The sequence below is a fragment of the Acetobacter conturbans genome (assembly GCF_011516755.1).
Classification (GTDB): Bacteria; Pseudomonadota; Alphaproteobacteria; order Acetobacterales; family Acetobacteraceae; genus Acetobacter; species Acetobacter conturbans.
The window spans coordinates 225,361-306,351 of the sequence record NZ_WOSY01000003.1 but is presented as its reverse complement, the minus strand read 5'-3'; the positions used below and the strand labels follow the sequence as shown (position 1 = coordinate 306,351).

Here is an 80,991-nt window from a genome sequence, read left to right as displayed (position 1 = left end):
CAGGTCTTCCAACCCACTACATGACAATCACCACCGCGGGGTGGAGCAGCCCGGTAGCTCGTCAGGCTCATAACCTGAAGGTCATAGGTTCAAATCCTATCCCCGCAACCATAAAATCATCAATGATACCAAGAACTTAGCCCGCTCTCCGAGCGGGCTTTCGGCGTTCTGAAACACGACGCAGGAAACACATAGGAAACAAATGGAATCAAAGCAGGGCGTAAAATCGTCGGATTTCACGTCTCCGTGATGGTTTCCTGACCGTCCCTTCTGGCGTCATCCGGGGTATGATCCACCTCTCATCGAGTCAGGACAGTTCCGCTGGTCTGCTGTCCCTCGTCAGGAGCAGCAGGAGCCCTCATGGCCGCAGACGAACTCACGGGACTGATCCGGTATCTCGGTCAGGACGACTGGCAGGCCTGTTTCGCGGAAGTGCTCGGCGAGCACATTGGTCCGGCGCTGGATGCCGGAGACATCACCGCCAGATGCTTGATGAATCTACGTCACTTTTGGGTAATGTGACGCGCCCCGTCAGGCTTCCTCCACGGCTACCAGACGGGAAAAAGTCTTCTCTTGGCTCAAAAGGATCGAAAATATTACCGCCATGCGGGAAACGGCTAGGGAGCGTTGGCAGCATATGACTTCACCTGGATGTGGAACGAACTCGGTATCGCCTACTTCAGGAAGTAGTCTCCGCTATCGCTTTGGTTGTGTTGAAAAAGGCCCCTTTGAGTATGTAGTAGTCAATTTAGCCCGATCTCTGAACATTATCCCACTGTAATCGCCTGATATTATTCCTGTTTGTGAAGAAAGTTTCTTGAACTCCCTTTCTTATTACTCTCGTCTTCATTTCGGCTCTGAGCGTGAGAATCTGGCTTGCCGAAAAGTAGACGTCACCAGTTTCTCTTGACGAAGGCTGCCAGAACCGTCAGCCGTTTCGGTCATGGACACTATCAGCCTGATCGCCCTGCTTCTGACACTTTCTGCCAGCTTCAGCATCGTGAACCACCATACGTTGCGTCTGCCCATGACGATCGGCGTTCTGGTGTTCTCGCTCCTGACCTCTTTGCTCATTATGCTACTCAATCCTTTGGTTCCTGCTTATGACCTTCAGGAGCTCCCCAGAACATTTCTGGGAGCCATCAATCTTCCCGAAACGCTGCTGAATGGAGCACTCTCCCTGCTCCTGTTCGCCGGTGCCATGCAGGTCGACCTTGTCCATCTGCGTTCACGACTAGTCTCAGTGACGGCCCTGTCTGTCCTTGGAACCGTGTTTGCCGTTCTCTTGCTGGCTGCTGCGGTGTGGTCCGTCTTTCCATTTATGGGCCACCCAATACCCTTCATCTGGTGCATTGTGCTCGGCTCTATCCTAGCGCCTACGGATCCGGTCTCTGTGGTGGGCATGCTGCGGCGGCTTGGTCTTCCCGGCCCTTTGCAAGCTGTTTTTGCAGGCGAAAGCCTGTTCAATGATGGCGTGGGTGTCGTGATTTTCGGTGTGACCATTGGGCTGGCCACAGGTGACCATCAGACGGTAACGATGACCGATATCGGCCTCAGTTTTTGCCGTGAAGCCATTGGTGGAGGTGTTCTGGGTGCTGCGACGGGATGGATGGCTCTTCGTGTCCTGCGAGGCCAGCGCGATCCGCATATTGACCTGCTGACGTCTCTGGCGCTGGCTACCGGGACGTTCAGTATTGCCAATGCACTGGGAATGTCCGGGGCCATTGCCGTTGTGGTGGCCGGTATGAGCTTTGGCACGAACTATGCGCATTCCGTCTTTGACGAGGTATCCCGGAAGGAGCTGGATATCGCGTGGACACTCATCGACGAAGTTCTGAACGTTCTGCTCTTTCTTCTTATAGGTTTTGAAATCCTCGAGATTACACCACATCTGTTTTCACTCATCGCCACTCTGGTGGTGATCCCGCTGTCGATCGGTGTGCGAGGTTTGAGTGTCCTGCTCTCGACCCTTCCTGCTCATATCCGGCAGTGGGAGCGGGGGCGTGTACTGGGTGTTCTCACGTGGGGTGGCTTGCGGGGTGGTATTTCAGTTTCACTCGCACTCGGCCTCCCACCCGGAGAGTTGCGAGAGCTGCTTCTTCCGATTTGCTATGGCGTAGTGGTCTTCACAATTATCGTTCAGGGTCTGACTATGGAGCGGGTTGTTCGCTGGCTTTATCCGTCGGGCACCTGATCACTCGGTACCAACGATTGCCGTTTCTGCTCCCGGTAAATGTCAGACTCTGGCGATGGCTGAGCAGGAGCCCATGAGGAGGCTCCTGCTTCACTGTGGCTTAGAGGCTGTTTTAAAAGCTCTCTGTTGCCGCTCCGATGCTCACGGTCCGCATGGCTGTTTCGCTTCAGTGCTCAAAAATCTACACCGAGCGCACGCACCTTCCGGGGCGGTCGCGCTCAGCAGAGAGTTTTTGAAACAGCTTCTAAGTGCCAAAGTGGGCATTTATCGAAACACCGCCAAAGAAGCAGTTGCACTCCAGGGCAATTAGAACCATCCACCCGCCCACTTTGCTCTGGGGAAGAACGTTTTTCAGGTTCACAGACTCGTCCTGCCGCGAAAGTGTGTTGTCCGTAAAACGCTTCGATCCGCAAAGGGATTGATCTTTTGCCCAATTGGCATCACGCCTTATAGGCAAGGAGACCGGTGGCGCATTCGATTGTGGGCGCGTGCGAGCTGCACTGGGTCATGACATGAATTTATTTATACATCCTGTTTAAATAACGACCATTTGAAACATGGCCATTCAGTTGGCCAAAGTCTTTGTCACCCATAGGCTCGATGCTGCGCGGGGGCTTGCAGGTAGGTCGCGTCGATTATGATCCTCCCGGGTTCAACCTTTCCAGCTGCCGCCCCCTTCCATCATGCGGGTGAAGGATCTTTTGCCCACCAACGCTTCCAGCGATTGTACAGCATCTTGTTAGGACAGTAATCTTTTGGCTCGTCCTGCCAGCATAATCCATCGCGATTGACAAAGATGCTCATGTTTAACACGGGATTTTCCATGGCTGCCTTGGAAAGTAGGGCCAAGACCGACCCATCTTCCCCCTACCTCAATGAAACTGAAGTAAAACTTCAACATTCAATTAATGGATCATCAACCTAAAGCGTGTTGTCAGTGAGCCGGTTCTGTTGCCGTGGCTGACAACATGTGATGCCTGTTGCTATACCGATGTGAATCGTTCGCAATTCTTTGTGGTGGGCCGTAGGTCATCCAAACGAAAGGGTCAGAATCTCATTCAAATGACCTTGTGCTTTTTCGGCTCATTCTCAAGACCGGTTTCTTATCCGACCGCGCAGACGCACACCTCTGCCCGGTCGTGTGTTGGGCTGCCACAGCACCTCCCGGACACGTTCAATAAACGCAACTGCACGTCCCAAGCTGAAAACGTTCCCCATCAGCATGGTCGGGTGAGGAAACCGCCTTCCAAAATGCAGCGCAAGCCACCCGTCAGGGCTTGCTCTCAGAGATGACCGGAAAGTCAAAGACAACGACTTTTTCAAGATAAGGCCCAGCGAAAGCCTTGAAGGCATCGTGGGCGTGATCGAAAAAGCGACTGTCAGAGACAATGGGATGTCCGACATAGAAATTTCGATCTCCCTCCGAGGCAAATGTAACGAGGTATCCTGCTTCCAGCCCAAGATCAGAATTTTCGCCGCTGTTCTGTGGTCCCGCTTCGATTGAAACAACGACGGATTTGCCATCGGAACGGTGTGACAGCTTAGCAAGGGCGAGAAAGCGTTTCGTCACTTCGTCGCGCTCAGCCTGCGTCACGTTGGGACGAAAACGGAACATGACCATGTGACGGATGGTTCCGGGCTGGAAATCGGGCGCGGTAAAGCGCGCCACACCCACTTCATGCAAGACTTGCTCTGCGTGTCGGGCCGCATCATCGCGTTGTGCTGCTGCGTGCCCCGACGGCACAGCCAGAAGGTTCAGAGCAGCGGCAAGAAACACTGTTGAGAGAAGGCGAGGAGAAATCTTTGTCGTCATGATGGTCCCATGTGAAGGCGACCGGTTGCGGCCTGTAAAGTGAGGAGGCGACAGGATCGGGCAGAAAAGAGAGAACTTCCAGCCCCTTGTCCGCGGAAAAACGCCATCAAGCATTTTGTCTTCAGCAACAGAGGTTTCAAATTAATTTAACACCATCGAAATGAGTGCGCTGTTAACCAACGGATAACTTATCTTCGATCGAAAGAATCAGAATGACCTCTTCGCTGACATCCTTCACCGAAGGTGATCTTGTTATCAGCATTGTCGGGGATGGTGACGATAGCGGGACGTATACCGACAATCAGGCGTCTCCCATCGTGCTGGAAGAGATCACGACCACCGGAGAAGTCGTTGGCACCATGGTGTTGCCGCAGACGACCACGGTGGTCGATGGTGTGACGGAATATGCGATCTCGGGCGAGTATGGCTCATCGTCCGAAGGGCAACTGGAACTTTCGGAAGACGGAGAGTCGCTCGTCATCGGCGGCTATGGCATCAACGCCGCCACGTACAATGCCGGGGGCGCCGCAGTGTACGGCGATGCTCGGCTGGCGCAGTCCACCAGCCTGACAGGCACCAGCTATACGGCTGTTCCGCGTGTCATTGCCGACATCAGCTATGACGGCACGGTCGATACCAGCACCGCGCTCTACGACGTTTTCAATACCAACAATATCCGGAGCGTGGCGACCGTCGACGGGACATCCTTCTATGTCACCGGTCAGGGCGTGAAGGGCGACACCACACAGGGGGTCTTCTACGCGGCAGATGGCGCCAGCGTGGCGACGGCCATCGACACGTCCACCGATACCCGCGTCACAGAAATCGTCAATGGTATCCTTTATGTTTCACGCGACAGCACGCAGGGAAGCGGCGGAACATCCAGTATCGCCAGCTACGGCACGACACTGCCCGTGTCCGCGACCCAGGCCGAAGTGCTGCCCGATATCGCGGGTTCCGTCACGCTGAGTGCGGCGGAGGAAAACACCCTCAACGGCATCTCGGTCGGCACGACGATTCATCTCAGCCCGGAAGCCTATTTCTTCGCCAGCACGACCGTTCTCTACGTCGCTGACAGCGGCAATCCCAAGGAAGGTGGTCTTGGGGACGGCGGTCTGCAGAAATGGAGTTATGACGGCAGCGGATGGGTGCTGGATTATACGCTTTCACTGGGTCTCGATCTGGTGGCGAATACGGCGAGTTCCGGCACCACGGGGCTGATCGGCCTGACTGGCGAAGTGGTGGGCGACGAAGTCGAACTGTACACAACGAATGCCACCATAGGCGATCTCGACCAGACCTATCTGTTTTCCATCACCGATCAGCTCGACGCCACCACGGCAGCGACTGGCGAGAGTTTCACCACCGTCATGACGGCCGCCGCCGATACGAACATTCGTGGCGTCTCTTTTGCTCCAACCGATACCACCACAGCCAGCGCGATCACGGTCGGAAGCGGTGGTTCCAGCACCTCCACGACGATTTCGGATGGCGGTTCCATTGTGGTGGAATCTGGCGGCACGGCGATCGGAGCCGTGATCGGATCGGGTGGCTCGGCCACCATTTCGGCAGGCGGTAGCGCTGCGGGTGGTGTTCTTGCTCATGCCGCCACGGAACTCGTGCTCGGTTCCGTGGCGGGCACCCAGATCGACGGCACGCAGATCCTCAGTGCGTCGGGCGCCAGCGTATCGGACGAAACGGTCTATAACGGCGGCAGCGTTGAGTTGGCCACCAAGGGCACTCTGGCCAGCGGCATCACGCTGAATAATGGCGGCACGCTGTCCATCGACGGCAATGCCAGCGCAACCAGCACCACGATCCTGAGTGGCGGCACTATCGCGCTTGAATCCCCCAAAGCCACGCTGGCCGGAGCGGTCCTCTTCTCGGGTCAGGGAACCTTGCTGGTGGAAAGCCTGGCGAGCGCCGGTTATGGCGCACTGGCGACCATCTCCGGTTTTGGCGCGGGCGATGTCATCGACGCGACGGTGATCGGTTCCGGCGCAACGCTGAACACGACGGTCAGCGGCGGCAACACGGTCGCAACCCTGAGCAGTGGTGCCGTCAGCCAGCAGTTCGTTTTTGCAGGCAGTGCGCTGGCATCCTCGCTGGCAGTGTCCACGGACGGTTCAGGCGGGGTGGAAATCACTGTCGCCTCCAGCGCGTCCGGCAGTGCGACAAGTTCGGGTGGCAGCACTGCTTCAGTGGTTTCAAGTGGCGTGACGCTCTCGGGGGCTGTTGTGTCGGGCGGCGACACCCTGACGGTCAGCCCCGGCGGAACGCTGGTGGGGGCGACCCTTCTTTCCGGCGGCACAGCGAATGTTTCCGGCACCGACAGCGGCAGCGTGATCTCCGCAGGGGGTGTGGAAAACGTCACCGGCGAGGCGACCAGCGACAGGATTTACGGCACGCAGACGCTGGCCGTGTCCGGGGCGTCGATCAGCAACGAGACGGTTTATGCCGGTGGTGAAATCGACATCCAGATCAAGGGTGTCACGGCCACCGGAATGACGCTGGATGGCGGAAAACTGACGATCGACGGCAATTCGGTCGTCAGCAATACGGTGCTGGTATCGGGCGGCGAACTCGATCTGCTCTCGCCGAAAGCCTCCGTCACCGGCACGCTCGTGTTCGCAGGCGCGGGAACGCTGGTGCAAAGCGTTGCTCCTTCGTCCTCGGCCTATGGCATTCAGGCCGTTATTTCCGGATTTGGCGCGAACGATACGATCGAACTCGATGGGCTGACCTCCGGTGCAACCCTCAGCAGCGTGAGTTCGGGCGGCAATACGGTGGTGACGGTGGCCGATGGCACCACCAGCGAAACCCTGACTTTCGCAGGCGACTATACTGCCGATTTCTTCATGCTCGCTGCGGACAGCACCGGCGCGCTCTCGATCACCTCCGATGGCACGCCCTGCTACTGCCCCGGCACGGCGATCCTGACCGAAACGGGCGAGCGGTCCGTGGAAAGCCTGCGGATCGGCGAGCGGCTCGTGACCCGCGACGGTGCGCTGCGTCCCATCCGCTGGATCGGTCGCCGGTCGTATGACGGTCGTTTCGCTGCTGGCCGGACCGATATCATGCCGGTGCGCATTGCCGCCGGAGCGCTGGGGCATGGCCTCCCGTGTCGTGATCTGGTGATCTCCCCTCTGCACGCCATGTTCCTCGACGGCGTGCTGGTCCCGGCGCAGGCGCTGGTCAATGGGCGCACCATCACGCAGGCGGAACAGGTCAGCGTCATCGAGTATATTCACATCGAACTCGAGACACATGACATCATCTTCGCGGAAGGCGCACCGTCGGAAACCTTTATCGACGATGGCAGTCGTGGAATGTTCCACAACGCCCGCGAATTTGCGGAACTGTATCCGGACGCCACACCACAGGTCCCACGCTACTGCGCCCCGCGTGTCGAAGACGGAGAGGCGCTGGAGGTCATTCGCCGCTCCCTGACATCTTCCATACAGGAGGAGCCGCTTGCCTCCATTGAACTCTATATCGATGTCGCCACCCGCGGGCGCGTGGCGGGCTGGGCACGGGATCCGCTGCGTCCTGCTCACAGGCTGCGCCTGCGTCTGATGGTCGGTGCGCTGGTGCTGTGTGAAGTGACAGCCAGCCGTTATCGGGCGGATCTGGAAGCGGCAGGGAAAGGGGACGGGCAGCATGCCTTCGAAGTCGATGTCGTCGGAGGATTGACGGAAGAGCAGCTTGCCCTGCTGCGTGTCGAGCCGGTGACATACAGGGAGAGGCTCCGCGAAGTCGCCTGAGAAGAGTCTCCGCCATGACCCCACCCTATGCTGTGACGGCGCGCCCGGCGGAACTTCCGGGCTATCTGGATATCACCACCCGCACTCGCATCGCCGGCTGGGCGCAGGCGGCTGGCGGTGCGGGTGAGGCTGTGGCCCTGCAAGTGCTGGATAATGGTGTGCCCATCGCCCGGGTGATTGCCAATCAGCATCGTCACGATCTTGCACAGGCCGGATTCGGCGATGGTCGTCATGGTTTCGACCTGCTGATCCCCGCTGCGCTGTCCCTGCACGAACGGCATGTGATTCAGGTGCGTCGTGAAAGCGATGGCTCCGAACTGATCGGCTCCCCGGTGGTCATCGAGGCGAGCGGTGCGTTCGATGAGGATCTGCGGCAGGTTGTGCGGCAGGCGGCGCGGGGCACCCTCACCAATGAGGGGCGAGAGGACATTCTGGCGTTTCTGGCAGACGTGGCCAGTGAGGTGCTGGACGATCACGCGCGCGCCGACGGCAGGCAGGACCAGCGCGAGCGTTATCATCGCCTGACCCGTCGCCACGGTCCTTCGCAAACGGAAGAGCCGTGTGCGTCCCGTGCCCTGATCATCGACGAGAGGCTGCCTGTCATGGGGCGCGATGCCGGTTCGCAGGCGCTGCTTTCCCACGCGCGGGCTCTGCGTGCACTCGGCTATGATGTCAGTCTTGTGGCGGCGGACGATCTGACGCCCCCTGCCGCCGTCTGCGATGTGCTTGAGCGGGAAGGCTTCACGGTGTGGCGCTCCCCGTATTACGCATCGGTCGAGGACATCCTGCGTCGTCAGGGCCATGCGTTCGATGTCGTCTATCTGCACCGCATCGGTGTCGCCTCCCGCTATCTGGCGCTGGCCCGCCATCTTCAGCCATCCGCCACAGTGCTTTACAGCGTCGCCGACCTGCATAATCGCCGTCTGGAAGGGCAGGCCACGATTGAAGTGCGGCCGGAAGTGCAGGCGCTCAGCCGGGCGATACGGTTGCAGGAATGCACGGCGGCATGGCAGGCGGATGCGGTCCTGACCCACTCCCCGGAAGAAGCGGTGTGGCTGCAACGCACCGTGCCGGACGCGCGGGTGGCCTGTGTGCCCTGGGCTGTTCCGATCCGTCCGGACGTTGCCGATTTCCCGACCCGTCGCGACATTGCCTTCATTGGCAATTACCACCATGCGCCAAACCTCGACGCGGTGCGGTGGTTTGTGGAAACCGTCCTGCCTCTTCTGCACGCAGCCGAACCTTCGCTCCGCCTGTGGCTGGTCGGACCCCATCTTCCTCCCCATCTGCACTGGCCGGAGAGTGTTCGCGTGATGGGTCATGTGAACGATCTGGACGCGGACGTTCTGGCCCATGTGCGGCTGACGGTCGCGCCGTTGCGCTTCGGGGCCGGGATCAAGGGCAAGGTGCTGGAAAGCTTCGCCGCCGGTGTCCCGTGCGTCATGACGCCCGTCGCTGCTGCCGGTCTGGATCTGCCGCCGGATCTCGCCTCTCTTGTCGCGGAAGGTGCGGAGGCCTTCGCAGCGTGCATTGCCGCTCTGTATGCCGATCCGGCACGTTGTCAGGTCTGTGGGAGGCTGGGACAAATTTATGTCAGCACGGCGTTCAGTGAGGAAAAGGTTCTCGACACACTGGGGCGGGCGATTGCGATGGCCCGACTGCCTCGTTGAGCAGGGCACAACTCTGTCTGGAAAAGGCAGTGAAGGGTGAAAATCAGCGATCGGCAGCCAAGGCTGGTTGAGGACGGGGGTGTGTGGCCACTCGCCCGCTAGAGCCGATCCCGTTCAAATGGAATCATTTGAGCAACTTAAGATGCTCCGGATCGGCCATTGATATCGCAACAACCGTCACGAACCGGGCAGGCGGAGTTCTCTGATCCCCGGACTTTCACCGGTCTTCTAACTGACGTTATATAAAGGCCAGCGATGAAATCGAAAGGCCACCGTCCATGACGCATCCGGTGCTGTATAATTGTCCGCCTTCGGGCAATTGCTACAAGGTCAGGTTGTTCGCGGCGCTGGCTGGCATCCCTCTCCAGATCCGTAATGTGGATCTGATCGCAGGTGAACAAAAGCAGCCCTGGTTCAGGGAACTCAATCCCTGGCAGCATGTGCCGGTGCTTCAGGATGGTGACACGGTCATCTGGGATTCTCAGGCCATTCTGGTCTATCTCGCTGAAAAATATCAGAAGACCGACTGGTGGCCGTCCGCGCCCGGTGCCCGTGCCCGCGTGGTGGAATGGTTGTCCGTCAGCGTGAACGAAATCCAGCATGGCCCGGCGGACGCCCGTCTGGTGAAGCTTTTCGGTTATCCCCTCCGCTACGAAGATGCCGTTGCGGCGAGCGCCCGTGTGCTGCCCACGATCAATGAGCAGCTCTCGGCGCGGAACTGGCTGGCCGGAGACAGGCCGACCCTCGCCGATTGCGCCGCCTATCCCTATCTGTTTCTGGCCCCGCAGGGTGGGGTCAGTCTTGCGCCCTATACCGCGCTGGAAGCGTGGATGGAGCGTATGGAGGCGTTGCCGGGCTACATCTCCGTCGAAAAATGACGGGGCCGACGATGCCCCGGCTTCAGAACGTAACCGAATCGAAATTATTCTCTTGACGTTTCGTTTCCAAATCGGTGAACATCCACATATAGCGTATACGCGATTAATTCTCGCTGTTTGAGCGCTGATGATGTGACGGATGAGGAGAGCGGAGCATGGCGAACGGAGTGCGTATAGGAATTGCCGGAGCAGGGCTGGGAGGGGTTGCTGCGGCAGGACTTCTTGAGCGAGCTGGCTTCGACGTTGTTCTGTTCGATCAGGCGCCCGCCTTCTCCCGCCTTGGGGCCGGTATTCAGTTCGGACCGAATGTTCTCAAGATCCTTGCGCATCTGGATGGCCTGGACAAAAAGCTGGAAGCGATCTCCTGTCTGCCGGACTACTGGGTCAGCCGGAAATGGGACGATGGCAGTGTCATGGCGAAGATCCCGCTGAACGCCGAGCGGGAACGGTATGGCGCTCCTTACATCACCATCCATCGTGGCGATCTGCATCAGGCGATGCTCGACTGCATCAGCCCGGAGCGTGTGCGCTGGGGTCATAAGCTGGTCGATTTCGTCGATAACGGCCGTGACGTCACGCTGTCCTTCGAGAATGGCAAGACGGAGACCGTTGATATCCTCGTCGGTGCCGATGGCATTAACTCGTGTGTACGCGAGAAAATCTTCGGCGTCAGTGAAGCCGTCTACACGGGCTGGATTGCGCACCGCGCCATCATCCCCGGTGCTGCGGCAAAGAGTCTGGGCGCTGACGTCAATGCCAAGTGGTGGTCGGATGATCGTCATATCGTCTGCTATTATCTCGACCGGAACGAAGACGAGTTCTATCTCGTGACGGGAGAGCCGGCGGAATGGACCAGTCGCGCCGGACAGCTGCCGAGCAGTCAGGACGCGCTGCGTGAAGCGTTCAAGGGCTTCCATCCGCTGGTGCAGGGCTACATCGATGCCACCGATGTCGTGACCAAATGGCCGCTCAAGACGCGCGCGCCTCTGCCGGTCTGGTATCAGGGTCGCACCGTTCTGATGGGCGACTCATGCCATCCGATGAAGCCGCATATGGCGCAGGGCGCGGCCATGGCGGTTGAAGATGCGGCTGTTCTGGCGCGTTGTCTGAAAGAGCTGGGCACGAAGGATCTGGACCACACATTCCGTGCCTATGACGAGGCCCGAAAAGAACGTGCCACCAAGGTGCAGAGCATTTCCAATGCCAACACCTGGCTGCGCCAGCCCGAGGACCCTTATTGGTGCTACGGTGACAACGTCTACGATCTGGCTATCGGCTGATGTGAGGAAGGGAAGGGCGCCATGACGACAAGCGTCTTTCTGACTGTCAACGGCAGGCGCCACGAAGTAACGGCTGCCGTTGAGACACCCTTGCTGACCGTGCTGCGGAACGATCTGGGCCTCAATGGCCCGAAGTTCGGCTGCGGTCTCGGGGCCTGTGGCGCCTGCACGGTGCTGCTGGACGGCAAGGCGGCGCGGAGTTGCGTCGTGCGGCTGGATGCGGCTGCCGCATGCGGAAATATCATGACGCTGGAAGGGCTTTCTCCGGACGGAAGCGATCCTGTCCAGAAAGCATTCGTGGCGGCACAGGCCGCCCAGTGCGGCTATTGCCTCAATGGCATGGTCATGACCTTGCGGGCCTTTCTTGATGTCGTGCCGCATCCCGATGAGCGGGCTCTGAAAGAAGCGCTTCGCTACAATCTGTGCCGCTGTGGCACGCATGTGGAAATCATGCGCGCGGCGCGTATTGCCGCTGGTCTGGAAAGTGTGGATCAGGAAACTGCTGTTCACGCAAAGGAGAATGACGGAACGTGACCGGTATGCTCCAGATCTTCCGGAAATCACAGCCGCCGACAGGTCTTGCCGCTCGCGGCGGTCATTTCGTTTCCCGTGAGGACGTGCTGGTCCAGATCGACGCGGACGGACAGGTTCTCGGCTTCTGCGGACATGTCGATCTCGGAACCGGCATCGCCACATCGCTGGCGCAGATCGTGGCGGATGAACTCGATGCAGATCCGGCCCGGGTGAGGATGGTTCTCGGCCATACCGACAAGACCCCCGATCAGGGCGCGACCATCGCCAGCGAGACCATCCAGATCACGGCCAAACCGTTGCGGAAAGCCGCGGCGCAGGCGCGGCGCGTGCTGCTTGACCGTGCGGCCACACTCACCAATCATCCAGCCCCCGACCTGTCTTTCCGGAATGGAAAGCTGGAAGGAATACAGGGCCAGGAACGGTCCATGGACATGGGAGACCTTGTTCGAGACGTCACGCTGCGGGTGGAGCTGGATGAAGGCACGCCCGTGAAGGCGCCGTCCGAATACCGTCTTGTCGGGCGCGAAATGCCGCGCGTGGACATTCCCGACAAGGTGACGGGGCGCATGGTCTATGTCCATGACGTGCGCGTGCCCGGGATGCTGTATGGCTGCGTGATCCGGCCCCCCTATGGTGGTTACGATCACGGTCCGTTCGTGGGTCGGTCCCTGCTGGATGTGGACCGGGAGTCCGTCTCCCACATTCCGGGTCTGGTCGATGTGGTCGTGATCGACGACTTCGTGGGGGTCGTGGCCGAGCGTGAAGAACAGGCGGTGGAAGCGGCTCGTGCACTGAAGGTGACATGGGCGCCCATCGCCCTGCCGGACCTGTCCGATCCGATCGAGGCCGTCCGCAACAATCCATACGAACCACGCGTCGTTCTCGATCAGGGTGATGCCGAAGGTCATCTGGAAACCCTCGCACACCGTCTGGACCGGGAATATCACTGGCCCTACCAGATGCACGGTTCCATCGGGCCGTCCTGTTCGGTGGCGGAGTGGCATGATGCGGGGCTGACCGTCTGGTCCGGCACCCAGAACCCCCACATGTTGCAGGCGGACATCGCCATGCTGATGGGGATGCCGAAAGAGCGGGTGACCATCATTCGGCATGAGGCCGCAGGCTGCTATGGACGCAACTGCGCCGATGATGTGGGAGGAGATGCGGCCCTGCTTTCCCGCGCGGTCGGGCGTCCGGTGCGTGTGCAGCTTTCCCGTGCGCAGGAACATGTCTGGGAGCCGAAAGGTGCTGTCCAGCTCGTCAGGATCAGGGGAGGACTGGATGAATCCGGCAATCCCCTCACCTGTGATCTGGATACGAGCTATCCCTCGAACGTCTCCCCGCTTCTGGCGCTGGTCCTCACCGGCGTCGTCCCCGCGGACATTCCTCCCGTTGCGCAGATGGGCGACCGGACTGCCATCCCACCATACGAGTATGCCAACACCCGCGTGACGGTGAAGGACATGCCGCCGATGGCGCGGGCTTCATGGTTTCGCGGCGTCTCAGCGCTGCCGAACAGCTTCGCGCATGACAGCTATATTGACGAACTGGCGGCCGAGGCGGGTGTGGACCCGCTGGAATATCGCCTGCGTCATCTTCCTGACCAGCGTGCTGCCGAACTGCTGAAAGCCACGGCGGCGCGGGCAGGCTGGGAGCCACGCACGGAACCGCCGCAGCCCGATCCTGCGGAGCGGATTCTGCACGGACGCGGACTGGCCTACGCCCTGTATGTGCATGGCCCTTTTCCCGGAAAACCCGCGGCGTGGTCGGCATGGGTTGCGGATGTCGAGGTCGATCGCCTGACCGGCGAGGTCAGTGTGACCCGTGCCGTGGTTGGGCAGGATGCCGGTCTGATGATCAACCCCGCCGGGGTGCGGCATCAGTTGCACGGCAATGTCATACAATCCACCAGCCGTGTCCTGACGGAACAGGTCACGTTCGACGACAAGGGCGTGGAGAGCAAGGAATGGGGTGGTTATCCCATCATCCAGTTCCCCGATATTCCGGAAATCGAGCCGGTGCTGATGGAGCGTCAGGATCAGCCGCCACTGGGAGCGGGTGAGTCCACATCGGTGCCGAGCGCCGCTGCGATTGCAAATGCAATGTATGCAGCGACAGGCGTCCGTTTTCGTGATGTTCCCTTCACGCCGGAGAAGGTCAAGGCCCGGCTTGATGAGGCGCTGGGGGTGCTGGAACCCCAGCCTGTGGCGGCTCTGCCAGCCTTGTTGGTGTCAGGTGAACCGGCACAGCCCGCGATGGCGCGACAGGGATGGAAAGGACGGCTGCGCACGGCTGGTTTTGGCGCTGCTTTTGCGCTGGCCGGAGGGGCGCTTGTCAGCCTGATGCCATGGCGCGCGCCGATCGCCCCGGTAGCACCTCCCGTAGCGGGTATGTTCTCGCCGGAGATCATCGCCCGGGGCAAGCTGGTGGCCGCCGCCGGAGACTGCGCCGTCTGCCATACTGCCCCCGGTGGACAAAAGAATGTCGGAGGTCTCGCGCTGGAGACACCCTTCGGCACCATCTATTCCACCAACCTGACCCCCGACCCCGCAACGGGGATCGGTCGCTGGTCCTATCCTGCCTTCGAGCGGGCCATGCGCGAAGGCATCGGTCGCGACGGGCGTCATCTGTATCCCGCCTTCCCCTACACAGCTTTTGCCAAAACCAGTGATGCGGACATGCAGGCGCTCTACGCCTATCTCATGTCGCAGGAGCCGGTCAGCAAACAGCCGCCAAAGACGGCGCTGAAATTCCCTTACAATCTCCGCTTCTCGATGGCGGGGTGGAATGCCCTCTTCCACAGCACGGCTCCGTTTGCGGAAGACCCGAACCGTTCGGCCCAGTGGAACCGGGGGGCATATCTTGCTGAGGGACTGGGTCATTGTTCGGCGTGCCACACGCCGCGGAACGCTCTCGGAGCCGAACGCTGGAAAAGCGACTATCTGGCGGGTGGTGAAGCGGAAGGGTGGATCGCGCCCGCCCTCTCCGCGCTGTCGCGGTCGCCTCTCCCGTGGAGCGAAGCCGATCTCTATGCCTATCTGCGAACGGGGTTCAGCCCGAACCACGGCCCTGCTGGCGGCCCGATGGCTCCAGTCGTGCACGCGATGGCGGATCTGCCGGATGACGATGTGCAGGCCATTGCCCACTACATCGCCTCTTTCGATACACGGCAGGCACCCGATGGTGCTTCAGCCCGACGGGAAGATGTGCTGACCCGCACGGCTTCCCTTCAGGCGCTGGAAAAGGGTGAAGGCGCGCGTATCTACAGTTCCGCCTGCGCCGCGTGCCATGAAGGGGAAGGCGCGCATCTTTACGGTGCCCGTCCGCAACTGGCCCTGAACAGCAATGTCTGGGCCGAGACACCCGACAATCTCATTCGCGTCCTGCTCGATGGCGCGCCGTCACCCGCGCATCAGGCCGCCAATACAATGCCGGCTTACCGTCATCTGTTTTCTGACCGTCAGATTGCCGAAGTGGTAGGCTTCCTGCGTCGCACCATGGCTCCTGAAAAAGGGGCGTGGACTGATCTTGTTGCGCGCGTGGCCCGTCTCCGCGCAGAAGGAGGGCACTGACATGCAGCGCCCGTCTTCCATTCGCGAGTGGTCTTGCCGAAAAACCTTTCCTGAAGGAGTGCTTCAATGCCTGTAAGTGATTTTGAACTCGTTCAGTCCTGGCGTCAGGTTCTGGGTCTCTGCAAACTGCAGGGCGGTCAGAGCGTGACTATCCTCACCTCGCAGGGAACCAACGAGCAGACCCTGCGCTGCGCCATTCTCGCGGTGCAGGAAAAGGGCGCATTCGCCAATCGGCTCGATCTGCAACCAAGCAATGGCGGCACATCGCTTTCACGCGATCCGCTGGCCTATGTCGGCACGACCCCGTTGACCGGTAACCGGGCGGCAGTGGAGATGCTCAAGGCGAGCGATCTGGTGCTTGATCTGATGACTCTGCTTTTCTCTGCTGAACAGCATGAGATTCTCGAAGCGGGTGGTCGCATCCTGCTGGCGGTGGAGCCGCCGGATGTGCTGGTGCGCATGACGCCGACGGCCGAGGATCGTGAGCGTGTTCTGGCGGCATCGGCCAAACTCAGAGCCGCCCGCACTATGAAAGTGCTGTCGGAAGCTGGCACGGACGCGACCTTTGCTCTTGGCGAGTATCCCATTCTTGAAGAATATGGGTTCGTGGAAAAGCCGGGACGCTGGGATCACTGGCCGAGCGGCTTCCTCGCAACATGGGCAAACGAGGGAACGGCTGAAGGCAAGATCGTCCTTGCGCCGGGCGATATTCTGCTGCCCCAGAAAAGCTACGTCACAGCACCCATCACCTGCCATCTGGAAAAGGGATATGTGCGGGCCATTGAAGGTGGTTTCGAAGCCGAGCACCTGCTCGACTACATGACAAGCTTCAACGACCCCGAGGTGTTCGCGGTGTCGCATATCGGCTGGGGTCTTCAGGACCGCGCCCACTGGTCCGTCATGGGCTTCTATGATCGCGAAGCCAGCATCGGCATGGACCCGCGCGCCTGTGCCGGTAACTTCCTGTGGTCCACGGGGCCGAATAACGAAGCCGGTGGCGATCGCGAAACGGCCTGTCACATCGATATCCCCATGCGCAATTGCACGGTGATGATCGACGATGAGACCGTGGTAAAGAACGGAAAACTGGTGGGAGAAGCCTGATGACGTTGGAAGGCATGCGTGACGAAGCGCGATACAGGAAGCAGGGATTCGGCAACGAGATCGGGATCACGGGCGGCATCGGTCTCCTCATCGTCGATTTCGTCAATGGTTTTGCCGATCCCGAGGCTTTCGGTGGCGGCAACATTCCGGAGGCCATCGAGCGCACGCGCGCGCTCCTCGCGGTTGCCCGCGAACACGGATGGAAAGTTGCCCACACACGTATCGTCTTTGCGGATGACGGGGCGGATGGCAATATCTTCTCCCTGAAGGTGCCCTCCATGCTGGGGCTGACGGAAGACAACCCCGCCTCGGCTATCGTGCCGGAACTTGCGCCGGAAGCCGGCGAATATGTAGTGCGCAAGACGGTGCCATCGGCATTTTCCGGCACTCCGCTCGCCGCATGGTTCGTGACACATGGTGTTCAGACCGTTATTGTTGCCGGGTGCGTTACGTCCGGCTGTGTCCGTGCCAGCGTTCTCGACGCCATGCAGGCCGGTTTTCGCCCCGTTGTGATCTCGGATTGCGTCGGGGACCGTGCGATCGGTCCGCATGAGGCCAATCTGTTCGACATGGCCCAGAAATGTGGTGACGTCATGGATCTCGACACCCTGCTTTCCCGCATCCCCAATCAGTAAGAAGAACCTGAAATAATGAGTGATACAAAGCTTCTTTATGGTGCAAATGTTGATGCCAATGGCATCCGTCAGCATTATCTGCGGTATGGCGGTAAGGGCACGCCACTGGTGCTCGTGCCAGGGATCACCAGCCCGGCCATCACCTGGGGGTTCGTGGGTGAGCGGCTTGCCGAGCACAAGGATGTCTACATTCTGGATGTGCGGGGACGCGGACTGTCGTCCACGGGACCGGATCTCGATTATGATCTGGACAGTTATGCCGACGATGTTCTCGAATTCATCAAGGCGCTCGGTCTGAAGGACGTGACGCTCATGGGTCATTCCATGGGTGCCCGGATCGCCATTCGTGCTGCCCGCAAGGACTCTTCGGCGCTGGCGCAGCTTATGCTGATCGATCCGCCTGTCAGTGGACCGGGCCGTCGTGCTTATCCGGCAAAACTCGACTGGTACACTGAATCCATCCGTCTTTCCCGTCTGGGGATGAGCGCTGCCGACATGCGTCGCTTCTGCCCGACATGGACGGAAGAGCAGCTTCTGCTGCGGGCGGAATGGCTCCATACCTGTGACGAACTGGCGACCCGCATCACGTTCGAGAAATTCCACACGGAAGACATCCATCAGGACATTCCGCATCTGAAGCTGCCGACGCGACTGGTCGTGGCGACGCGGGGCGGCGTCATCCAGAAGGAAGACGAGGCAGAGCTTTCCAACCTGAACACCGACATCGAGATTGTGCATGTCGAAGATGCCGGGCACATGATTCCGTGGGATAATCCCGAGGGCTTCTACAAGGCTGTTGCCGTTTAACCGTCCGAAGCAGCACTTTTCAGACATAGCGGGAGGCAGCGTTCCAGTCGCTGCCTCCACCTTTCCGAGATAAAGAATCATGACAAAAATTCATCGCATCGGTCAGATTGTTCCCAGTTCCAATCTCACGATGGAAACGGAAATTCCGGCACTCCTGCGGCTCCGCGAGAGTATCCGCCCGGAACGTTTCACGTTCCATTCCTCCCGCATGCGGATGAAAACGGTCAAAAAGGAAGAGCTTGCCGCGATGGATGCGCAGTCTGATCGCTGTGCTCTTGAGCTCAGCGACGCGGCACTGGACGTGCTTGGCTATGCCTGTCTGGTGGCGACCATGTCGATGGGACTTGGCTATCATCGGGTGTCTGAAAAGAGACTTCACGAAAGAACGGTGGAGAACGGTCATCCGGCACCGGTTGTTACCAGTGCGGGGGCTCTGGTCGACGGTCTGAAAGTGCTGAACGCCAAAAAGATCGTTCTCGTCGCGCCATATATGCGTCCACTGACGGAACTGGTGGTCAATTACATTGCCAATGAGGGGATCGAGGTTATCGATTACGTGGCCCTCGAAATTCCTGACAATCTCGATGTAGCAAGGCATGATTGCCAGCGTCTTCCTGAGATCGTCAAAGGGCTGCGCTACAGCGAAGCGGATGCGGTCGTCGTTTCCGCCTGCGTGCAGATGCCGTCCCTTCCTGTCGTGCCGATGGTGGAAGCAATTACCGGCAAGCCGACGCTCAGTGCGGCTGTCGCCACGACCTATGCCATGCTCAAGGCGCTGGGGCTGGAGCGCGTGGCGCCTGCTGGCGGGGCTCTCCTTTCCGGGGCCTACTGACCAAGAGAACTGGGCGGTCAGGAGCATATGTCCTGACCGTCTTTTTCGGCTGATGGGCATTTTAAAGATTTTTAGGCCACTGCGATAACGACCTGCTCTATGCGATATGGATGAGGCATATGCGGAACTATGATCTGCGTGGCCTCTGGCTCGATGGTTTGGAGTGGTATTTTTTCTTACTCCGAAGCAGAAGCCAGCATTCGGACATCATGTTTCGAAATAAGAAAATTTCTGCAAGCATTAAACATAAAATCCGGTTGCGTTTCCATTCCTGAAACGGAAAGGGAGGGAAAAGCACATTCATCTCAACGAATTGTAATATTTCGATATCGCAATATATGTTTCGTATATATGGTGTGTACGCTATTCATATATCGATGTCGCAACGAATCGCCGAACGATAGTCTGCTGTTTGCGAAGTATCGTTTCTGAAGGCACGTTGGATCTGGGGTGAGCATGAAAGACGTTTCTGTTTCCGGGCAATCAGGTCACGTCGAGACAAGTGGAGAGGGGCTCTATCGGGCCATGGCATGGCGCGTCCTGCCGCTGCTTTTTCTCGGTTTTCTGGCCTCATATCTGGATCGGGTGAATGTCGGATATGCCAAGCTCCGGATGCTCTCGGACCTTGGTATGAGCGAAGCCGTATTCGGTTTCGGGACAGGGCTGTTCTTTCTGGGTTACATTCTTTGCGAAGTGCCCAGCAACCTGCTGCTGGTGAAGTTTGGTGCCCGGAACTGGATCGCCCGCATCCTCGTCACATGGGGGTTGTGTTCCGGGCTGATGATGTTCGTTCAGACGCCCACCCAGTTCTACGCTCTCCGTTTCCTGCTGGGGGTGGCCGAAGCGGGATTCATGCCGGGCGTCCTGTATTATCTCGCTCTGTGGTTTCCACCGCGCTACCGCTCGAAAGTTACGGCAGCCTTCATGGCCGGAATTCCTCTGGCCAGCGTGATCGGTGGTCCACTTTCCGGGCTGCTCATGGAAAGGCTGAACGGTACAGGTGGCTATGAAGGCTGGCGATGGCTGTTCTTCTGGGAAGCATTGCCGCCCGTTGCGATCGGAATCGCTGTCTTCTTCTTCCTCCCCGTTTCTCCTGAAAAAGCCGCATGGCTGAGTGCTGACCAAAAAGACCAGCAACGCCGCGACAATCCAATGATGACCGCATCCTCGGGGCTGGGCGCGAACGTGGCAGCAGCGTTTCGCAGTCCGTGGGTATGGCTGCTGGGTGTGGTGGACGGAACTTTGCTCCTTGGTCTTTATACCGTGGCATTCTGGACACCCTCGATCCTGCATGATGATGGTATCCGCTCGACATTTCAGATTGGCTGCCTGAGCGCCATTCCCCAGATCGGTGCCGTTCTGAGCATGATTCTGGTGGGCCGCAGTTCCGATGAACGCGGCGAGCGTCGCTGGCATATCGTGCTGCCCATCCTGTTCGGAAGCATGGCGATGGCCTGCATTCCCTTTGTCACGGGCAATCCGGTCATGGTCATTCTGTTCATCACGCTGGCGAACATGGGTATTCTGGGCGCACTCCCTCCTTTCTGGGTGCTCCCGTCACTGATGCTGAAGGGCAATGCAGCCGCTGCCGGTCTGGCTCTGGCGGGCTCGATCGCCAATGTTGCCGGTTTTTTCGCCACGGCTCTCGTGGGTTATGCCCGCAGCATGACAGGGGATATGTCGGCAGTGATCTGGCTATTCTCGGGGCTTGTATTTGCCGGAGGGCTTTCTGTTCTGCTTATCCCCACAAGCAGGATGAAATAACCCGGTCTTTTCCAATGAGAGTTCAGGTTAGCAAAGAACGCACCAAGGATGTTGGCCGATGACGGTAGTGACCTCAATGGCTGCACATCTTCCTGTTGGACACCAAAGCCGGTGCGGTCTGTGCAAACTCCTCGCACTTCGGGCACAATGCTCATCTATGACCTATTAAAATAGGGGCATTGCCGCAGTTACGGGAGGACAGATAACTGTCCGTCCGTCACGACGTCTCATGTGGGTGAGGTGTTGTCGCACAAAAGACGAACAGGGATTCATCTTGTAAATCCGCGACAAAGCCAGTCCGCATGTCGCCGCGCTGCATCTTAGTCCGATGAAACGGCAAGCTTTTTGAGAACCTCGAGCGCGGCAAGACGCTCGCAGGGTGTGAGGGGAGAAAGCGTTTCTTCCGTAATATCCCGGGCTGCGGGAATGGCCACTTCGAGTAACGTTTTTCCGGCCGATGTGATCGACACAAGCTTTTGCCGCCGGTCGGCGCTGTCCTGAATGACCTTGATCAGATCCCGTTTCTTCAGGCGGGAAACGATATCCCGTAATGTCGCATGGTCGATGGCCGTCTCATGACTGATCTGGACCAGAGGAGCCGAACCCAGCTTCTGGACCGTCACCATCACCGCGAACTGCACCGATGTCAGGTGCTCGTCTGATATTTCTTTCTGGAAAATAGACGTGTGGCGCTGATAGGCGCGTCGGAGAAGGTAACCTATCTGCTGTTCCAGATCGTAATTCAGTTGGGCATCTTTGGCGGCGTCGGACATTTCGGCGGTGTACCTGCGGAAAAGGCGGGGAGGTGGGGTTTGTTCGCCCGAAATGTGGTCTGATCTGCTTGTTACTGCAAGCCTCCTGCCGCTTTCATGGAGGGCAGGAGTGGAACTCGATAACGTGGATCGTGCATCAGAATTTCCATTGCTGGTGAAGAGTCCTTCAAAGGGTTTAAACGGTGCAGTCCTCCCGGACGGGTAGGGGAAGGTAGTTTCCGCCACTCACCCGACCTTCTGTGGCGTATCCTCATCAGAAACTTGACCCCTGCACGGCGGTGCCTGCATGATGTCTGAGGCAATGGACTCTGCCTGATCTCCCTGGGAGACCGAACCGCCGTAAAGGCTGATGATTCCTACCTCGCCAAATGGCAGCCGAGGGAGGAATCCGTATAGAGCATGCTTCATTTCTGGATCAGAGAATCCCGTGGAACAGACGGTGGCGGCGTTCCTGCGCCTCGCATGACTTTGTGCCTCATGTCTCGTTATTCCTCAGCGCGATTAACCTTCACATGTCGGCAGGAGCATCGTCATGTATATTCTCGCCATTCTTGATCGTCCCGAGACCGCCTCGTTCACTCTTGAGACAACGGCAGAACTGGCCAGAAGGCTGGGGTGTACGGATATTCGGGGCCTTCACCCGCAACTGGCCGAGGATCCGGCTTTTCAGTCGCCGGATGAAGGGATGCCAAGTGACGGGGAGCGCAAGCGTTTCGCGCAGGCCGTGTCCGCACGGGCGGAGAGTCTCCGTCGTATTTTTCAGCACTGGACACAGGACGCGGGCTTGGTGGGCACTTCTCACTGGATTGAAATTGCCGGGGATGTTCGCAGGATCGTGGCCCGCGAAGCTGCCAGTGCTGACATGGTCGTTCTCAGCCGTCCCCGTGCGGATGATCCTGCGTATGTCAGTCAGGCATTTGCCGGAGCATTGTATGACGCGCGCGCGACCGTTGTAGTGGCGCCGCTTCAGCATCATGACACCGTGGGCAGCCATCCCATTATCGCCTGGCATCCTGCGGAGAATCTGGAGCGGGCCCTTGCCGCCGCCCGGCCACTTCTGGAAAAAGCGAGGACGGTAACGGTGATCATCGGTGAACGACGTGCCGGGGAGGTCGCTGATCCGCTTCTGGTCAGCGACCTTCGTGCACAGGGTGTGGCCGTTTCCGTGGAGCGGTTTGTCATTACGTCCCCGAATGTGGGGGAGGACATCAGGAAACATGCTCTGGCTTCGGGAGGCGATCTGCTTGTGATGGGTGCTTATAGCCACGCGCATTTTCTTGAATGGCTTTTCGGAGGCCCGACGCAGGACCTTCTGACCCATGCGACGCTGCCTCTTTTGACGCATCACTGACGCACCGCCAGCAGACTGGAGACAGACCCGCTTATGTTTGCAAATATTATGCCGACTTTTCTGATCGCGCTCGGCGGCGCAAGCGGCACGCTTCTGCGCTACTGGATTGGACTGGCGACCGCGCGCTGGAGTCAGTCGCTGCCCTGGGGCACGATCATGATCAATGCGACAGGCTCTTTCGCCATTGCGTTTTTGGCTGGCATCACCGCCGTCGGAGGGCGCTGGCAGGTGTCCGATACCAGTCGCCTTGTTTTCATGGTCGGTCTCTGTGGCGGGTATACGACTTTTTCGTCTTTCAGTCTCCAGACGCTCGATCTGCTGCGTAACGGCACGCCCGGTCGGGCAGCGCTGAATATCGGTCTTTCCGTTGCGCTCTGCATGATCACGGTGTGGCTTGGTTATGTCGCGGCACTGGCCCTCAATCCCACCCCGCCTGGCGAGGGAATGTGAGTTCCGGTGAAGAGTGGCGGCGTGCATCCGCTGCTCTTGTCCGTCCATGGGGGCGCCACCTGTCTCATGGGTGAAACAGTCAGCTGTTTTTCAATCACACATCCGTGAAGTTGATCGCGAGACCTCTGGCGCGGCGTGCGGTCCGTATGCTGTGCAGGCAGGCTGGCCGCAGGAAGACATCAATTCCGTAATGTCATCTGCTGCGGTCTCATGAAAACTTCAGAAAGAACGCAGGGATGCGAGCGGGTCAACACAGGTTATTTTCCACCATAACCTCAGTTTTACTGGCTGTGGCGGGGCTTTTTCTTTTTTTTGGAGGTGCCTGGCTTATGCTGCTGGGTGGCTCATGGTTTTATGCTCTCGCAGGCGCCCTCATGCTGGTGGTCGCGTTCTGCGGCTTCAAGGCGCCGAAACTGGCCATCCGGCTCTATGCCGCCTTTCTTGTGGCGACCACCATATGGGGGCTGGCGGAATCTGGTTTCAATATCTGGAATCTTGAAGTGCGGCTGCTGCTGCCAGTGGGTTTCGGCATATGGATGCTGTTGCCATGGGTCTGGCGCTCCACGAACAGCTGGCTGGCCGACAAGAGTGTACTGCCCGGCGCGGTTGGTGCCGCCTGCCTTGTGCTGTTCGTCAGCTGCTTCACATCCTATTCCATCAACGGCACGGTGCCGGATGACCGCATGGCCGCAGAAGGTCAGTCAGATCCGGCCGCAAAGGACGTAGCGGATGCCGACTGGCAGGCCTATGGCCGTACGGTCGGCGGTGACCGTTATTCCCCACTGGGTCAGATTTCCCGTGCGAATATCAGCCATCTCAAGCGGGCCTGGGTCACGCGGACTGGCGATGTCCAGCAGGCGGGCGAAGGCACGGTTGCGGGTCCCGATCAGGGACATGAGTTCAATCTGGAAGTCACGCCGCTGAAGGTGGGCAACACGCTTTACATGTGCACCCCGCACAGTTGGGTGGTGGCGCTGGATGCCGCGACCGGCAAGGTCAAATGGAAATTCGATCCTCATCCGGCCATGGCGGATCTGGACAAGAACGTCTATCTCGCCTGCCGTGGCGTGAGTTATTACCGTATCCCCGACGAGATCCAGACGAGCTGCCGGACGCGCATCTACTCGCCTGTTGCCGACGTGCGCATGGTGGCGCTGGATGCGGAAACCGGAAAGCCGTGCGACGATTTTGGCGATCACGGCTTTATCTCCATGCGTTCCTATCTTGGCCATGTGCCGCATGGCTTCCACTTCATCACCTCTCCGCCGCTGGTGGCCAAAAACCGTCTGATCACGGGCGGCTGGGTGTTTGATAATCAGGCCAATTTCGAACCTTCGGGCGCCATTCGCGCCTTTGACGCAACAACCGGTGAAATCGCATGGGCATGGGATGCCGGTCATTCTCCCGAAACGTGGAAGCCGGGTCCGGGCGACATGCTCACCCGTGACACGCCCAATGCGTGGGGGGTCTACACCGCAGACCTCGATCTGGGCATGGTCTATATCCCCACCGGCAACGCACCGCCGGACAACTGGGGTGGTTCACGCCGTCCGTTTGACGATGCGACATCGTCCGCCACCGTTGCTCTGGATATCGTGACGGGCGAACGACGCTGGACCTATCAGACCGTGCATCACGATCTGTGGGACATGGATCTTCCGTCCGGGCCGTCCATGGTCGAACTGCCGGGTGCGGGTGGGGAGATGATCCCGGCGCTGGTGCAAAGCACGAAGCGCGGCGAATTCTTCGTTCTCGATCGCCGCACCGGGCTGCCGATTCCGGGTTATGCCGTGGAGGAACGACGTGTTCCGACGGCAGGAGCCGCTTCGGATGATCGGGTATCTCCGACCCAGCCTTACCCCGCCGCCATGCCCAGCCTGACGCCTCCTGACCTGAAGGAAAAGGACATGTGGGGCGCGACGCTGCTGGATCAGATGATCTGCCGCATCCAGTACAGGCAGTCGGCTTACGAGGGGCAGTTCACGCCGCCGCATGTGGGGCAGACCACGATCGTCTATCCCGCTTTCTATGGTGTGGTGGACTGGCAGGGGGTCACCATCGATCCCGAGCGCAAGATCATGCTGGCCAATGCAAGCTATCTGCCGTTCCGCATCAGGCTTGAAAAACGTCAGGGTCTGGAAAAGACCGGTATCCTGCCGAAATGGAACGGAACGGGTGATGAGCCCGCCGCGAAAGGGAACGCGCTTGCCGTATCACCTGATTATGGCACGCCTTACATTGCCTACACGTCTCCCTGGCTGAATCCGCTGCAGATCCCCTGCAAGGGACCGGTGTGGGGCACGCTGACCGCCATCGATCTGGTGACGAAAAAGATCGTGTGGCAGCATCCGGTGGGAACGACGCGCGATACGGGGCCGTTCCGGACGCACAATAACCTGCCGTTGCCGACGGGCATGTATAACATTGGCGGCAGCATCGTGACCAAGGGCGGCGTTGTCTTCATGGGGGCAACGGCAGATGACTATCTGCGGGCCTTTGACCTTGCGACAGGTAAAACACTTTGGCAGGACCGCCTCCCCGCGGGTGGTCAGGCCACTCCCATGTCCTATGAGGTTGGTGGCAAGCAGTATGTGCTGATCGCCGCCGGTGGTCATGGTGGGCTGGGCACGCGCAGCGGTGATTACATCATCGCCTACACGCTTGATGGCGAGCAGGGGGCCGCGTCCGGGCAGTAATCCCTGACGTGCCTCGGGTGTCCGGTTTCAGCCGGACACCCCCTTTCTTCCCGGAATGCACATCCCTCGCAGGGATGGTTCGCGGGACGTTAGAAAAAGTATTTTATATCAGTGTATTATTGTAATCGTTCCTGAAAGCAAAAACATACGTTTTCTCGGGATCGGAATGCTATACAAGCCGGTCGTGCCGCATATGGATGGGGCATAACCATAAAGCAGTGAACGCAAATGAAGTCGGATTGTGCCAGGAGTGCAGAGGCTTGTTATGGTCCCCCGGCAGGGAGAGATATTCCCGGTGAGATTGCAAAATCCTGGCAACGCTGCGCGCGGTTTTATCAGCTTGATCCGGCGCAGTCATGGAGGCCGGATGTTCTCTCGGGCGCCGAATTCCGGCATGTCAGCGGACGTTCAGCGTTCCTGCTGAAAGCGGGCCTTCCCGAAATGCGCCGCCTGTTCGCGCTCGTGCAGGGTTTGAACATGATGGTGCTTCTGGCCGATCCTGACGCCATGATCCTTGCGCGCTGTCTTGACGAGACCCACCAGTCGGTCAGTCGTCGGCTGGAGTTAAGAAAAGGGGCGATCTGGACTGAGAAAGTCGCCGGAACAAACGGTATCGGCACATCCGTCGAGGAATGTTGTCCCATCGTTCTGGGGCAGGGGGAACACTGGCGCTTCTGCTTCGCGCTTCTGGCCAGCTATGCGGTCCCGATCTTTGATCCGTACGGGCGCGTCGCGGGGGCATTGAATCTCGCGGCCCTCTCGGGGAATACCACGCGTCCCGTTGCCGGTCTGTTACTTGAAATTCTCATGCAATCAGGGCGCCGGATCGAAGAACAACTTTTCCGGGACTATCACGAGGGCGAAAAAATTCTGAGTCTCGGCATGGAAGGTGGCTGCTCCGCGCCTCTGGTCGCCATAAATGACGTGGGGGAAGTCACCGGAGCGACCTATGCCTCCCGGAGGCTGACAGGATGGACGGACGAGATGATCGAGCAGCGTCCCTGTTTCCGCAATGAAATGGAAAATCACAATGAAATCAGCTTTCGGCAGGCGGAGGCGGGTGTCATCCGGGCTGGACTGGCGTTGTCTCAAGGCAATGCCAGCGCGGCTGCACGCAATCTTGGGATCAGCCGCGCAACGCTCTACAGAAAGATGAAATCTATTGGTATGAAATAGAGATTTCGAAATAAATGGTTGTTTGGTCGGTCATTGATTAAAATATGTGATCTTTGTAATTTGATTTCTGAGTGAATCTGTGAGCAGATGCGCATCCGGTGGATGCTCTTATGAGGATGGCAGACGTACGTTGCGTCGGTTTGTCCCGTGGAAGTTACGATTGCGTACGTGTTCTGTATGCACCACTCTAGTTAATATAAAGGAGCCTCGTTATGTCAACAGGCACCGTAAAATGGTTCAATTCGACCAAGGGTTTTGGTTTCATCCAGCCTGAGGACGGAACTGCAGATATGTTCGTGCATGTGACCGCTCTTGAGCGCGCAGGCATTGCCTCTCTTAACGAAGGGCAGCGCGTTTCATACGAAGTCGAAGCAGGTCGCAACGGCAAGAAGTCGGCAGTCAATCTTAAGATAGCGTAAAGCTAACTTAAGCAGCGATGCCGATTGGAAGCCGCCCTTTGGGGCGGCTTTTTTCGTATGGAGAGTGCTTCTGTCTGGTGCGCTTCCTGAGTCTGAGCCCGTTCACGTCGGGCATGAAGCTATCCTGTGATTCCTCATGAAGGCAATCGGGCTCGCAACGAAAAATCTTGAACATTACCCAACGACATCCGCTGTCGATATCACGCTCAGGCATGCTGTTCAGCCTCCGGGGGGCATGACAGAAATCTCATTCGGGCGGCAGCCCGTTCCGGCCATGAGCGAGACGAGCATGTTCGGGGGTCTCTCGCCGGTGCTTCACCTGTCGGATTACGGAGCCCCATCGCTTCACGGTCTTTGAAATGCTCTGGTTATATTGGGCAGATTAAAAGATGGATGGTCCGCAGCCGATTTTCAGGAAGCCAATTGGGACGTCGAGATCGCAACAGAGCGTCCTTGTGCTGGTTGATCACCCTCTCGTCGCTGAAACATGTATCCCGACAGAAACAGTCCGATGACTGTATTTCAAGTATCAATAATGGTTTTTTGATAATATCCCGTATTTTCTGATGCTGCGTGCAGGCGTGCTGAGAACAGAAAAACCGGCATGACTGCACAGTGGCGTCCATGCCGGTTGGTTAATCCTGTGAGTGCAGGACTACGGAGTTTGATCTGTTACGCCCGCAAGAGTGTTTTGTTCAATGGCCGGAAGTCAGGCCGACGGTCAGTCCTGACCGAAACGACTGACTTCGATCCCTGTTCCAACCGGCAAAAGAACGCTTGAGATGCCGGAAAGGCTGCGGATGGCACGACCGTATCGCTGCACATCTTCCGTTCCGGGCCGGATCATGTTGTCGGCCACGATGATCGCACCCTGATTGAGGCGCGGATAGAACGCCTCGAGACACGGCACATAGAGATCTTTCCACAGGTCAACGAAGACGAAATCGACTTTCCCGGGGAGGCCCCCGATCATCTGCACCGCATCCCCCACACGGAAGTCGATCCATTCGTCCAGACCTGCCTGCTCCGCCATCTTGCGGGCATAGGCGGATTTGTAGTCATGGAGTTCCATGGTGATCAGCTTGCCGCCGGAGGCGCGGGCCGCTTCGCCCAGCCAGAGGCCGGAATAGCCAAAGGACGTGCCGAGTTCGAGGATCGTGGGTTTGTTGAGGCTGCGGGCGAGGATGTTCAGTAATCGTCCTGTGTCCGGCCCGATGGCGCGCATGCGCTGGTCGAGGCCGCCATCCCGCCCGCCCGCGGGTTCCTGCCGGGGCTGGCTGCGTTCTTCCTGCATGCGCGTGTGGTAGAGATCGAGAACGGCTGAAAGTCTGTCATCCATGGTCTTGCTCCCTCTCTGCTGATCGCGGGCTGCGCTCAGGCCTGCCCGATGGTGCGGGCCGCCTCATCAAGTAACGCCGCAACCTTCTCTTCGGCTGCAGTATCGAGCCCACCGTCGCTCAGCTGAAGTCGGAGAGCGGTGCGAAAGTTTTTCATGGCGAGCATAACCGGAACGGGAATGTTCTTTCGGTCGCCCGGACCCGTTGTCGCCGTGCGCGAGGCAATCCCGGCAAGGGCATCCCGGTTCGCCGCGAGGAAAGCCTCGCCTTCCGGGGTGAGATGATAATTCTTCCGACCGTCCTCTTCGACGTTACGCACATAGCGTGCCTCATCCAGCCACGTCAGCGTCGGATAGATCACACCCGGGCTTGGCGTGTAGTTGCCGCCGAATTTCTCTTCGATGCTTCGGATCAGTTCGTAGCCGCAGGTCGGTTTGTCAGCGAGCAGGCTGAGGACGAGAAGGCGGATTTCACCATAATCGAACAGCCTGTTGTGGCTTCCCCGGCGTCCGCCGCCGCTGCCCCGACCGTGGCCGTGATGACGGCCCGGACGGGAGGAGGCATCGGCGCCTTCAGGAGAGAAAGCGTGGCGGTCTCGACCGCCTGCGTGTCTGTTTCTGTGTTTCATGATTCCGATATAAATCTCGATATATCTTACGTCAAGATATATCGGAATATATTTTTAAAAATCCTCACTGGCAGGCAAGCGCCCTGTTCGCTGGCTGGAATGTCGAAGCTTTCCTTGATGTAAAGCGAAAAACAGGAGCGACAGGACCTGTGGGTTCGCCAGCCCCGGAGGCTTTTCGGATTGCGTTCCGGCATCTTCATTTCGGCAATAAAGAGATTTCCAGGTCGGATTCTCTACCGACGTAATGCCCGCAAAAACCGTTCCACTTCATTGTCCGGCAGACACTTTCCGGGCCGAATGACCGGCTTCCAGCCTCCAGAGATTGCCTCCGCCATCCTCATGACGCACAAGGACAATGGTAAATGCTCACGGTTCAGGAGGGTCGCTCTCATCATGTCGGGTGCCACGATCAGCACGGATGTCGTCATCATAGGAGCAGGTCCGGCAGGACTGTTCGCCGCTTTTCAGTGCAGTATGCTCAAGATCGGCTGCGTGCTGGTCGATGCTCTGGACGAAATAGGCGGCCAGTGTGTGGCGCTCTATCCTGAGAAGCCCATCTACGACATCCCCGCCTGCCCGGCGATCGAGGGAGCCCAGCTTATCGAGAGACTGGCCGAGCAGATCGAGCCGTTCGGCGTCGAACGGCTGCTGGGAAGGCGGATCGAAGGACTGAGCGGCGCCTCCGGGGATTTCCATCTGACTACGGACAAGGGTGACACGCTGCGGACGAAGGCGGTGATCATCGCGGCTGGTGCCGGCGCTTTCGGGCCGAACCGCCCGCCGCTTGAGGATCTCACAACCTATGAGACTTCGGGTGCGGTCCGTTACAGCGTGCGCCGTAAGGCTGAGTTCGCGGATAAAAGCCTCGTCATCGCGGGCGGCGGGGACTCCGCCATCGACTGGGCGCTGTCTCTCTCGCGGATCGCGAAGAAGATCTATCTTGTTCACCGGCGCGACAAGTTCCGTGCGGCTCCCGAAAGCCTGAGTCAGCTTGAAGAGGCGATTGCACGGGGTGTGGTCGAGAAGATCACGCCCTATCAGCTCAAGGGCTTGCAGGGAGATGGTTCCCGGCTCGCGGGTGTGGAAGTGGCCACGCTGACGGGCGAGACGCGGCTGCTGGAAGCCGAACATCTGCTGGCTTTCTTCGGGCTGGCGACCGATCTGGGGCCGATCGCGCAGTGGGGTATCGACCAGAACCGCTCCACCATCCCTGTCGTGCCTTCGACATGCCAGACCTCGCTGCCGGGCATCTTCGCAATCGGCGATATCGCGTCCTACCCCGGAAAGCTGAAGCTCATCCTGCAAGGATTCAGTGAGGGAGCGATGGCGGCCCATGCCATCTACCCCATCGTGAACCCTCATCAGGCTCTGCATTTCGAGTATTCCACCAGCAAAGGCGTTCCGGGTTCGGAATGAAGGCGCTGACGTAAGGCTCAAAGGAAGCTACTCTGCTTCTCTGAAAAGCATGGATGGACAGCAGGGAGGGGGACTGATGGCGATGGATGTGGCGGCGCAGTGGGCCGGTGGGGTCCTGACGATCAATCTCGGGGCCATCGCCGCGAATTACCGCCTTCTGACGCAGATCGTCCGGCAGGCGGATGGCGAAAGCCATGCGGCGGTATGCGCGGCCGCCATCAAGGCCGATGCTTATGGGCTGGGAGCCTCCCTTGTCGCGCCGGTGCTGGAGCGCGCCGGATGCCGGGATTTCTTCGTGGCTCATCTCGCGGAAGGTCTGGCCATTCGCCCTGCCATCCGCGATGACGCCTCATCCGTCTTCGTCCTGCACGGCCCTCCGCCGGGAACCGCCCGAGATTTCCATGAGGCCGGGCTGACGCCCGTTCTGAACAGCATGGAGCAGATCGCCGAATGGCGTGCTCTGGCAAAAGCGCTCGGGCATCCGCTTGCCGCCGTCCTGCAGGTCGATTCCGGCATGGCCCGTTTCGGCATGACGGCGATGGAAGTGGAAAAACTCACTGCCGACCCGAGCCTGCTGGACGGGATCAGCACTGTTCTCGTGATGAGTCATCTGGCCTGCGCCGACACGCCGGAGGTCGCCAGCAATCACAGCCAGCTTGCAGAATTCCGCCGCCTGAGCGCGCTTCTGCCTGCCGCAAAACGCAGTCTCGCGGCCTCTTCAGGGATCTTTCTCGGTCCCGACTGGCATTTCGATCTCGTCCGGCCCGGCGCCGCGCTCTACGGGGTCAATCCGACACCCGGTAGGCCCAGTCCGGTGCGATCGGTGGTCCGCCTTCAGGCGCGCGTCATCCAGACGCGGACAGTGCCGAAAGGGCAGGCGGTCGGCTATGGCGGTTATTTCATCGCCCCACGGGAAAGTCGGATCGCCCTGCTGGGGATTGGATACGGCGACGGTTTCCTGCGCAGTGTCTCGAATCGTGGCACGGCGATCCTGCCGCGTCGGTCCGACAGACCGCTGCCGGTCATCGGTCGTGTGTCGATGGACTCACTGGCCATCGACGTGACGGATCTGGGTGACGACACGGTCTCGGCGGGTGATCTGATCGACCTGATCGGGCCGCACAATCCGCTTGATGAAGTCGCTTCTGCGGCAGGCACTATAGGCTATGAATTGCTGACCGATCTGGGCGGCCGGTATCATCGCATCTACACATCGGAGTAGAACAGATGGGACCATTGATCGCTCGCATCATAAAAATCCCAATTTTTCCAGTGGTTGGACCGCTGGAGGCAATTTTACTTGTGCAGTCGGGGAATAAGCCGCCACTGTAGAGCGTGCGGCGGTCCTTCATTGCTAACAGAAAAACATCCCTGACAGAGAAACCTGCATCATGTTGCTTTCGCCCCGCCTGACTCCTGAAACATACAAGTGTTTGATTGACGCCGCCCGACAGGACCCGGAAGCCTTCTGGCTCAGGGAAAGCCGCCGCCTGCAATGGATGAACGCACCAACCTCAGCCATGGACACCGGCTCCGGCTGGTTCGCCGACGGCACCCTGAATGTGAGCGTCAACTGTCTCGATCGTCACCTTGAGACACGGGGCGATCATACCGCCCTCATCTGGCAGGGAGAGGATACGGGCAGCGTCCTCCGCCTGACCTACCGGGAACTGCATGCCCGCGTCTGCGCCATGGGGAACGTGCTGCGCGATAGCGGCGTGAAGCGCGGGGATCGGGTGGCCATCCATCTGCCGGGTGTTGTCGAAGGTGTCATCGCCATGCTGGCCTGCGCCCGCATCGGCGCGATGCATGTGGTGCTGTTCGGGGGGTTCTCCGCCGAGGCCATCGCCGATCGTCTGGCCGACAGCGGCGCGGTCCTCGTGATCACCGCCAATGTGGGGCGTCGCGGCGCGAAACGGATTCCGTTCAAGACGACAATGGACACCGCTCTCGGCCTGCGCCCGGAGGCACTGGCCGTGCGCCGTGTTTTGGTGGTCGAGGTGACATGGGACGAAGTGCCGTTGCAGGAGGGGCGCGATGCGCTTCTCACACCGCTTCTCGCTGCGGCCTCGACAGAATGCGAGCCGGAAGTCATGAAGGCGACCGATCCGCTGTTTCTCCTTTACACGTCAGGCAGCACCGGCAAGCCGAAAGGCATCGTGCATGGGACGGGTGGCTATCTGACATGGGCCTCCTTCACGCACGAACTGATCTTCGATCACCAGCAGGGTGATGTCTTCTGGTGCACCGCCGACATTGGCTGGATTACCGGCCATACCTATGTGGCCTATGGGCCGCTCGCCAACGGCGGCACGCTGCTTTTGTTCGAGGGCATGCCCTCCCACCCCGCGCCTGGTCGCTGGTGGGATGTCATCCAGAGTCACAAGGTCACCACTTTCTACACCTCGCCAACAGCCGTTCGGGCCCTGATGAGTGAGGGTGACGAGATTCCGGGTCGTTACAACCTGTCCAGCCTGCGGGTTCTCGGATCGGTGGGTGAGCCGATCAATCACGAGGCATGGACGTGGTTCCATGACGTGATCGGTGGCGGTCGCTGCGCGCTGGTCGACACATGGTGGCAGACGGAAACCGGCGGCGCGATGATCTCGCTGGTTCCCGGCGCCGTTGCGCCCCGTCCCGCGTCCGCGACACTGCCGCTGCCCGGCGTCAATCCGGTGTTGCTGGATGAGAAGGGGCAGCCGCTCGATGGTGCCGTTGAGGGTATCCTCTGCATTGACGGTTCATGGCCCGGGCGGGCGCTTAGCATCTGGAAGGACGACGCTCTTTTCCAGACGACCTATCTCAAGCCCTATCCGGGTCATTATTTCACCGGCGACGGCGCACGGCGCGATGCGGATGGGTATTACTGGATCACAGGCCGCGTCGATGACGTGATCAACGTGTCCGGTCATCGCATCGGTTCGGCGGAGATCGAGGATGCTCTTTCGGAAATCCACGACATTTCGGAAAGTGCCGCAATCGGCATCCCGCACGACCTGAAGGGGCAGGGGCTGATCGTCTATGTCGTGCCGCATCATGGCCTGAGCGACACGCAGCTTGCGGCGCTGAAAGACGCTGTCATCAAAACCATCGCCGCAAAAGTCGGGCGTTATGCAGTGCCGGAACGGGTCTATCTTGTTCCCGACATTCCCAAAACACGGTCGGGGAAAAGCGTGCGTCGCCTGCTGCGCAAGATCGCGTGCGGTGAGACGGAAGGGTTCGGAGATCTCTCCACCCTCGCCAATCCGGCCATCGTGGCTGATCTCATCGCGGTGATCGGCAGGAACTGAACAGAAGTAAAAACATCGTGCCTGTCGGAGGCTAAACCGGCTCCCCGACAGGCACGATGAGGTTCAGGCTGGCTGGCTCATCAGGGCGACATTGCCACCCGAAGCCGTGGTGTTCGTGCTGACGGAACGCTCCTGCACCAGCCATTCCAGCGGGTAGCGCCCATCCGGAGCGGGGGTGATGACCGAGATGACGGCTCCGGAAACCTCTTTCAGATAAGCCTGAAGTTTTCGCAGTGTGTCGGGGATGGCTGCGCACAGAGCAACGTCCGGCTTCGTCGTGCTGCCCGCGACACTGACAGCCCCGCGCAGAAGATGCGGGAGTTCGCCAAGCATTTCCGCAAGTTCGACCGGCACGGTGACGCGATTTCCCACAGCGAGGGCCGCATCGATCTGTCGGACAAGGCTTTCCTTGTCAGGTCCGGTGCACAGGACAAGGCCGCGAGGCGAGAGTTCATAGACGTTCTTTTCCCCGGTCGGTCCCGGAAGGATCTGGATCATCTCTGGCAGCAAAGGCGGCGTGCCGGAGAGATTTTGCCATGAACGGAACAGGCGACTTTCAGGCGAGAGATCGACGGGCTGCCAGTTTGCGTCCGGCGGGCAGGCAGCAAGGAAACGGCGGAGATAAAGCGGGCCGCCTGCCTTGGGGCCTGTTCCGGAAAGACCATGGCCGCCAAAAGGCTGGCTGCCGACGACCGCCCCGACAATGTTGCGATTGATGTAGATATTACCAGCATGAGACTGTTTTGCAGTGTCTGTGGCCTCACCTTCGATGCGCGTGTGGATGCCGAATGTCAGCGCGTAGCCCGTGGCGTTCAGTTCCTCGATCACGCGCTGCCGGTCGGCGCGGGCATAGCGCATGACATGGAGCACAGGACCGAAAACCTCGTTTTTCAGTGTGCGGATCGCGTCGATTTCGATCAGGGTTGGCGGAACGAAGGTTCCCTGCGCACAGCTTTCATCCAGCTCTGACTGGAAAACATTGAAGCCTTGTGACCGCATGCGCGCGATATGGGCTTCGATCCCGGCCTTTGCTTCGGCGTCGATGACCGGCCCGACATCCGTTTTGAGCATATCCGGAGACGCCGTGCGCAGTTCCTGCATCGCACCGCGCAGCATTGTCACAATCCGGTCGGCACATTCTTCCTGCACGCACAGGACGCGCAGCGCACTGCAACGCTGCCCGGCACTGTCGAAAGCGGACGCCACGATATCGCCGACAACCTGTTCGGCAAGCGCCGAACTGTCGACCATCATGCCGTTCTGGCCACCGGTTTCGGCGATGAGTGGGACGGGCGTGCCGTGGCTCGTCAGACGCCCGGAAAGCTGATCGCGGATGGCGCGGGCGACGGCAGTGGAGCCGGTAAAGACCACGGTCTGCACACGTGGGTCGGCCACCAGCCGTGCGCCAGCATGGCCATCACCGATAACGAGTTGCAGGGCATCGGCTGGAACGCCCGCCTCGTGCAGGATGTCGATTGCTGCGGAGGCGACGAGAGGTGTCTGCTCCGCAGGTTTCGCGAGGACTGTGTTGCCGGCAGCGAGTGCCGCCGAAACCTGTCCGAGGAAGATTGCGAGAGGAAAGTTCCACGGGCTGATGCAGACGACCGGCCCCAGCGGCGGATGCGTCGTGTTGTCGAAACCGTCACGGATCTGCGCGGCGTAATAGCGCAGGAAATCGACAGCCTCCCGTAGTTCGCCCACGGCATTGGGGACACTTTTTCCGGCTTCGCGCACGAGAAGATCAATGAGCAGAGGATGCTTCTGTTCCAGAAGATCGCCAGCGCGAAAGAGGTTTTCAGAACGCTGGTCCGGCGACAGGTTCCCCCATGCGCCAAAAGCCGTGACGGACTTGCCGATGGCATCGTTGATCTGGTCGTCGGTGGCGAAATCGATGTGCCCGACGACATCGCGGTGATCTGCCGGGTTCAGGACCCCATGATTGCCCGATCCTGTCGATGGCTGAAGGCTACCGATATCATCAGAAAGTTTGCGGAGAGCATTCTCGTCCCACAAAGGCAGCCCGGCGGAGTTCTCCCGTGAAGGCGCGAACAGCGCTTCCGGCCGGATTACATGCGCCGCAGTGCTTTCCGGCGCGGTCAGCGTCAGAGGATCGGCGATGAGAGATGTTACGGGAATGTTTTTGTCCTGAATCTGATTGACAAAGGACGAATTCGCTCCATTTTCGAGCAGACGGCGGACCAGATAGGCGAGCAGCGTTTCATGGGTGCCGACAGGCGCATAGACGCGCATGGGACGACCGAGAGCCGTGACCTGAGCGGCGAGCGCTTCGCCCATGCCGTGCAGGCACTGGAATTCGTAGGAATTATCGGAAGAGTCCGGTCCGGCCAGCGTGTAGACACTGGCCAGCGTGCGGGCATTATGCGTTGCGAACTGCGGAAAAAGCGCGTCGCGTGCGGCAAGCATCTTCCGTGCGCAGGCGAGATAGGCGATGTCCGTGTTGGTCTTGACGGTGTAAACCGGAAACTCCGGCATGCCATCAACCTGCGCTCTCTTGATTTCAGTGTCCCAGTAAGCCCCTTTTACAAGCCGGACCATAAGCCGATGGCCGGACCGGCGTGCAAGGTCGATCACCCAGTCCAGAACGAACGGTGCCCGTTTCTGGTAAGCCTGCACCACAAAACCAAGACCGTTCCAGCCGCTCAGTTTCGGGTCGAACGCAAGGGCCTCCAGAATATCCAGAGACAATTCGAGACGATCGACCTCTTCCGCATCGATATTGAAACCGATGTCATAACGTGCTGCCAGAGCAGCAAGGTTCGTGAGGCGGGGAAGCAGTTCCGTCATCACGCGCTCCTGCTGGGCACGTGAATAGCGGGGGTGCAGGGCGGAGAGTTTCACCGAAATTCCCGCTCCGTTATAGACGCCTTTTCCACGCGCGGCTGTGCCGACAGCATGGATGGCCTGCTCGTAATCCCGGTAGTAGCGGTCCGCATCCGCAGCCGTCATGGCCGCTTCCCCGAGCATGTCATAGGAATAGCGGAGGTGACGATTCTTGGGGGACTGGCCGTTCTTCAGCGCTTTTTCGATGGTCTCACCAGAAACGAACTGGTTGCCCATGAGCCGCATGGCCTGATGCAGCATGAGCCGGAGTGATGGTTCCGCACAGCGCGCGGCAAGCTGGCCGGTCACTGTTTTTTTGCCTGCCAGGGATAGCAGGTTCGAGGCGAACAGAAGGCCGCCAGCCGAAAGATTCACCAGCGGTGTCTTCGTGCGTGCAATATGGCCGCGCCAGTTCCGCTCCGTGAGCTTGTCCCGGATCAGGGCGTCCTGCGTGGCTGGGTCAGGAATTCTCAGAAGCGCTTCGGCCAGTTCCATCAACGCGAGACCTTCCGGCGTCGAAAGATCGTATTCCCGCACGAGTGTCTGCACGAGGCCCGGCGTGGGGGCAGCGCGCTGCTGCTCCACCAGACGGCGTGCGAGATCATGCGTGCGCGTCTCCTCTTCCGCCGACAGGGAGGCGTCTGCCCTGAGAGACGCCATGCAACTGGTTTCCGGTGTCCAGGTCTGATCGGTGATGGCGCGTCTGAGAGAGGAACGGTCCGGGACGGCGGTGTGCAGGGCGGCGAAAGGAACGACCATTGGCGGTTGCCTGTTCTGGAGTGACTGTCTCTTCCGCATACGTGGTTTTCTGAAAAATTATCTCTGTATTATGGACTATATGACGAAATTATATTCGGTATAAAACCGAAACGGTATCATTCGTTCGGAGGAGGTGGCGGAGTGGACAGTCTCGATCGTAAAATTCTGAGGATTCTTCAGGTGGACGGGCGTATCAGCAATGTCGAGCTGGCGCGCTCCATCCACCTCAGTCCGGCGGCGACGCTTGAGCGTGTGCGCCGGCTTGAACAGAAGGGCGTGATCCAGCGCTATGCGGCGCAGCTCAACCCCGATGCGGTCCAGCTCGGGCTTCTCGTTTTTGTGCAGATCACGCTCGACCGAACCGAGGACGACCTGTTCGAGCGTTTCTCAAAGGCCGTCCGGTCCAGTCCTCAGATCAGCGAATGTCACATGGTCGCAGGCGGCTTCGATTACCTGCTCAAGGCGCGTGTGAAGGATATGGCGGCCTATCGCCGTTTTCTGGGAGAAACCCTGACGCGCCTGCCGGGGATCAGGCAGACGCACACCTATACGGTCATGGAAGAGGTGAAGTCCGACCCGACGCTTCCCGTCTGAGGGTGGTCCGTCAGGGTGCCAGCAGCCAGGCCACTTCCTGCGCCGGGCACCGTCCCTTCAGGCCACCGGGCACATCACGCCGTTTGGCTTCGTGCAGACGATATGTTGTGTCGTAGAGGGCGTGAACGTCACTTTCCGGAACAGAAAAGGGCGGTCCTGACTGGAGTGCCTGACCATATTCCAGCGTGACCAGAAGCTGTGGCGCGGCATGTGTCAGCGCGACGAGGTGGGCGGCGTAACGGTCGCGGATCGGAGGGGGGAGGGCGATGAGCGCCGCGCGGTCATAGATGGCGGCCACCGGACCGAGCGTTTCCGCATCCAGATCGAAAAAATCCCCTGCAAACAGGGTCACGGTCCCCGCGTCGAACCGTTCCAGCCGACCACATTGGGCTATGACAGAGGAAATGTTTTCCTCATCGAAAAACTGTTCGATGGCCTTTCGGCTGAGGTCGATACCGACGACGGAAAATCCCTGTGCACGCAGCCATGAGAGGTCACGTGTCTTGCCACACAAGGGCACGAACACGCGGCTGCCCGGCTTCAGTCGGAGGGCGGCGAAATGCGCGGTCAGCAGGCTGTTCGGCGTGCCTTCGTGAAAACCGATCTGGTTTATGCGCCATTTTTCAAGCCAGAAATCCCGGTCCATGCTGTCCCCTCTCCCACTGTTCCGAAAACAGGTGTGAGAGGGGTATATCAAAGCATCCGGCTTCAGTCTTTCCCAGCCAGATAGGCGCGCCAGCCGCCAGTCGCAGTGATATCCGTGCCGCTTCGGGCAACGGATTCAGCACACAGGAAGCTGCTGACTTCACGACCATCCTCAAGAGTGATGCGTCCGATGGACATCGGCTGCGGCACGCTGGCGACAAACCGACCGAAACCGGCAGAGTCGAGCTCGTAGATCTCGATCTCCAGTCCCGCGCCCACGAAGCCGGGTTCACGCACCAGACCCGGCTTAGGCGGCACGGAATTCGCCAGCGCAAAGAGACGATAATCATGGGCGGTGCGCGTCGTCTCACGCAGGACGGCGTGTTCCTGCTCCAGCTGCCAGTGAAGGGGCAGCCCTTTGAGATGGGCTCCCACAACGGCGAGACGCACGGAGCCGGGTGACATCGCCTCGGCGGGTGGGACAGGCCGTGGTGGTTCGCTACGGGCCGCACCGGTGTTTTCGCCGACTGCCTGATGAAAACGATCTGCAAGGAGGCTTACATCGTGGTCCGCGAAAGCCGGAGCAACGAACGTGACGCCGAAGGGATGTCCGTCCTTGCCGAACCCGGCAGGAACGGCACATGCCGACATATCAAGAATATTTACGAAATTGGTGTAGGTGCCGAGCATACTGTTGGCAGCGACCGGCTCGGCGATCACTTCCTGCTTTGTCACGATGCGGGGGGCGGTCGGCATCAGCATGACATCGAACTGCGTCCACATCCGCTCCGCGATCTGCTGTAGTCCATGCTGGCGGTAAATGGCTTTGAATACATCCGCCGCCGTATAGCGTTCCGCTCCCGCGATGATGCCCGCGACGGTGGGGTCCATGTCTGCCTTGTGCTGCGGGTAGAAATCCCCAAGCGCAGTCAGACGTTCGACGACGAAGGGTCCGCTATAAAGAAGCTGCGCGGCTTCCTTAAGGGGAGCGAAGTCGATTTCAACCGGTGTTCCACCAAGATGCATCAGTGTCTGTATGGAATTTTCGTAAAGTGCGGCATTCCCTGCATCTCCGTCGAAGAAACGCTCGGATTCAGGCAGGATGCCGAAACGGAAGCTGTCCAGTGGTAGGCGGTGCGGCGTCATGCTGCGGGAATAGGGCGCGCGTGAATCCGGTGCGGCGGCAATTTTCTCCACGCGCAGGGCATCCGCGACGCAACCAGTGAAAATCGAGATGCAGTCAAGTGATTCACAGGCCGGGATCAGCCCGTACGTGCTCAGAACGCCACGCGAGGGTTTCAGTCCGACGATGTTGTTGAACATGGCCGGAACACGCCCCGAGCCTGCGGTGTCGGTGCCAAGCGAGAAAGACACGAGCCCCGCAGCCACCGATACGGCGGAGCCGGAACTGGAGCCACCTGAAACACAGGCCGGATCGAACACGCAGGAGGGCTGCCCATAAGGGGACCGCATGCCGACAAGGCCTGTGGCGAACTGATCGAGATTGGTCTTGCCGATCACGATCGCCCCTGCCGCTTCCAGCCGTTTTACGACTTCCGCGCTCTCGGATGGCTCAAAGGCGAAGGCGGGGCAACCAGCGGTGGTTTGCAGCCCGACCACATCGATATTGTCCTTGACGGCGAAAGGGATTCCGTAAAGCGGCAGATCGGTGGACGAAAGGCCATCGAGTTCTTCAGCGCGGGCAAGAAGATGGTCGGTGGAAAACAGGCTGATCCAGACTGCGGGGTCTTTCTGTTGATAGGCCTCGATCCGGCCAGTGATCTCACGGATCAGGTCGGAGGGACGAAAATCACCCGAACGATAAGCCGCAAGGAGATCATCAATCTGCAACATGTCTGGCAGCGTCATGAGGGTTTCTTTTCTGATCATGATGAGGTCTGGTTCGTGTCGATGACCATGATCCGTTCGCCGCCACGGACTTCCCGTCCTTTGCGGCACAGGATGTCCGTCACGGTGCCGGAAGCGGGAGCGGCGATTTTCATTTCCGTCTTCATGGACTCAATGATAGCCACTGTGTCACCCACCTTCACGGTGTCGCCGATCGCGACCGGTAGTTGCCAGATGCTGCCCGGAACGGGGCTGTCCACACTCATCCGGCCTTCCGGCAAAATGCTGTCATCGGCCTGAGTGGTGTTGGGAGCCTCTTCGAACGTATCAAGACCTTTGGCGATCCAGTCCTGACGCTCTGCCTCGAAAGCAGCCTGTTGGCGTGCCTTCGCATCGGCGATCTCATCCGCGTTGGCTGACAGGAAAGCCTTGTAGTCTTTCAGGCTGAATGTGGTCTCCTCGATCTTCACGGGGAAGCGACCATGAGGAAACGCGGCGCGTGCCTCCATCAGTTCGTCATGCGAGACTGGATAGAAACGGATCTGATCGAAGAAACGCAGAAGCCAGGGCGTGCCTTTTTCGAAAACATCCGTGCTACGCCATGTGTTCCATACCTGAATGGTGCGCCCGAACAACTGGTAGCCGCCCGGTCCTTCCATGCCGTAGATGCACATATAGCTGCCGCCGATGCCGACGACATTGTCCGGCGTCCATGTACGGGCCGGATTGTATTTCGTGGTCACCAGACGGTGGCGCGGATCGACCGGCGTGGCGACGGGCGCGCCGAGATAGACATCGCCCAGACCCATGACGAGGTAGGAGGCGTTGAAGATGATATCCCTGACAGCCTCTTCCGATGAAAGACCGTTGATGCGCCGGATGAATTCGATGTTCGACGGGCACCAGGGCGCGTTCGGGCGCACTAGCTCCTGATAGCGCTGCATCGCCAGTTGTGCCTGCTCGTCATTCCATGAGACGGGCAGATGGATGATGCGGCTCGGCACCACGATGTCATCGTCGTTGGAAGGGAGCGCCTGCTCGATGCCGTACAGGGTTTCCAGAAGGGCAGCGAGCGTGATGACGTCGGGGTTATAGTGAATCTGTAGCGAGCGAATGCCCGGCGTCAGGTCGATGATCCCTTCCACACCACGCCGCCGGATCGCTTCCAGCATGAGCTGCACACGCAGCCGCAGCGGAATGTCCAGAATGGGCGCACCGAATTCGAGCAGCAGGTAACAGTCGCCTGCACGGCGATAGACGACCGGCACGTCGCCTTCCGACCGGAACAGGATCGGCTCGATGGCATCAATCGGCGCAGGCAGGAAACTGACACTCAACGGCTGAGCCTGCACCCGCCGGAAGCGGATTTTATCGCCGGGATGAAGCTGGCCCATCTTCCACAGTTCATCGCGGGTCAGCACGGCGGGGCAGACGAACCCGCCGAGGCTCGGTCCGTCGGGGCCGAGCAGGATGGGCATGTCACCCGTAAAGTCGATGGCGCCGATGGCGTAGGCGTTATCGTGAATGTTGGATGGATGCAGTCCGGCTTCGCCGCCATCCGTGCGTGCCCAGCGCGGTTTTGGCCCGATCAGGCGTACGCCAGTGCGGGCGCTGTTGAAATGGACTTCATATTCGCTGGAAAACAGATCATCGATGTCTTCGTCACGGAAGAAATCAGGTGCGCCATGCGGACCGTAGAGAACGCCCAGTTCCCACGTATTGGTAAAGTCCGGCCGTTCGTTCATCGGAATGGCAGCTGCTGTCAGCGTGCCGCCCTCTGGCCGGAAGCGCAGGACATCGCCGGTGCGCAGTTGCCCGGTGGCATGGCCGCCGAACTGGCCGAGCATGAAGGTCGAGGCTGAACCGAGGTAAAGCGGTGCATCAATGCCGCCCTGAATGGCGAGATAGGTTCGGTGTCCCGGTCCCTTGATCTGGCCGAGAGAGAGGGTCTGGCCTGCCCTGATCGCAACGGGTTCCCAGTAGGGCACGGGTGTCCCGTCCAGCGTCGCTGTCATGGTCGCGCCCGCAAGGCCGATAACGGCGGCAGCGTTGAAGCGCAGGACCGGACCCGTGACGGTCAGTTCAAGGGCGGGTGCGCCTTCCGCATTACCCACAATCCGGTTCGCAAGACGAAAATTCCGGTCGTCCATCGGGCCGTTGGGGGGCACCCCGACATCCCAGTAACCGATGCGTCCCGGCCAGTCCTGCACGGTGGATTGCAGGCCGGGTGAAACGACTTCGATGGTGGTGGGCACATAGGTGAATGTATTGAGCAGGCCGGTATAGACCTTGCCGGCGCGGACAGCGGGATCGGCGGTGATGGCCCGGAGATAGTCGAGATTGCTCTCCAGCCCGCCAATGCGGGTGGCCACCAGCGCGTCATGCAGGGCGCTGAATGCCTCATCCCGCGTTGCTCCCCGGGCGATCACCTTGGCGATCATGGGATCATAATACGGCGTGACTTCCGTGCCGGTTTCAACCCAGCCGTCCACACGCACGCCGGGCGCGAAACTCACTTCCGTCAGCCGTCCGGTGGAGGGGCGGAAGTTTTCAGCCGGATTTTCGGCATAGATGCGTGCCTCGACGGCAGCACCTTTCGGAATAAGGCTTTCCTGTGCAGGCAGGATGAAATCACCATTCGCCTGCCGCACCATCCACTCGACGAGGTCGATGCCGTAAATCTCTTCAGTGACACAGTGCTCGACCTGAAGGCGGGTGTTCACTTCAAGGAAGCAGAACTGGCCGCTTTCCGTATCGTAAATGAACTCGACGGTGCCAGCCGATTCATAGGCGACGGCCGAGCACAATGCCTTTGCGGCGGTTCGCAGGCTGAGGCGGGTTTCCTCGCTCAGGTCCGGTGCGGGGGTCTCTTCGATGACCTTTTGGTTGCGCCGTTGCAGGGAGCAGTCACGTTCGCCGAGTGTGAGAATATTGCCTTTGCCGTCACCGAAAATCTGGACCTCGATATGACGGGCGCAGGCGATGAACTTTTCAAGAAAGACGCGGGCATCTCCGAAATTGTTGCCGCCGAGGCGCGAGACGGCTTCGAAACAGGCGCGCAATGCGGCTTCGTCGTTACAAACCTGCATGCCGATACCGCCACCGCCCGCCGTGCTCTTGAGCATGACAGGATAACCAATGCGGGATGCAGCACTTGCAGCTTCGTCGGCGGAGGTGAGGATATCGGTACCGGGCAACAGCGGCACATTGTTCTGTTTCGCCAGATCGCGGGCGGTGTGCTTCAGTCCGAATGCCCGCATATGTTCTGGCCGCGGGCCGATGAACCGGATTCCACGTTCGGCAAGCTTTTCGGCAAATTCTGCGCGTTCACTGAGAAAGCCATAGCCCGGATGAACGGCCTGCGCGCCGGTGCGCTCGCAGGCATCCAGAATGGCGTCCATGCTCAGGTAACTCTCGCTGACCGCCGAAGGGCCGATCAGAACAGCATCATCCGCTTCCAGAACGGGCGGTGCGAACCGGTCGGCTTCTGAACAGACCGCGACGGAAGCAATCCCCATCCGGCGCAGGGTACGACCCACGCGCCGGACGATTTCGCCACGGTTGGCGATGAGAACCTTTGTGAACATAACGCTTTTTCCAGACTGTCAGGCGGAAACGTAATCGCCGATGATGACGCGGATCGGTGTGGGCGTGAAACCGTTGCAGGGGTTGTTCACCTGCGGACAGTTGGAGAGAACGACCAGCGTGTCCATCTCGGCCCGCAGATCAATGAAGCCACCGGGATCGGAAAGACCATCATCAATCACCAGCGCGCCATTCTGCAGGATGGGGACGTTCATGAAGAAGTTGACGTTGTTGACGATGTCACGCTTGCTCATGCCGTATTTCTCAACTTCCAGAAGGAAGTTTTCACGACAGGCATGCATGTATTTCGTTTCGTGGCCGAAGCGCACGGTGTTGGACTCGCAACTGCATGCACCGGCCAGCGTATCGTGGCGACCACAGGTGTCCTCGACAACGCTCATCAGAACATTGCCTTCATTGGAATACAGTTTCGCGCCCTTGTCGATATAGGCCGCACCCTGACTGACCAGCGTGTCCTGTGCACTGTAGCGCTCATGATAGGCATGGGCATTGTAGAAAAGGGCATCGACGGCCTGCTGGCTTTCCAGATCGATGATACGCAGAACCTGTCCCTTGCGCACGATGCCCGACCAGGGGCGACGTGCAGGAATGACCTGATCCAGATCGATTTTCGAAAAAGCCTGTTCAACGGGAAGTAGTGTCATGAGTTCTGTCTCCTCGCTCAGGCGAACAGGGGATCGGTATTTTCGAAGCCGCGCTTTGCTTCATCGCAGAATGTGCGGCAGAAATCGTCGGCGGCGGGGAGTGGGGCCTGCCAGCGCACGGCTTCGATCGGTTCGGGTACGCATGTCGTGTCTGGGCTGAGAGGATGGTAACAGTTCGAGACAGCGACAAGAAGGTTCATTTCGGCCCGCAGATCGACATGCTGGCCGGGTTTTACATCCCCCTCGATCCATTTGAGGCGGCCGTCGGCCTGCGCACTGACATGGGAGAAGAACGTGATGCAGGAGGCAACATCCTTTTGTGCCATGCCATATTTTCCTGCAATCAGACGCAGATTGTTGCGGGTGTTGCGCAACGACGCGTCGTCGAAATTTTTCTCGTTGCTCTGCGGCGTGCTGCCACCGACGAGTGTGTCGCTGTAACCGCAGCTATCACCGATGATGGAGGCCAGCACACGTCCCATGTCGGAAAACAGCACGCGACCCGTCGTGAGGCAGGTGGTCCATTGCAGCTTGATGGTATCGCCGGCGTTGTAGCGTTCGCTGAAATCATCAGCATTCCAGACCATAACGGAAACGCCGTTATTGCCACTGCTGTTGATCAGCCGCAGTGCCTGTCCGCGCGGAAGAAACGTGCTCCAGTACCATCCACCCGGAATCGTTTCGCGATGCAGGACGCTGCTCTCCGTCATGTCGATCGGAGCGACGGCAGCACGCGACATGGTTTCTGTTTCAAGAGCCTTGTCGCGCAGGCTGTTATATCGTTCGCGATACCACTCAGGAGTTTGCTGATCGATTTGCATGTCTGTGTCTTTCCGAATGTCCGGGATGTGTTTGTCGTGCAGATGTTTCAGGGCGTGTCGATTTCAAGCGGCGGTGGTCGTCCCTTTTCATGCACAGGCGGGATCAGCGAGGCGATCAGGTGCAGCCGTCCGGAAATGACGCCCGACAGCGTGACGAGATGGTTTGTGATCTCCTGAAGTTTTCCAACCTTTCCCTGCACGAGAAGGACTTCGAGTGTCTGGCGGCGGATGAGATTGACGTGCAGCGAGCTGATGACCTCGGCAAGATTTTGATATTGCAGTTCAGCAAGTTTCTGTTGAAGACCGGTCGCCGCATTGTTGTAGAAAAGTAGAATGACACCGGCCATCAGCTCATCTTCATGATCGTGATGACTGGCGAGCAATTCCTGATGCAGGATGCTTTGCACGGCCTGTGAGCGGCTGGCGTACCCTTTCTCGGCCACCATCGCATCCAGTTCCCGAAGAATGGCGGGCGGCAGAGAAATGCTGACCCGGCTGACCTGTTCCTTCGTTTCCTTGTCGCTCATGGCGTATTCTCCTTACTCGGCCTTGTCGCTCACGAGAGTGAGGAGCGGAATATCGAGCTCCACATCTTCATCGGCGCTATCGTCGGCATTCGGGCCACTGGAGCGGATCAGGGCTTCCAGATGGGCTTTCGTCGCCAGAAATTCTCCCGCAGTCATCTGAGCAGCACGTCGTGGTCGGGAGAGAGGAACTTCGATGACCTCTTCCACCCTGCCCGGACGCGGTTGCAGAACCAGAATCCGGTCGGCAAGATAGATGGCTTCATCGAGATCATGCGTGATGAAGACAATAGTGATGTCAACCTTGCGCCAGATCTCCATCAGATAGTTCTGCATCCGCAGGCGTGTCTGCGCATCCAGCGCACTGAAGGGTTCATCCATCAGCAGCACACGGGGCTGTGCCGCGAGTGCACGGGCGATCGCCACGCGCTGCTGCATGCCGCCGGAAAGCTGATGCGGCCATGCCTCGGCGAACTGTTCCAGCCCGATCATCTGCAACCACTGCATGGCCTGACGCTGGGCTTCGCCTTTTTCCGTCCCGCTCATCTCAATGCCGAACATCACGTTCTGGCAGACGGTGAGCCAGGGAAAGAGCGTATATTTCTGAAAGACCATGCCGCGATCAGGCCCTGGACCCGTCACGGGGCGTCCGTCCACGAGAATACGCCCGCTCGTACCTTCCTCAAGACCGGCCAGAATGCGGACGAGGGTGGATTTTCCGCAACCGGAAGGGCCGACCACGCAGATGAATTCGCGCTTGTGAACGCCGAATTCTATATCTTCCAGCGCAACCGTCGGATTTTTCCGACCACCAAAAACCTTGCCGAGATGGTCGATCTCAAGAACCAGCTCGCGCTCTTTGATGACCTTCATGCGGGCGGCAACATCCGCAGGCAGGTCGCGGTAATCGGGAAGATTCGGTTCCTGTGGTGTGGTCATCACACGTTCTCCCGTTTCCACGTAAAGAGGAAGCGCGCCAGAATGCCGAGCAGCATGTCGGTGCCGAGACCGGCAATCCCGATCAGGGCCATGGCGGCATAGACGTTGTCGAAATGCTGGTAACGGGCCTGCTGGGTGATGAACCACGTGATGCCCGATGATGTGCCGATCAGTTCGGCAACGATCAGATAGGTCCACGCCCATCCGAGCAGGATGCGCTGGTCGCGGTAGAGATCCGGCAGAATGCCCGGCACGACGACGCGGAACAGCAGCCGTGGCCCTTTGGCGCCAAGGGTTCTTGCTGCTTCGATCAGGGCGAAATCCAGCTTGCGTGTGGTGTTGGAGATGACGAGAATCTGCTGGAACAGCGTGCCGATGACGATGATCGCGATCTTTGGGGCGTCATAGATGCCAAGGATGGCGACGGCCAGTGCCCCGAAGGCCGGAGCGGGCAGATAGCGGAAGAAATCGACGGACGGTTCCACCAGCCGCGCGAGGGCGGGCAGCGCACCGCACATCACGCCCAGAGGCACGCCAATGGCAGAGGAAATGACGAAACCCCAGAAAATGATCTGGATACTGTGCCAGAACGCCTGTGGAATCGATTTTTCTGTTCCGCCACCGACCGGGTTGGTGAACGCATTGATGAATGCGCTCAGCACGTTGCCGGGGGAGGGGAGATAGACGGGGTTGGCCGGGATGCCTTGCGGCACCTTCTGCCCGTGCGCCTGCATCTCTTGCACGGCCTTGCCGAAATCGGCCCGGTTCAGGCGCATGCCGGTTTCGAGATAGTCCTCGTCACCCGCATCCGTGATCAGGATCTGCGGATGCCAGAGGAAGGGAAGGTAACTTACGGCACTCCACGCCACGAGCGGGAGAATGATGGCAAGGACAGCGAGAATGCTGCGGGATGACCCGTCAACCTTGCCGTAAAGCTTCCATGCGGATGTAAAGCTTTTCATCATCTCCCCCCGCGGTGCTTATTTGGAAGCGCTTATGAAGGACGGATCGATATAGCTGCTGATGTTCTGTTTGGTCTTGTAAACCTCATACCGCACATTGAAGGAATCCGAGACAACGGTTGACCCGTAAAGGGAGGTCAGACCATCGCCTTTTTCAAAGACTTTTTTGTCGTCGGAAAGCGTCAGGAGGTGAGTGCCCTTGAGGAAGCGCTTATAGTGTTCCGGCGTAACGCCAGTGCGTGTCGCCATGATTTTCAGGGCGTCCGGCTGCGTTTTCGGATCCTGGATATAAGCGACGACACGGTCCCACAGCGTCACCAGCTTCTGCCACTGTTCGCGGTTGTCCTTCAGACTTTGCGGATCAACCAGCAGGGTGTCGTAGATCAGGCCCGGCGCTTCATGAGACGAGAAGATCGTACGCGATCCGGGCACCATGTGGAGAGCCTGACCTGAATTGGGCTGCCATGCCGCGATGGCAGCGACCTCGCCCGAGGCGAGAACCTGTGGCGTCTCGTTGGTCTTGGTATTGACCAGCTTGACGTCCTTCTCGTCCAGACCGGCTTTCTCAAGCGCTTTCAGAAGCAGCAGATGGTCGACAAGACCTTCCTCGACAGCAATGGACTTGCCCTTCAGCTCCTTGACCGAGGTGATGCCCGGCTGGGCGACGATCATGTCATTGCCATCCGAGTAATCGGTGGTGAGGATCATCTCCCCCTTGTGGCCGTTCGCCCCGGTGACGAGGGCATCGCCGTTGGTGGCAGTCACGGCGTCGATCTTGTGCGCGGCGAACGCATCCAGAGAGGCGCTGTAATCGAACCACTGGAAGTCGGCATCGATCCCGGCTTCTTTCAGCCACCCTTTGTCGATGGCGACCTGCCAGGCGACCCAGCCAGGCCAGTCACTGTAACCGATATGGAGGGTTGCGGCGGACGCCGCGCCGGTTGTGGCGCACACGGCGAGAACGCCAGCGAGGAGAGTGTTTTTCAGAGAGGAAAACGGGCGCATCGAAGCTCCAGTAATACTGAAAGCGAAAATCGTATTACCCATTATTATCCGATGCTGAATTTCGTTTCCACAAGAAAATGTTGCTTAAGTGAAATTGATTCGGCGTTCAGAGGCTCTTCCGACGCTTGTCGCCTGTTTTTCAACGAGATTGGAAAAGATTTCCTTGAGCAGAATTCGTGCATTGAGGGGAGCTGACTCGTTATGAGACCCGCGAATCGGGATAAAAAATCGGCAGGGCTGCCTTTCCTGTTTTTGTCTGTCGTCGGCAGGATGACCCGGTATTGTGCTTCTTGACAGTCACCAGAGGAGACAGGAATGACCAGAGTTCTCGTTCTTTATTATTCGTCCTACGGTCATATTGAGACGATGGCTCATGCCGTTGCGCAAGGCGTTCGGGCCGATGGAGCCGAGGTCGATGTGAAGCGGGTGCCTGAACTGGTGCCTGAAGCCGTGGCCAAAGCGAGCCATTTCAAGCTTCAGCAGGACGCGCCTTTCGCGACCGTCAGTGATCTTGAGAACTATGACGCCATCATCGTGGGTGCGCCGACGCGTTTCGGTCGTGTCCCCTCGCAGATGGCGAATTTCTGGGACCAGACCGGCGGGCTGTGGGCCAGAGGGGGCCTCGTCGGCAAGGTCGGTGCTGCCTTCACCTCGACGGCCAGCCAGCATGGCGGGCAGGAAACGACGCTTTTTTCAATCCTGAGCAACCTGATTCATCATGGCATGGTCATCACCGGTCTGCCTTACAGCTTTCAGGGGCAGTTGAACGTGACTGAGGTGGCGGGCGGCTCACCTTATGGCGCGACCACGATTGCGGCAGGAGACGGTTCCCGTCAGCCGAGTGAAATCGATCTTGATGGTGCGAAATTCCTTGGCGGCCATGTCGCGGGCATTGCGAAGAAACTGCACGGTTAAGTTAGTCGTTCTTCCCTGCGTTGCTCTGTGTCCAGGGGGCGGTTGAAAACGCTTCGACGAGATAATCCAGAGCGGCCGTCACGCGGAGCGGGCGGCCAGCGCCGGGAGGCGTCACCAGATAGATTCCGATTGATGGCAGTTGCCAGTCGGGCAGTAGCGGCACAAGACTGCCGCTCTCCAGCCCGCGCCAGATCATGAATTCCGGAAAAATCCCGTAACCGAGGCTCGCCTCCAGCGTCGGCAGGAAGGCCTCGGCATTGTTGGCTCGGATCAGCGGATTCTGAGAAAACAGGACGGTTTGACCCGCGCTGTTCGACAGTTTCACACACCCCGGCTGGTTGGCATTTGTGTAGACAAATCCCTTGTGGGGCGCGAGATCGTCAGGATGGGAGATCGGTCCCGCCCGCTCCAGCCATTCTGGCGTGGCCACCGCCAGCAGGCGCACGGAGCAAAGTTTGCGGACTCTGAGTGTGGAATCCGCAAGGGACGCGATGCGAATTCCAAGGTCGAAACCCTCGGCCACCAGATCAACGAGTGAATCGCTGAAATTGATATCCAGTTCCAGCCCCGGGTAAAGCCGCAGCAGCCGAGGCAGCATCGGCGACAGGTGGTGGGTGCCGAATGTCATCGGTGCTGCGATGCGGACGACGCCGGAAGGGATGCTCGTGCTGTCACGCACTTCAGTTTCGGCCGCCTCTGCATCCGCCAGCATCCGACGGGCATGAGTGAGCGCCTCCCGGCCTGTTTCGGTGAGCGAAAGTTGTCGGGATGTGCGGCTGAACAGGGAAATGCCCAGCTGCATCTCCAGACGGGTGATGGCTTTGGAAACCGTGGGCGTGGAGAGCTGGATGGCTTCGGCTGCACGCGCGAAGGAGCCATGCTCGGCCACCTTGGCAAAGATTGCCCAGGCTTCGAAATCCGGCAGGCGCATGACGCTTATTTCTCCTTCAGAGCCGAAGCGGGCGGCACCGGTGATGGCACCGGCGGGGATATTCGTCCAGTTGTCGTGTGCGCCTTCTTACGAGGCGTCTGCCGCAGGCGTCTCAGTAAAAGCGAACTGAAATGTCGGTTCGTGGAAGATTTCCATGCAGCAGTTTTTATTGAAGTCAGCGTTGTCAAAATAGGCAACTGTTTAGACATACATTTTGTATTTCAGGTTTGAGGGGAGGGGTAGGAAACCTTCTCAGAGAAATTCTGACCGAATCTTCTTTAGTTAATTCTGGATATCCAAGTTCTTGGGTCGTCGATTTATTTATAGAATTCATTTTATTGTATAGTTCTAAATATCCACGATTTTCTGGTCATCTTCACGATGTGCTCATCAAGAGCGGATGCTTTGTAATCTTTGCACGATAAAAAATCCTATTTTATGAGAGAACTGGAAAAATCGATAAACCGTGAAGTGACACTTTAAGAAAAGTGAGTTGCTTTTCTCCCCGTAGTAACCCCATATTGAAGTCAGCGTTCTCAGGGCGGGGTGTAATTCCCCACCGGCGGTAATCGGTTCTGCAAGGAATCGGAAGCCCGCGAGCGCCTGTTCCGCAAGGGGCAGGGTCAGCAGATCCGGTGAAACTCCGGAGCCGACGGTCATAGTCCGGATGAGAGAGAGCGACGGAGTGAATGCAGGCGCTAGTAGTGCGTCCTGTAGCCTCGACCGTGTGTCCGCCCTGAATCGACGAGTGTTTTGTGTCGTTTTACGGACGGAATGAATGACCGGTCGTTTAGTCTTTGAGCAGGTATCAAAAGCGTTTCGTGCGGCGGTGGACGAGGCGCGTCGTTTTGTCGGCGCGACCATGCCAAACCCGCCGGTGGGGTGTGCCCTGCTGGATGAAAACGGCACGATTCTGGCTGTGGGCGCCCATCATCGCGCGGGGAGCGGCCACGCCGAACGGAACGCATTGCGCCTGTGTGCAGAGCGTGGCCTGACCGATCGGATCACCACGGCGATCGTCACACTTGAACCCTGTAATCATACCGGTCGCACACCCCCCTGCACTGAAGGGCTGCTGGCAACACCTGTCAAAACGGTGTGGATTGCCTGTCCGGATCCTAACCCGAAAGTGGCGGGTGGTGGGGCTTCGCGGCTGGAAGCCGAAGGCCGGGAGGTGCGCTGGCTGGAACGTGAGGTGACACGTATCCCTGCTGGTCCCCTTCTGCTGGCACAGTGTCGCGGCCTTATCGCTCCTTTCATACGGTGGAGTGTCGAGGGAAAGACCTGGCTGACCGTGAAACAGGCGGTCAATATCGACGGCCTGATGACGCCGCCCCCCGGTCGCACAACTTTCACGTCCCGGCAGGCGCTTGATCTCGCCCATCGCCTGCGCCGTGCGACGGATGCGGTCGTCACGGCGGGTGGGACCGTACGTGCCGATCTGCCCGGACTGGATGTCCGGCGTGTTGAAGATCACGTCAACCGACCGCAGCGGATGCTGGTCGTCTGTTCCCGCACAAAAGACGTGCCGCGGAACTGGCTGACAGTCGCCGAGCGGCGGTTTGATGTGATTTTTTCCGATTCCATTGAAGATGTCCCGAAGCGCCTCGCTGAAGCGGGGATGTTGTGGGCGCTTGTCGAAGCCGGACCGACCCTGCTGGGCGAGATACGTAACCGCAGGCTGTGGGACGACTGGCTGCGGATTGCCGTGCGTGCGGACGGGGACGAGGATTTTTCGGTGGAACGGCGTCATGACGCGACACCGCTGGCTCTGTTCGATGAGTTGGCCGGGCCGATCGCCGCCATTCAGCCTGATTTTGTGTGAGAGGACGTATGTTTTCAGGAATCATCGAACATCTCGGGACGGTTGCCGCAGTTCAGTCCGGAAATGCGTCCTGTACTCTCGATATCGACACGGGCATGACGGACGTGACTCTCGGCGAAAGCATTGCCGTGAATGGCGTCTGCCTGACTGCCACCGAGTTCAACGAAGCCGGGCGTGTCCGCTTCTTCGTCAGTTCCGAAAGCCTTGACCGCACGGCGCTGGGGCGCCTGAAGGAAGGCTCCCGCATCAATCTGGAGCGCGCGGTGACGCCAGCCATACGGCTGTCCGGTCATATCGTGCAGGGTCATGTGGACGGGGTGGCGACGTTCTGCGCCGCCGATCCGGTGGGTGAGGCGCGGCGGCTGGTCTTCGCCGTGCCGCAGGCTCTCCGGCGTTACATGGTCGAGAAAGGCTCCGTCACGCTGGACGGCATCAGCCTGACGCTGAACGCCGTGAGCGAGCCGAAAGACGGGGAATTCACCATCGAGGTGATGATCATTCCGCACACCTGGGAACACACCACGCTGGGATCGCTTTCGTCGGGTGAGCCGGTGAATGTCGAAGTCGACGTGATTGCGAAATATGTGGAGAGCGTATGTCAGTATCGGTGAAAGACGGGATGTCTCTCTCGCTGAAACGGGCGATCGAGGCGATCCGCGAGGGCCGCATGGTCATCATGGTCGATGATGAGGATCGTGAGAACGAGGGCGACCTCGTCATGGCGGCGGAGTTCATGACTCCGGCGGCAATGAACTTCATGGTGACGCACGGGCGCGGTCTCGTCTGCCTGCCGCTCACGCCGGAACGGGTGGAGCAACTCGGCCTGCCGATGATGGTGCAGGTGAACAACGCTCCGCGCAGCACGGCTTTTACGGTCTCCATCGAGGCCACTGAAGGCGTGACGACCGGCATCTCCGCCCATGATCGTGCCCGCACCGTTCTGGCTGCCGTCGCTGCTGATGCCAAACCGGCCGACCTCGTCTCGCCGGGACATATTTTCCCCTTGCGGGCCATGCCCGGTGGCGTGCTGGAGCGTGACGGCCATACGGAAGGGTCCATCGACATCGCACGACTGGCCGGATGCGCGCCTTCCGCCGTGATTTGTGAAATCCTGAGCGAGGACGGCACCATGGCCCGTCGTCCCGAACTGGAAGTGTTCGGACGCAAGCATAATCTGCCGATTATCTCGATTGCCGAACTGACCGCATGGGTGCGTGAACACGGGGTTGACCCGGTCAGCACGCAGAATCTGGCGGACACGCTGGTGACCAGCACCGTGGTTGCGGAACTGGCGCAGGCACAGTTGCCCAGTGTTTATGGCGGTGAGGATCTGGTGATTCATGCGTTCCGGGATGCGGAAGGTGTGGAGCATGTCGCGCTGGTGAAGGGCGATCCGACGGGCAAGGGGAGCGTGCCGCTGGTCCGGATGCACTCCGAATGCGTGACGGGTGATGCGCTTGGCTCGATGCGGTGTGACTGTGGTGCACAGTTGCACGCGGCGTTGCGCGAGATTGGTAAGGCCGAAAGCGGCGTGCTGCTTTATGTGCGCGGCCATGAGGGGCGAGGCATCGGGCTTGGCAACAAGATCCGTGCCTACGCGCTTCAGGATCGGGGGCTGGACACGATCGACGCCAATCATCGCCTCGGCTTCGAGACCGATGAGCGCGACTGGTCAGCCGCTGCCGCCATCCTGCGCGATCTCGGCGTGACGACCCTCGACCTGATGACCAACAACCCTGCCAAGGTCACGGCTCTTCAGGAACGAGGCTTCACGGTCCGGGAGCGGATCGGGCTGGAAGTCGAGCCAACCGCCTTCAATCGCGCCTATCTCGCGGCGAAACGGCAGAGGATGGGTCATACTCTGCGGGCAGAGTCCGTCGTCTCTCCTCTTCCCGTCAGCTCAATCTCCGCCCGCTAAGTGGTTTCTGAAAGGTTTTGTCATGAGCACACGTTCTCCTGAGTCCATTCCGTCCCTGCACCTGTCGCCTGCGCCGCGCCTCGCGTTGGTGGTCAGCCGTTTCAATGAAGACGTGACGGGTGGTCTGCGGAATGGCTCCATCGAATGGCTTGGCGAACATGGGATCGAAGTCGCGGCCGATGATGTGTTCCTCGCCCCGGGTGCGTTCGAACTGCCGTTGCTGGCGCAGGCACTGGTGAAAACGGGCAGATATGAAGGCGTGATCTGCCTCGGTTGCGTCATCAAGGGCGACACAGCGCATTTCGAGTTCATCAGCCTCGGCGCGACGGTCGGCATTCTGCAGGCATCTCTGGCGACGGAAACGCCGATCGCCTTCGGTGTGCTCACGACCTATACGGAAGAGCAGGCGGTCTCCCGCTCGCGTGCGGACGTGCACAACAAGGGCCGGGAAGCTGCGGCTGCGTGCGTGGAATCAATCGCGCTGCTGCGTCGCATCAGAGGCTGACTGTAATTTGGTAAGCGCCCGCTCAGTTGTGGCGGTTAAAGCCCAGCCGCAGGGAATGTGTTCGATGAAAGGGAAGACATACGGGCTGGGTTTAGCTGTTGGTCTGATGATCCTTCCTTCCGTTATGGAAGCGCAGACACATTATGCTGGCCGTGCATCCTCCACGGCCAGCCGGACGGAGATGTACCGACGCCCAAGCCTGCCAAAGCCGGGCGTCCAGTCCGTTCCGGCTCCTGTGTCCCCACGTCCTCTGACGTCCCCCGTGGCGCCTCGTTCCTCTTTGGGACACACATATCAATCGCCGCTTATGGAGCGCCGTGTACCGGATGCGCCAGCGTTGCCGCACACGGCAAAGCCGGTGCTTCCACAATCCTATAAAAGCGAATCTACACCCGCCTCCGCCATATCCCGTTTGCGGCCCTGAGCGGCAATCCGCCGTGGAGACTCTGTTTCCTCGCGAAAAGGGCGGCTTGTCAGGGGGCAAGATAGAGGCGACCAGCAGGAAGTGGGTTTCTTCTGTAAGGACTCCCCGCGGTTTCTCGCGTCGGGCGGCTGCGCCTTTGTAGAGTTCGCTGATGCTACCTTGCGGGCGTCCGCAAGCTGGATAGGTGACGTTTGACGCTTTTGTGGTGTGCCCCTCGATGCTTTTTTGTGGCTGTTTCGCTGGCATAAACAATCCTTGCCGATGAGAAGTCGCTGTCGATTTTCTGCTTTCAGTCGAAAAAGAATTTCTCTTGTCTTGTCAGTATAAAGTTCAAAATTCCTGCTGGGATTCCCATTCTTGGGTGATCGTTTCGGGTGAAAACTCCTGAACATTTCCGGTGAAATAATGCCTTGCGCGGTCAGAGCGCAAAATAAAGCATTCCTGATCACAATACTGAAAGACCATCAGCGATGGTCCCCTCACATTACATGGAACTCTTCTGATTTATCGAGCATAGGTGCGGGCGCTCCCGTGCTGATCGCTTGTCCCGAAAACGGCGTATTTTGCCTGGGAGGCGATCGACTTTTATCGCTTTCGGTCGGCAGGTTCAGAGCATGAAGTGGCTCGTTTCAGGTGATGTCATGCAGGCTGTGCAGGCGAGAGAGGCCAATGCCGCCGTGCCAAATGTATGCGTTTGGAATATGGTTGCCATTCTCGCGGTGAGATATGGATCGTGAGCGTGGAGAGGAAAGGGAAATGCAATGCGTGGAAGGATAGCGATACTCGCCATCGGGTGTTTCATCATTGGCTCAAGTCCCGCACTGGCACAGGAAGAAGACAGTGATTACAAGGACCTGATGCGGAAGGTGACGACGAATACCACCTGCATGGAATATCTGAACGACGAACACGATGATTATTCCGGCGACAAAATGGCCGAATCCCTTTCTCCTGATGAAGTGACCAAAGGCCTCTCCAAAGCCATCCGCGATGAATGCGAGAAAGCTCCCAAGGAAAGTGTGAGTAACGCCGTCTCTAAAGTAAAGATGGCGTATAATGGCCGACTGTCAGAAATGATGAACAAGATAAAAAGCGAGAACGCGCCGATACATGGCAAAGGCGGCGTGTAGACTCCCGACAGAGGTAATCTATCGGGAGTGAGAGCTTGTCGCTGTCTTGTTCAGTTGCAGGTGCGAATTGCAGATTTTACGCCCGAGTTATCGTCTGGTGCCTGCGGAAGATCGGTAGGGCAGCCGGAATGCTCCATGCCACATCCTGCAAGGAGCAACACAAGCGTAAGTGCCAGTAATCTGTTCATATACCGTACCTCGATAAAATTTTACGAAATATTACTTCAGGGTAGTGACGTTGGAAAGCGTTGATAATGCAGGGCGGCCCTTACGCATCCAATCCGAAGATGAAGATTGGCGCGCCCCCGATTATGCCGCGAAGGGATGAGGGCTCCGGCCTTATAGCGGCTGGCAGGACACCGGGTGCCTCATTAAGCGTTCTGCTCATATTTTCGAGGTCAGTTTTTCATCGAAAGAAGGCTCTCCGCGAGAGTGGTTTTTGCCAGATTCTTTGGTTGCCGGTCTCTTGCTGTTCCATCGCGATGTGTAATCTGGACAAGAGGATGTAGGCGCTTTTGAAATTCCCCGCATGCCCTGCGATCAGGAGAGAGGGAATGGTTTGTATCGGATCATCAGAAATGCAGGCAGATTCACATTCAGTCCGTGCATGCTCTTATGCCTCCCCGCAAAATTTTGATCCACCACTCGTATCTTTGTTCAGACACTAAACTTCAGTCACAGGGGCAGGAGACACAACGTGCAGACCGGTTGAGCGGGCGGGGGCCACCAGAACCAGCCCCGCTTCCCGCGCGATCCGAATGGCGAGGGCCGTGGGGGAGGAAAGGGCGATCACCGCGCTCATGCCCGCCGTTATGGCCTTTGCCGCCATTTCGTAGGAGCAGCGGCACGTCAGCAGACAAAACCCTTCAGTAAAATCAACCTGTTTGCGCAACCCGAGGCCGATCAGCTTGTCCAGCGCATTATGGCGGCCCACATCCTCCCGCACATGCAGGATATGTCCGTCGGGGCGACACCATGCTGCCGCATGCAGCATCCCGACCCCTTTGTTCAGTGTCTGATGATCGCGCAGGTTTTCCAGAGCGTGGCGGATGGAATGTGGTTCGGGTTCCCGTCCTCTGACACGTCCTTCACCACGTTCCATGATGCTGGCCGCGTCCGTTCCACAGATGCCGCATCCCGTACGGCCTGCTATGGGACGGCGACTGCGGGACAGAACGGTGCGCAGCGCTTCAGGGCCGGTGAGAATATCGGCGCGCAGACCGTCTGAAGTCGCCGTCACGGTTATCTGACGCAGATCGGACGGAGAGGAAACGATGCCCTCCGTAAAGGAAAAACCTGTTACAAAATCATCGACGTCATGCGGTGTGACCATCATGACGGCATAGTCCAGCCCATCATAGAACAGCGAAAGCGGCACTTCATCGGCGACCACAAGGGAGTCAGAGGCGCGCTCGACAGGTGCCTCCAGACTGTCATTCACCCAGTTAACCCGTTCGGTATCGTATGTTTGTGCGACAGGAAAAATCGTTTCCTCAGACATGACCGGCATCCTTATCCACCTGCGCAGGGAGCTCGCATGGGGTGTGGTTCTGAGCCAGCAGAAGGTCCTCCGGTGTGTTGATGTTCATGAAGGGATCGTGGTCGGACAAGGCGGCGAAATCGATAGCTCGCGCGCCAATTGCTCTGGCCAGCGTTCGAACGCGTGTCTGCTCCTTTCGCGCTGCGCCACTTGCTCTGCCGAGTTGATCGGCCAGAACAGGGCGACAGGAAACAGGCCACGCCGCGACCAGAGGGTGTGGCCGGTCACTCCAGCATGCATAGCTGGGGGCAGGGAGGAGAGCGGCCACCAGACCGCGCGGAATGAACGGGGTATCTACGGGAACACTGATCAGCGCGTCATATCCTTCGGCTTCCGCCCATTCCAGCCCGCTCAACAGACCGGCCAGCGGACCCATATCGTGCAGCCGATCAGGCAGGACAGGACATTCCCACGCGGCGAAGCGTGCCGCATCGCCATTGGCGCTGATCGCAACAGCGGAACATGCCTGTCGCAGACGGGAAAAGACCAGAGCGAGGCAGGATGTGCCGTTGATGTCGAGAAAGGCCTTGTCCCGGCCCTGCATACGGCTGGCCTGTCCACCGGCCAGCACAAGCCCTGCAACTTTCATGTTCGTTCATCCCGTTTCGTCACAGTGCGGCCTGTCACTACTGGCTTTCAACAGGCCGCAGTTTTACAACGTCGTTGCCATGTTGGTTTATCGCATTGAGGCCCGTCATCCATGCCGTATCCTCGCACACAGCCTGTCTTTGGTATCACAGGACGGAGCGGATCAGGAAAAACCCATCTGATCACACGCCTTCTGCCGTTTTTTCGCCAGCAGGGCCTGAGTGTCTCCACCATAAAGCACACGCATCACGGCGTGGACATGGACAAGCCCGGTAAGGATACGTTCCTGCACCGTCAGAATGGTGCCTCCGAAGTCATGCTGGCTACACCTGAACGCTGGGTGCTTCAGCATGAAACAAAAACACCCCCTGCTTTGCACGAACTGGTGCGGGCCATGCGCCCGGTCGATCTGATACTGGTGGAAGGCTTTCACGCGACCGTGCCTGCCTGTCTGGAAGTGTGGCGTCCCGCGACAGGCAAGGGCCCCCTGTTTCCTCATACGCCTGCCATCATCATGGTGGCGACGGACAGTGCGACTATTCCCGATCGCCGCGAAGGAGTGGTTTTCATGGGGCTGGATGATACGGCCACTCTGGCCCGCACGATCCGCCAGCATGCGTTTCCGCTTGTGGTCGCTTAGAAATAACGCTGTAAATTAAGGAACACGAACCAAGCCTTGTATCGGAGAAGAAAAATGACACTTGAAATGACCCCGGAACAGATGGAACGCTGGGATGAACAGGACTGCGTTTCTTTGACGCCTAAAGAGGAGTGGAGCCCACGCAGACTGGCGATTCTGGAGGAGCTTCGGGCAGTACAGAGAAAGGGTCTTGCAGAAAGGGATAGAAAGGCTCTTGCAGAAGGGGGCTGACAGCCTGTGATGTTCTGTTGTGGTGATCCACTGGAAAAAGCGATGGGGCCGGGGGAAACCTCGGCCTCTTCTCTATTGTGGCTCCCTGTTGATGATCCGCTGATCGGTGCGATGATCGAAGAGGTCACGCGGGACGGTCTCGACGCGTTCGAGAGTATGCGGCTCGATCTGGATGCGGCGATGCAGGGCCATCCCCGGTGGGCCACGATGAAAAAGGTGATCGGGCCCGCAGGAACGTCCGAACCCCACCGGGATGAAACGTCTCCGGCCCAAGGGCAGCACACATTCAGCTCTCCTCCCGGGCGGGCTCATCCTCTCCGAACTGATCGTGGACCGGTATCTGCCGCGCAAACGTGCCCTCGCCATTCCTGAGAAGCTGACGGTCACATCTCAAAAGCCGGGAAGACCCGTGCATCGGCTGAGGGCACGTTCGGGTCTGCGTTCAGAGGTGCCAGCAAGTGCCTGATAAACCAGACCACATGTCCTTCGTAAAACTTGCCTCCATGCCCGTCGAGAATGCAGTTTCAGGACACACGAAAAACTTCTGTCAAAGGTCCGTAAAAGGCACCGCACGGCAATAGCTGCCGATATCCACGCTCTCACCCGCGTCCACTCTCAGCAGGGCCGTCGCGCGCGTCAGGCACCGCACATCCGACGCTCCCACTGACGGGATCAGGGAAAACCGGATTTCCCCCTCTTCCTCCGTATGAGCCACCGGTAAAAAGCTGGTGGCATCGGTGGTCGGTGTGAATGCGAACGCGCTTCGTCCCGCCAGTCGGTTCTCGCGGTGCGGTGGCAGGCCAGTGAAGGCCCGCAGAAACGGCATGACGAAAAGCTGGGCGCACAGGGCCGCCGCTCCGGGATTTCCGGGAAGGCAGAAGATGATTTTCCGTCCAAGCCGCATGACGGTCACGGGTTTGCCGGGCCGCATCCTGACCCGCCGGAACAGGCATGTGGCCCCCATGCGGGTCAGAACGGGCAGGACATGATCCGTCTGCCCGACCGAGATGCCTCCGGTGGTCACCACTACATCGGAGTGCTCGATACATTCACGGAGAGCCTCGCCCAGCTCGTCCGGGCTGTCTGTGGCGGCCACGCGCGACCGGACACGAATGCTCTCGCTTTGTAGCATCGCACTCAGCATGAGCGTGTTCAGTTCTGTGCGGGCATCGGCAGCGTGACAGTCAAATTCCGCGCCATTGGCCAGCACGGCAACGCGGATCGGGCGAGAAACCGCAACGTGAGTCATGCCCTGACTGGCGAGAAGCGCCATGTGCCGCCAGTCCAGTGCCTGTCCACGTGGGAGCAGCGGCGTGCCAGAGAGGAACTCTTCTCCCTTGCGACGAATGTTCAGTCCGGTAACGGGAGTCTGGTTCGTCAGATGCACACGGTCATGTGCCACCACCACACGCTCGCGGGCGACCACACAATCCGCACCGGCTGGAATGCGTGCGCCGGTCAGAATGACGCAGGCTGTGCCGTCCCGCAAAGGCTCCGGACTGTCGCCCGCCGCGACACACCCGGAAAGCGGCAGTCCTTTCTGTCCGGACAGATCCATATCCGCACAGCGAAAAGCATATCCATCCATCGCGGAGATATCGGTTTCCGGGCGACAGGCCACAGCCCGCACATCCTCGGCCAGAATGCGACCGCAGGAGAGCGCGAGGGGGATATGTTCAGCCTCCACCGACGGCAGTTCCCGAAGAGCGGCGGACAGGAGTGCCTGCGCCGTATCGTAATCGACCATTTCGAGGAGGAGATCGGCTGGGTTACTTCTGTCGCTCACTGGAGTCCGGACCAGGCAGTCGCTCATGCGGGGAAGGAAAAAGGATTCAGTGCGATGCGTGTAAAGCCTTCCTGCTCCAGCGCGGCGTCCAGAGTCAAACTGCCCAGATCGTCAGCCGCAGCTTCGAGATGCGGATCATAATCAAGGCGGAAAACCTTGATATATGTTTTGCAGTCTCCGCAGGTTTCAATCTGTATGGGCGCCTTCACATCGTCCAGAGACCAGTGTTCCAGACGACCTGACGCGCCGCACTCCACGCACACGCCCCGAACCCTGTGCCAGCGTGTTTCACAAAGACTGCACTGCAAATAGCGCAATCCTTCCCGATCTCCGCCGAGGACGAGGCTGGCGACAGGAGGAGCGCCGCAACAGGGGCAGAGCGTCGCCTGTGCGCCAGTCTGTCTGCCTGTTTCGGACTGGGAGGAAGCCACAGCCTGCGCCCAGCACAGGGACAGGGCTGCCCACAGCACCACGGCCACACCGGCATCGACCTGTCCGTAATCGCCACGCAGGAGATGGGCGGCCTGAATGCTGAGACTTTCCCGGTCCTGCCCAGCATTTTTCAGTGCAGCACAGGCCGCTTCCGGCAGGTCCGCCGCTCCTGCCTGCACCAGCGCATCATAGGCATTCTGCCAGCCAGCGATCTCCCGCAGACGGCTTTCCAATTCCGGATGATCGTAGCCGCTTTCCATCATCTTGCAGATGGCGACAGCATCCTGCTCGCTGACCGGATTGTTCGCCAGAATGTTCCGTTGCGTTCCGACAAGACCGGAGAGGAAGCGGAAATAGGCTCCCTCATCTTCTCCTTCTGTCGTTGCGCACTCGTTCAGGCGCTTTTCCCGTCGGGCATAGAGCGCATCCAGAACCGGAAAGATAAGCGGCTCGATCGTCGGAACGCCGGGGGTCCGCTTGTCCAGCGGAACGATGTCGGATTCACGCCGCATCAGGAGCGCCGTTTTGCAGAGGGCGTTTCCTCAGGCACAACTTCCTCATCATACCACCGGTCATGATGCTGCCGTGCCCATGCCCGGGAGACATAGCCTGTCACCATGCCGCCAATCGACCCGCGGACCCAGATCCCCATGTAGATATGTCCGAGCACCAGCAGAATCAGGGCCAGAGCGGCCGCCGAGTGGGCAAGAAGCGCCAACCGGACAACAGGGATTGGGAAATACATGGCGAAATAGGCACGCCAGATCACCAGACCCGTGACGAACAGCGCGCTGATCAGTGACATGATGCCCCAGAACAGGATTTTCTGTCCGGCGTTGTATTTGCCGATACGCAGATTTTCACCATGACGATTCATCAGCACATCGACGATGTGACGGAACCAGATGCCATCCGTCCGCACCGGCATGTTGTGATGCACGAAGCGCACGAACATGCACATCAGCAGGAGGAAAACCACGATCCCGAGGAAGGGATGCAGGAGACGTGCCAGTTGCGGCGGCCCAAGCACGCTGCCCAGCCAGTGCAGGCTGGGGAAAAACCACGAAAGCCCGGACATGGCGACAAGGAAGAAACAGGCCACCATCGTCCAGTGAAGCAGACGATCGCCAAACTTTGTGCGCAGAACGCGATTACTGGTGTCCATTACGCATCCCTCCGATCTTCTGCCGGGCCGTGATCGGCCCCTTCCACTTCCAGTTCCTTTTCAGGCTCCGGATCCGGGTGAGGCGTCTCATCGGTCGTGTTGGGGCCGACACCCATATAATGGGCAAAAGCGCCTGCCACGGTGGCGATGAAGCCCAGCGCTCCAACCGGCTTGAGCCATTCCTTCCAGCCCCGCACGATGGGGCTGATGGACGGATTGGCAGGCAGGCGGTGATACAGCTCGGGCTTGTCGGCATGGGTCAGCACATACATGACGTGCGTCCCGCCCACTCCGGCCGGATCATACAGCCCCGCGCCCTCATGGCCGCGGCTTTTCAGCTCACCCACGCGATCAGCCGCCAGATCCTTCATTTCCGCCTTGGAGCCGAAAGCGATCGCACCCGTCGGGCACGTCTTCACGCAGGCAGGCTCCTGCCCGACCGCGACCCTGTCCGCGCACAGGGTGCATTTGTAGGCGCGGTTGTCCTTCTCGCTGATGCGCGGAATGTCGAAAGGACAGCCCGCGATGCAGTAACCGCAACCGATGCACTGTTCCGACTGGAAATCGACAATGCCGTTGGCGAACTGAAGGATGGCGCCCGGGCTCGGGCACGCCTTCAGGCAACCCGGCTCCTCGCAGTGCATGCAGCCTTCCTTGCGCAGCAACCACTCCAGCTTGTCGCTTTCGTCCTCGACCTCATCAAACCGGATGACGGTCCATGTCTCGGAGGTAAGGTCCGCCGGGTTGTCATAAACGCCCACATTGTGCCCGACCTCGTCGCGCAGATCGTTCCATTCCGAACAGGCGACCTGACAGCCCTTGCAGCCGGTGCAGAGAGAGACGTCGATCAGCTTGGCGACCTCCGTCTCATGGCTGCGGGCCTGAGGCGTGGGCGTGAAGCCGTTGGTGGCGGAGCGGCGGATGATGTCCTGTGACTGCATGCTCATCTCAGCGCCCCTCAGACTTTCTCAACATTGACAAGGAACGCCTTGAATTCGGGTGTCTGGGAGTTGGCATCGCCCATGGCCGGCGTCAGCGTGTTGGCAAGGAAGCCTTTGCGCGTGGCGCCCTTGAAACCCCAGTGACACGGAATCCCGACCTGATCGAGATCGTTGCCCATGACATTCAGGCGCTTGAGTCGTTTTGTGACGACCGCCTTGGCTTCGATATATCCCCGTTTCGACGACACACGCACCATGTCGCCAGCCTTGATGTGCAGCTTGCCAGCCAGACGATCGCCGATTTCCACAAACTGCTCCGGCTGCATGATGGCGTTCAGCTGAGAGTGCTTCGTCCAGTGACGGAACAGTTCGGTGATCGAATAAGTGGTCGCCACATAAGGGAACTGTTCGGGATCCCCCATCCTTGGCTTCTCATCGGCGAACACGCGCGAGACCGGATTATGTCTCACCGTCTTGCCCAGGGCCGGCCCGGTGACAGGGCTTTCCGTCGGCTCGTAATGCTCCGGGAAAGGACCATCGACGAGGGAGTGACCTGAAAACAGTCGGGCTACACCTTCGCTCTGCATGATGAAGGGGCCGACACCACTCCCCGGAGGGGAGGTCAGCGGATAATCCGGCACATCGGCGCCGACCCAGCGCTGGCCGTTCCATTCGATGATCTGGCGGCGCGGATCCCACGGACGGCCCTGAGGGTCCATGGACGCACGGTTATAGAGCAGCCGCCGGTTGGCAGGCCACGCCCATGCCCAGCCGGGCGTGTTGCCCAGACCGGTATCCGTGTTGTCGCGGCGGGCCATCTGGTTTCCGGCCTGCGTCCACGATCCGGCGAAGATCCAGCAATAGCTGCTCGTCGTACCGTCGTCCTTCATCACGGAGAAATCGGGCAGCAACTCGCCTTTGCGCACCACGACCTTGCCGGTCGCGTCCTGAATATCGGCGAGCGCGTAGCCGTTGGATTCCTGAGCCACTTCTTCCGGAGTGGGCTCTTCCGGATCGCGGTAGTTCCACTGCATGTTCATCAGGGGTTCGGGGCAGACGCCGCCCTCGCTGGCGTAGAGCGCCCGAAGCTTCGTGAAGATCGTGCCCAGAATATGCCCGTCGCTCCATGCTTCGCCCGGCGGCTGCGCCCCTGAGAAATGCCACTGGAGCCAGCGTGCGGAATTGACGATCGAGCCGTTTTCCTCGGCGAAGCAGGTGGACGGCAGACGGAACACTTCGGTCTGGATTTCTTCCGGCTTCGCGTCGTTATAGACGCCTTCATCCTGCCAGAAGTTCGATGTTTCCGTATCGAGCGGATCCATCGTGACAAGGAACTTCAGTTTGGCGAATGCATCGCGCATCTTGTTCTTGTCCGGCATCGCGGCAAGCGGGTTGAAGCCCTGCGCGATATAGCCGTTGACCTTCCCCTGATGCATCAGCTCGAAATAGGCCAGCATGTCGTAGCTGCGATCCCATTTCGGCAGCCAGTCATAACCCCAGCTATTGGCTGCGGTGGCATGGTCGCCCCAGAGGGTCTTCATCAGGCTGACGAAGAACTTGGGCGTGTTGTGCCAGTAATTGACCTCGCCTGGCTCATCCGCTTTCGGCGTTGACGCCTGAAGGTAAGTGTCCAGCGTCTGCTGGCTGTCCTTCGGGAGGTTCATGTAACCCGGCAGGCGCGTCGAAAGCAGCCCGAGGTCCGTATAGCCCTGAATGTTGGAGTGACCGCGCAGCGCGTTCAGCCCGCCGCCCGGCATGCCGACATTGCCCAGCAGCATCTGGATGATGGCGGCCGTACGGATGATCTGCGAACCATTGGTATGGTGCGTCCAGCCCAGCGCGAAAAGCATCGTGGCCGTGCGATCAGGCACGCTGGTGGATGCCAGCGTTTCGCAGACATGCAGGAAGTCTTTCTCAGGCGTCCCGGTGATCTGTGACACCAGTTCCGGGGTGTACCGGCTGGCGTGGTCGCGCAGCAGGTTCAGCACGCAACGGGGATTCTGGAAGGTCAGGTCTTTCTTGGCAAAACCCTGCTCGTCGCGCTCGTAATCCCACGAAGACATGTCATAGCTGCGCTTCGCGGCGTCATAGCCGGTGAAAACGCCATCGTGGAACTGGAAATCTTCCCGTACGATCAGGGCCGCGTTGGTATAAGCCTGCACATATTCATGCTGAATCTTGTCATGGGAAAGCAGGTAGTTGACCACGCCCAGCAGGAAAGCAGCGTCTGATCCGGCGCGGATCGGAGCATAGAAATCAGCAACGGCCGCGCTGCGATTGAAGCGCGGATCAACAACCAGGACCTGTGCGGCGTTGCGGATCTTGGCTTCCATCACCCACTTGAAGCCCACGGGATGCGCTTCTGCCGGGTTGCCGCCCATGATCAGAACGACGTTGGCGTTCTTGATGTCCACCCAGTTGTTGGTCATGGCGCCACGGCCAAAACTGGGACCAAGTGCTGCGACGGTCGGGGCGTGGCAGAGGCGGGCCTGACAATCCAGCCCCATGATCCCCAGCGACCGCGCGAACTTGAAATCCAGCAGGCCCGTTTCATTGCTGGCAGCGGAGGAGGCGAGCATGCCGGTGCTGAGCCACCGGTTGACCAGTTCGCCCTTTTCGTTGCGCTGGATGAAGTTTTTGTCGCGGTCATCCTTCATCAGGCGCGCGATGCGGTCAGTCGCTTCTTCCCAGCTTATCCGCTTCCATTCCCGGCTGCCGGGCGCGCGGTATGTGGGATACTGGAGGCGGCTTTCGCTATGGATGAAATCGACCAGCCCGGCCCCTTTGGGGCAGAGTGAGCCGCGACTGACGGGGTGATCCGGATCGCCTTCGATATGAAAAATCCGGGCTTTGGCGTTCTTCGCGCCATCACCCAGCGAATACATCAGGATGCCGCACCCGACCGAGCAGTAGGTGCAGTTGTTTCGCGTTTCCTTGGCGCGCAGGAGTTTGTACTGGCGCGTTTCCTGCGCCTGCGCTCGTGGTGGAATGAACCCGAGGGCAAGAGCGCTGGCACCAGCCACACAGGTGCCTGTATTTCTTAAAAACTCTCTGCGCCCGAGGGTCATGAGAACCATCCAGAATGTTTTATCAAAGCAGAAAAAAGACCGCTTAAACCCGCTGGACAGCCTTGTCCTTGATCCTGATCACGTTTTTGTGTGCAAACGTGATTTTCTTTTCAGGAAAGCGCTCAAAAAGAGGTGTTGAGTGTTTCCGGAAGCATTAAGGGCCATGTCCGGAAAACCGGCATCCGCTCCACTCCGGCTTTTTATTCAGGCGGGGCTCTGCCGTGTGAGGAGAAGGCGCGGCTGGCCGTCAGCGCGCCGCGCGCATCCTCGCTTTCGCACGAGAAATCCTGCCGCCGTTGTCTGCATTCGGCGGGTTTCCATCGCGCGATCGGCTTTGTCCGCAAGGTTTGCGAGCAGCCCGGCATGAAGGTTGCCTCTTCCCTGTATAGAAGGACGGCTTTCTCCTCCGGCTTGATCGCGATTGAGCCCCAAGGCGCACACCCTTACAAACAGGACAAGAGCGGGTTTGGTGCCCGGTTTGCAAAGTCTGTCATCACCTTGCCATTGCCCCTGCACAGAGGAGCCTGTCCGATTTCCGCGCCCAAACTGATTCAGTCTGTCGAACGTGCTCTGGCGGTCCTCGAAATCATCGCCCGAGAAGGAGGCGCCGCGCGACTTCAGGACATCGCGGCTCTCAGCGGCGTGGGCAAGACGACGATCCACAACATCCTCATCACTCTGCGTGAACTCGGCTATGTCCACCGCCGCCCCGGCGACATGCGCTATCACCTCGGCGGTCGCATCCTTAATCTCGCCCGTATGGCCGGCGACGATGAGGCCCTTCGGACACGGCTGCGACCGGTGCTGGAGACAATCGCCGGGAAGACCGGTGAAACCGTCTATCTCGCCGTGCCGAGCGGTGACGAGGTGCATTATCTTGATGCGATCGAATCGTCGCAGGCACTCCGCTGCGGTTCTCCCGTGGGGGAATGCGGGCGGCTGGAGAATTCGGCCATCGGGCTGGTCTTTCTCGCCTTCATGCCTGGTCTCCGTCAGCGTGTGCTGGCGACACGGGCGGAGGCCCTGGGGCCGACAATCTGCGCTCAGATCGAAACCGTCAGAACGCATGGCTTCGCGCTGGACCGGGAAAGCCATCTGGCGGGGCTGAACTGCGTGGCGGTTCCCTGGCGGGAAGGGGGCGAGGTGCGTGCCAGTATCGGTCTCAGCGGTCCTTCCTCACGCCTCTCTCCGAAGCGTCTGAGCGACATCGCCTGGATGATCATGCGGGAAGCTGAAATCGCCTGATGGTCCATCAGGGGTGGATAAATGGCCTTCCAGATCGCCCTCTTGTTCCATTTCAGTGGTAACACCCTATCTTCCGCTCTTCTCCCTGGCAGGGAACGGTCCTGAGTTGGCGACGGCATCGCCAGCGCCTCGTAACCCTTGCCGGACTCCATTTCCTCCCGGTTTCGGCCGGGACAGCACGAGAGCAGGACATGATAAACGTCAGCGGTCAGATCGAAGTCGGCGTTGCAGCGGAGACTGCATGGAAACTTCTGGGAGGATTTGACAATCTTCCTGTCTGGATCGGCATGATCGAAAGCAGCGTTCTGGAGGAGGGCGGTCGCGTTCGTCGCCTGACGACGCGCGATGGCACGGTGATCGTTGAGCGTCTGCTGACCTTCAGCGAACAGGAGCGGTGCTACACTTATTCCTATGTCGAGGGACCGGACCCGGTGAAGGACTATGTCGGTGAAGTCCGGGTGCGGGAAACGGGCGCAGGAACCTGCCTGATCAGTTGGGGCAGTCGTTTCGAACCGGTCGGCCTTTCGGAAGACGAGGCTCAGGCACGTTACGCCGCAGCCTATGGCGGAGCCGTGGCCCATGTGAAGGACATGCTCGAAAAACGGGTCTGACCGAATCAGAAGTTCTACGGAAAAATAAAGATATTTTCAGAGAGAAACAAAAAATATGACGAACGTTCTGCTTCTGAATGGCGGAAAGGCTTTCGCTCATTCTCACGGTCGCCTCAACGATACTTTGCAGGCCGTGGCCGTCAGGACGCTTGCTGATCTGGGTTTCGACAGTCGGCAGACGAAAATTGACGATGGTTACGACGTCGAAAAGGAGGTCGAAAACTTTCTGTGGGCCGATATCGTGATCTGGCAGATGCCGGGCTGGTGGATGGGTGCGCCCTGGACGGTCAAGAAATACATGGATGAGGTTTTCACCGCTGGCCATGGCAAACTCTATACCAGTGACGGCCGCAGTCGGGCGCATCCAGAGCGTAAATATGGGTCCGGCGGCCTGTTGCACGGCAAGCGTTATATGCTGTCGGTCACGTGGAACGCACCGGACGAGGCCTTTCTCGATCCGGCCCAGTTCTTCGAGGGCAAAGGCGTCGATGCCGTCTATTTCCCTTTTCACAAGGCGAACCAGTTTCTCGCGCTCGCGGAATTGCCGACATTTCTGGCGTCCGATGTCATGAAGGCGCCGAATGTGGAGGCAACCCTAGTGCGTTACCGGCAACACCTGACTGACGTGCTGGCTTCTGTGTCCTGAAGAAGATGATGGGTGAGCAGGCAAAATTCGCAATGGCATCCGCCTGTCTCTCCCCTTGTCCTGATGTTTGCTGGTGGTGTGTGGTATGCGGCCTTTTCGTATGCCGGATGAGGCCGGCAGACCCGGTGGCGTCGTCTTTTGGCAGTGAAGGACGGGTTTTACAGGCGTGATCGGTCTGTCTGTCGGCTCTTCTGTAGTAAGAGTGCTTTGTGGAGAGCTGACGTCGCTGTAATTCATTTTTTATTTGTCGATACATAGATTATATTTTAGAATTTATTTTTGTATTTATATAGATAATAATATTCGATACGTAATATTGTGTTAATTTATTTATGATTTGAATGCTCGTTAAATATTTAAGGGCGATATAGCATGATGAATGAGGTTTTTCTCAAAGCGATAGATGCGATGCTCCAGTTGAGTATGGCGACGCAGCAGGCCTGTGAGACCTCGCAAAAAGAAATTGGCTATCTTGTCGCCGACGAAGCCGCAAAAAAACGGGCGCAGAAGCGGCTTCACGGTCATTATAGTCAGGTTTACAGTCAGCATTTCGAGGATGGCTACCTCGCCGAGATTTTCTCCCGTATCGGCACACGCACGCGCAATTTTCTGGAAATCGGCGTGGAAGCGGGCCTGCAAAATACAACGCGGCTTCTGCTGGAGCAGGGCTGGAGCGGTGTCTGGGTGGAAGGAAGTCCGGCGGATGCCGATAAGGCGCGCGCGAGTTTTTCCCATTATATCGAAAGCGGGAAACTTAAGATCATTTCCGGTTTCGTGACATGCGAGAATATCGACCAGCTTCTGGATGAGGCCGGTGTCGAACAGGAATTCGATCTGATTACGGTCGATGTTGACTATAATACCAGCCACATCTGGCGTGCCATGAACAGAACGGCCCGTGTCTATTGTATTGAATATAACGCCTCGATTCCGCCGTCTGTGGCTATTGAAGTGCCCTATGACCCGTCAGGCATGTGGGACGGGACCAACTTCTTTGGCGCGGGGCTGAATATGATGGAGAGGATCGGACGCGAGAAGGGGGTTGCGCTGATCGGGTGCGACATTCAGGGCGTCAACGCGTTTTTCGTGTCGGAAAATGAATGTGAGGATCGCTTCTGTGCCCCCTACACAGCTGAAAATCATCATGAGTCGGCTCGATACAGCCTGCTGACCCATCTCGGGCATGCACCATCGCCGGTGGCACGCGTCTGGAGTTGCGCGTCCGCCTCGTAAAGGCGTCACGCCATAAGGCTGCGCCTTACGGTGGAGCAGGCGGTGTGCTAAGGTGAGCGGTCCTTTACACGCTGGCTGTGCCACGTGGCCCGTTTCGACGGACTGCGCGGCCGTGACATGACGGAAGAGCCTTGACCGAGAACACAGACCTGCCCGCCTCGCCCTCCAACCTCGTTCCGGTGGCGATCGAAGAGGAGATGCGCTCCTCCTATCTCGCCTATGCGATGTCCGTCATTGTCAGCCGTGCGCTGCCGGACGTGCGGGATGGCCTGAAACCGGTCCATCGCCGCATCCTCTACGCAATGCGCGAGAGCGGGTTCACGTCGGACAAACCCTACCGTAAATCGGCCCGCGCCGTCGGTGACGTGATGGGTAAATATCACCCGCACGGCGACTCCTCGATCTATGACGCCATGGTCCGGATGGCGCAGCACTGGTCGATGCGCGTGAAGCTGATCGACGGACAGGGCAATTTCGGTTCGGTGGACGGCGATAGCCCGGCCGCCATGCGTTACACCGAAGCGCGTCTGGCCAAGGCGTCCTCGTTCCTGCTGGATGACATCGATCGCGATACGGTCGATTTCCAGCCGAACTATGACGAGAGCGAGAGCGAGCCGACCGTTCTGCCGGCCTCTTTCCCCAATCTGCTGGTTAACGGCGCGACCGGCATCGCCGTCGGCATGGCGACCAACATCCCGACGCATAATCCGGGTGAGGTCATCGACGCCACGCTGGCGATGATCGCCAATCCCGAGATCACGCTCGAAGAACTGATGGAGATCATCCCGGGTCCCGATTTCCCGACCGGCGGCACCATCCTTGGACGCGCAGGCATCCGCTCGGCCTTCGCCACGGGGCGCGGATCGGTCGTCGTGCGCGCGCGAGCAGAGTTCGAGGAAATCCGTAAGGATCGCCGGGCCATCATCATCACCGAGATTCCGTATCAGGTGAATAAGGCGACGCTTCAGGAGAAGATCGCCGAGTTGGTCCGTGACAAGACCAGCGACCGCCATATCGAGGGTATTTCCGACATCCGCGACGAATCGGATCGTTCGGGTATGCGCGTGGTCATCGAGCTCAAGCGCGATGCGACGGCGGAAGTGGTGCTGAACCAGCTCTACCGTTTCACGCAGCTTCAGTCCTCGTTCGGTGTGAACATGCTGGCGCTGAATGGCGGCCAGCCGCAGCTCATGGGGCTGCGTGACGTCCTGTCGGCATTCGTGGCCTTCCGTGAGGAAGTGATCCTCCGTCGTGCCCGCTTTGATCTCAATAAGGCGCGTGACCGGGGTCACATCCTGGTCGGCCTGGTGATCGCCGTCGCCAATATCGACGAGGTGATTCGCGTCATCCGCGCGGCTCCCGATGCGGTCACAGCCCGCGAGCAGTTGATGGCGGCAGAATGGAATGCTGCCGAAGTCGAGCCGCTGCTGGCGCTGATCCACGATGACGGCAATATCGTCGTCGATGGCAAGGTTCGTCTGACGGAAGCTCAGGCTCGCGGTATTCTGGAGCTGCGCCTCCAGCGCCTGACCGGCCTTGAGCGTGAGAAGATCCAGAACGAACTGTCCGAAGTGGCGGTGAAGATCAACGAACTGCTGGAGATCATCCTCAGCCATATCCGCCGCATGGAAGTCATGCGCGAGGAACTGCTCGTGGCGCGCGCGGAAATTGCCACGCCCCGCATGACCGATATCGCGGATTATGCTGGCGATCAGGATGATGAGAGCCTGATCGAGCCGGGCCTGATGGTCGTGACCATCACCCGTGACGGCTTTATCAAACGCACGCCGCTTGAGATATTCCGCGCTCAGAATCGTGGCGGTCGTGGCCGTACGGCCGCCGGTCGTCGTGGCGACGATATCGTCGTCCGCTCGTTCAATGCGCACACCCATCAGTGGGTCCTGTTCTTCTCCTCAGGTGGCAAGGCCTACCGCGAGAAGGTCTGGCGTCTGCCGGAGGCCAGTCCGACCGCAAAAGGCAGGGCGCTGGTCAATCTGCTGCCGGATCTCGGCGGCGATGAAATCACTGCAGTCCTGCCGTTGCCGCAGGACGGGGAGTTGTGGGACGCGCTGCACCTTGTGTTCGCGACGGCGAGCGGCGGTGTGCGGCGTAACCGTCTGAGCGATTTCCAGAATATCCGGTCTTCCGGCCTGATCGCCATGAAGCTGGATGAGGGCGATCGCCTGATCGGCGTAGCAACGTGCCGCGAAGGTCAGGACGTGTTCCTCGCCACCCGCAAGGCGCGCTGCATCCGCTTCCAGATCACCGACGACACGTTGCGTGTGTTCGCGGGTCGTGGTTCGACCGGCGTGCGTGGCATCAGGCTTGGAGAGGGCGATAAGGTCATCAGCCTGTGCGTTCTGAACCATGTCGATGCGACGGTTGAGGAGCGGGCTCTGTATATGCGGGCGGCCAACGCCAAGCGTCGGGCTGAAAACGCCGTTGACGAGGCTGATACTGACGATGTGATTCAGGATGCTGAAGAGGCCGTTCTGGCGGAAGATTCCGCGCTGACGCCGGAGCGCTTCGGTGAGCTTGAGATGGGCGAAGAAATCCTGCTGACCGTGACGGATGGTGGCTTCGGTCGTCGGTCTTCCGCTTACGATTATCGCGTGAGCGGGCGTGGCGGTCAGGGCATCTCCAACATGACTTTCTCCGCGAACAAGCGTGGGTCAGAAGTCGTAGCCACGCTTCCCGTACTGTCCGGCATCGATGTGATGCTCGTCACTGATGCCGGGCGTTTGATTCGCGTTCCGGTGGATCAGGTGCGAGTGATGTCGCGTCAGGCCAGTGGCGTCACGCTGCTGCGTCTGGACGGCAAGGAAGCAGTGACCAGTGTGTTCCCCGTTCTGGAGGACGATTCCTCCGACGGAGACACCGGCGACGACGGCGCTGCTTCGGGAGGGGAAAGCGGGAGCGATGAAGGCTGAGAGACCCGAGCGGGTCGGGTTTTATCCCGGCACGTTTGATCCGGTGACGTGCGGCCATCTGGACGTCATCGAACGGGCGGCCCGGCTGGTTGATCGGCTGGTGATTGGCGTGGCGGTCAACGCGGGAAAGAAACCGCTGCTTTCCGTCGATGAGCGTGTTGCCTGCATTCAGGAAGAGATGCCGGTGCTGGCGGCGCGCACGCACTGCGTGATCGAAGTGTCTCCATTCGACGAATTGCTGGTGGATGCAGTGCGTCGGAGCGGCGCCACGATGATCGTCCGCGGGCTGCGGCTTCTCGTCGATTTCGACTATGAAGCGCAGATGCTGGGGGCCAACCGCAGGCTGGCGCCGGAGATCGAAACGATCTTTCTGATGGCATCGGAGAGCACGCAGTTCATCTCCTCCAGCATGGTGCGTGAGATCGCAGCCTATGGCGGTGATATCAGCGGTTTTACGCCACCGGGCGCGGCACGCAGCGTGCTGGCGCATCTCCGTCGCTGAGGCGGAAATTTTGCGATTCAGGGTTTGTGGCTTAAGCCCTCATCAGCCGGTGCTTCTGTCTGGGCTACTGTTCGGGGCGGAAGAACACCGGGATTCTGGATGTGACTGGATGGGCACATGACTGACAAAAACGATATTCTCAACATGGATCTGGAAAGCGGACGGATTGTGATTCGCCTGCGTTCCGACATCGCACCTCTGGCTGCGGAGCGTCTGCGTACGCTTGCTTCCGAGGGTTTTTATGACAACACGCCGTTTCATCGTGTGATCGAAGGCTTCATGGCGCAGGGCGGTGATCCGACCGGCACCGGTACGGGTGGCAGCAAGCTTCCGGACCTGAAGGCTGAGTTCACGCGTGCGGCGAAATTCGAGCGCGGCACGATCGGCATGGCGCGCACGATGAACCCCGACAGCGCCAACAGCCAGTTCTTCATCATGTTCGAGCCTTCGCCGCATCTCGATGGTCAGTACACCATCGTTGGCGACGTGATCGAAGGCATGGATCTGGTGGATCAGATCAAACGCGGCTCCGGTGCGAGCGGCATGGTCAAGGATCCGGACAAGATCCTGAAGCTGCGTCCGGCCTCCGCAGAGGCCTGAACAGCCGGTTTTTATGGCGATGACTGTTGACAGAGTCGGCAGCCATCGCTACCCGGTTGCCCATGGCGAGCCGGTAGCTCAGCCGGTAGAGCATTCGACTTTTAATCGAATGGTCGTGGGTTCGAGTCCCACCCGGCTCACCATCGCAGGAAATAGCGTCAATATTCCTGCCTTTTCCAGGGCATGTTCTCCGCTCTGAAATCTTCAGAAAAATCCTTCAGGAATACTGCCTTGTACAGCTTTTGCTGATGCACGCTGCAGATTCTGCCGCCGCGGCAGAAATTGCCTCCGATTCCTGCGGAAAAACTTCTTTAGCCCCCTTTCCCCCTGAAATTAGATGATTCTTAAGGCTCAGCCCTTACGTCTCAGACCTGTAGCCGACTGTATCGGTGTGGTTGCCTTGCTACTGAAATGAAATGCCCTGCTTCGTGCTGAAGCGGCCGCATTTCCTCTCGATGGTGGGGTCTCGCGGTTTCGGAGAACGGATGGCGGAAGAAACTGAGACGGCTGGCGTTCTGGCGCCGCCACCCAAAAGTAAGAAGAAGCTGCTCATACTGGTCGGCTCGGTGCTTGGTATCGCATTGCTGGGCGGAGGCGGCTGGTATTACAAGCAGCATGCTTCGCAGCCGCTGAAGAAGGCCGTGTCGGCTGTTCAGGAGGAACCCTTTCTCGTCGATATTCCGACGGTGATTTCGAACCTCGACAGCACGTCGGGGCGGCCCGTGTTCGTGAAGATCTCGGCGAAATTGCAGGTTCGTGGTGCGACCCCGCAACAGGTGACGGCGATGATGCCGGAGATCCAGAACATCTTTCAGTCCTATCTGCACGAAAGTTCCCAGACGGATCTGGGAGGGAACGGCATTTATCGTCTGCGGGAAGCTCTGTTTGACCGCATTACCGTTCAGCTGGCCCCCATTGAAGTGAGAGATCTGCTCTTTACCGAGTTTCTGATCCAATGAGTGAAACACAGAATACCTCAAACACTTCCATCCCCCGACCGGCTCCGACATCTGGTCTTAACGAGCCAAGCAGAGTTGGATCGCAGGGCGGGACTGCGAAGCAGGGTAGCGGCGGAGACGCAGAGCAGGTTCTGGATCAGGCCGAAATCGACGGGATGCTGGGCAATCCGTTCATGTCGGAGGGGGCGGTCGAGACGACTTCTGGTCTTGAGCGCATCATAGGAAGCGGTCTGGTCACCTATGAGCGGTTGCCGATGCTGGAGGTGGTGTTCGACCGCCTCATGCGGGTCGTGTCATCCTCCCTGCGGAACTTCACGAATGATAACGTCGATGTTTCTCTGGACGGCATTAATTCACTCCGTTTCGGCGATTATCTCAATTCGGCCCGGACATCCTGCATCTTTGCGGTCTTCAAGGCGGAGGAGTGGGAAAATTACGGGCTGATGGTCATTGATTCGGCCCTGACCTATTCGATCGTGGACGTACTGCTGGGGGGCGCACGCAATCCTCGTCCCCTCAATGTTGAAGGCAGACCTCACACGACGATCGAACGTGCTCTGGTCGAAAAGATGGTGAAGGTAATTCTGTCGGACCTCAGCATCGGGTTTGATCCGATCTGCGCCGTTAATTTCAAGTTCGAGCGTCTTGAAGTGAATGCCCGTTTCGCAGCGATCTGCCGCAGTTCGAACGCGGTTTTCCTGACACGCATGCGTGTGGAAATGGATGATCGCGGCGGCAATATCGACGTGCTTCTGCCGTATGCAACTCTTGAGCCTGTGCGGGATCTGCTTGTGCAGCAGTTCATGGGAGAAAAATTCGGCCGGGATTCGGTTTGGGAAACCAATCTTGGTGATCATCTTCGGGATACGGACGTGGTGGTGGATGCTGTTCTGGCAGAGCAGACGATGAAATTCTCTGATGTGGCGAACCTTGCGCCGGGTTCAGTGCTGATCCTGGATCAGGAAATCGGTGCATCGATCGAGCTGCGGTGTGGAACCGTGCCGCTGTTCTCGGGGAAGGCGGGGCGCAAGAAAGACAAGATGGCAATCCGGATTGAAGATGACCTGCTGGCTGCAAAGGAAATGTTGCAGTCCTCCGAGGAATTGTACTCCTGAATTTGAGGCGATGGCATGACCGTATCTCAGTATATTATTGAAATAACCCTTTGTTTTCTTCTCGTTCTGGGGATTTTTTATAGCATTCATCTGGGGAAGGCGTTGTCCATCTTGCGGCGTGATCGTCGTGAACTGGCTGAACTCGTCGGCCGCCTGGATGAGAGCGGCAAAAGGGCTGAATCGGGGATCGAAAAGCTTCGCACCGCCGGAGATGTCAGCGGGCGCTCGCTGAGCCGCATGATCGATCAGTCCAAGATGCTGCAAAATGAACTCGAGATGCTGGCGGAGCGCGCCGATGCGCTGGCTGGTCGTCTTGAGGGCGTGATACGTGAGGGACGACAGGTGCTTCCTGAAGTTTCGACCGCAGGGGGACGAGAAGCCGAAATGCCGCTTTCCGAGCAGGCAGAGCCGGTGGAAATGTGGGGTAGTCGGGAAACAGAGTCCGTTTCCACCTCGGAACGTGCTTCTCTGCCTTCGCTTCCTGCCAGCCCGGTCATGGACGGAAGTCGCTCATACGAACAAAAACGTCGTCAAAGAACAGCAGCGGAGCAGGATCTTATCCGAGCCCTGCGGATGAGCTAACTGAATGCCGAAACTGCCCTTTTCCCGCATATTCCAGTTTTCCTCCTGTCTGATGGGAGGATTGCTGTCGCTAAAGCTATATCTTCTGACAAGTTCGCTGTTGTTGGCGAATACGCCGGAAGGTGCTGCCGCAGCGGTACAGGCATCTGCCACTGCAAAGCAACAGACGGTGGCAGATATTCCGCAGCCTGCAGGAGCTGTTCAGCCATCTTCCACTGATGCGGCGGCTCAGGACCCCGTCATGCCAGCGGTCAGTAAGGCTCCGTGCTCGGGAGACGTCAAATGTATTGGTCAGCAGGATAAACCAGAACTTGATGTTGATCCGCATGTGGATGAAGCGCGGCAGGCTGTGTTGCAGGATCTTGCCGGGCGGACGAAACAGCTGGAGCAGGAAAGCCAGCAACTGCAAGACCTGAAGCGTTCGATCGAAGCCTCTCAGGCGATTCTTGACGAGCGGATGAAGAAATATTCTGAGAGTCAGTCTTCGCTCGCTACGCAGGCTAAACAGAAACAGCAGCTGAGCGACACGGATGTGGATCGGCTGGTGAAGATTTATGAGGCCATGTCACCCCGGGAAGCGGCATCCATTTTTAACGTGCTGGATTTGCAGGTGTCGGTTCCAGTCATGATCAAAATGAATCCGAGAAAAGCTTCTGCCATTCTGGCGGGTATGCTACCCGAACGCGCCATGATGGCGACACAGCTTCTCGCCGGGATTCCAAAGAAACCGACGGTGGCGCGGTTGGGGACAAACGGCTAAACCGATTGCTTGTTGAACCGGAATTCTTGGTATTGCACAAGAATTCCAATTTTGAGATGCGGTATTGCAGAGCGGGAATAAAGCGTGCGGATTAGACTTCCTTTGGCATTCTGGCTTTTGACATGTCTGAGTCAGCCGATTTCTGCGTATGCCGAACAGACAGGTAAGAGTTTTTCTTCTTCTGCCAATTCCGGGGATGACAATCTTTCTTCTGTCGCCGCACCTTCTGACACGCCGACGATTGCTGCTTCCCATCACTCGACGAGAAAGAGCCAGAGAAAAACCAGATCTTTGGTCGCACCCGCACCAACGGTTGTGCCGCCTGCCGCCGCCTCTGCCGCCCAGCCGGGAGCGGTTCCCGCAGGCTGGCAGGCTGAGCGTATCGGCGTGCGTCAGGACGAAAAAGAGCAGAAACAGCAGACAAGCTTGCCGCCTGCGGTCAATGCCGGAACTGCTCAGACTACCGATGGTAATGTAGTCGCTCCGCCGGTGACTCCGCCTCCAACGCAGCAAAATACGTCTCAGCCGATCAGCAAGATTTTCCTGCCGTTGGGGGATAATGTTGGCGTGGCGGGTTTCTGGAGCCGCGATGATTTCATCATCGTCTCAGATCATGCGACGCAGATGGATACCAGCGCACTGGCAGGGAGTGATCCTTTTTCCAAGGCGTCCGTCCAGACGCTGGGCAACACCACCATTGTCTCATTTCATTTCGATCGTCAGTTTCCTTTGGAAATGCTGAAGCAGCCAGGGGGATGGATACTGGCCATTCGTCCCGAAGGTGAGGCTGCCCGCAGTGCCTCTCCTGCGCCGCAAATGCAGGATGGTGGCATTCTTTATCCTTTGCCGGAGCCGGGACGTGTGGTGGAAATTGCCGATCCGGCCACCGGGGTACGCCTGCTGGTTGCGACGGCCTCAGATGAGGCTCCCGGACCTGTTCTAAGCCGCCACAAGCTTGGTTACGAAATCTGGCCATCCGTTCAGGGGCTCGTCTTCGCGGTCGAAGCCGACCAGATCGAAGTGCGTAAGGGAAATGGTGGCGCATTTCTGGATGCTGTCGGGAAGGGCGGGATTCCTGTTGCCTCTGCTGCGGCCGGAGACGTCGCGGATGACCGGGTAGACTGGACGTGGCTCGGGTTGCGATCTTTATCGTCCGCCACCTTGCGTGAGGATTACAGGCGCCGCTGGACGCAGGCGGCCATGTTGCCACCCGAACAACGTGCCGAGGCACGCCTTTCCGCCGCCAGAGCTGCTTTTTCTCTGGGCGACGCAAAGGGCGCGAATGCGATTCTTGGTGCGGCAATTGAAGATAATCCGGAACTGGCCATACAGCCCAACGTGACGTTCCTTCAGGCCGTTTCTCAGTTGATGGCTGGAAACACGGACGGCGCCTCGGCTCTGGGAAATTCCGAAGCAGGAGCGGATGGTGTTTTCTGGCGCGGTCTTTATCTGGCGCGCAGTGGAGGCGATCCTCACAAGGCGGCGGCGCTCATGGCGCAGGGGTTCTCAAATCTCAAGAGCTACCCGGAGCCTTTGCGAAAAAAGCTTGGTCCTGAGGCGGCGACATTTATAGCGCGCTACGGAAACGACGAAGATCAGGCCGTCCTTGATCCGCTTCCTCCTGAGAAGGACTATGATCTGGCCCGCGCATTCCTGACATTAAATCAGGGTGATCGTGAAAAGGCCCTCAAGATGTTTTCGCATCTTGCTGCCGACAAGAACCCTGTTGCTGCTGCTCAGGGAGTCGAGCAGGTACTGACCCAGAAACTCGCGCTTGGGCAGATCTCGCCTGCCGATGCGGCGAACGGTTACGAGCGGCTGCTTTTTGCCGCACGGCAGGCCGGGACGGAAAAGGAAGTCAGGGACGCGCTTGTCAGGGCCTTGATGCAGGCTGGCGAGTGGCCGAAAGCTCTTCTGGCTGTTGATGAGAAAACACAGCGTTTCCCGGAGGAACGGGCGTCCACGACCCCGCAGATTCAGGATATTCTGGCGCATCTTGCCGGCACTACAGGGCAGGCGCCCGGCAAGCCCGTAGAGTTGGTGGATGCGGTCGCCATGATCCAGAGCCATATTGACCAGATTCCCGATGGTCCCGTGAAGGGGCAGATTCTGGCGGGGCTGGGTGCGAAATTCCAGGCTCTCGGGCTGCCGGGAAAAGCCGCGATGGCGTTTGAGCACGCGTTGCCTCTTGCGGGCGA

The 80,991-nt window shown here is 59.0% G+C and carries 66 protein-coding genes, 2 tRNA genes and 2 riboswitches (1 of these 70 only partly in view); of the genes, 46 read left to right on the top strand and 22 right to left on the bottom strand.

Annotated features, from left to right (window positions below):
- The first annotated feature begins 34 nt into the window (after window positions 1-34).
- The 3 genes from GOB81_RS04970 (at window position 35) to GOB81_RS04960 (ending at window position 2,194) form a co-directional block, all read left to right on the top strand.
- Window positions 35-111: transfer RNA gene (locus GOB81_RS04970), tRNA-Met, on the top strand.
- A gap of 249 nt (window positions 112-360) precedes the next feature.
- The gene (locus GOB81_RS04965; RefSeq protein WP_173569250.1) at window positions 361-522 is read left to right on the top strand and encodes a hypothetical protein; all 162 of its coding nucleotides are present in this window, start codon (window positions 361-363) and stop codon (window positions 520-522) included.
- 421 nt (window positions 523-943) lie between these two features.
- Window positions 944-2,194, top strand: coding sequence for a cation:proton antiporter (locus GOB81_RS04960; RefSeq protein WP_173569249.1), 1,251 nt, complete (start codon window positions 944-946; stop codon window positions 2,192-2,194).
- Window positions 2,195-3,464: 1,270 nt separating this feature from the next.
- On the opposite strand, the gene GOB81_RS04955 is transcribed toward GOB81_RS04960, so the two are convergent.
- Window positions 3,465-4,007, bottom strand: coding sequence for a Dabb family protein (locus GOB81_RS04955; RefSeq protein ID WP_173569248.1), 543 nt, complete (start codon window positions 4,005-4,007; stop codon window positions 3,465-3,467).
- A gap of 212 nt (window positions 4,008-4,219) precedes the next feature.
- On the opposite strand from GOB81_RS04955, the gene GOB81_RS04950 reads away from it, so the two are divergent.
- The 11 genes from GOB81_RS04950 (at window position 4,220) to GOB81_RS04900 (ending at window position 20,847) form a co-directional block, all read left to right on the top strand.
- A complete protein-coding gene (locus GOB81_RS04950; RefSeq protein WP_173569247.1) occupies window positions 4,220-7,771 on the top strand; it encodes a Hint domain-containing protein in 3,552 nt (1,183 codons plus the stop codon).
- Window positions 7,772-7,785: 14 nt separating this feature from the next.
- Entirely contained in the window at window positions 7,786-9,441 is a 1,656-nt protein-coding gene (locus tag GOB81_RS04945) for a glycosyltransferase (RefSeq protein WP_173569246.1), read from the top strand.
- A gap of 278 nt (window positions 9,442-9,719) precedes the next feature.
- Window positions 9,720-10,319, top strand: coding sequence for a glutathione S-transferase family protein (locus tag GOB81_RS04940; RefSeq protein ID WP_173569245.1), 600 nt, complete (start codon window positions 9,720-9,722; stop codon window positions 10,317-10,319).
- Window positions 10,320-10,474: 155 nt separating this feature from the next.
- Window positions 10,475-11,599 (top strand): FAD-dependent monooxygenase, encoded by a 1,125-nt coding sequence (locus GOB81_RS04935; protein ID WP_173569244.1) that lies wholly within the window; start codon window positions 10,475-10,477, stop codon window positions 11,597-11,599.
- Between the two features lie 21 nt (window positions 11,600-11,620).
- Window positions 11,621-12,133 carry a (2Fe-2S)-binding protein gene (locus tag GOB81_RS04930; protein ID WP_173569243.1) on the top strand — a complete coding sequence of 171 codons (513 nt, stop codon included), beginning with the start codon at window positions 11,621-11,623 and terminating at the stop codon, window positions 12,131-12,133.
- 5 nt (window positions 12,134-12,138) lie between these two features.
- Window positions 12,139-15,705 (top strand): molybdopterin cofactor-binding domain-containing protein, encoded by a 3,567-nt coding sequence (locus GOB81_RS04925; protein WP_194299810.1) that lies wholly within the window; start codon window positions 12,139-12,141, stop codon window positions 15,703-15,705.
- A gap of 66 nt (window positions 15,706-15,771) precedes the next feature.
- The gene (locus GOB81_RS04920; RefSeq protein WP_173569241.1) at window positions 15,772-16,809 is read left to right on the top strand and encodes a 2,5-dihydroxypyridine 5,6-dioxygenase; all 1,038 of its coding nucleotides are present in this window, start codon (window positions 15,772-15,774) and stop codon (window positions 16,807-16,809) included.
- A complete protein-coding gene (locus GOB81_RS04915) occupies window positions 16,809-17,444 on the top strand; it encodes an isochorismatase family protein (protein WP_173569240.1) in 636 nt (211 codons plus the stop codon). Before GOB81_RS04920 ends, GOB81_RS04915 begins: the two co-directional genes overlap by 1 nt.
- Before the next feature lie 15 nt (window positions 17,445-17,459).
- Window positions 17,460-18,251, top strand: a complete 792-nt coding sequence (locus tag GOB81_RS04910) for an alpha/beta fold hydrolase (protein WP_173569239.1) — start codon at window positions 17,460-17,462, stop codon at window positions 18,249-18,251.
- A gap of 79 nt (window positions 18,252-18,330) precedes the next feature.
- Complete coding sequence (locus GOB81_RS04905; protein ID WP_277876879.1) at window positions 18,331-19,083, top strand: maleate cis-trans isomerase family protein; 753 nt, start codon at window positions 18,331-18,333, stop codon at window positions 19,081-19,083.
- A 456-nt stretch (window positions 19,084-19,539) separates the two neighbouring features.
- Window positions 19,540-20,847: an MFS transporter gene (locus GOB81_RS04900; RefSeq protein ID WP_173569238.1), complete on the top strand. Its 1,308-nt coding sequence runs from the start codon at window positions 19,540-19,542 to the stop codon at window positions 20,845-20,847.
- A 320-nt stretch (window positions 20,848-21,167) separates the two neighbouring features.
- On the opposite strand, the gene GOB81_RS04895 is transcribed toward GOB81_RS04900, so the two are convergent.
- Window positions 21,168-21,620 carry a MarR family winged helix-turn-helix transcriptional regulator gene (locus GOB81_RS04895; protein ID WP_173569237.1) on the bottom strand — a complete coding sequence of 151 codons (453 nt, stop codon included), beginning with the start codon at window positions 21,618-21,620 and terminating at the stop codon, window positions 21,168-21,170.
- 288 nt (window positions 21,621-21,908) lie between these two features.
- Window positions 21,909-21,986, top strand: a riboswitch (Fluoride riboswitch).
- Between the two features lie 166 nt (window positions 21,987-22,152).
- Here GOB81_RS04895 and GOB81_RS04890 point away from each other — a divergent pair.
- The 6 genes from GOB81_RS04890 (at window position 22,153) to GOB81_RS04865 (ending at window position 28,070) form a co-directional block, all read left to right on the top strand.
- On the top strand, window positions 22,153-22,971 hold the full coding sequence (locus tag GOB81_RS04890) for a universal stress protein (protein ID WP_173569236.1): 819 nt from the start codon (window positions 22,153-22,155) through the stop codon (window positions 22,969-22,971).
- A 33-nt stretch (window positions 22,972-23,004) separates the two neighbouring features.
- Entirely contained in the window at window positions 23,005-23,421 is a 417-nt protein-coding gene (gene crcB, locus GOB81_RS04885; protein WP_173569235.1) for a fluoride efflux transporter CrcB, read from the top strand.
- A 236-nt stretch (window positions 23,422-23,657) separates the two neighbouring features.
- On the top strand, window positions 23,658-26,117 hold the full coding sequence (locus tag GOB81_RS04880) for a membrane-bound PQQ-dependent dehydrogenase, glucose/quinate/shikimate family (protein ID WP_173569234.1): 2,460 nt from the start codon (window positions 23,658-23,660) through the stop codon (window positions 26,115-26,117).
- Window positions 26,118-26,345: 228 nt separating this feature from the next.
- A complete protein-coding gene (locus GOB81_RS04875; protein ID WP_173569233.1) occupies window positions 26,346-27,293 on the top strand; it encodes a helix-turn-helix domain-containing protein in 948 nt (315 codons plus the stop codon).
- A gap of 212 nt (window positions 27,294-27,505) precedes the next feature.
- Window positions 27,506-27,712, top strand: a complete 207-nt coding sequence (locus GOB81_RS04870; RefSeq protein WP_173569232.1) for a cold-shock protein — start codon at window positions 27,506-27,508, stop codon at window positions 27,710-27,712.
- Window positions 27,713-27,848: 136 nt separating this feature from the next.
- Complete coding sequence (locus tag GOB81_RS04865) at window positions 27,849-28,070, top strand: hypothetical protein (protein WP_173569231.1); 222 nt, start codon at window positions 27,849-27,851, stop codon at window positions 28,068-28,070.
- A gap of 363 nt (window positions 28,071-28,433) precedes the next feature.
- On the opposite strand, the gene GOB81_RS04860 is transcribed toward GOB81_RS04865, so the two are convergent.
- Window positions 28,434-29,051 carry an O-methyltransferase gene (locus GOB81_RS04860; protein ID WP_173569230.1) on the bottom strand — a complete coding sequence of 206 codons (618 nt, stop codon included), beginning with the start codon at window positions 29,049-29,051 and terminating at the stop codon, window positions 28,434-28,436.
- A gap of 35 nt (window positions 29,052-29,086) precedes the next feature.
- Window positions 29,087-29,677, bottom strand: coding sequence for a PadR family transcriptional regulator (locus GOB81_RS04855; protein ID WP_173569229.1), 591 nt, complete (start codon window positions 29,675-29,677; stop codon window positions 29,087-29,089).
- Between the two features lie 393 nt (window positions 29,678-30,070).
- Here GOB81_RS04855 and GOB81_RS04850 point away from each other — a divergent pair, with 393 nt between their 5' ends.
- From GOB81_RS04850 to acs, 3 genes are all read left to right on the top strand, one after another.
- The gene (locus GOB81_RS04850; RefSeq protein WP_173569228.1) at window positions 30,071-31,093 is read left to right on the top strand and encodes an NAD(P)/FAD-dependent oxidoreductase; all 1,023 of its coding nucleotides are present in this window, start codon (window positions 30,071-30,073) and stop codon (window positions 31,091-31,093) included.
- 49 nt (window positions 31,094-31,142) lie between these two features.
- Window positions 31,143-32,315 carry an alanine racemase gene (alr, locus tag GOB81_RS04845; RefSeq protein WP_242010050.1) on the top strand — a complete coding sequence of 391 codons (1,173 nt, stop codon included), beginning with the start codon at window positions 31,143-31,145 and terminating at the stop codon, window positions 32,313-32,315.
- A gap of 169 nt (window positions 32,316-32,484) precedes the next feature.
- Complete coding sequence (acs, locus tag GOB81_RS04840) at window positions 32,485-34,383, top strand: acetate--CoA ligase (protein ID WP_173569227.1); 1,899 nt, start codon at window positions 32,485-32,487, stop codon at window positions 34,381-34,383.
- A 63-nt stretch (window positions 34,384-34,446) separates the two neighbouring features.
- Here the strand turns inward: acs and putA are convergent, their stop codons facing one another.
- Window positions 34,447-37,983, bottom strand: a complete 3,537-nt coding sequence (gene putA, locus GOB81_RS04835; RefSeq protein ID WP_173569226.1) for a bifunctional proline dehydrogenase/L-glutamate gamma-semialdehyde dehydrogenase PutA — start codon at window positions 37,981-37,983, stop codon at window positions 34,447-34,449.
- A 141-nt stretch (window positions 37,984-38,124) separates the two neighbouring features.
- Between putA and GOB81_RS04830 the strand changes: the two genes are divergently transcribed.
- Window positions 38,125-38,577, top strand: coding sequence for an Lrp/AsnC ligand binding domain-containing protein (locus GOB81_RS04830; protein WP_173569225.1), 453 nt, complete (start codon window positions 38,125-38,127; stop codon window positions 38,575-38,577).
- Between the two features lie 10 nt (window positions 38,578-38,587).
- Here GOB81_RS04830 and tmpT read toward each other — a convergent pair whose 3' ends face one another.
- From tmpT to GOB81_RS04785, 9 genes are all read right to left on the bottom strand, one after another.
- Complete coding sequence (gene tmpT, locus GOB81_RS04825) at window positions 38,588-39,223, bottom strand: thiopurine S-methyltransferase (protein ID WP_173569224.1); 636 nt, start codon at window positions 39,221-39,223, stop codon at window positions 38,588-38,590.
- 62 nt (window positions 39,224-39,285) lie between these two features.
- A complete protein-coding gene (atzF, locus tag GOB81_RS04820; protein ID WP_173569223.1) occupies window positions 39,286-41,091 on the bottom strand; it encodes an allophanate hydrolase in 1,806 nt (601 codons plus the stop codon).
- Between the two features lie 17 nt (window positions 41,092-41,108).
- A complete protein-coding gene (gene uca, locus GOB81_RS04815) occupies window positions 41,109-44,657 on the bottom strand; it encodes an urea carboxylase (protein WP_173569222.1) in 3,549 nt (1,182 codons plus the stop codon).
- 18 nt (window positions 44,658-44,675) lie between these two features.
- Window positions 44,676-45,320 (bottom strand): urea amidolyase associated protein UAAP2, encoded by a 645-nt coding sequence (locus GOB81_RS04810; protein WP_173569221.1) that lies wholly within the window; start codon window positions 45,318-45,320, stop codon window positions 44,676-44,678.
- A 17-nt stretch (window positions 45,321-45,337) separates the two neighbouring features.
- Window positions 45,338-46,141, bottom strand: a complete 804-nt coding sequence (locus GOB81_RS04805) for an urea amidolyase associated protein UAAP1 (protein WP_173569220.1) — start codon at window positions 46,139-46,141, stop codon at window positions 45,338-45,340.
- 47 nt (window positions 46,142-46,188) lie between these two features.
- The gene (locus GOB81_RS04800; protein WP_173569219.1) at window positions 46,189-46,668 is read right to left on the bottom strand and encodes a CopG family ribbon-helix-helix protein; all 480 of its coding nucleotides are present in this window, start codon (window positions 46,666-46,668) and stop codon (window positions 46,189-46,191) included.
- A gap of 12 nt (window positions 46,669-46,680) precedes the next feature.
- Window positions 46,681-47,604, bottom strand: coding sequence for an ABC transporter ATP-binding protein (locus GOB81_RS04795; protein ID WP_173569218.1), 924 nt, complete (start codon window positions 47,602-47,604; stop codon window positions 46,681-46,683).
- Window positions 47,604-48,566, bottom strand: a complete 963-nt coding sequence (locus GOB81_RS04790; RefSeq protein ID WP_173569286.1) for an ABC transporter permease subunit — start codon at window positions 48,564-48,566, stop codon at window positions 47,604-47,606. The genes GOB81_RS04795 and GOB81_RS04790 overlap by 1 nt, the downstream gene beginning before the upstream one ends.
- 18 nt (window positions 48,567-48,584) lie before the next feature.
- A complete protein-coding gene (locus GOB81_RS04785; protein ID WP_173569217.1) occupies window positions 48,585-49,571 on the bottom strand; it encodes an ABC transporter substrate-binding protein in 987 nt (328 codons plus the stop codon).
- 315 nt (window positions 49,572-49,886) lie between these two features.
- Between GOB81_RS04785 and wrbA the strand changes: the two genes are divergently transcribed.
- Window positions 49,887-50,486 (top strand): NAD(P)H:quinone oxidoreductase, encoded by a 600-nt coding sequence (wrbA, locus tag GOB81_RS04780; protein ID WP_173569216.1) that lies wholly within the window; start codon window positions 49,887-49,889, stop codon window positions 50,484-50,486.
- A gap of 1 nt (window position 50,487) precedes the next feature.
- Here wrbA and GOB81_RS04775 read toward each other — a convergent pair whose 3' ends face one another.
- Window positions 50,488-51,417, bottom strand: coding sequence for a LysR family transcriptional regulator (locus GOB81_RS04775; protein ID WP_173569215.1), 930 nt, complete (start codon window positions 51,415-51,417; stop codon window positions 50,488-50,490).
- A gap of 528 nt (window positions 51,418-51,945) precedes the next feature.
- Window positions 51,946-52,100: riboswitch (FMN riboswitch) on the top strand.
- Between the two features lie 95 nt (window positions 52,101-52,195).
- Here GOB81_RS04775 and ribD point away from each other — a divergent pair.
- The 5 genes from ribD (at window position 52,196) to GOB81_RS04750 (ending at window position 57,219) form a co-directional block, all read left to right on the top strand.
- Window positions 52,196-53,242 carry a bifunctional diaminohydroxyphosphoribosylaminopyrimidine deaminase/5-amino-6-(5-phosphoribosylamino)uracil reductase RibD gene (ribD, locus tag GOB81_RS04770; RefSeq protein WP_173569214.1) on the top strand — a complete coding sequence of 349 codons (1,047 nt, stop codon included), beginning with the start codon at window positions 52,196-52,198 and terminating at the stop codon, window positions 53,240-53,242.
- Window positions 53,243-53,250: 8 nt separating this feature from the next.
- Entirely contained in the window at window positions 53,251-53,853 is a 603-nt protein-coding gene (locus GOB81_RS04765) for a riboflavin synthase (protein WP_173569213.1), read from the top strand.
- Between the two features lie 8 nt (window positions 53,854-53,861).
- Entirely contained in the window at window positions 53,862-55,160 is a 1,299-nt protein-coding gene (ribB, locus tag GOB81_RS04760; protein WP_173569285.1) for a 3,4-dihydroxy-2-butanone-4-phosphate synthase, read from the top strand.
- 22 nt (window positions 55,161-55,182) lie between these two features.
- Window positions 55,183-55,665: a 6,7-dimethyl-8-ribityllumazine synthase gene (gene ribH / locus GOB81_RS04755; protein ID WP_173569212.1), complete on the top strand. Its 483-nt coding sequence runs from the start codon at window positions 55,183-55,185 to the stop codon at window positions 55,663-55,665.
- Window positions 55,666-56,850: 1,185 nt separating this feature from the next.
- A complete protein-coding gene (locus tag GOB81_RS04750; RefSeq protein WP_242010048.1) occupies window positions 56,851-57,219 on the top strand; it encodes a hypothetical protein in 369 nt (122 codons plus the stop codon).
- A 664-nt stretch (window positions 57,220-57,883) separates the two neighbouring features.
- Here GOB81_RS04750 and fdhD read toward each other — a convergent pair.
- Window positions 57,884-58,720 carry a formate dehydrogenase accessory sulfurtransferase FdhD gene (gene fdhD / locus GOB81_RS04745; RefSeq protein ID WP_173569211.1) on the bottom strand — a complete coding sequence of 279 codons (837 nt, stop codon included), beginning with the start codon at window positions 58,718-58,720 and terminating at the stop codon, window positions 57,884-57,886.
- Window positions 58,713-59,348: a molybdenum cofactor guanylyltransferase gene (gene mobA, locus GOB81_RS04740; RefSeq protein ID WP_173569210.1), complete on the bottom strand. Its 636-nt coding sequence runs from the start codon at window positions 59,346-59,348 to the stop codon at window positions 58,713-58,715. The genes fdhD and mobA overlap by 8 nt, the downstream gene beginning before the upstream one ends.
- A 111-nt stretch (window positions 59,349-59,459) precedes the next feature.
- Here mobA and mobB point away from each other — a divergent pair, with 111 nt between their 5' ends.
- The 3 genes from mobB to GOB81_RS04725 are packed head-to-tail and all read left to right on the top strand — an operon-like array spanning window position 59,460 to window position 60,590.
- A complete protein-coding gene (mobB, locus tag GOB81_RS04735) occupies window positions 59,460-59,987 on the top strand; it encodes a molybdopterin-guanine dinucleotide biosynthesis protein B (RefSeq protein ID WP_173569209.1) in 528 nt (175 codons plus the stop codon).
- A gap of 54 nt (window positions 59,988-60,041) precedes the next feature.
- Window positions 60,042-60,218, top strand: coding sequence for a hypothetical protein (locus tag GOB81_RS04730; protein WP_173569208.1), 177 nt, complete (start codon window positions 60,042-60,044; stop codon window positions 60,216-60,218).
- A gap of 42 nt (window positions 60,219-60,260) precedes the next feature.
- Entirely contained in the window at window positions 60,261-60,590 is a 330-nt protein-coding gene (locus GOB81_RS04725; protein WP_173569207.1) for a hypothetical protein, read from the top strand.
- Between the two features lie 175 nt (window positions 60,591-60,765).
- Here GOB81_RS04725 and GOB81_RS04720 read toward each other — a convergent pair whose 3' ends face one another.
- From GOB81_RS04720 to fdnG, 5 genes are read right to left on the bottom strand one after another with little or no spacing between them, the layout of a single operon-like run.
- Complete coding sequence (locus GOB81_RS04720; protein ID WP_338421307.1) at window positions 60,766-62,004, bottom strand: molybdopterin molybdotransferase MoeA; 1,239 nt, start codon at window positions 62,002-62,004, stop codon at window positions 60,766-60,768.
- 23 nt (window positions 62,005-62,027) lie between these two features.
- The gene (gene fdhE, locus GOB81_RS04715; RefSeq protein ID WP_173569205.1) at window positions 62,028-62,948 is read right to left on the bottom strand and encodes a formate dehydrogenase accessory protein FdhE; all 921 of its coding nucleotides are present in this window, start codon (window positions 62,946-62,948) and stop codon (window positions 62,028-62,030) included.
- Window positions 62,948-63,601, bottom strand: coding sequence for a formate dehydrogenase subunit gamma (locus GOB81_RS04710; RefSeq protein WP_173569204.1), 654 nt, complete (start codon window positions 63,599-63,601; stop codon window positions 62,948-62,950). The genes fdhE and GOB81_RS04710 overlap by 1 nt, the downstream gene beginning before the upstream one ends.
- Window positions 63,601-64,548 (bottom strand): formate dehydrogenase subunit beta, encoded by a 948-nt coding sequence (fdxH, locus tag GOB81_RS04705; RefSeq protein ID WP_173569203.1) that lies wholly within the window; start codon window positions 64,546-64,548, stop codon window positions 63,601-63,603. The genes GOB81_RS04710 and fdxH overlap by 1 nt, the downstream gene beginning before the upstream one ends.
- An 11-nt stretch (window positions 64,549-64,559) precedes the next feature.
- The gene (gene fdnG / locus GOB81_RS04700) at window positions 64,560-67,610 is read right to left on the bottom strand and encodes a formate dehydrogenase-N subunit alpha (RefSeq protein ID WP_173569202.1); all 3,051 of its coding nucleotides are present in this window, start codon (window positions 67,608-67,610) and stop codon (window positions 64,560-64,562) included.
- 132 nt (window positions 67,611-67,742) lie between these two features.
- Here fdnG and GOB81_RS04695 point away from each other — a divergent pair, with 132 nt between their 5' ends.
- From GOB81_RS04695 to GOB81_RS04635, 13 genes are all read left to right on the top strand, one after another.
- Window positions 67,743-68,855, top strand: a complete 1,113-nt coding sequence (locus GOB81_RS04695) for an IclR family transcriptional regulator (RefSeq protein ID WP_338421306.1) — start codon at window positions 67,743-67,745, stop codon at window positions 68,853-68,855.
- A 191-nt stretch (window positions 68,856-69,046) separates the two neighbouring features.
- Entirely contained in the window at window positions 69,047-69,466 is a 420-nt protein-coding gene (locus GOB81_RS04690; RefSeq protein WP_173569201.1) for an SRPBCC family protein, read from the top strand.
- Between the two features lie 55 nt (window positions 69,467-69,521).
- Window positions 69,522-70,112 carry an NAD(P)H-dependent oxidoreductase gene (locus tag GOB81_RS04685; protein ID WP_173569200.1) on the top strand — a complete coding sequence of 197 codons (591 nt, stop codon included), beginning with the start codon at window positions 69,522-69,524 and terminating at the stop codon, window positions 70,110-70,112.
- A 372-nt stretch (window positions 70,113-70,484) separates the two neighbouring features.
- Window positions 70,485-71,345 (top strand): hypothetical protein, encoded by an 861-nt coding sequence (locus GOB81_RS04680; RefSeq protein ID WP_173569199.1) that lies wholly within the window; start codon window positions 70,485-70,487, stop codon window positions 71,343-71,345.
- Window positions 71,346-71,542: 197 nt separating this feature from the next.
- A complete protein-coding gene (gene gyrA / locus GOB81_RS04675) occupies window positions 71,543-74,275 on the top strand; it encodes a DNA gyrase subunit A (RefSeq protein ID WP_408736901.1) in 2,733 nt (910 codons plus the stop codon).
- Window positions 74,265-74,777: a pantetheine-phosphate adenylyltransferase gene (gene coaD, locus GOB81_RS04670; protein WP_173569197.1), complete on the top strand. Its 513-nt coding sequence runs from the start codon at window positions 74,265-74,267 to the stop codon at window positions 74,775-74,777. The genes gyrA and coaD overlap by 11 nt, the downstream gene beginning before the upstream one ends.
- A 117-nt stretch (window positions 74,778-74,894) precedes the next feature.
- Complete coding sequence (locus GOB81_RS04665) at window positions 74,895-75,377, top strand: peptidylprolyl isomerase (RefSeq protein WP_173569196.1); 483 nt, start codon at window positions 74,895-74,897, stop codon at window positions 75,375-75,377.
- A 67-nt stretch (window positions 75,378-75,444) separates the two neighbouring features.
- Window positions 75,445-75,520, top strand: a tRNA-Lys gene (locus GOB81_RS04660).
- Window positions 75,521-75,862: 342 nt separating this feature from the next.
- On the top strand, window positions 75,863-76,336 hold the full coding sequence (locus tag GOB81_RS04655) for a flagellar basal body-associated FliL family protein (protein ID WP_173569195.1): 474 nt from the start codon (window positions 75,863-75,865) through the stop codon (window positions 76,334-76,336).
- Window positions 76,333-77,451, top strand: a complete 1,119-nt coding sequence (gene fliM / locus GOB81_RS04650; protein ID WP_173569194.1) for a flagellar motor switch protein FliM — start codon at window positions 76,333-76,335, stop codon at window positions 77,449-77,451. The genes GOB81_RS04655 and fliM overlap by 4 nt, the downstream gene beginning before the upstream one ends.
- Window positions 77,452-77,466: 15 nt before the next feature.
- Window positions 77,467-78,033 (top strand): DUF6468 domain-containing protein, encoded by a 567-nt coding sequence (locus GOB81_RS04645; RefSeq protein WP_173569193.1) that lies wholly within the window; start codon window positions 77,467-77,469, stop codon window positions 78,031-78,033.
- Between the two features lie 52 nt (window positions 78,034-78,085).
- Complete coding sequence (locus GOB81_RS04640) at window positions 78,086-78,793, top strand: MotE family protein (RefSeq protein WP_242010047.1); 708 nt, start codon at window positions 78,086-78,088, stop codon at window positions 78,791-78,793.
- A 291-nt stretch (window positions 78,794-79,084) separates the two neighbouring features.
- Window positions 79,085-80,991, top strand: partial view of a tetratricopeptide repeat protein gene (locus tag GOB81_RS04635; protein ID WP_173569191.1) — the 5' portion only. Its footprint extends 514 nt past the window's final position; 1,907 of the gene's 2,421 nt are visible here — the first part of the coding sequence; its start codon is at window positions 79,085-79,087; its stop codon lies off the right edge, out of view.

What these genes read in the sequence shown, in the direction of transcription:
- GOB81_RS04965 (WP_173569250.1), top strand. Translation starts at nt 361, where the DNA reads ATGGCCGCAGACGAACTCACGGGACTGATCCGGTATCTCGGTCAGGAC.
- GOB81_RS04960 (WP_173569249.1), top strand. Translation starts at nt 944, where the DNA reads ATGGACACTATCAGCCTGATCGCCCTGCTTCTGACACTTTCTGCCAGC.
- GOB81_RS04955 (WP_173569248.1), bottom strand. Translation starts at nt 4,007, where the DNA reads ATGACGACAAAGATTTCTCCTCGCCTTCTCTCAACAGTGTTTCTTGCC.
- GOB81_RS04950 (WP_173569247.1), top strand. Translation starts at nt 4,220, where the DNA reads ATGACCTCTTCGCTGACATCCTTCACCGAAGGTGATCTTGTTATCAGC.
- GOB81_RS04945 (WP_173569246.1), top strand. Translation starts at nt 7,786, where the DNA reads ATGACCCCACCCTATGCTGTGACGGCGCGCCCGGCGGAACTTCCGGGC.
- GOB81_RS04940 (WP_173569245.1), top strand. Translation starts at nt 9,720, where the DNA reads ATGACGCATCCGGTGCTGTATAATTGTCCGCCTTCGGGCAATTGCTAC.
- GOB81_RS04935 (WP_173569244.1), top strand. Translation starts at nt 10,475, where the DNA reads ATGGCGAACGGAGTGCGTATAGGAATTGCCGGAGCAGGGCTGGGAGGG.
- GOB81_RS04930 (WP_173569243.1), top strand. Translation starts at nt 11,621, where the DNA reads ATGACGACAAGCGTCTTTCTGACTGTCAACGGCAGGCGCCACGAAGTA.
- GOB81_RS04925 (WP_194299810.1), top strand. Translation starts at nt 12,139, where the DNA reads ATGCTCCAGATCTTCCGGAAATCACAGCCGCCGACAGGTCTTGCCGCT.
- GOB81_RS04920 (WP_173569241.1), top strand. Translation starts at nt 15,772, where the DNA reads ATGCCTGTAAGTGATTTTGAACTCGTTCAGTCCTGGCGTCAGGTTCTG.
- GOB81_RS04915 (WP_173569240.1), top strand. Translation starts at nt 16,809, where the DNA reads ATGACGTTGGAAGGCATGCGTGACGAAGCGCGATACAGGAAGCAGGGA.
- GOB81_RS04910 (WP_173569239.1), top strand. Translation starts at nt 17,460, where the DNA reads ATGAGTGATACAAAGCTTCTTTATGGTGCAAATGTTGATGCCAATGGC.
- GOB81_RS04905 (WP_277876879.1), top strand. Translation starts at nt 18,331, where the DNA reads ATGACAAAAATTCATCGCATCGGTCAGATTGTTCCCAGTTCCAATCTC.
- GOB81_RS04900 (WP_173569238.1), top strand. Translation starts at nt 19,540, where the DNA reads ATGAAAGACGTTTCTGTTTCCGGGCAATCAGGTCACGTCGAGACAAGT.
- GOB81_RS04895 (WP_173569237.1), bottom strand. Translation starts at nt 21,620, where the DNA reads ATGTCCGACGCCGCCAAAGATGCCCAACTGAATTACGATCTGGAACAG.
- GOB81_RS04890 (WP_173569236.1), top strand. Translation starts at nt 22,153, where the DNA reads ATGTATATTCTCGCCATTCTTGATCGTCCCGAGACCGCCTCGTTCACT.
- crcB (WP_173569235.1), top strand. Translation starts at nt 23,005, where the DNA reads ATGTTTGCAAATATTATGCCGACTTTTCTGATCGCGCTCGGCGGCGCA.
- GOB81_RS04880 (WP_173569234.1), top strand. Translation starts at nt 23,658, where the DNA reads ATGCGAGCGGGTCAACACAGGTTATTTTCCACCATAACCTCAGTTTTA.
- GOB81_RS04875 (WP_173569233.1), top strand. Translation starts at nt 26,346, where the DNA reads ATGAAGTCGGATTGTGCCAGGAGTGCAGAGGCTTGTTATGGTCCCCCG.
- GOB81_RS04870 (WP_173569232.1), top strand. Translation starts at nt 27,506, where the DNA reads ATGTCAACAGGCACCGTAAAATGGTTCAATTCGACCAAGGGTTTTGGT.
- GOB81_RS04865 (WP_173569231.1), top strand. Translation starts at nt 27,849, where the DNA reads ATGAAGGCAATCGGGCTCGCAACGAAAAATCTTGAACATTACCCAACG.
- GOB81_RS04860 (WP_173569230.1), bottom strand. Translation starts at nt 29,051, where the DNA reads ATGGATGACAGACTTTCAGCCGTTCTCGATCTCTACCACACGCGCATG.
- GOB81_RS04855 (WP_173569229.1), bottom strand. Translation starts at nt 29,677, where the DNA reads ATGAAACACAGAAACAGACACGCAGGCGGTCGAGACCGCCACGCTTTC.
- GOB81_RS04850 (WP_173569228.1), top strand. Translation starts at nt 30,071, where the DNA reads ATGTCGGGTGCCACGATCAGCACGGATGTCGTCATCATAGGAGCAGGT.
- alr (WP_242010050.1), top strand. Translation starts at nt 31,143, where the DNA reads ATGGATGGACAGCAGGGAGGGGGACTGATGGCGATGGATGTGGCGGCG.
- acs (WP_173569227.1), top strand. Translation starts at nt 32,485, where the DNA reads ATGTTGCTTTCGCCCCGCCTGACTCCTGAAACATACAAGTGTTTGATT.
- putA (WP_173569226.1), bottom strand. Translation starts at nt 37,983, where the DNA reads ATGGTCGTTCCTTTCGCCGCCCTGCACACCGCCGTCCCGGACCGTTCC.
- tmpT (WP_173569224.1), bottom strand. Translation starts at nt 39,223, where the DNA reads ATGGACCGGGATTTCTGGCTTGAAAAATGGCGCATAAACCAGATCGGT.
- atzF (WP_173569223.1), bottom strand. Translation starts at nt 41,091, where the DNA reads ATGACGCTGCCAGACATGTTGCAGATTGATGATCTCCTTGCGGCTTAT.
- uca (WP_173569222.1), bottom strand. Translation starts at nt 44,657, where the DNA reads ATGTTCACAAAGGTTCTCATCGCCAACCGTGGCGAAATCGTCCGGCGC.
- GOB81_RS04810 (WP_173569221.1), bottom strand. Translation starts at nt 45,320, where the DNA reads ATGACACTACTTCCCGTTGAACAGGCTTTTTCGAAAATCGATCTGGAT.
- GOB81_RS04805 (WP_173569220.1), bottom strand. Translation starts at nt 46,141, where the DNA reads ATGCAAATCGATCAGCAAACTCCTGAGTGGTATCGCGAACGATATAAC.
- GOB81_RS04800 (WP_173569219.1), bottom strand. Translation starts at nt 46,668, where the DNA reads ATGAGCGACAAGGAAACGAAGGAACAGGTCAGCCGGGTCAGCATTTCT.
- GOB81_RS04795 (WP_173569218.1), bottom strand. Translation starts at nt 47,604, where the DNA reads ATGACCACACCACAGGAACCGAATCTTCCCGATTACCGCGACCTGCCT.
- GOB81_RS04790 (WP_173569286.1), bottom strand. Translation starts at nt 48,566, where the DNA reads ATGAAAAGCTTTACATCCGCATGGAAGCTTTACGGCAAGGTTGACGGG.
- GOB81_RS04785 (WP_173569217.1), bottom strand. Translation starts at nt 49,571, where the DNA reads ATGCGCCCGTTTTCCTCTCTGAAAAACACTCTCCTCGCTGGCGTTCTC.
- wrbA (WP_173569216.1), top strand. Translation starts at nt 49,887, where the DNA reads ATGACCAGAGTTCTCGTTCTTTATTATTCGTCCTACGGTCATATTGAG.
- GOB81_RS04775 (WP_173569215.1), bottom strand. Translation starts at nt 51,417, where the DNA reads ATGCGCCTGCCGGATTTCGAAGCCTGGGCAATCTTTGCCAAGGTGGCC.
- ribD (WP_173569214.1), top strand. Translation starts at nt 52,196, where the DNA reads ATGACCGGTCGTTTAGTCTTTGAGCAGGTATCAAAAGCGTTTCGTGCG.
- GOB81_RS04765 (WP_173569213.1), top strand. Translation starts at nt 53,251, where the DNA reads ATGTTTTCAGGAATCATCGAACATCTCGGGACGGTTGCCGCAGTTCAG.
- ribB (WP_173569285.1), top strand. Translation starts at nt 53,862, where the DNA reads ATGTCTCTCTCGCTGAAACGGGCGATCGAGGCGATCCGCGAGGGCCGC.
- ribH (WP_173569212.1), top strand. Translation starts at nt 55,183, where the DNA reads ATGAGCACACGTTCTCCTGAGTCCATTCCGTCCCTGCACCTGTCGCCT.
- GOB81_RS04750 (WP_242010048.1), top strand. Translation starts at nt 56,851, where the DNA reads ATGCGTGGAAGGATAGCGATACTCGCCATCGGGTGTTTCATCATTGGC.
- fdhD (WP_173569211.1), bottom strand. Translation starts at nt 58,720, where the DNA reads ATGTCTGAGGAAACGATTTTTCCTGTCGCACAAACATACGATACCGAA.
- mobA (WP_173569210.1), bottom strand. Translation starts at nt 59,348, where the DNA reads ATGAAAGTTGCAGGGCTTGTGCTGGCCGGTGGACAGGCCAGCCGTATG.
- mobB (WP_173569209.1), top strand. Translation starts at nt 59,460, where the DNA reads ATGCCGTATCCTCGCACACAGCCTGTCTTTGGTATCACAGGACGGAGC.
- GOB81_RS04730 (WP_173569208.1), top strand. Translation starts at nt 60,042, where the DNA reads ATGACACTTGAAATGACCCCGGAACAGATGGAACGCTGGGATGAACAG.
- GOB81_RS04725 (WP_173569207.1), top strand. Translation starts at nt 60,261, where the DNA reads ATGGGGCCGGGGGAAACCTCGGCCTCTTCTCTATTGTGGCTCCCTGTT.
- fdhE (WP_173569205.1), bottom strand. Translation starts at nt 62,948, where the DNA reads ATGCGGCGTGAATCCGACATCGTTCCGCTGGACAAGCGGACCCCCGGC.
- GOB81_RS04710 (WP_173569204.1), bottom strand. Translation starts at nt 63,601, where the DNA reads ATGGACACCAGTAATCGCGTTCTGCGCACAAAGTTTGGCGATCGTCTG.
- fdxH (WP_173569203.1), bottom strand. Translation starts at nt 64,548, where the DNA reads ATGAGCATGCAGTCACAGGACATCATCCGCCGCTCCGCCACCAACGGC.
- fdnG (WP_173569202.1), bottom strand. Translation starts at nt 67,610, where the DNA reads ATGACCCTCGGGCGCAGAGAGTTTTTAAGAAATACAGGCACCTGTGTG.
- GOB81_RS04690 (WP_173569201.1), top strand. Translation starts at nt 69,047, where the DNA reads ATGATAAACGTCAGCGGTCAGATCGAAGTCGGCGTTGCAGCGGAGACT.
- GOB81_RS04685 (WP_173569200.1), top strand. Translation starts at nt 69,522, where the DNA reads ATGACGAACGTTCTGCTTCTGAATGGCGGAAAGGCTTTCGCTCATTCT.
- GOB81_RS04680 (WP_173569199.1), top strand. Translation starts at nt 70,485, where the DNA reads ATGATGAATGAGGTTTTTCTCAAAGCGATAGATGCGATGCTCCAGTTG.
- gyrA (WP_408736901.1), top strand. Translation starts at nt 71,543, where the DNA reads ATGCGCTCCTCCTATCTCGCCTATGCGATGTCCGTCATTGTCAGCCGT.
- coaD (WP_173569197.1), top strand. Translation starts at nt 74,265, where the DNA reads ATGAAGGCTGAGAGACCCGAGCGGGTCGGGTTTTATCCCGGCACGTTT.
- GOB81_RS04665 (WP_173569196.1), top strand. Translation starts at nt 74,895, where the DNA reads ATGACTGACAAAAACGATATTCTCAACATGGATCTGGAAAGCGGACGG.
- GOB81_RS04655 (WP_173569195.1), top strand. Translation starts at nt 75,863, where the DNA reads ATGGCGGAAGAAACTGAGACGGCTGGCGTTCTGGCGCCGCCACCCAAA.
- fliM (WP_173569194.1), top strand. Translation starts at nt 76,333, where the DNA reads ATGAGTGAAACACAGAATACCTCAAACACTTCCATCCCCCGACCGGCT.
- GOB81_RS04645 (WP_173569193.1), top strand. Translation starts at nt 77,467, where the DNA reads ATGACCGTATCTCAGTATATTATTGAAATAACCCTTTGTTTTCTTCTC.
- GOB81_RS04640 (WP_242010047.1), top strand. Translation starts at nt 78,086, where the DNA reads ATGGGAGGATTGCTGTCGCTAAAGCTATATCTTCTGACAAGTTCGCTG.